This is a genomic window from Natronomonas sp. EA1, assembly GCF_051195035.1.
In the GTDB taxonomy this organism is placed as follows: domain Archaea; phylum Halobacteriota; class Halobacteria; order Halobacteriales; family Haloarculaceae; genus JBNTJV01.
The window spans coordinates 57672-169748 of record NZ_JBNTJV010000005.1 but is presented as its reverse complement, the minus strand read 5'-3'; the positions used below and the strand labels follow the sequence as shown (position 1 = coordinate 169748).

At 65.6% G+C, this 112077-nt stretch carries 107 protein-coding genes and 5 pseudogenes (2 of these 112 running past the window's edge); 62 read left to right on the top strand and 50 right to left on the bottom strand.

Annotation, left to right across the window (positions count from 1 at the left end; all coding sequences use genetic code 11):
• The 3 genes in view from ACQUQR_RS15635 to ACQUQR_RS15625 are tightly spaced (each overlapping or abutting the next) and all read right to left on the bottom strand, a layout consistent with a single transcriptional unit that may run on beyond the window.
• Positions 1–1206, bottom strand: partial view of a DUF58 domain-containing protein gene (locus ACQUQR_RS15635; RefSeq protein ID WP_435197450.1) — the 5' portion only. 234 nt of this gene lie to the left of the window's left edge; only the first 1206 of its 1440 coding nucleotides appear in the window; it begins with the start codon at positions 1204–1206; the stop codon falls past the left edge of the window.
• On the bottom strand, positions 1203–1811 hold the full coding sequence (locus tag ACQUQR_RS15630) for a DUF7269 family protein (RefSeq protein ID WP_435197449.1): 609 nt from the start codon (positions 1809–1811) through the stop codon (positions 1203–1205). Before ACQUQR_RS15630 ends, ACQUQR_RS15635 begins: the two co-directional genes overlap by 4 nt.
• On the bottom strand, positions 1808–3589 hold the full coding sequence (locus ACQUQR_RS15625) for a DUF4129 domain-containing protein (RefSeq protein ID WP_435197448.1): 1782 nt from the start codon (positions 3587–3589) through the stop codon (positions 1808–1810). Before ACQUQR_RS15625 ends, ACQUQR_RS15630 begins: the two co-directional genes overlap by 4 nt.
• Positions 3590–4059: 470 nt before the next feature.
• Here ACQUQR_RS15625 and ACQUQR_RS15620 point away from each other — a divergent pair, with 470 nt between their 5' ends.
• Positions 4060–4938 (top strand): ParA family protein, encoded by an 879-nt coding sequence (locus tag ACQUQR_RS15620; RefSeq protein ID WP_435197447.1) that lies wholly within the window; start codon positions 4060–4062, stop codon positions 4936–4938.
• Positions 4935–5330, top strand: a complete 396-nt coding sequence (locus ACQUQR_RS15615; RefSeq protein ID WP_435197446.1) for a hypothetical protein — start codon at positions 4935–4937, stop codon at positions 5328–5330. The genes ACQUQR_RS15620 and ACQUQR_RS15615 overlap by 4 nt, the downstream gene beginning before the upstream one ends.
• Before the next feature lie 127 nt (positions 5331–5457).
• Here the strand turns inward: ACQUQR_RS15615 and ACQUQR_RS15610 are convergent, their stop codons facing one another.
• From ACQUQR_RS15610 to ACQUQR_RS15590, 5 genes are all read right to left on the bottom strand, one after another.
• The gene (locus tag ACQUQR_RS15610; protein ID WP_435197445.1) at positions 5458–6249 is read right to left on the bottom strand and encodes a DUF7260 family protein; all 792 of its coding nucleotides are present in this window, start codon (positions 6247–6249) and stop codon (positions 5458–5460) included.
• Between the two features lies 1 nt (position 6250).
• Complete coding sequence (locus ACQUQR_RS15605; protein ID WP_435197444.1) at positions 6251–7111, bottom strand: FAD-dependent oxidoreductase; 861 nt, start codon at positions 7109–7111, stop codon at positions 6251–6253.
• Between the two features lie 2 nt (positions 7112–7113).
• On the bottom strand, positions 7114–8352 hold the full coding sequence (locus tag ACQUQR_RS15600) for an ABC transporter substrate-binding protein (RefSeq protein WP_435197442.1): 1239 nt from the start codon (positions 8350–8352) through the stop codon (positions 7114–7116).
• A 58-nt stretch (positions 8353–8410) separates the two neighbouring features.
• On the bottom strand, positions 8411–9271 hold the full coding sequence (locus ACQUQR_RS15595; protein WP_435197441.1) for a HEAT repeat domain-containing protein: 861 nt from the start codon (positions 9269–9271) through the stop codon (positions 8411–8413).
• A gap of 370 nt (positions 9272–9641) precedes the next feature.
• A complete protein-coding gene (locus ACQUQR_RS15590) occupies positions 9642–10322 on the bottom strand; it encodes a TOBE domain-containing protein (RefSeq protein WP_435197440.1) in 681 nt (226 codons plus the stop codon).
• 86 nt (positions 10323–10408) lie between these two features.
• Here ACQUQR_RS15590 and ACQUQR_RS15585 point away from each other — a divergent pair, with 86 nt between their 5' ends.
• Positions 10409–11179: an ABC transporter ATP-binding protein gene (locus ACQUQR_RS15585; RefSeq protein WP_435197439.1), complete on the top strand. Its 771-nt coding sequence runs from the start codon at positions 10409–10411 to the stop codon at positions 11177–11179.
• 76 nt (positions 11180–11255) lie between these two features.
• On the opposite strand, the gene ACQUQR_RS15580 is transcribed toward ACQUQR_RS15585, so the two are convergent.
• Together ACQUQR_RS15580 and ACQUQR_RS15575 are read right to left on the bottom strand one after the other, a co-directional pair.
• Positions 11256–12617 carry a tyrosine-type recombinase/integrase gene (locus ACQUQR_RS15580; RefSeq protein ID WP_435197438.1) on the bottom strand — a complete coding sequence of 454 codons (1362 nt, stop codon included), beginning with the start codon at positions 12615–12617 and terminating at the stop codon, positions 11256–11258.
• Positions 12617–12976 carry a hypothetical protein gene (locus ACQUQR_RS15575; protein ID WP_435197437.1) on the bottom strand — a complete coding sequence of 120 codons (360 nt, stop codon included), beginning with the start codon at positions 12974–12976 and terminating at the stop codon, positions 12617–12619. Before ACQUQR_RS15575 ends, ACQUQR_RS15580 begins: the two co-directional genes overlap by 1 nt.
• A 328-nt stretch (positions 12977–13304) precedes the next feature.
• Here ACQUQR_RS15575 and ACQUQR_RS15570 point away from each other — a divergent pair, with 328 nt between their 5' ends.
• Both ACQUQR_RS15570 and ACQUQR_RS15565 read left to right on the top strand, forming a co-directional pair.
• Complete coding sequence (locus ACQUQR_RS15570; protein WP_435197436.1) at positions 13305–13676, top strand: MarR family transcriptional regulator; 372 nt, start codon at positions 13305–13307, stop codon at positions 13674–13676.
• Positions 13673–14026, top strand: a complete 354-nt coding sequence (locus ACQUQR_RS15565; protein ID WP_435197435.1) for a type II toxin-antitoxin system PemK/MazF family toxin — start codon at positions 13673–13675, stop codon at positions 14024–14026. Before ACQUQR_RS15570 ends, ACQUQR_RS15565 begins: the two co-directional genes overlap by 4 nt.
• An 86-nt stretch (positions 14027–14112) precedes the next feature.
• On the opposite strand, the gene ACQUQR_RS15560 is transcribed toward ACQUQR_RS15565, so the two are convergent.
• From ACQUQR_RS15560 to ACQUQR_RS15525, 8 genes are all read right to left on the bottom strand, one after another.
• Entirely contained in the window at positions 14113–14631 is a 519-nt protein-coding gene (locus ACQUQR_RS15560) for a 3-isopropylmalate dehydratase small subunit (RefSeq protein WP_435197434.1), read from the bottom strand.
• A complete protein-coding gene (locus tag ACQUQR_RS15555; protein ID WP_435197433.1) occupies positions 14628–15941 on the bottom strand; it encodes a 3-isopropylmalate dehydratase large subunit in 1314 nt (437 codons plus the stop codon). The genes ACQUQR_RS15560 and ACQUQR_RS15555 overlap by 4 nt, the downstream gene beginning before the upstream one ends.
• The gene (locus ACQUQR_RS15550; protein WP_435197432.1) at positions 15938–16891 is read right to left on the bottom strand and encodes a hydroxymethylglutaryl-CoA lyase; all 954 of its coding nucleotides are present in this window, start codon (positions 16889–16891) and stop codon (positions 15938–15940) included. Before ACQUQR_RS15550 ends, ACQUQR_RS15555 begins: the two co-directional genes overlap by 4 nt.
• The gene (locus ACQUQR_RS15545; protein ID WP_435197431.1) at positions 16888–18093 is read right to left on the bottom strand and encodes a CaiB/BaiF CoA transferase family protein; all 1206 of its coding nucleotides are present in this window, start codon (positions 18091–18093) and stop codon (positions 16888–16890) included. Before ACQUQR_RS15545 ends, ACQUQR_RS15550 begins: the two co-directional genes overlap by 4 nt.
• 150 nt (positions 18094–18243) lie before the next feature.
• On the bottom strand, positions 18244–19644 hold the full coding sequence (locus ACQUQR_RS15540; protein WP_435197430.1) for a dihydroorotase: 1401 nt from the start codon (positions 19642–19644) through the stop codon (positions 18244–18246).
• Complete coding sequence (locus ACQUQR_RS15535) at positions 19641–20300, bottom strand: isochorismatase family protein (RefSeq protein ID WP_435197429.1); 660 nt, start codon at positions 20298–20300, stop codon at positions 19641–19643. Before ACQUQR_RS15535 ends, ACQUQR_RS15540 begins: the two co-directional genes overlap by 4 nt.
• Before the next feature lie 63 nt (positions 20301–20363).
• The gene (locus ACQUQR_RS15530; RefSeq protein ID WP_435197428.1) at positions 20364–21338 is read right to left on the bottom strand and encodes an LLM class flavin-dependent oxidoreductase; all 975 of its coding nucleotides are present in this window, start codon (positions 21336–21338) and stop codon (positions 20364–20366) included.
• Positions 21335–21700 (bottom strand): nuclear transport factor 2 family protein, encoded by a 366-nt coding sequence (locus ACQUQR_RS15525; RefSeq protein WP_435197427.1) that lies wholly within the window; start codon positions 21698–21700, stop codon positions 21335–21337. The genes ACQUQR_RS15530 and ACQUQR_RS15525 overlap by 4 nt, the downstream gene beginning before the upstream one ends.
• Before the next feature lie 89 nt (positions 21701–21789).
• Here ACQUQR_RS15525 and ACQUQR_RS15520 point away from each other — a divergent pair, with 89 nt between their 5' ends.
• From ACQUQR_RS15520 to ACQUQR_RS15470, 11 genes are all read left to right on the top strand, one after another.
• Positions 21790–23220, top strand: a complete 1431-nt coding sequence (locus ACQUQR_RS15520) for an FAD-dependent oxidoreductase (protein WP_435197426.1) — start codon at positions 21790–21792, stop codon at positions 23218–23220.
• A gap of 159 nt (positions 23221–23379) precedes the next feature.
• Entirely contained in the window at positions 23380–24699 is a 1320-nt protein-coding gene (locus ACQUQR_RS15515) for an ABC transporter substrate-binding protein (protein WP_435197425.1), read from the top strand.
• A gap of 90 nt (positions 24700–24789) precedes the next feature.
• Complete coding sequence (locus ACQUQR_RS15510) at positions 24790–25755, top strand: branched-chain amino acid ABC transporter permease (RefSeq protein ID WP_435197424.1); 966 nt, start codon at positions 24790–24792, stop codon at positions 25753–25755.
• On the top strand, positions 25752–26825 hold the full coding sequence (locus ACQUQR_RS15505) for a branched-chain amino acid ABC transporter permease (protein WP_435197423.1): 1074 nt from the start codon (positions 25752–25754) through the stop codon (positions 26823–26825). The genes ACQUQR_RS15510 and ACQUQR_RS15505 overlap by 4 nt, the downstream gene beginning before the upstream one ends.
• The gene (locus ACQUQR_RS15500; protein ID WP_435197422.1) at positions 26818–27573 is read left to right on the top strand and encodes an ABC transporter ATP-binding protein; all 756 of its coding nucleotides are present in this window, start codon (positions 26818–26820) and stop codon (positions 27571–27573) included. Before ACQUQR_RS15505 ends, ACQUQR_RS15500 begins: the two co-directional genes overlap by 8 nt.
• A complete protein-coding gene (locus tag ACQUQR_RS15495) occupies positions 27566–28270 on the top strand; it encodes an ABC transporter ATP-binding protein (protein ID WP_435197421.1) in 705 nt (234 codons plus the stop codon). The genes ACQUQR_RS15500 and ACQUQR_RS15495 overlap by 8 nt, the downstream gene beginning before the upstream one ends.
• Before the next feature lies 1 nt (position 28271).
• On the top strand, positions 28272–29597 hold the full coding sequence (locus ACQUQR_RS15490; protein WP_435197420.1) for an MmgE/PrpD family protein: 1326 nt from the start codon (positions 28272–28274) through the stop codon (positions 29595–29597).
• Between the two features lie 9 nt (positions 29598–29606).
• Positions 29607–30986, top strand: coding sequence for an MmgE/PrpD family protein (locus tag ACQUQR_RS15485; RefSeq protein WP_435197419.1), 1380 nt, complete (start codon positions 29607–29609; stop codon positions 30984–30986).
• Between the two features lie 92 nt (positions 30987–31078).
• On the top strand, positions 31079–31849 hold the full coding sequence (locus ACQUQR_RS15480; protein ID WP_435197418.1) for an IclR family transcriptional regulator: 771 nt from the start codon (positions 31079–31081) through the stop codon (positions 31847–31849).
• A 109-nt stretch (positions 31850–31958) separates the two neighbouring features.
• A complete protein-coding gene (gene rdfA / locus ACQUQR_RS15475; protein ID WP_435197417.1) occupies positions 31959–32591 on the top strand; it encodes a rod-determining factor RdfA in 633 nt (210 codons plus the stop codon).
• Between the two features lie 49 nt (positions 32592–32640).
• Positions 32641–34581, top strand: coding sequence for an archaea-specific SMC-related protein (locus ACQUQR_RS15470; protein WP_435197416.1), 1941 nt, complete (start codon positions 32641–32643; stop codon positions 34579–34581).
• Positions 34582–34783: 202 nt separating this feature from the next.
• Here the strand turns inward: ACQUQR_RS15470 and ACQUQR_RS15465 are convergent, their stop codons facing one another.
• From ACQUQR_RS15465 to yicI, 3 genes are all read right to left on the bottom strand, one after another.
• Complete coding sequence (locus ACQUQR_RS15465) at positions 34784–35557, bottom strand: IclR family transcriptional regulator (protein WP_435197415.1); 774 nt, start codon at positions 35555–35557, stop codon at positions 34784–34786.
• A gap of 206 nt (positions 35558–35763) precedes the next feature.
• Positions 35764–36903 carry an ABC transporter ATP-binding protein gene (locus tag ACQUQR_RS15460; protein ID WP_435197414.1) on the bottom strand — a complete coding sequence of 380 codons (1140 nt, stop codon included), beginning with the start codon at positions 36901–36903 and terminating at the stop codon, positions 35764–35766.
• 52 nt (positions 36904–36955) lie between these two features.
• Positions 36956–39274, bottom strand: a complete 2319-nt coding sequence (gene yicI, locus ACQUQR_RS15455) for an alpha-xylosidase (RefSeq protein WP_435197413.1) — start codon at positions 39272–39274, stop codon at positions 36956–36958.
• A gap of 138 nt (positions 39275–39412) precedes the next feature.
• On the opposite strand from yicI, the gene ACQUQR_RS15450 reads away from it, so the two are divergent.
• Complete coding sequence (locus ACQUQR_RS15450; RefSeq protein WP_435197412.1) at positions 39413–40678, top strand: mandelate racemase/muconate lactonizing enzyme family protein; 1266 nt, start codon at positions 39413–39415, stop codon at positions 40676–40678.
• A 1-nt stretch (position 40679) separates the two neighbouring features.
• A complete protein-coding gene (locus tag ACQUQR_RS15445) occupies positions 40680–41642 on the top strand; it encodes a C-terminal binding protein (protein WP_435197411.1) in 963 nt (320 codons plus the stop codon).
• A 2-nt stretch (positions 41643–41644) separates the two neighbouring features.
• On the opposite strand, the gene ACQUQR_RS15440 is transcribed toward ACQUQR_RS15445, so the two are convergent.
• Positions 41645–42511: a carbohydrate ABC transporter permease gene (locus tag ACQUQR_RS15440; RefSeq protein WP_435197410.1), complete on the bottom strand. Its 867-nt coding sequence runs from the start codon at positions 42509–42511 to the stop codon at positions 41645–41647.
• A gap of 1 nt (position 42512) precedes the next feature.
• A complete protein-coding gene (locus tag ACQUQR_RS15435) occupies positions 42513–43481 on the bottom strand; it encodes a carbohydrate ABC transporter permease (RefSeq protein ID WP_435197409.1) in 969 nt (322 codons plus the stop codon).
• A gap of 122 nt (positions 43482–43603) precedes the next feature.
• Between ACQUQR_RS15435 and ACQUQR_RS15430 the strand changes: the two genes are divergently transcribed.
• From ACQUQR_RS15430 to ACQUQR_RS15405, 6 genes are all read left to right on the top strand, one after another.
• Positions 43604–43729, top strand: coding sequence for a hypothetical protein (locus ACQUQR_RS15430; RefSeq protein ID WP_435197408.1), 126 nt, complete (start codon positions 43604–43606; stop codon positions 43727–43729).
• Positions 43730–44731: a YeiH family protein gene (locus ACQUQR_RS15425; protein ID WP_435197407.1), complete on the top strand. Its 1002-nt coding sequence runs from the start codon at positions 43730–43732 to the stop codon at positions 44729–44731.
• Positions 44732–44769: 38 nt separating this feature from the next.
• Entirely contained in the window at positions 44770–45093 is a 324-nt protein-coding gene (locus ACQUQR_RS15420) for a UxaA family hydrolase (RefSeq protein WP_435197406.1), read from the top strand.
• Positions 45093–46259, top strand: a complete 1167-nt coding sequence (locus tag ACQUQR_RS15415) for a UxaA family hydrolase (protein ID WP_435197405.1) — start codon at positions 45093–45095, stop codon at positions 46257–46259. Before ACQUQR_RS15420 ends, ACQUQR_RS15415 begins: the two co-directional genes overlap by 1 nt.
• Entirely contained in the window at positions 46259–47248 is a 990-nt protein-coding gene (locus ACQUQR_RS15410) for an Ldh family oxidoreductase (protein WP_435197404.1), read from the top strand. The genes ACQUQR_RS15415 and ACQUQR_RS15410 overlap by 1 nt, the downstream gene beginning before the upstream one ends.
• A 90-nt stretch (positions 47249–47338) precedes the next feature.
• Positions 47339–48694: an ABC transporter substrate-binding protein gene (locus ACQUQR_RS15405; protein WP_435197403.1), complete on the top strand. Its 1356-nt coding sequence runs from the start codon at positions 47339–47341 to the stop codon at positions 48692–48694.
• Between the two features lie 173 nt (positions 48695–48867).
• Here the strand turns inward: ACQUQR_RS15405 and ACQUQR_RS15400 are convergent, their stop codons facing one another.
• Positions 48868–49764: a dihydrodipicolinate synthase family protein gene (locus tag ACQUQR_RS15400; protein ID WP_435197402.1), complete on the bottom strand. Its 897-nt coding sequence runs from the start codon at positions 49762–49764 to the stop codon at positions 48868–48870.
• Positions 49765–49935: 171 nt separating this feature from the next.
• Between ACQUQR_RS15400 and ACQUQR_RS15395 the strand changes: the two genes are divergently transcribed.
• Positions 49936–51411, top strand: coding sequence for an aldehyde dehydrogenase family protein (locus ACQUQR_RS15395; RefSeq protein ID WP_435197401.1), 1476 nt, complete (start codon positions 49936–49938; stop codon positions 51409–51411).
• Between the two features lie 57 nt (positions 51412–51468).
• On the opposite strand, the gene gfo6 is transcribed toward ACQUQR_RS15395, so the two are convergent.
• Both gfo6 and ACQUQR_RS15385 read right to left on the bottom strand, forming a co-directional pair.
• Positions 51469–52560 (bottom strand): D-xylose 1-dehydrogenase Gfo6, encoded by a 1092-nt coding sequence (gene gfo6, locus ACQUQR_RS15390; protein ID WP_435197400.1) that lies wholly within the window; start codon positions 52558–52560, stop codon positions 51469–51471.
• Positions 52561–53039: 479 nt separating this feature from the next.
• Positions 53040–53222: pseudogene (locus ACQUQR_RS15385) on the bottom strand (AAA family ATPase); the annotation flags it as partial.
• Between the two features lie 301 nt (positions 53223–53523).
• On the opposite strand from ACQUQR_RS15385, the gene ACQUQR_RS15380 reads away from it, so the two are divergent.
• The 3 genes from ACQUQR_RS15380 to ACQUQR_RS15370 all read left to right on the top strand — a co-directional run bounded on the left by ACQUQR_RS15380 (position 53524) and on the right by ACQUQR_RS15370 (position 57221).
• Positions 53524–53808: an adenylate/guanylate cyclase domain-containing protein gene (locus ACQUQR_RS15380; RefSeq protein WP_435197399.1), complete on the top strand. Its 285-nt coding sequence runs from the start codon at positions 53524–53526 to the stop codon at positions 53806–53808.
• Positions 53809–54994: 1186 nt separating this feature from the next.
• Positions 54995–56209, top strand: a complete 1215-nt coding sequence (locus ACQUQR_RS15375; protein ID WP_435197398.1) for a Cdc6/Cdc18 family protein — start codon at positions 54995–54997, stop codon at positions 56207–56209.
• A 688-nt stretch (positions 56210–56897) separates the two neighbouring features.
• Positions 56898–57221: a hypothetical protein gene (locus ACQUQR_RS15370; RefSeq protein ID WP_435197397.1), complete on the top strand. Its 324-nt coding sequence runs from the start codon at positions 56898–56900 to the stop codon at positions 57219–57221.
• A gap of 74 nt (positions 57222–57295) precedes the next feature.
• Here ACQUQR_RS15370 and ACQUQR_RS15365 read toward each other — a convergent pair whose 3' ends face one another.
• Entirely contained in the window at positions 57296–57706 is a 411-nt protein-coding gene (locus ACQUQR_RS15365) for a helix-turn-helix domain-containing protein (protein ID WP_435197396.1), read from the bottom strand.
• Between the two features lie 218 nt (positions 57707–57924).
• On the opposite strand from ACQUQR_RS15365, the pseudogene ACQUQR_RS15360 reads away from it, so the two are divergent.
• From ACQUQR_RS15360 to ACQUQR_RS15350, 3 genes and pseudogenes are all read left to right on the top strand, one after another.
• Positions 57925–58368 (top strand): annotated as a pseudogene (locus ACQUQR_RS15360) (RNA-guided endonuclease InsQ/TnpB family protein); the annotation flags it as partial.
• A 340-nt stretch (positions 58369–58708) separates the two neighbouring features.
• A complete protein-coding gene (locus ACQUQR_RS15355) occupies positions 58709–58963 on the top strand; it encodes a hypothetical protein (RefSeq protein WP_435197395.1) in 255 nt (84 codons plus the stop codon).
• 469 nt (positions 58964–59432) lie between these two features.
• A complete protein-coding gene (locus tag ACQUQR_RS15350; RefSeq protein WP_435197394.1) occupies positions 59433–60035 on the top strand; it encodes a helix-turn-helix domain-containing protein in 603 nt (200 codons plus the stop codon).
• A 15-nt stretch (positions 60036–60050) separates the two neighbouring features.
• Here the strand turns inward: ACQUQR_RS15350 and ACQUQR_RS15345 are convergent, their stop codons facing one another.
• On the bottom strand, positions 60051–61469 hold the full coding sequence (locus ACQUQR_RS15345) for an FAD-dependent oxidoreductase (RefSeq protein WP_435197393.1): 1419 nt from the start codon (positions 61467–61469) through the stop codon (positions 60051–60053).
• A gap of 150 nt (positions 61470–61619) precedes the next feature.
• Between ACQUQR_RS15345 and ACQUQR_RS15340 the strand changes: the two genes are divergently transcribed.
• Together ACQUQR_RS15340 and ACQUQR_RS15335 are read left to right on the top strand one after the other, a co-directional pair.
• Complete coding sequence (locus ACQUQR_RS15340; RefSeq protein ID WP_435197392.1) at positions 61620–62981, top strand: dihydrolipoyl dehydrogenase family protein; 1362 nt, start codon at positions 61620–61622, stop codon at positions 62979–62981.
• 72 nt (positions 62982–63053) lie between these two features.
• The gene (locus ACQUQR_RS15335) at positions 63054–63938 is read left to right on the top strand and encodes a hypothetical protein (protein WP_435197391.1); all 885 of its coding nucleotides are present in this window, start codon (positions 63054–63056) and stop codon (positions 63936–63938) included.
• 26 nt (positions 63939–63964) lie between these two features.
• Here ACQUQR_RS15335 and ACQUQR_RS15330 read toward each other — a convergent pair whose 3' ends face one another.
• The 15 genes from ACQUQR_RS15330 to ACQUQR_RS15260 form a co-directional block, all read right to left on the bottom strand.
• Positions 63965–65590, bottom strand: coding sequence for a hypothetical protein (locus ACQUQR_RS15330; RefSeq protein WP_435197390.1), 1626 nt, complete (start codon positions 65588–65590; stop codon positions 63965–63967).
• A gap of 33 nt (positions 65591–65623) precedes the next feature.
• On the bottom strand, positions 65624–66085 hold the full coding sequence (locus ACQUQR_RS15325; protein ID WP_435197389.1) for an HTH domain-containing protein: 462 nt from the start codon (positions 66083–66085) through the stop codon (positions 65624–65626).
• 6 nt (positions 66086–66091) lie between these two features.
• Positions 66092–67057: a patatin-like phospholipase family protein gene (locus tag ACQUQR_RS15320; RefSeq protein ID WP_435197388.1), complete on the bottom strand. Its 966-nt coding sequence runs from the start codon at positions 67055–67057 to the stop codon at positions 66092–66094.
• On the bottom strand, positions 67050–67913 hold the full coding sequence (locus ACQUQR_RS15315) for an SDR family oxidoreductase (protein WP_435197387.1): 864 nt from the start codon (positions 67911–67913) through the stop codon (positions 67050–67052). Before ACQUQR_RS15315 ends, ACQUQR_RS15320 begins: the two co-directional genes overlap by 8 nt.
• 157 nt (positions 67914–68070) lie before the next feature.
• Positions 68071–69009, bottom strand: coding sequence for a sulfite exporter TauE/SafE family protein (locus ACQUQR_RS15310; RefSeq protein ID WP_435197386.1), 939 nt, complete (start codon positions 69007–69009; stop codon positions 68071–68073).
• A 173-nt stretch (positions 69010–69182) separates the two neighbouring features.
• Positions 69183–69740, bottom strand: a complete 558-nt coding sequence (locus ACQUQR_RS15305) for a carboxymuconolactone decarboxylase family protein (protein WP_435197385.1) — start codon at positions 69738–69740, stop codon at positions 69183–69185.
• 77 nt (positions 69741–69817) lie between these two features.
• The gene (locus tag ACQUQR_RS15300) at positions 69818–70243 is read right to left on the bottom strand and encodes a hypothetical protein (protein ID WP_435197384.1); all 426 of its coding nucleotides are present in this window, start codon (positions 70241–70243) and stop codon (positions 69818–69820) included.
• 261 nt (positions 70244–70504) lie between these two features.
• Complete coding sequence (locus ACQUQR_RS15295) at positions 70505–71695, bottom strand: SLC13 family permease (RefSeq protein ID WP_435197383.1); 1191 nt, start codon at positions 71693–71695, stop codon at positions 70505–70507.
• Positions 71696–71854 carry a hypothetical protein gene (locus ACQUQR_RS15290; protein WP_435197382.1) on the bottom strand — a complete coding sequence of 53 codons (159 nt, stop codon included), beginning with the start codon at positions 71852–71854 and terminating at the stop codon, positions 71696–71698.
• Positions 71854–72786: an ABC transporter ATP-binding protein gene (locus ACQUQR_RS15285; RefSeq protein WP_435197381.1), complete on the bottom strand. Its 933-nt coding sequence runs from the start codon at positions 72784–72786 to the stop codon at positions 71854–71856. Before ACQUQR_RS15285 ends, ACQUQR_RS15290 begins: the two co-directional genes overlap by 1 nt.
• Positions 72786–73901 carry a FecCD family ABC transporter permease gene (locus ACQUQR_RS15280; RefSeq protein WP_435197380.1) on the bottom strand — a complete coding sequence of 372 codons (1116 nt, stop codon included), beginning with the start codon at positions 73899–73901 and terminating at the stop codon, positions 72786–72788. The genes ACQUQR_RS15285 and ACQUQR_RS15280 overlap by 1 nt, the downstream gene beginning before the upstream one ends.
• A 2-nt stretch (positions 73902–73903) precedes the next feature.
• Positions 73904–74881, bottom strand: coding sequence for an NAD(P)/FAD-dependent oxidoreductase (locus ACQUQR_RS15275; RefSeq protein ID WP_435197379.1), 978 nt, complete (start codon positions 74879–74881; stop codon positions 73904–73906).
• A gap of 2 nt (positions 74882–74883) precedes the next feature.
• Complete coding sequence (locus ACQUQR_RS15270) at positions 74884–76110, bottom strand: ABC transporter substrate-binding protein (RefSeq protein WP_435197378.1); 1227 nt, start codon at positions 76108–76110, stop codon at positions 74884–74886.
• Between the two features lie 2 nt (positions 76111–76112).
• Positions 76113–77342 (bottom strand): ABC transporter substrate-binding protein, encoded by a 1230-nt coding sequence (locus tag ACQUQR_RS15265; RefSeq protein WP_435197377.1) that lies wholly within the window; start codon positions 77340–77342, stop codon positions 76113–76115.
• Positions 77343–77400: 58 nt separating this feature from the next.
• A complete protein-coding gene (locus ACQUQR_RS15260) occupies positions 77401–78411 on the bottom strand; it encodes a HEAT repeat domain-containing protein (RefSeq protein WP_435197466.1) in 1011 nt (336 codons plus the stop codon).
• Positions 78412–78715: 304 nt separating this feature from the next.
• Between ACQUQR_RS15260 and ACQUQR_RS15255 the strand changes: the two are divergent.
• Positions 78716–79176 (top strand): annotated as a pseudogene (locus ACQUQR_RS15255) (hypothetical protein); the annotation flags it as partial.
• Between the two features lie 160 nt (positions 79177–79336).
• A complete protein-coding gene (locus ACQUQR_RS15250) occupies positions 79337–79750 on the top strand; it encodes a PadR family transcriptional regulator (RefSeq protein ID WP_435197376.1) in 414 nt (137 codons plus the stop codon).
• Positions 79751–79916: 166 nt separating this feature from the next.
• Here ACQUQR_RS15250 and ACQUQR_RS15245 read toward each other — a convergent pair whose 3' ends face one another.
• Together ACQUQR_RS15245 and ACQUQR_RS15240 are read right to left on the bottom strand one after the other, a co-directional pair.
• Complete coding sequence (locus tag ACQUQR_RS15245; protein WP_435197375.1) at positions 79917–80432, bottom strand: redoxin domain-containing protein; 516 nt, start codon at positions 80430–80432, stop codon at positions 79917–79919.
• 75 nt (positions 80433–80507) lie between these two features.
• The gene (locus ACQUQR_RS15240) at positions 80508–81179 is read right to left on the bottom strand and encodes an NAD(P)H-hydrate epimerase (RefSeq protein ID WP_435197374.1); all 672 of its coding nucleotides are present in this window, start codon (positions 81177–81179) and stop codon (positions 80508–80510) included.
• 170 nt (positions 81180–81349) lie between these two features.
• On the opposite strand from ACQUQR_RS15240, the gene ACQUQR_RS15235 reads away from it, so the two are divergent.
• The 4 genes from ACQUQR_RS15235 to ACQUQR_RS15220 all read left to right on the top strand — a co-directional run bounded on the left by ACQUQR_RS15235 (position 81350) and on the right by ACQUQR_RS15220 (position 86385).
• A complete protein-coding gene (locus ACQUQR_RS15235) occupies positions 81350–82345 on the top strand; it encodes a DUF3179 domain-containing (seleno)protein (protein ID WP_435197373.1) in 996 nt (331 codons plus the stop codon).
• 397 nt (positions 82346–82742) lie between these two features.
• Positions 82743–84164 (top strand): dihydrolipoyl dehydrogenase, encoded by a 1422-nt coding sequence (locus ACQUQR_RS15230; RefSeq protein WP_435197372.1) that lies wholly within the window; start codon positions 82743–82745, stop codon positions 84162–84164.
• 233 nt (positions 84165–84397) lie between these two features.
• Positions 84398–84754: a DsrE family protein gene (locus ACQUQR_RS15225; RefSeq protein ID WP_435197371.1), complete on the top strand. Its 357-nt coding sequence runs from the start codon at positions 84398–84400 to the stop codon at positions 84752–84754.
• Positions 84755–85038: 284 nt separating this feature from the next.
• A complete protein-coding gene (locus ACQUQR_RS15220; protein WP_435197370.1) occupies positions 85039–86385 on the top strand; it encodes an ATP-binding protein in 1347 nt (448 codons plus the stop codon).
• Between the two features lie 30 nt (positions 86386–86415).
• Here ACQUQR_RS15220 and ACQUQR_RS15215 read toward each other — a convergent pair whose 3' ends face one another.
• Positions 86416–87651 carry an MFS transporter gene (locus ACQUQR_RS15215; protein WP_435197369.1) on the bottom strand — a complete coding sequence of 412 codons (1236 nt, stop codon included), beginning with the start codon at positions 87649–87651 and terminating at the stop codon, positions 86416–86418.
• 111 nt (positions 87652–87762) lie between these two features.
• Here ACQUQR_RS15215 and ACQUQR_RS15210 point away from each other — a divergent pair, with 111 nt between their 5' ends.
• Positions 87763–88194: a PAS domain S-box protein gene (locus tag ACQUQR_RS15210; protein ID WP_435197368.1), complete on the top strand. Its 432-nt coding sequence runs from the start codon at positions 87763–87765 to the stop codon at positions 88192–88194.
• A 114-nt stretch (positions 88195–88308) separates the two neighbouring features.
• On the opposite strand, the pseudogene ACQUQR_RS15205 reads toward ACQUQR_RS15210, so the two are convergent.
• Positions 88309–88449: pseudogene (locus tag ACQUQR_RS15205) on the bottom strand (winged helix-turn-helix transcriptional regulator); the annotation flags it as partial.
• Positions 88450–88508: 59 nt separating this feature from the next.
• On the opposite strand from ACQUQR_RS15205, the gene ACQUQR_RS15200 reads away from it, so the two are divergent.
• Positions 88509–89678, top strand: a complete 1170-nt coding sequence (locus ACQUQR_RS15200; protein ID WP_435197367.1) for a thiolase C-terminal domain-containing protein — start codon at positions 88509–88511, stop codon at positions 89676–89678.
• Positions 89675–90139, top strand: coding sequence for a Zn-ribbon domain-containing OB-fold protein (locus ACQUQR_RS15195; RefSeq protein ID WP_435197366.1), 465 nt, complete (start codon positions 89675–89677; stop codon positions 90137–90139). Before ACQUQR_RS15200 ends, ACQUQR_RS15195 begins: the two co-directional genes overlap by 4 nt.
• A gap of 202 nt (positions 90140–90341) precedes the next feature.
• Here the strand turns inward: ACQUQR_RS15195 and ACQUQR_RS15190 are convergent, their stop codons facing one another.
• Positions 90342–90872, bottom strand: a complete 531-nt coding sequence (locus ACQUQR_RS15190) for a DUF7529 family protein (protein ID WP_435197365.1) — start codon at positions 90870–90872, stop codon at positions 90342–90344.
• 159 nt (positions 90873–91031) lie between these two features.
• On the opposite strand from ACQUQR_RS15190, the gene ACQUQR_RS15185 reads away from it, so the two are divergent.
• The 6 genes and pseudogenes from ACQUQR_RS15185 to ACQUQR_RS15160 all read left to right on the top strand — a co-directional run.
• Positions 91032–93590 (top strand): ABC transporter ATP-binding protein, encoded by a 2559-nt coding sequence (locus ACQUQR_RS15185; protein WP_435197364.1) that lies wholly within the window; start codon positions 91032–91034, stop codon positions 93588–93590.
• A 109-nt stretch (positions 93591–93699) separates the two neighbouring features.
• Positions 93700–95469: an ABC transporter substrate-binding protein gene (locus ACQUQR_RS15180; RefSeq protein WP_435197363.1), complete on the top strand. Its 1770-nt coding sequence runs from the start codon at positions 93700–93702 to the stop codon at positions 95467–95469.
• A gap of 98 nt (positions 95470–95567) precedes the next feature.
• Positions 95568–96674, top strand: a complete 1107-nt coding sequence (locus ACQUQR_RS15175) for an ABC transporter permease (RefSeq protein WP_435197362.1) — start codon at positions 95568–95570, stop codon at positions 96672–96674.
• 1 nt (position 96675) lies between these two features.
• On the top strand, positions 96676–97623 hold the full coding sequence (locus tag ACQUQR_RS15170) for an ABC transporter permease (RefSeq protein ID WP_435197361.1): 948 nt from the start codon (positions 96676–96678) through the stop codon (positions 97621–97623).
• A 5-nt stretch (positions 97624–97628) separates the two neighbouring features.
• Entirely contained in the window at positions 97629–98009 is a 381-nt protein-coding gene (locus tag ACQUQR_RS15165; protein WP_435197360.1) for a DUF7268 family protein, read from the top strand.
• Between the two features lie 746 nt (positions 98010–98755).
• Positions 98756–99042, top strand: a pseudogene (locus ACQUQR_RS15160) (AAA domain-containing protein); the annotation flags it as partial.
• 25 nt (positions 99043–99067) lie between these two features.
• Here the strand turns inward: ACQUQR_RS15160 and ACQUQR_RS15155 are convergent.
• Positions 99068–99889, bottom strand: a complete 822-nt coding sequence (locus tag ACQUQR_RS15155) for a MarR family transcriptional regulator (RefSeq protein ID WP_435197359.1) — start codon at positions 99887–99889, stop codon at positions 99068–99070.
• Positions 99890–100038: 149 nt separating this feature from the next.
• On the opposite strand from ACQUQR_RS15155, the gene cbiT reads away from it, so the two are divergent.
• From cbiT to ACQUQR_RS15100, 11 genes are read left to right on the top strand one after another with little or no spacing between them, the layout of a single operon-like run.
• Positions 100039–100611 carry a precorrin-6Y C5,15-methyltransferase (decarboxylating) subunit CbiT gene (cbiT, locus tag ACQUQR_RS15150; protein ID WP_435197358.1) on the top strand — a complete coding sequence of 191 codons (573 nt, stop codon included), beginning with the start codon at positions 100039–100041 and terminating at the stop codon, positions 100609–100611.
• Entirely contained in the window at positions 100608–101423 is an 816-nt protein-coding gene (locus tag ACQUQR_RS15145; protein WP_435197357.1) for a cobalt-factor II C(20)-methyltransferase, read from the top strand. The genes cbiT and ACQUQR_RS15145 overlap by 4 nt, the downstream gene beginning before the upstream one ends.
• A complete protein-coding gene (locus ACQUQR_RS15140) occupies positions 101420–102286 on the top strand; it encodes a cobalt-precorrin-4/precorrin-4 C(11)-methyltransferase (RefSeq protein WP_435197356.1) in 867 nt (288 codons plus the stop codon). Before ACQUQR_RS15145 ends, ACQUQR_RS15140 begins: the two co-directional genes overlap by 4 nt.
• 3 nt (positions 102287–102289) lie before the next feature.
• Positions 102290–103279: a cobalt-precorrin 5A hydrolase gene (gene cbiG / locus ACQUQR_RS15135; RefSeq protein WP_435197355.1), complete on the top strand. Its 990-nt coding sequence runs from the start codon at positions 102290–102292 to the stop codon at positions 103277–103279.
• Between the two features lies 1 nt (position 103280).
• The gene (locus tag ACQUQR_RS15130) at positions 103281–104186 is read left to right on the top strand and encodes a precorrin-3B C(17)-methyltransferase (protein WP_435197354.1); all 906 of its coding nucleotides are present in this window, start codon (positions 103281–103283) and stop codon (positions 104184–104186) included.
• A gap of 2 nt (positions 104187–104188) precedes the next feature.
• Positions 104189–105157, top strand: a complete 969-nt coding sequence (gene cobJ / locus ACQUQR_RS15125; protein ID WP_435197353.1) for a precorrin-3B C(17)-methyltransferase — start codon at positions 104189–104191, stop codon at positions 105155–105157.
• On the top strand, positions 105147–105398 hold the full coding sequence (locus ACQUQR_RS15120) for a ferredoxin (protein WP_435197352.1): 252 nt from the start codon (positions 105147–105149) through the stop codon (positions 105396–105398). The genes cobJ and ACQUQR_RS15120 overlap by 11 nt, the downstream gene beginning before the upstream one ends.
• On the top strand, positions 105391–106098 hold the full coding sequence (locus ACQUQR_RS15115) for a cobalamin biosynthesis protein (protein ID WP_435197351.1): 708 nt from the start codon (positions 105391–105393) through the stop codon (positions 106096–106098). The genes ACQUQR_RS15120 and ACQUQR_RS15115 overlap by 8 nt, the downstream gene beginning before the upstream one ends.
• Positions 106095–107321 (top strand): CbiX/SirB N-terminal domain-containing protein, encoded by a 1227-nt coding sequence (locus tag ACQUQR_RS15110; RefSeq protein WP_435197350.1) that lies wholly within the window; start codon positions 106095–106097, stop codon positions 107319–107321. Before ACQUQR_RS15115 ends, ACQUQR_RS15110 begins: the two co-directional genes overlap by 4 nt.
• Positions 107322–107329: 8 nt before the next feature.
• On the top strand, positions 107330–107701 hold the full coding sequence (locus ACQUQR_RS15105; protein ID WP_435197349.1) for a DUF3209 family protein: 372 nt from the start codon (positions 107330–107332) through the stop codon (positions 107699–107701).
• Entirely contained in the window at positions 107694–108917 is a 1224-nt protein-coding gene (locus ACQUQR_RS15100) for a PQQ-binding-like beta-propeller repeat protein (RefSeq protein WP_435197348.1), read from the top strand. Before ACQUQR_RS15105 ends, ACQUQR_RS15100 begins: the two co-directional genes overlap by 8 nt.
• Positions 108918–108920: 3 nt before the next feature.
• On the opposite strand, the gene bluB is transcribed toward ACQUQR_RS15100, so the two are convergent.
• Entirely contained in the window at positions 108921–109616 is a 696-nt protein-coding gene (gene bluB, locus ACQUQR_RS15095; protein WP_435197347.1) for a 5,6-dimethylbenzimidazole synthase, read from the bottom strand.
• A gap of 128 nt (positions 109617–109744) precedes the next feature.
• Between bluB and bioB the strand changes: the two genes are divergently transcribed.
• The 3 genes in view from bioB to ACQUQR_RS15080 are tightly spaced (at most 1 nt apart) and all read left to right on the top strand, a layout consistent with a single transcriptional unit that may run on beyond the window.
• Positions 109745–110863: a biotin synthase BioB gene (gene bioB / locus ACQUQR_RS15090; protein ID WP_435197346.1), complete on the top strand. Its 1119-nt coding sequence runs from the start codon at positions 109745–109747 to the stop codon at positions 110861–110863.
• Between the two features lies 1 nt (position 110864).
• Positions 110865–111929: a transcriptional regulator gene (locus tag ACQUQR_RS15085; protein ID WP_435197345.1), complete on the top strand. Its 1065-nt coding sequence runs from the start codon at positions 110865–110867 to the stop codon at positions 111927–111929.
• On the top strand, positions 111930–112077 hold the start of the coding sequence (locus ACQUQR_RS15080) for an aminotransferase class I/II-fold pyridoxal phosphate-dependent enzyme (protein ID WP_435197344.1). 1100 nt of this gene lie beyond the right edge of the window; only the first 148 of its 1248 coding nucleotides appear in the window; the start codon lies at positions 111930–111932; its stop codon lies off the right edge, out of view.

The following is a 112077-nucleotide window of genomic DNA, read 5'->3' as shown; positions in this document are numbered from 1 at the left end:
CGCCTCCAGCGAGGTCAGCGAGCCGTCGTCTAAAAGCGGGCTCACGAGCACGTACTGGGCGTCACGTGGCGTCTGCGCGAGCACCGTCTGAGCAGTCGTGGCCCCGCTACCGTCGGCCTCGACGCTGTCCGAAGCCGGGGCGTCCTCACCCGGTGTCTCGGGTTCCGCCGGCGTCGCGGGCTCCGCGGGCGCGTCGTCGGTCTCCCCCGGTTCCGTGTGCTCGCGCTCATCGGCCGACTCGGCCTCGGAGAGCGCCCCCTCGACGAACGGGCCGATGCCGGCGAGCACGTAGCGGATGCGTTCGAGCGTGGTGTCGCTCCCGCCCGGCTTCACGAACGTCGGGCGGTCGGCGAGCGACTGGCCGAAGACGGCGAGCCCGACGCTGTCGTTCTCCGCGAGCAGCGCGTACGCACCGCGCTCGATGGCGTACGCGCTCAGCTCAACGCCGGTGTAGGTGCCCTCGCCGCCACCGACCCGCGACGCCTCCATCCCGTCGAGCAGGAAGACGATGGTCCGGGAGCGCTCCTCCCGGTGGACGAGCGTCGTCAGCTCACCGGTGCTCGCGAGCCGGTTCCAGTCGATACGGCTCGCGGGGTCGGTCGGCTGGTGTTCGCGGGAACCGTAGAACTCCACGCCCTCGCCACCCGTCTCCGCGGGCGAGGAGCCGACGTACTGGCGGGTCTGGCGGGGGAGGGGGAACGCGTCGATGAACTGGAGACAGCGGAGCCGGTCGGCGCCGTCCGCGGTCAGCGACTCGGTGCGGACGTGGCCGCCGGGGATGCTCCGCGCCCGGACGGAGACGTCCTCGAACCGGTAGACACCGCGGCGGGCGCCGACCGTGTACTCGAGGGTCGTCGACTCCCCGGGCAGCAGCGTCACCGCCGCCCGCGGGCTCCCCTCCGCGACGGGGATGGGGCCGGGCACACCGTCGACGATCCGGATGTCCGGCGCGATGGACTCCCCCTCGTTCGTCACCGTGAGCCTGACCGTCACCTCCGAGCCCGGGACGGGGGTCTCCGCACTGACCACGCGGGAGACCGAGAGCTCCGGCGACGGTGGCGTGCTCAGATAGCCGTAGGCGACGTAGCCGAGGGGCACGAGCCCCGCCACGACGAGCGACGGTTCGAACAGCGCGATGCCGGCGGTGACGACCGCGAAGGTCAGCAGGACGGCGAACCGCCACCGAGTGTGGACGTGGAGGCTCACGGGCGCTTACCCCCGTCGTCGCCGAACGCCTCCAGCGCCTCGACCGTGTGACGCACCCGGTGTTCGAGCGGATGCCCCGGCCGGAAGAAGTCCCACAGCCGGGTCTGTAAGGGAAGCGGGTCCACGTCGTCACCCAGGAACGCCGCCGCGCGCGGGTCATCCGTCCACCGGCCCTCGTCGACGGCGCGACGGGCCTCCGTCGCCGAGCAGCCGTTGGCCACGGCGTACAGCCGGACCGCGGCCGAACGGAGCCGGTCCTGGAAGGAGTCGGCCAGCTCCGTGTCCCCCTCGCCCAACGCGTCGTACGCCGCATCGAGGGTGTCGCCCGCACGGCGCGTCTCGCGGCCGTGGATCTCCTCCGGGGGCGCGCGCGGCAGCGACTCCAGCGTCTCCTCCGACGAACTGTACTGCGGCGCGAACACCGAGTAGAGCAGGCTGAGCCCGATGGCGGCAGCCGCGGCGAGCCGGAGCAGCTCCGGGTCGAGCTGCCGCAGGTCGAGCCCGAGGCTCGGGAAGGAGAACAGCTCCGGCGCGAGCGTCACCGCGAGCAGGAGGGCGAACCCCGCGAGCCCGAGGCCGGTCCGCAGCGCGCGAAGGAGCCTCATTCCTCACCCCCCGACGATTCGGTCACGGAGCGTTCGACGGTCTCGGCCGCCGCCGACACCGGCTCGCTCACCGCGGTCGGGTCGCGCTCCCCGTAGACCACGTCGCGGAACGCATCGGTGATGGTGGCGACCGCGTCGGGGGGCAGGCCGCGCTCTATCGCCCGGCTCGCCACCTCCGCGGGGGTCAGGGTCTCCGTCGGCGGGGGAACCCGCTCGCGGACCCGTTCGAACGCCTCCCGGACCGTGACCGAGGCCGCAGTCGGCGTGTCCACGCTGGCCTGCTCGACGGCGGTCTCGGCTGGCGTGTCGGTCGTCCCCACGACGGGAAGCCCCGCGAGGAACCCCGCGAGTGCCGCCCGGACCCGTCCCGGAATCGAACGCAGGTACGCGCGGATCCGGTGGCCGAGCGCGGCGAGCGCACCCGCGGGGTCGCGCTCGCGCAGGCGCTCGATGACTTCCGCGAGGGTTGACCGGACCGCCCGGAGAAACGACGCGGTGGCACGGGCGACGCGGATCACCGTGAGCAGCAGGCTGTGTGCGACGCGGTGGAAGATGGAGGCCCCGCTGGCGGCGGCCGAGGTGAACCGGCTCCGCAGGAGCACCGTCGTGACGAGCGCGCCCACTCCGAGCGTGAGGAGGATACCGCCGACGATGTACGGCGTGTAGAGCCCAGTGACGCGGGTCGACGCGGAGAGCGACCCCTTCGTCACCGCGACCGTCGCGGCGCTCTGTCGCGGAAGCTCGACCGTGAGACCGCCGGCCCGGTCCGTCGTCCCCGCGGAGGCGTTGGCGAGTTCGACGGACGCCCCCTCGACGGGGCGACCGTCCTGGGTGACCTGCACGGTCGCCGGGAGCCCCGCCGCCAGCAGGAGCTGTCCCGCGGTCGTCGTCGTGACGTTGAGCGGCGCCAGCGTCACCCGGTAGCTCCCCGACGCCGCGCCGCGAGCGACGCTGACGTTCGTGGCGTTTCGCCACGGGATCTCGAGCGTGACCCGGCCCTGGGCGTTCGTCGTCCCGACGCGCTCGCCGTCCTGGCGAACCGTCGCTTCGGGGATCGGTGTCCCGTCGATGCGCGCGAGGAACGTCACCTCCTCGCCCGCCCGCGGTTCGCGCAGCGGGACGACCGTGATATCCGTCCGCACGCTCGCGTTCTCACGGATGGGGTCGGAGTCGTTCGCCGCCGTCGGTGCGGCGAGCGCGCCGAACCGGTCGAGGCGCGTTCCGGCCCCAAGCGAGGACAGTTCGGACCCCTCCCGCGCGGCCGGTTTCTGTGCGCGCAGCTGGAGTTCGCCGTCGAACGGGACCGTCGCCTCGACCTGGCCGAACTCACCCGTCCGGCCGAGCCGCCGGCCGTTCATCTCGACCAGCACGCCCTCGATGGGTCGCCCGTTCTGGACGACGGTGATGGTCACCGTCTCGCCGGGGATGACCGGCTCCGACACCCGGATGTCGAACGTGATGTCGCCGTCGAAGCTCTGGGGTTCACCCCCACCGTCGTCGGGTGACCCGTCGCCTTCACTTTCGCTTTCACTGTCGCTGTCACTCTCACTGTCGCCGTCACTCTCGCCGTCGCCGTCGCGCTCGCCATCCCCTTGGCGATTCCCCTCCCCGCTCGCGCCGTTCGCCCCGGTGGTGTTCGGCTCGAACGTCGACTCGTTGCCCTGGCCCGCGAGTGTTGGTGCATCGACTGCCCCGAGCAGTGCCCCCCCGATGAGCAATGCCACCATACAGAGCCCGACGAGGAACAGCCCGGAGAATCGGCGTGAGTCTGGTGACATTCAGGTAATACGACGAGTGTCGGCGAATCGCTATAACAATCTTTCGCCGTCCCGGGATTCCTGCCGGAGGACGAGTCGGCGAGCCGACGCGCCGGTTCCGGGCTCCCGAGAAGTCGTTCCTCGGTGGGCCGGGACTCGACGAGGAGTGGTGCGACCGGTTCACTCGCGTTCGCCCGCCTCCCAGCGTGGACGGTCGAGTGCTACTGATTCTGCACTTCGACCAGCAAAATCGGCCGCGGTATTGTGGTTTAACTAATTAGTAAAATTGATTCACACGTCCAGTTGAACCGTTTAGTTGAACCAACTAGACAGTATTTTCGATTAAAGCAAGTAATTGATTAAATCAGAAGCATAGTCCAACCAGACCATCGAAATCACACGACCAGCTGAGTGAGTCGACCAGTTCGATAGACCGATGTGTCCGGTTCGTCTGACGAGATTATTTATCCGATGAGATACATCGACTGAACATGCTCACCTACACGGTGTACAGCGAGGCGGGCGGGGTCGCGAAGACGACCACCGCGGCGAACCTCGCCGTCGCGCACGCCCGGGCGGGCCTGGACGTGCTCGTGGTGCCGCTCGACCCGCAGGACGGCGACCTCAGCCACCTGTTCGGTGTCGACGATGAACGGACGGAGGCGATAGACAACCTCGTCCGGCATATGATCCGCCGACCGAAGGGCGCGTTCGAGGACCTCGTGCGTACCGTCGAGTACGGCGTCGACATCGTCCCCGAGCACAACATGCTCGCGGACCTGGCCGATTTCCTCCGCCGGGAGCAGGAGCAGGCCGAGTCGATGGGTGAGGCGTTCGGCATCTACTCCCAGCTCCTCCGGGTGCTCCAGGAGGCCGGCGTCCCCGACGAGTACGACGTGCTCATCTGTGACCCGCCGGCGACGGAGGGGCCGCACCTCTACAACGCCATCAACGCGACGCGGTCGCTCGTCATCCCCATCGAGCCCTCCGCGAAGGGGCAGGCCTCCGTCGAGGGGCTCGAAGGCGTCGTCGCCGGGATGGAGGACACACTGGACATCGATATCGGGGTGCTCGCGGCCGTCCCGACGCGCTTCAAGAACACCCGCGACCAGCGGGAGATGCTCGAGAAGCTCCAGTACGACACGCCGGTCGTCATCGGCGACCGGACCTCGCTGATGGAGGGCTGCTGGAAACAGCAGTGCTCGGCGTACACCTACGTCCGGGACCACCGCGACCGGAAACGCGACTACGAGATCGAGACGCTCGCGCAGTTCGACGAGCTCGCGCGGAATCTCGAGGCGCAGGTCGGCCTCGACGCGCCGAACCCGCCCGAACCCGGGGCGCTCGAGGACGAGGAGGTGGTCGCATGACGGGGATGAAACAGGGTGCGGGCGACGACCCGTTCGCGAGCGACACCGAGGCGGAGCCGGAATCAGAGGTCGAAACCGAAGCCGACCAGGAGACGACCGACGCGAACGCGGAGGCCGGCTCGCAGGACTCGACGGCGGGGAAACGGGCGATGCCGTACGTCCTCGTCCGGGACACCGTGAAGGACCAGCGGACGAACGAGCACGTCTACTTCCTGCGTGACGAGTTCTCCGAGGTGGAAGACGAGCTCCACACCGCGGTCGCCGAGGAGCTCGGGATGGCGAAGAAGGACGTCTACCTCACGGACGTGCGGGAGGCGCTCGTGGCGAGCGCCGACGCGAAAGCCGTCGCCGACGTGCTCTTAGAGTGGGGCTACGAGTACAAACAGGGCTGACCCGCGACCGATTTCCTCTCACCCAGGGAAGCGACCCGGGAACCGAAACGCCGTGTGGGGTCCGATCCTGGGCGGTTCCGCGTTTCACCGTCCCCGAGGCTCCATCGTCCCCCGGACCCACCGGCGGTCAGCCCCTCCGGGAGAGGTGTTCTCGCACCGCTCGTTGACACTCACGACACGTCTCGTCGAGCGTCGCGATCCCCGCCAGTACCGGGTAGTCCACCGGGAGCTCCGGGTAGAGATACGAGACGAGCCGACGGTGCCGGACGCCGGCATCCATCCCGTTGGCCGTGGTCTCCTGCAGGAACGCCTGTCGGGCACGGGCGACGGTCGCACACTGGTCACGGTACGCGGCGAGTGTCTCGTGGCGGTCTCGCAGGCTATCGAAGCCGAGGTCGGTGAGCGGAGTCCCGTTCACGTCCTCGATCCACGCGATGGTCTCGTCGACGACCGCAGCCGCCTCGTCGAGTTGCTCGTGCTCCCGGGCGAGCGCCGTCCGGAACGCCTCGGCCTCCGCCCGTCGGGACTGCGCTTCCTCGATGACCGCCCGTTTGAGATCCGGCGTGAACGAGGCGTCGGTGGTCGGCGCGAGCGCGACCGCGATGGCGTCCGTGAACTCCTCGCGGATCGTCTCGAGCAACGGCTCTGCGGTGTCGATGTCCGCGACGCTGTGTGCGCGGACCGTCTCGTCGAACGCCGTTCGTACCGTTCGACACCGGTTCGCGCCGGGCGTCTCCATCGAGAGGCGGGTCGACCCGCCCGCCGTCGTCGGCCCGACGGTCGAGGCGGATGGGTGCTGGGGCCGGATCTCCCGAACGCGGCGAATGAACGTCTCGAACGCGTCCAGCTTCCCGTCGGTCGCCTCCAGCTCCGTTCGAACCGTGGCTCGCGCCTCGTCGAGCGGGGAGTCCACGACCATCTCACTCCACCTCCACGGGGTCGAGCGCGGCCGCGTACTCGCGGATCAGCTCGTCGTCGACGTGGTCGAGGAGCCGGCGGTGGGCCCGTCGCCTGCGGCGTGCGACCTCGGCCCCGTCGATCTGCTGGTCCTGCTGTCGTCTCGCGAGGGTGCGGGCACGCTCGCGGGCGGTCTCGCTATCGAGGTCGTCGGGAGCGGCGTCGAGATGCCAGCCGGTCGCCTCCTCCAGCCACTCCTCGCCGGCGTAGCGCCCCTGCTGGACCACCCAGTCCGTGTAGGAAGCCGACCCCTCCCAGATGGCCTCCTCCTCGCGTCGATACTCCTCGATGAGGGCGACCCCGACCCGGGCACCGTGGCCCACGGAGACGGCGATCTGGCTCTCGACGCCCGCCGTGGGCCCGGCGAGCCACAGCCCCTCGACGGGGGTCTCGCCGCGCAGCCCGGCCAGCTCCGGGTCGAGCCACGTCTCCTCACCGCTGGATTCGAACCACTCGCCGAGGACGCCCTCGAGGTAGCTCACGTCGTACGTCGAGGCGGCCACGACCCGGTCGGCGGTGTACTCCTCACCGTGGGTCTCGACGCGGAAGCCGTCGTCCGTCTTCACGACCCGGGTCGCCAGCTCGTCGGTGACGGTCGCCCCCACGCGCTCCGCGTGGGCGTGACACATCGCGTAGAACGTCCCCACGTCGATACCGCCCGGGAAGCCGAGGTAGTTCTCGATGAACGCACACTGCTGGATCGACGAACTCCCCCGGTCGAGGACGACCGTGTCCAACCCGTAGCGCGCGGTGAACACGGCCGCCGAACAGCCCGCCGGCCCGCCACCGACGACGACGACGTCGTGGTCGGTGGCGTCGGACATCCTCAGAGCTCCCCGTTGACGATATCCGCGACGCGCGCGTGGTCGAACAGCTGCTCGTCCTTCGAGAACGCCGGGTAGCTGTCGCCCTCCTCGTAGCCGGGCCACTCCCCGAACTGCTCGGGGTAGAGCTGCTTCGCGGTCATCTCCAGCTGGAGGAGGTTCGTCAGCGGCCCCTGGAACGACGTCCCCGAGGCGTAGAGGCGGTCGTTCTGGATCGCGGTGAGCTTCTGGCCGAGCGGGTCGTCACGGAGCGTCTGGGGGATCTCGTCCCAGTCGTACCACGGGGTCACGGCGAAGATGTGGAGGATGACGTCGGGGTCGGCCTCGAGCATCCCCTCGAAGCTGTAGGAGGCCCCGTAGTTCTCCGCGTAGGTGCGGTCGCTGTCGGCGAACACGTCCTGCACCCCCATCGGTCGGGTGTGTGCCTTGCCGAACCCGGGCCCGTTCATCCGGTAGGGATAGAACTCGCCGTCCCAGTAGGAGACGAGCCCGACGGTGGGACGGTCCGCCTTCGGGGGGAGGTTCGTCCGGATGTGGCTGTAGAGTTTCTCGTACTCCTGTTTGAGTGCCGCGAACCGCTCACCCTCCTGGAACACCTGCGAGACGCGCTCGCTGATCTCCCAGAGCGTGTAGTAGCGGTAGCCGTCGCGCCAGCCCTTCGGGGGCTGGGCGTGCTGGCGGCTGTAGCGGTTCGCGAAGAACGGGCCGACCTCCTCGGTGATCTCCTGGGTGTCCTCCTTCGACCAGCCGTCGAACGTGGAGAGCCACGCTGGGTCCTGGAGATGGACATCGCTGTCCAGTTCGTAGAGGACCTCCTTGTCGAACGAGCCGTTGCTGAACAGCTGTGTGAGCCCGCTCGTGTCGATGCTGGCGTCGAACTCCTCGAGGAAGTAGTTGAGCGAGGTGCCGTAGTCCTCGGCGAACCCGAGGGAGTTGAGCGACTCCGCGTGACCGAGGCCGACCAGCATATCGGCGTACTGCGGGCTGTACGCCATCACGTTCGTCGGTACCGCCTCGAACGTCACCTCCCCGACCGGCGAGATGGAGGCCGTGTAGGAGCTGTCTTCCGGGGTCGTGGTCTCGCTCGACGTTTCGCTCTCCGTCGGGGTCGCCTCCGGCGTCGACCCGGAGTCCGACTGCCCGGTACAGCCGGCGAGCAGTCCCCCGCCGACGACCGCCCCGCCGTACTTCATGTAGTCGCGTCGTGTCGGTGCCGTCCGCCTGTTGGCGTCGTCTGCCATACGATTTAGGTTCGCCTAAACAATCAAAAGCGTTCCGATTTTTAGGCCGGCCAAAACCTCATCGAGGGATGCCACAGCGGGGGCACATCGGCGGTCCGTCATCGGGGAGCTCGAACCCACAGCTCGGGCACGTCTCGTCGGCGGGCGTTCGCATCTCCTCCACGACGGCTTCCAGTCCCTCTCTGACGGCGGAAACCGTCCCCAGACCGTCCACCGGCTCCGACGGACTGTCGACCTGCCCCCGATAGAACGCCAGCCGGTCGGTCAGGAACGCGGGTGGGGACTCGTGGCTGGCCTCGATCGCTTCGATCTCCTCGATATCGGGGGCAGCATCGGCCTCGATACCCGCTGGCGCGAGCACGCCGAGCGCTTCGGCGGCCCGACCTGCCACGTACGGGTTCGGGTCGGTGAGCCGCTCCGAGAGCGGGCCCGCCGCCTCTGTCAGCGCGTCGGGGAACGCACACGCGATCACCACCAGCGTCGTCGAGAGGTGATACCGGACGAGTTCGTCCTCGTCGTCGAGATGGACGGCCAGCGAGTCGGCGTGGTGGCGGAGCCGACCCGGATCCCCGAGCGCGACGTGCGTCAGCGCCTTCGCGAGCTTCCGTTTGACTGCCGGCTCGTCGAACGAGAGCCCGATGCGGAGGTCCGCCAGCGTCGCCGGGTCCGTGACCGCTGCGGGCGACTCGAGCGCGACGTAGCCGAGTGCTTCGGCCGCACGTGCCCGAACGTAGTAGAACTCCTCGTCGTCCGCCAACCGGTCGGCGAGGGCCTCGACGGCTGGCAGGACGCTTCGGGGGAGTGACTCCGCGACCGTGACGAACAGCTTCGCCGTCGTCAGCCGGACCGCACGGTCGTCGTCGGTCAGAAACGTCGAGAGATCCTCGATGTACTCCTCGACGAGGGGCGGTTGCTCCACGGCGACTTTCCGAACGGCCCGCAAGACACGCTTTCGGGTCCTCGCGTCGGCTGTACTGACCTGGTCGAGAGACGCAATCACCGCCGCGTGCGTGCCATCGCGGAGGAGTTCGGCGGCGTCGTCCGGGGATGGGGGCTGGTCTGGTCCACTCATCGGTGTTCGTGGGCTTGCACGCAGATTCGCGACCAGTCGCTTCAATCCAGTGGTTCCTACGGCGCGAGGCCGACAGGCGGGGACTCGTGTCGACCGAGAAACCTCCGCAGATGATGAGACTCGTCGCCCCAATGTGTGGATGTACTGAGATTGGGGGTGTGATTCCCGGGCTCTCGAACCGATTCGAATGAACGGTCCACGTGAGTCTCCAGGACGATCAACGGCTGGTTGCCCGGGTTGCTGTTGCCTTGAACGAAGCAATAACCTGCTTTCCAGGTTCAAGGCCAAGTTTCTGTTTGCTGTCTTCCGTCACCAGAGCAAACAGTGGGGAACCTGCACCGACATCGAGAGTAACCTGAGAGATGGCCTCACCTTTCTCGATACTACTAACGCGTCCTTCGAACCTGTTGCGTGCACTCGTTGCGTTTTCTGCGGGCACATCTTCTGGATCGTGGAGGGTAACAGCATCTGCACGAAGACTGACCTGTACTGACTCGCACGCTGGTGGGACGATAGCGCGTACTTGACCCGCCTCTGTCTCGACGACTCCCAGTTCCCCAGTTCGGTCTAATACGACCCCCTCGAGAACGGCCTCTGCTGTCTCTGCAACCGAAGAAAACCCGATCTGGAGACGGTCGAACGTGGCGAGTAACTCGTGGGCCTGGTCAGTGAGTGTGCTGCCACCACCATCCGACCCGCCCCGCTGTCGTTCGACGAGCGTCCCGAACGCTTCCTCCAGTACAGTCACACGTTGGTGACACCGAGAGTAGGAACGTCCGAGTTCATCGGAGGCCTTGTAGATCGACCCGATCTCATCGACTGCTCTCAGTAAATTCGCGTCCCGCTCAGTAAACTCCACGTCATCTGCCCGAAGTCGGGCAGCGAATCCTGCGTCCATACGCAGTGTTGGCAACCACGGAGCAAAACAGTTATGCCAAAGTTGAAACAACGGCAGTGTATCTATGACGGAACAACGCACGCGACGTGCGTTTCTCGGCAGCGTGGGAGCGGCAGCAACGGTCGGCCTCGCCGGCTGTACAGGTCGGATTCCTCCCACGGCTAAAGCCGTGGGCTTCCTCCTTGACTCTGTGTGAGAACGTCGCCTTCGGCGAGCACTATCACGAGGATACACGCGACCCGGACGAACTCCTCGAGTCGTTGGGCGTGTCTCACCTCGCCGAGCGCTCGCCACCAACGCTCTCTGGCGGAGAGCAACAACGGGTCGCGCTCGCACGCTCGCTGGCAGTTCGGCCTGACGCGATGCTCCTTGACGAGCCGCTCTCCGCACTGGACGTGCCCACGCGACAGTCGCTTCGTGACGATCTCGCCGAGGTACTCGCCCACGTAACCAGCGTCTACGTGACGCATAACCGAACGACTGCCCGGGCGATCGCGGACCGCATCGCCGTGATGCGCGACGGCAAAATCGTCCAGACCGGCACTCCCGACGAGATATTCGAGTCTCCCACGACCGCCTATGTCGCACAGTTCGTCGGTGCGAATGTCCTTCCTGCCTCGCGATTCGACCGCGATGCAGAAGCCGTCGCTATCCGCCCAGAACACGTCGAGATCAATCCACCAACACCAGAGACACAGGCTACTGTCAAGCGTGTAGCCCGCGAGGACGCCGCGTCTCGCGTCGTCCTCGATTGGGATGGCGAGCGTGTTGAAGCATTTTCAACGGAGCCGCCGACGGTTGGGGCAACTGTCGAAATCAGGTTCCCGGACGAGGATATCACCGAACTCGGGAATTAGTCTCCTCGAGCGCGGGATGATTCGTCCTACACAATCCGTTTCCACCATCAGTTCAGTAGTTTGCTCATCCGAACCGCTACTCGAACGCCTCGGCGAGCCGTTCGCGCATGAAGCGGCGTCTGAGCTGCTGTTTTCTCGCCGCAGAGAGGTAGTTGTCCCAGACGACCTCGGGCGACGCGGAGCCCTGTTCTTCGGCGATCTCGGCGACGTGTTCGAGCACGGCGTCCATCGTCGAGGTGTAGGCGTCGTACCAGAACCGACGCCCCATCTGCGGGACGGGGGAGCTGCCACCGATATCGGGGATGTCGGCCCGGTCGGCGAGCTCGGCGAACCAGTCACGGATGGTGCCGCGGGTGACGTGCCCGGAGCGCGACCGCACAGAGGGGAAGAGATACCCGTTCCAGTGCTCCTCGTCCGAGAGTGCCACCAGCCGGTCTTCCACAACGTCGACGCCGTAGACGAGATTCACCACGCCCGGGCCGTTCTTGCGCTCCTCGAAGGCGATATGGGGCGTCTCGCCCTCGAGTGCGAGCTGCGAGACGTGTAAGGCGGCGACCTCGCTCGACCGGAGACCGAACCCGCAGAGGGCGACCACGAGCAGGCGTTCACGCGTGTCCGCAGCCGCATCGACGAGCGCGCTGACGTGTGCAGGCGCGAGCGCGGGGTTCGACGGCCCATCGTCTCCCGCGTCGTCCCAGCGGTAGTCCGCATCGACGGATTTGACGGGGTTCACGGCGGCGAGCCGACGACCCACGAGGTAGTCGTACCAGCTGTCGACCGTCTCGAAGATGCGCCCCAGCGTCGTGCGCCCGACCTGCGAATCGAGATGCGCGAACGTCTCCCGGCCGCGCGCGATGGCCTCGTGGGCCGGCGTGTCGCTCTCGACCGCGACCGGAGAGAGCAGATCACCATCCCCGTGGAGCGATTCGTACGCACGGGCGTACCGCGCGAGCCGGTAGCGGTGGGCGTCCACCGTGCGTTCCGACCAGCGGAGGCCCCGCTTTCGGTCCGAGAGGAACTGCTGAAACCGCTCGACGGTGGAATCGTCGGAGAGACCCCAGTCGTAGCCAGCGGGGGGTCGACCCCCGAACTCGGCGTTCCAGAACCGAGCGAAAGTGGTGTCGTGGTAGGTCGTGAGCGCGTAGATCAGCCCCCGGAAGCCGTGGTCGGAGAGCCATCGATGGGAGGGTCGGGCCGTGGGGTCCTCCCCGTGCTCGCGGAGTGCGGGGACGACCACCGCCTCGTAGGCGTCGACCAGCCCCTCCCGCGGGAGCATCGTCCAGGGGACATCAGCCCCAGTCTCCCACTCCGAGGTGTCCCAGTCCACGCGGAATTCGGGCGCGTCCATCTCGTCGCTGTCTGGCGGTTCTTCGACCACGGGCTCCCCCGCTGTGGACGAGGGCGTGTTCGCCGCGTAGCTGTCGGGAACGTCGCGCATCAGTCGTCGATGAACACGAGCTGGTCGTTCGTGGCGACGACCGCCCGGAGTTTGTCGCCCCCGCCCGTGGGGTCGGTCATGCCCGTCGGCGTCATCGTCGCCCGCTCGCGGAGCGCACCGACGTCGACGGTTGTGAGCGGCGGTGTGGCGTCGAGGAGCCGGCGGAGTTCGGCGGGGTTCCCGTCACTCCCCTGCTCCTGAAGGGCTTCGAGGGCCGCATCCCCGTAGATGGAAACGGTCGTGTCGTCGTCGCGTTCGAGGAGGGTCTCGATAGTCTGATTGAGTGGGGCCTGTCGCTGGCTTGGTGTTTCGCCGGAGAACGAGCGTCGCGAGTCCCCATTGGAATCTGAGTCGCGCATATTCGGGGGATTGGGCGGATTAGTCATATAGCTTAGCGTTGTGTTGTGCGCCCCGACTGAGTGAGTCGGGGTGTTCAACGGTTGTTAGGTAGATATGGAGTACGATTTCCATAAACCACATATTACGATACCAAATCCTCAGCTATCTCCCTGACCGGTTTTCCTATCGAACACATACGTCAGGACACGGAAACCCAGCTGCCGTCTTGCGATCTTGGAGAGCGTGCTCGAAGTGGTAACGGGTCGGCTTCGTTCCGCCGCCGGCCAGAGCTTTCATGCTTTTCACACCTAACGCTTATTACGACATGTCGCCTACGTTCGCACAACAATGTCCATCGACCGGGAAACGTTCGAGAACACGAGTGAGGAGGAACTCACGGAGCTCTCGGTCCCGGATCAGGTCCTCGGGTTTCTCGCGGTACACGACGACCGGGCGTTCAAGGCCAGTGAGATCGCATCGCAGATCGGTGTCGATGAAGGGGCGGTGAGTACGGCCCTTACGCGGTTGAAAGACCGCGAGCTGGTCGAGCACAAGGCGACCTACTGGGCGATTACGGACGACTCCGAACGTCTCGAGGGCTACCGCGGCTACGAACGGGCGACGGCCCTGTTCGACGACCGTCTCGGCCCGGAGGACGCGGACGCGTGGCGCGAACACGCACCCGACGAGCCCCACCCGAGCGTGGAGCCCGACCAGTGACAGCTGACGAAACCACACCGATATACGAACGGGGAGACGTCATCTACGGTGACGACCCGTTCAAGGGTGACGCGGCCGCACGACCGTGGCTCATCCTCACGAACCACGAGGGGAAGCCCTTCCACGGGGAGCAGTATATCGCTGTGACGTTGACGACGAAATCCTGGGTCGACGGGCTCATTCCGATTCCAGCAGCGAGTTGGCGCCACGGTGGAATGCCGGCTGAAAGCCGCATCGTCCCCTGGGGAGTCCAATCCATCGCGACTGAGGACATCGACTTCTGGCAGGGGCGGCTCGATAGCGACATCGTAGACGAAGCGGTGTCTGCCCTCGTCGAAGAACTCAAGTAGCCCGAGCCAGGTGATAGCGTAGAGATGAGATAGCGGCCGGCTTCGTGAGTGGAACTGGAGAGATAAGGGCCGGCTCTCGAAACCGACTACTCCGACGACTCCTGCAGCTTCGCCTTCGTGTAGGGTTTCAGCCCGCCCTGTTCGACGAGCGACTGGAGGAACTCGGGGAGTGCCTCCGCGTCGTACGTCTCGTCGGTGGTGTGGTTGTGGACGCGGCCGGCATCGAGGTCGATGCTGATCTCGTCGCCGTCGGTGATGCGGTCGGCCTCGGGGCAGATGAGCAGCGGGAGCCCGAGGTTGATGCCGTTGCGGAAGAAGATGCGCGCGAACGACTGGGCGACGACGGCGTCGATACCCGAACTCGCGAGCGCGAGCGGGGAGTGCTCCCGGGAGGAGCCGCTGCCGAAGTTGTGGCCCGCGACGACGAAGTCACCCGCCTCGACCTCGTCCGCGAACGCCGGGCGGAGGTCGTTGAAGGCGTGTTGCGCCAGCTCGTCGGGGTCCGAGGAGACGATGAACCGCGAGGGGGTGATCTGGTCCGTGTCGATGTTGTCGCCGAAGGTCCAGGCGCGTCCCGGTTCGCTCGGGTCGCTCTGGTCGCTCATGACGGCACCTCCGAGAAGACGGTATCGTCGTAGCGCTTCGTCTGGACGCGTCGCGGGTCCGTGATCTCGCCGTAGAGCGCGCTCGCGCCGACGGTCGCCGGGCTGGAGAGGTAGACCTGCGAGTCCATCGACCCCTCGCGGCCGGGGAAGTTGCGGTTCGCCGTGGCGAGACAGACGTCGCCGTCACCGAGGACGCCCTGGTGGTAGCCTGCGCAGGGACCACAGCCGGCGTTCTCGATGACCGCGCCGGCGTCGGTGAGCGTCTCGAACACGCCCGTCCGGAGCATGTGCCGATAGACGGATTTCGACGCGGGGACGACGATCATCCGGACGTTCGGGGCGAGCTCCTCGCCCTCGAGGATATCCGCGACTATTTTGATGTCCTCGTACCGGCCGTTGGTGCAGGTGCCGACGAACAGCTGGTCGATCTCCGTGCCCTCCACGTCGGTCACGTCGACGGCGTTCTCGGGGTTCGACGGCTTCGACACCTGGGGGGCGAGGTCCGAGGCATGATAGGTGTGAACGGAGTCGTACGTCGCGTCCTCGTCCGAGCGCAGGTGGTCGCCGAGCTCGATCTCGTTGCCGGTCTGGCGTTCGAGATAGCGCTCCGTGCGCTCGTCGGGGGCGACGATGCCGGCTTTCCCGCCCATCTCGATGGCCATGTTCGAGAGCACGAGCCGTTCGTGGATGGGGAGCGATTCGACCGTGCTCCCGGCGTACTCCGCGGCCATGTAGGTACAGCCGTCGAAGCCCACGTCACCGATGAACTTGAGGATGAGGTCCTTGGCGTAGACCCCGTCCTGGAGGTCACCCTCCACCTCGAAGCGCATCGTCTCGGGGACGCGGAACCAGAGGTCGCCGGTGGCGAGTGCCGTTCCCAGGTCGGTGGAGCCGACGCCCGTCCCGAACGCGCCGATGCCGCCGTAGGTCGTCGAGTGGGAGTCCGCCCCGATGACGAGGTCGCCGGGGGTGACGAACCCCTCCTCGACGAGGACGGCGTGACAGATGCCGTCGCCCACGTCGAACTGGTGGGCGCCGTGTTCCGCGGCGAACTCCCGGACCGCGTTGTGGTTGTTCGCGGCCTGCACCCCGTCCGCGGGGGCGTGGTGGTCGATGGTGAAGACCGTGCGGTCGGGCGCGAACAGCTCCGCGTCCTCGCCGGTGACCTCGTGGAACGTCCGGAACGCGAGCGGCCCGGTGATGTCGTGGGCCATCGCCACGTCGATCTCGGCCTCGACGTAGTCGCCGGCGCGGGCGTCGGTGCCCGACTTCTCGGAGAGCAGTTTCTCCGAGATCGTCTTCCCCGTCATCGGTTGTCCCTCGCGACGGTCTCGAGGACGCGCTCGACGGTCCCGCCCATCAGCACGTGGCTCGTCTTGCCGAGGTCGAGTTCGTTCGAGACGTCGTTGGCCGCGGCCTCGATGAGTTCGAAGTCGACCCCGTTCGTGACGCCCATCCGTTCGAGCATCTGCGCGAGGTCCTCCGTGGGGGTGTTGCCGACGCCCGACATCCCGCCGGGGAGGACGACACCGCCGCCGAGCCCGCAGACCGACGCGTCGAAGCGGTCGACGCCCACCGCCATCGCCGCGAGCGTGTTCGCGAGGCTCATCCCGTTCGTGTCGTGGAGATGCAAACCGAGGTCGAGATCGGGGTAGCGCTCCGTCACCGTCGAGAACCGCTCGGAGATCTCGACGGGGTTCGCGAGCCCCATCGTCGTCGCGAGCGTCACCTCGTCCACCCCCGAAGCGACGACGCGGTCGACCGTCGCGAGCGTCTCCGCGGGGTCGATGCGTCCTTCGTAGGGGCAGTAGAAGCTCGTCCCCATGCCGGCTTCGACCTCGATGCCGTGGTCGTGGGCCAACTCGACGATGTCGTCCATTTCTTCCAGAACCTCCTCGCGGGTCCGGTTCTGGTTCTTCTCCGTGTAGCTCTGGCTCACCGTCACGAGCGCGTTCACCTTGTCCACCTCGGCCTCGACGGCCCGCTCCATCCCCCTGAGGTTGGGGACGAGCGCGCGGTAGGTGACACCGGGGCGGCGGTCGATGCGTTTCGCCACCTCGTCGGCGTCCCGCAGCGTGGGCACCGCCTTCGGGTGGGTGAAGGAAGTGAGTTCGATCTCGTCGACACCGGTGCGTGAGAGCTGGTTGATGAGTTCGACCTTCTTCTCGGTGGGGACGAACTCGTCGAGCCGCTGGAAGCCGTCGCGGGGGAGCATCTCGACGACGTGGACCCGCTCCGGCAGGTCGTCGACGAGGCTCATATCGCCCCCTCCGCCTCGAGTTCCGCGAGGAGGTCGTCGTCGTACCCCAGTCGGTCGCGGAACACCTCGTCGTTGTGCTCGCCGAGGCTGGGGCCGAGGTGTCGCACCTCGCCGGGCGTCTCGGAGAACTTCGGGAAGACGTTCTGGACCGTCGCCTCACCGAGCTCGGGGTCCTCCACATCGAGATACGCCTCGCGCGCGGCGTAGTGTTCGTCCTGCAGGATGTCCTCGACGTTGTAGATGGGCGCGATGGTGGCGTCGGCCTCCTCGAACGCCGCGAGCACCTCCTCGCGGGTGTGGTCGTCCATCCAGTCCTGGATGATGGCGTCGAGCTCCTCGACGTTCTCCAGGCGCTTCGCGTTCGTCTCGAACCGCGGGTCCTCTTTCAGGTCGGGGCGGTCGATGGCGTCGAAGGTCCGCATCGCCAGCGGCTGGGCGCTCGCCGAGATGGCGACCCAGCGGTCGTCGCCCGTCCGGTAGACGTTCCGGGGGGCCGACGACGTAGAGCGGTTCCCCGAGCGCGTCTCGATCTCGCCCAGCTGGTCGTAGCGGAGCGGCTGTGGGCCGAGCAGGCCGAAGATGGGCTCGATGAGGCTGGTGTCGATGGACTGGCCGCCACCGTCGTTCACGTCCCGGTGGTAGAGCGCGAACATCACGGCGAAGGTGGAGAACAGCGCCGCGATGTTGTCCGCGAGCCCCGTCGGTGGGAGCAGCGGCTCGGAGTCCGGGAACCCGTTGAGGTAGGCGAACCCGGACATCGCCTCCGCGAGCGTGCCGAAGCCGGGGCGCTCGGCGTACGGGCCGTCCTGCCCGAAGCCGGACATCCGGAGCATCACGAGTTCGGGGTTGATCTCCGAGAGGTGGTCGTAGCCGAGGCCCCAGCGTTCGAGCGTGCCGGGCCGGAAGTTCTCGATGAGGACGTCCGCGTCGCTCACGAGGTCCTCGAACACCGCCGCACCGCCCTCGGTGGAGATGTTCAGGGTGACCGACTGCTTGTTCCGCGAGAGATACTTGTGCCAGAGGCCGACGCCGTCCTTCTTCGGGCCGAAGTTGCGAATGTGGTCGCCGAAGTCGGGGTGCTCGATCTTGATCACCGTCGCGCCGAAGTCGGCCATGAGGCGGCCGACCGTCGGGCCGGAGATCATTGACCCCGCTTCGAGGACGACGAGGCCAGCGAGTGGTCCGTCGTTGTCGTCTGTCATGTGTGGTGTGTGGTCGTGTGGTGTGCCGCAGTCGTCTCGTTCGTGTGGTGTGCCACGGTTGTCCCGTGGCCGTTGCGTCCGTGTCCGGGGAGTGTCCGTATCGGGGGAGTGTCCGTATCGTGAGAGTGTCGTTCGTGTCCTGTGTGCACCTCAGATGGGTCGGTCGATGTGGGTGCCGTAGCCCTGTTCGCCGACGATGTCGCCGTCGTCGTACGCGAGCTGGCCCTTCACGACCGTCTGGGTCGGCCATCCGGTCACCTCGCGGCCCTCGTACGGCGAGTAGCCGGAGACGCTGTGGAGCAGCTCGGGGGTGACCGTCTTCGTCTCCGCTAAGTCGACGACGACGAGGTCGGCGTCCGACCCGACACGGACGGTCCCCTTCTTCGGGTAGAGATTGAACGCCTTCGCGGCGTTCGTGCTCGTCACCTCGACGGCGCGTTCCAGCGAGATGCGGCCCTCGTTGACGCCTTCGGAGAGCATGAGCGGGAGCATCACCGGCGTCGAGGGGAACCCGAGCAGGCTGTCGCGGATGCCCTCACCGAACTTGTTCTCCGCGAGGTTCGCACAGTGGTCCGTTCCGATGGTGGAGATGGTGCCGTCGGCGACCCGCTTCCAGAGGGTTTCCTGGTCCTCCTTCGAGCGGACGGGCGGGTTCACCTTCATCCGCTCGTCGCACTCCTCGGTCGTGAGGGTGAGATAGTGGATGCAGGTCTCGCCCCACGCGTCGTAGCCGGCCTCGTGGAGCCGCGCGAGTTCGTCGGCCGTCTGGCCCGCGGAGATGTGGACGGCGTAGAAGTTCTCGTCGTAGCCGTGGATCTTCGCGAGCGCCGCGCCCGCGACCATGCTCTGGGTCTCGGCGTAGCCGGGGAACTCCTCGACCATCACCTCGTACCCCTCGTCGGCGTCGGCTTCCGTATCGTCCGACTCGGAAGTGACGTAGACGTTCCCGCCGGCGAGGCCGTTCGTGATCTCGGTGTTCTCCGAGTGGTAGCCGAGCGTCGTCGGGACGTCCTGCTCGGCCAGTTTCTGGATGAAGGCGTTCCCGAAGTCGTCGTGCATGTCGCAGTCGACGCCGAACTTCTCGCGGGCGGCGTCCTTGTAGTTCATGTACCACTTGAACGTCGTGATGCCGAACTCCTCGATGATGGTGGGAATCTCCGCCACGTGCTCGAAAGAGAGCAGCCCGAGCGAGAAGAAGTAGTCGTGGTAGTAGTTGGGCTCCGCCTCGTCGAAGTAGCCCGGCATGATCTCCTCGTAGGCCCCGGGGCGGCGGAAGTAGTTCCCGATGGTGGTGACGCCGCCGACGAGGTCGGATTTCGACTCGGACTCGGCGTCGGCTTCCAGCCCGCGGTAGATGCCGTGGTGGGTGTGCGGGTCGATGGCCCCGGGGAGCACGTACTTCCCGGTGGCGTCGATCTCCGTCTCCCCCGAGAGCGTCCCCGGGGCCGCGACGGCGGAGATGGTCTCGCCGTCCGCGGCCACGTCGGCCGCGAACGTGCCGTGTTCGGGCGTGACGACCGTGCCGTTGGTGATGACGAGTTCGTGGGTCATAGCGTCTCGATCCAGTCTTTGACTTCCTCGGTTTCGAGGACCTCGGCGTACTTCATCCAGAGGTCGAGCAGGCCGATCTTGTGTGAGGCTTCGATGCGGTCGAAGATGCACTCCTGGGCCAGCGTGACGCTGAAGCCGTGCTGTTTGGCGTCGACGGCCGTCGCACGCACGCAGCCGCTGGTGGAGTTCCCGACGATGACGACGGAGTCGTGATCGCCGCGGACCAGCCGCGAGAGGAGGTCCGTCCCGTAGAACGCCGACGCGTACGACTTGTCGATGACCGTGTCGCCGTCCTCGGGCGCGATCGGTTCGACGATGTCGAGGTCCTCGTGGTCCGGGTCGTCGTAGCTCGTGGGGACGACCCGCGTGTACGTGACGGGTACCTCGTGGTCGCGCGCGAACGCGAGGAACGGCTCGATGTACTCGATGGCGTCCCACGCGATCTCGCCCATCGCGGTGCGGTACTCCTCGACGGCGTCGAGGATGGGTTCGTTCTCGCCGACGATGAGTCGCTGCATGTCGATGACGAGCACCATCGGGTTCTCGCCCATGCCACGCGACTCCCACGACGAGGCACCTTCCTTGTCGTAGCCAGCCTTCGTGATGACCTGCTTGTCCTGCTCGGACAAGAGGTCCTCCCAGATACGGTTTGTCATGGAGGTCTTCGTCTGAGGTGGGATGCCGAGTGACATAAATATACGGCCTCGCGCATCGTCACATCAGGGCGCGAACACGTCGAGCATCGTCTCCACCCACGCGCGCGAGACACCGGAGGGCGCCCGGACGATGGGGAGGTCCACGCCCATCCCGCGGATCTCGGCCAGCTGTGTCCGGGCCTCCTCGGGGGTGCCGACGATGGCGACGAGCTCGAGGAACTCGTCGGAGATGGCCGCGACCGCCGCGTCCGTCGAGGGAGCCGCCCGCGCCGCCTCCACCTCGTCGCCCAGCCCGGCGTGCTCCGCCGCCCGGCCGTAGTACCCCGGCACATCGCGGAGGTAGTAGACGACGTGTTCGGCCGCGCGCCGTCGTGCCACCGCGGGGTCCTCGTGGACCGACGTGAGGACGTACATCGCCACGTCCACGTCCTCTCGGCTCCGGCCCCCGCGTTCCGCCCCCGTCTCCAGCCAGCCGAGCGCCTCCTCGAACTGGGGTCGTGGATAGAGGTTCGGCAGCCAGCCGTCCGCGAACTCGCCCGTCAGTCGGACGTTCCCGGGGCCGAGCGCGCCGTTGTAGATGGGGATCTCCGAGCGGACCGGCTCGAAAGCGTCCCAGAAGCTCGTGCGCTCGGGCTGGAAGAACTCCCCGTCGAACTCCGATGCCTCACCGCGGAGATACCGGCGGACCAGCTCGATGTACTCGTCCATGCGCGCGAGCGGGCGGTCGAACGGGACGCCGTGGAACGTCTCCACCACCCCCGGGTGGGCGACGCCCAGCCCGAGGATGGCCCGCCCCGCCGAATGCGCGTCGAGGGTCGCCGCCGCGGCCGCGAGCGTCGCGGGCGTCCGCGAGAAGACGTTCACGATACCGGTCCCGAGGTCGATCTCGTCGGTGTGGACGGCCCACCGCTCCAGTTTGCCGAACGCGGTCTTCCCCTGGCCCTCCGCGGCCCACGCCGACTCGTAGCCGAGCGACTCCGCGTACTGGACCAGCTCGGGGTCGTCGCGGAGCGCGAACAGCACACCCGTTCGGATCATACGACGCCCTCCACCGCGAGGTCGTTCCAGATGTCGAGCGCGGCGATGCGGCCCCCCTCGACCTCGTAGACGTCGACGTACCGCACGTCGCCGAACGCCTCGCCGTCGGTGTCGACCCCGTAGAGCCGGCCGATGCTCACCACCGTGGACCCGTCGACGACCCAGCGGTCGAACTCCTTCGCCGCCCACTCGTAGCGCGGTTCGAGGTACGCGAGGAACGATTCGGGGGCGTCGGGGCCCTCGAACGACGCGCCCGGCAGCGTGATGACCGCGTCGTCGTGGAACAGCTCGTCGATGGTCGCCCGTCGGTCGTCGCCCATCCGGTCGAAGAACTCCTCGACCACGGCTCGTGGTGACTCCATATCTGGTGAGAGAGAGCAATCACCATAGTTCTCTCGCCACCAGGAGGCGAGAGCGGTAGCTTTACGAGCGGTACTCACTAGCACAGCGCATGGACGAGCTAGCACGGCGGAAGCCGAGCGACGGCGCCACCGAGGTCGTATCTGCCGAGAGCGTGGACTGGGATATCGATACGGACATCCTCGTCGCCGGGGGCGGCGGGACGGGACTGGTCGCCGCGCTCGCGGCGAGCGAGAACCCGGATGTCCGGGTCACGATACTGGAGAAGGCCCCCGAGTGCGGGGGGAACACCTCGCTGTCGACGGGGATGGTCCCCGCCGCGGGCACCCGGCTCCAGCGCGAGGCCGGCATCGAGGAGTCGCCCGCCGACATGGCGCGCGACATCCTCGAGAAGAACGACTACGAGGCGGACGAGGAGCGCGTCCGGTATCTCTGCGAGGAGAGTGCGAACCTCATCCACTGGCTCGTCGACGACTGGGAGATCACGCTGAACCTCGTCGACGATTTCAAATACCCCAAACACTCGGCGTACCGGATGCACGCACCCCCGGGACGCAACGGGGAGAACCTCGTCGCGGAGCTCGTCGAGCGGGTCGAGGCGACGGAGAACATCGAGCTGCTCACGAACGTCCCGGTGACGAAGCTCGTCGCGGCGGACGGGGCGGTGGAGGGCGTCGTCGCCGGCGTGCACCGCGACGAGGCCATCAAAGCCGAGAAGGTCATCCTCGCGACGGACGGCTTCGCGGGCAACCGCGAGATGATCACCGAGTACTGCGAGGAGGACATCGAACGCGCGCTCTACTTCGGCGCGGACGGGAACACGGGCGACGGCGTCCGCTTCGGCGCGGAGCTCGGCGGCGCGCTCGCGTGCATGGACGCCTACCAGGGCCACGCCACCGTCGCCAGCGGGACGGGAATGTTATCCACCTACGCCGTCATCATGAACGGCGGCATCATGGTGAACGAGGCCGGCGAACGGTTCGGCGACGAGTCGGCGGGCTACAGCGAGTTCGCCATCGACGTGCTCCAGCAGCCCGGTGGTATCGGCTACGAGCTGTTCGATGCGCGCATCTTCGACCGGCTGGAGGGTGAGTTCGACGACTTCGACGAGGCGGCCGCCCACGGCACCTACCACGAGGCAGCGACCATCGCGGAACTCGGTGAAATCCTCGGATTCGACGGGGAGGCCGCCGCGGAAACGGTCGACGCGTACAACGAGGCCGCCCGCGCGGGCGAGTCGGACGAGGTGGGGCGCACGGACGGGGCGAACCCGCTCGAACCCCCGTTCTACGGCGCGAAGGTGACGGGCTCGCTGTTCCACACGCAGGGTGGGCTGGTCGTCGACGAGCACGCGCGGGTCCAGCGGACGGACGGGAGCGTCGTCGGGAACCTCTACGCCGGGGGCGGCACCGCTTGCGGCATCAGCGGCCACGGGGCGGGCGGCTACCTCTCCGGGAACGGCCTCACGACCGCCCTCGGCTACGGTCGGCTCGCGGGCATCCACGCCCGCGAGTCGCTTTGAGTGACGAGGGCTGAACGAACCGTCAACCACGGCGAATCGGCCCTGAAGCGAGTAGAACACGTTTTGTGAGTGAGGATGTCGCTGAATTATTCTATCGAACATGACAGGTAGAGACGACAGGACTTATGTGGGTTACTCCGAAAGGAGTGAGTGATTGCCATGGGTAAGACTCCCAAGTCCTCGGTTAGCAACAGGCGACGCTTCCTCAAAACGACCGGTGCCAGCGTGGCGGCGCTCACCCTCGCCGGCTGTGCGAGCAACGACAGCGGTGGTAGCTCCGACGGTGACTCCGGCGGCGACTCCGGCGGCGACTCCGGTGGGTCGGACAGCAGCCAGGGGACGGCCACCTCGACGAACAGCGTCGAGGAGGTCGTCATCGGCTCGAACCACCCCCTCTCGGGCGGGCTCGCGGCGACCGGCGTCGGGATGAGCAACGCCATCAAGCTCGCCGCCCAGCGGAAGAACGAGGAGGGCGGCATCCAGTCGCTCGACGGTGCCCAGGTGAAGGTCATCGAGGGCGACAACCAGGGGAAACAGGAGCTCGGCGGGCAGGTCTCCGAAGAACTGCTCAACGAGGGCGCTGACGTCCTCACCGGCTGTTACTCCTCGCCCGTGACGACGGCCGCGACGCAGGTGGCGGAACGCGCCGGCGTCCCGTTCGTCATCTCCATCGCCGCCGCGGACAACATCCTGAAGGACCGCGGGTTCAACTACGTCTACCGGCCCCAGCCGCCAGCGCGACGGATGGCGAGCGACTACGCCGACCTGGTCCCCACCGTCATCCGGGACAACGGTGGCACCGTCGACACCGCCGGGCTGTTCTACATCAACAACAGCTACGGGCAGGCCATCCGCGACGCACTCCGTGAGTTCCTCCCGCAGCAGAACGTGGAGATCGTCGAGGAGACCGCCATCGAGTTCGGCGCGTCGAACGCCAACACGCAGGTGTCGAAGCTCCGCAGCGCGGACCCGGACACCATCATCGCGACGACGTACGTGGGCGGCGGCGTCCTGCTCTCGCAGGCGCTACAGGACCAGAGCTACCGCCCGCCACACCTGACGGCGTGTGCCTCCGCGACGTTCACCGACGACCGCGCCGTCCGCGACATCGGTGAGTTCGCCAACGGCGTGATGGACAACAACTACGCGCTGAACCCGACCATCGACAAGACGGCCGAGGTGCGCGAGCAGTTCTCGGCGAACTACGACCAGAATTTCTCCGCCTCCGTCGGGATGGCCTACACGGCCGCCGAGGTCATCATCCAGGCCATCGAGGACGCCGGCAGTGCCGACCCCGACGACATCAACAACGCGCTGAAGCAGCTGCGCTACGAGGACCACATCTCCGCGATGGGGACCATCGAGTTCAACGACATCGGCGAGAACAAGAACGCGCTCGCGCCCATCAACCAGGTGCAGGACCTCTCCGTGAAGGTCGTCTACCCCGACGAGTACGCGGAGGCCTCCCCGCAGGTCTAACGCGGACCGCTCGATTCCCGGCGGTTTTTCCGAAACGAAGTGCGACCCTTTATGACCAATGACAACAATCCCCGAGTGTAGACTGTACGCATGCTTCCCCTAGACATATCGGTCGGCTTGCTCCCCTTGCAGGGGGGCGGGCTCGACCGGTTTACCGACCCGTTCGTATCGTTCGCGACTGACATCCTGAACCTGGAGCCGGTCCTCCTCCAGCTTCTGGCCTTCGGCCTGCTGCTCGGGGGCGTCTACGCGCTCACCGCGCTCGGGCTGACGATGATCTTCGGCGTGATGGACGTCATCAACTTCGCCCACGGCGTCTTCCTCGTCGTCGGGATGTACACCGTCTGGCTCGTCTCCGAGACGTTCGGCATCAGCCCGTTCATCGGCATCCCCATCGCCGCGCTCGTGTTGTTCGGGCTGGGCGTCATCGTCCACGTGCTCACCGTCGAGCCCATCATCGAGGCGCCCCAGCAGAACCAGCTCATCGCGACGCTCGGGGTGCTGCTCATCATCCAGTCAGCCATCGAGATCGTCTTCACCCCGGACCCCCAGCAGGTGGAACTCTCGCTCGGGTCGGCGAACGTCGGCGGCGTCTTCATCCCCATGGGCCAGTTCTACGCGCTGGCCATCGCGCTGGGCACGATGCTCGCCGTGCGCGCGTTCCTCAACCGGACGGACCTCGGTCGCCGCATCCGCGGCACCGCGGACAACCGCGACGGCGCCCGCTACGTCGGCATCAACGTCGAGCGCATCAACTACCTCACGTTCGGCATCGGCGCGGCGCTCGCCGGCATCGCCGGCGGCTCCATCGCCCTGTTCCAGCGGTTCGACCCCTTCACGGGTGAGGCGTACCTCATCAACGCCTTCGTCATCGTCATCCTCGGCGGACTGGGCTCGTTCCCCGGCGCGTTCGTCGGCGGGGTCATCGTCGGGATGATCCAGGTGTTCGGCGGCTACTACCTCCCCGGTACGACCGCGCAGGTGCTCATCTTCCTGCTGTTCATCGTGACCCTCCTCGTCAAGCCGGAGGGCCTCTTCGGAGGTGCGAACGCATGAGCGCCATCGAAACCGTCCGCGAGCGCTACGCGACGTTCGACGACCAGTCGTACGCCCCCGTCGTCAAGGGGGCCGCCGGCTTCGCGTTCCTCGCCGCGCTCCCGTACGTCATCGAGATCGACATCGCGGGAATGGAGCTGGCCGCGACGCTGAGTCTGAAGATGCTGATCCTGACGCTCATCTACGCCTACACCGCGCAGGCGTGGAACATCATGTCCGGCTACACCGGGCAGTTCTCCTTCGGGCACGCCGCGTTCTTCGGCATCGGCGCGTACGCCACGATGAAACTGCTCGTCGACTTCCAGGTGAACCCCTGGGTCGGCATGCTGGTCGGTGGCGGCGTCGCCGCCCTCTACGGCCTGCTCATCGGCTTCCTCTCCTTTCGGTTCAAGCTGAAGGGCCACTACTTCGCGCTCGCCACGCTGGCGTTCGCGGAGCTCCTGCGGTTCGTCATCACGAACATGCGGGAGTTCCAGGGGGCGAACGGCTACTTCAAGCCGTTCCCCCGCGACTACGGTGCGGAGTACGGCCTGCTCGCCTTCCAGTTCGAGGGCGACCTCCCGTACTACTATCTCATCCTCGGATTTTTGCTGTTCGTCACCGTCGTCTCCTGGCTCATCAAGAACTCCTGGATCGGCCTCTACTTCTTCGCCATCCGGGAGGACGAGCCCGCGGCCTCCAGCGTCGGCGTTCCGGCGTTCCGCTACAAGATGCTCGGTATCGCCGTCTCGGCGTTCTTCACCGCGCTCGGCGGCGCCTACTGGTCGATGTACTTCAACACCATCCGACCGGACACGGTGTTCGCGCTGTTCAAGAACGTCGAGCTGCTGTTGCCCGCCGTCGTCGGTGGCCCGGGCACGCTCGTCGGCCCCATCGTGGGCTCGTTCATCGTCACCCCGGTGAGCGAGATCGCACGGACGACGTTCTCGGACATCAACGGGCTCGACCGCATCATCTACGGCGCGTTCCTCGTGCTCATCGTCATCTACTCGCCGCAGGGCGTGGTGAGCTGGCCGAAGCGGGCGCGTGCACTCGCCAAGCGGCTCCGCGAGGTGGTCTCCGATGAGTGACGACACGTACGACCGCGACGGTGAACCGCTGCTCTCGGCACGGGACGTCGGCAAGCGCTTCTCGGGGCTGCAGGCGCTCGACGGCGTGGACCTCGACGTCCACCGGGGCGAGATCATCGGCCTCATCGGGCCGAACGGCGCGGGAAAGACCACGCTGTTCAACTGCATCAGCGGGGCGTTCCCGCCCACCTCGGGCGTCGTGACGCTCGACGGCGAGCGCATCTCGGGGCTGCAGGCCCACGAGGTCGCCCGGAAGGGACTCGCCCGGACGTTCCAGATCACCCGACCCCTCGAAGAGCTGACCGTCGTCGAGAACGCGATGGTCGGTGCCCACATCCACACCCGGCGGCGCAGGGAAGCCCGCGAGATCGCCCTCGACCAGCTCGCGTTCGTCGGACTGGAGGACCGCGCCGAGGAGAAGGCCAGCGAGCTCACCGTCGGGGCACAGAAGCGGCTGGAGCTGGCACGGGCCATCGCGACGGACCCGGAGATGCTGCTGCTCGACGAGATCATGGCGGGGCTCACCCCGTCGGAGTCCGAGCAGATGCTCGGGCTGTTCCGGAAGCTCCGCGAGCAGGGGACGAGCCTGCTCATCATCGAACACGACATGAAAGCCATCATGAACATCTCGGACTACGTGAAGGTCCTCGACCAGGGGACGGGTATCGCCTTTGGAACGCCACAGGAGGTCGTCTCCGACGACCGCGTCATCGAGGCGTACATCGGAGGGTTCGATGTCGATGCTTGAGCTCGAGGGCGTCCACGCCGGCTACGACGAGATCGAGGTGCTCCACGGCGTGGACCTCCACGTCGACGAGGGGGAGATCGTCGCGCTCATCGGCTCGAACGGGGCCGGGAAGACGACGACGATGCGCACCATCGGCGGTATCCTCTCGCCGACGAAGGGGACCATCACCTACAAAGGCGAGCCCATCCACCGGCTCGGCCCCCACGAGATCGTCGAGCGCGGCATCGTGCAGGTGCCGGAGGACCGCGACCTCTTCACGAACATGAGCGTCATCGAGAACCTGCTGCTCGGGGCGCAGACGGAGGAGGCGCGGGAGAAACGCGACGAGAACCTCCAGCGGATGTTGGAGCTGTTCCCCCGGCTCGAAGAGCGCAAGAGCCAGCGGGCCGGGACGATGTCCGGCGGGGAACAGCAGATGCTGACGCTCGCGCGGGCGCTGATGGGTGAGCCGGACCTGCTCATCCTCGACGAGCCCTCCATCGGGCTCGCCCCCCACCTCGTCCAGGAGGTGTTCGACGTGGTCGAGCAGATCCACGAGCAGGGCATCACCGTCCTGATGGTCGAGCAGAACGTCCAGCAGACGCTGCAGGTCGCCGACCGCGGCTACGTGATGGAGAACGGCCGCATCACGCTCGCGGAGACGGGGGACGCCCTGCTCGAAGACGAGGGGGTCGTCGAGGCCTACCTCGGGGTGTGAGATGTCCGAGGAGGCACTCGCATCGTTCGTCGCCGCCCTCGACCGGGACGCGATTCCCGACGCCGTCGCCGACCGTGCAGGGCTCGCCATCGCCGACACCGTCGGCGCCATCCTCGGCGGGACGTCCGACCCCGCCGTCGCCGCGCTCACGGCGGAGTGGGCCGAGCGCAACGGCGGGCAGTCCACGCTGTTCGGGACGGCCGGCCAGCGCACTTCAGCATATAAGGCCGCGTTCTGTAACGCCACGGCGGGGACGGTGCTCGAACTCGACGAGGGGCACCGCTTCGCCGCGGGCCACCCGGCGATTCACACCCTCCCCGCGGTGCTCGCCGACGGCGAGGGGTCGTTCAAGCGCGGCGAGGAGCTCCTCGTCGCCTTCGTCGCCGGCTACGAGGCCGCCGTGCGGGCGGCGCGGCTGGTCGTCCCGCTCACGTCGGGCTACCACCCCCACGGCACGTGGGGGGCGGTCGGTGCGGCCGCAGGGGTCGCCCGGCTCCGCGAGTTCGACGCCGACCGGACGCTCCAGGCGATGCGCATCGCCGCGAACTACGCCCAGCATACCCGCTTCGCGGCGGCGACGGAGGGCGCGACGGTACGAAACGGCTACGCCGGGATGAGCAACCTCGCGGGCCTGCTCGCGGCCGACCAGGCACAGGCCGGCTTCACCGGGCTCGCGGATGGGGTCGCTCGCCACCTCGAACCGCTCGCCGGCGAAGGGCTCCACCGCGACGCGCTCGCCGACGGCCTCGGCGAGACGTGGGAGCTGGAACACGGCTACTTCAAGCGCCACGCGGCGTGTCGGTACACCCACCCCGTGCTCGACGGGCTGGCGGCACTCCAGCGGGACCACGAGATCGACCCCGCGGACGTGACCGCCGTCCGCGTGGAGACGTATCCCGCGGCCGCGGGGCTGGACGAACCCCATCCGAGAAACGCCCTGCAGGCGAAGTTCTCCATCCCCTTCGCCGTGGGCACGGCGCTCACGACCGGGGAGACGGGGAAGGCCGCGTTCACCGACGAGGCGCTGACGGCGGCGGCCGACGACATCGCGGAGCGCGTCGAGGTGACCGTCGCCGACGACATCGCCGAACGCGTCCCCGACGAGCGCGGGGCGCGAGTGATTATCGAGTTGGGCGAGGAGACGCTCACGACCGAGGTGCGGGCGGCCCGCGGCGGCGAAGACGACCCCTTCACGGAGGCGGAGCTGAAGGAGAAGTTCGGGGACCTCGTGGCCCCCGTCATCGGTGCGGGACAGGTGGAGGACCTCTGGACGGCGGCGCGCGAACCGGCCGCTCCGCGGGTCCTCTGTACTCTCTCGCGCGCGTAACCACTCATCATGATTTCTGACACGCCAGTCCGAGACTGGGAACGACAGGTGTACGACTTTCTGAAAAGCGACATCCCCGAGCCCGCCCGGGAGGCCGGGCGGAGGGTGATTGCGGACGTGCTCTCGGCAGCCGTCGCGGGCAGCGGGGCGGCCCAGCACGCGAGCGTCTTCGAGGCGGCCGATCTCCCCGACGGAGCGGCGAGCGTCCTCGGAACGGATCGGCGACTCGACCCGGCGAGTGCGGCCCTGCTGAACGTCACCGCCGCCATCACCCCGGAGATGGAGGAAGGCCACGACCGCGGTGGCCACGTCGGGGCGAGCATCGTCGCCGGGGCGGTCGGCGTCGCGGAGGCGAGCGGGACCTCGGGGGAGCAGTTCCTCGAGGCGTGCATCCGGTCGTACGAGCTCTGTACGCGCCTCGAGTACGCCATCTTCGCGATGAAAGCCCGGATGAACGAGGCGCTGCCGTGGCTGGTGCGTGACCCCCACTCCACGTGGACGACGGTAGGGCCGGCGCTGACGGCGGCCGCCTGCATGGGGCTCGCTGCCGAGGCCCAGCGCGAGACGTTCCGGACGGCCGCGAACCTCGCCGTCGTCTCCATGCACGACCCGTACGCCGAGGGGGCCCCCTCCCGGAACTTCACCGCGGGGTTCTCCGCGCAGGCGGGCGTGAGCGCGGCGACGTGCGCGGCCGCGGGGCTTCGCGGGTCGCCAGCGGCGATGAAGGCGGTGTACGACCCGTTCGAGGAGATTCTAAAGGAGGGGGAGTTCGCCGCTCTCTTCGACTCGCTGGGCGAGGAGTGGTGGATCACGGAGGCGTACCACAAGCCGTACCCCTCCTGTCGGTACACCCACGCGCCGCTGGACGCGCTCCGGGATTCGGGGTTCGATGGGAGTCCCGAGTCGGTCGAGCGCATCGACGTCTACACCTACCGGAACGGGGTCGACATGGCCCACACCCGCCCGGCGACGATGACGGCCGCGAAGTTCTCGACGCCGTACGTGCTCGCCCGCTGGGTGGCAAGCGGGAGCGTCGAGTTGGCCCACTTCGAGCCCGAGGCGCTGGCGAACGAACCCGTCCAGGCGCTCTCGGAGCGCGTGCACCTCCACCCGGACGAGGCGTACGAGGCCGCGTTCCCCGACGCGTGGGGCGCGCGCGTCGAGGTGACGACCCGCGACGGCACGACCGTCGTCGGCGAACGGGAGTACCCCCGCGGGGACCACCGCGACCCGCTCTCGGTGGAGGCGTTCACGGCCCGGACGCGGGCGCTCCTCGCGAAGGGACTCGACCCCGAGGCCGTCGAACCGGCACTCGACGCGCTGCAGACGGCCGACGAGCGGCCGGTCACGGAGACCGTCGCGGCGCTGCGAGGAGGCGAGGAGCACTGAGCCCAGCACGAGAGTACTGAGTTTCGGAACTGTTGTTCCGCTCTGCCGAACGAAACGGTAATGATTATATCTCCGTGGGAGTTACTGCCAGTATGACCACGAATGACGCGGTGAACGGGGGCGGAATCGGCGCTACCGAAACGTCGTTCGGCATCATCGAATTTCTTCGCGAATCGGCCGGTGCGGGCGTCTCCGAGGTCGCTGCCGAGTTGGGTGTCTCGAAGAGCACCGCGCACAACCACCTCACGACCCTGGAGTCGCTCGGCTACGTCGTGCGCACCGACGACGGGTTCGCGCTCGGCCTCCAGTTCCTCGACCTGGGCGACCACGCGCGCAAACGGCACTCGCTGTATCACGCCTCCGTCAGCGAGATGAACGACCTCGTCGAGACCATCGGCGAGCGCGGGCAGGTGATGGTCGAGGAGAACGGCCACGGGGTGTACATCTACCAGGTGAAGACCGAGCAGGGCGTCCAGACGGACTCCCACATCGGGACGACCGTCGACCTCCACGCGACCGCGGTCGGGAAGTCGTATCTCGCCTTCTGTGACGAGGCCACGCGGGACCGCATCCTCGGAGACGGCCTCTCCGAGCTGACGAGCCACACGATCAGCGACCGCGAGGCGCTCGAAGCCGACCTCGCCGAGATCGCCGAGCGGGGCTACGCGTTCAACGACGAGGAGCGCATCACCGGGATGCGTGCCGTGGGGGCCCCCATCCTCACCGACGACGAGGCCGTCATCGGCGCGATCAGCGTCTCCGGGCCGACCACCCGGATGAACGGCGAGTGGTACAGACAGGAGGTCCCCGAGATGGTGATGCAGGCCGCACGCATCATCGGCATCCGGGCGACGTACCCCTGAGCTGCGATTTGTTCGGCTCTGGCGAACAGTTGTTCGATTCCTCGCGAGGTTCGCCAACTCGCCAGCCCACTGGAACAAGGACTAAGAGGACCGGCCATCGAGTACCGATATGACCGATACAGAGTCGTCGGGAGGCGGTGGGTCCGGTCGCCAACTCAAGCTCGCCCGGCTCATCGACGAGTACGACCTCGCGGGGCTCGGTGAGGAGCTCGAGCGGAAGTGGACCGCCTCGGGCGACGAGCGACTGAGCCTCCGGGACCTCGCCACCCTGGTCAACAGACGCCTCCTCCGGTCGGCGATGACCGAAGCCGGGATGCAGCCACTGGCCGGCGAAGTGGAGAACGTCTACCGATTGCTGACGGACGACGAGGTGAGCACCGCGGACCGGACCCGGACGGTCAGGCGGCTCGAGCGCGAGGGGGTCGATATCGAATCCCTGCGAAGCGATTTCGTCACCTACCAGGCCGTTCGCTCGTTCCTCAAACGTGACCGGGGGGCGGAGTACGCCAGCGACGAGCGCGACCGGACCACCGTCGAGGCCGAGAACATCCAGCAGCTCCGCGGCCGCGTGTTGAGCGTCACCGAGGGGAAGCTGTCGCGGCTGCGGAACACCGACGAGCTGACGCTCGGTGAGTTCCGTCTGTTCGCCGAGCTCAGCGTCCTCTGTGAGGACTGTGGCCAGCGGTACGAGGCCGTCGAACTCCTCGAACGCGGCGGCTGTGACTGCGAACCGACCGCCTGAGGGTGCCACGACCACAAACGTTTATTGAGTGGCCTCGGTTTGGTGAGACATGGACGCTATGCAGAGTACTGATGACGACGCCGCAGTCCACGTCGAGAACGTGGGCGGAATAACGGAGACCGCAGTGGAGTTCACCCCCGGCGTCACCGTGCTGGTCGGTCGGAACGCGACCAACCGGACCTCCTTCCTGCAGGCCGTGATGGCCGCGCTCGGCAGCGAGAACGTCGCGATGAAAGGCGATGCAGAGGAAGCGTCGGTCGAGCTCACGCTCGGCGACGACAGCTACAGCCGACAGCTGTACCGTCGGCAGGGAACCGTCGTCACGGAGGGCGATCCCTACCTCTCGGACCCGGAGCTCGCGGACCTCTTCGCGTTCCTCCTCGAATCCAACGAGGCCCGACGGGCGGTCGCGACCGGCGGCGACCTGCGCGAGCTCATCATGCGACCCATCGACACCGCGGAGATCAAAGCCGACATCGAGTCGCTGGTCGAGGAGCGCCAGTCGCTCGAATCCAGGCTCGAGGAGATCGAGCGCCTGAAAGGCGACCTTCCCGGATTAGAGGAGAAGCGGACGCAGCTACAGTCGGAGATCGACGAGAAGCGCGCCGAGCTGGAGGCGAAGGAAGCCGAACTGGAGGCGGCGGACGCGGACGTCGAGGAGACGCGCGCGGAGAAATCGGAGCTGGAGGAGGAGCTCGAGCGCCTCCGGGGGAAACGCTCACAGCTCGACGACGTGCGCTACGACCTCGAGACGGAACGCGAGAGCCTCTCGGCGCTCAAAGAGGAGTACCGTGAGGTGGAGGATGAACTCTCCTCGCTGCCGGACGCCCCCGTCGGCGAGATCGGGGAGCTCGACGAGGAGATGCGGGGCCTGCGGGAGCGCAAACAGCGGCTCGAAGCCGAGGTGAACGAGCTCCAGAGCGTCATCGGATTCAACGAGGAGATGATGGAGGACCCGGATTCGAGCGCGCTCGCCGGGCTGGCACAGGAGGACGATGGAGCCGTCACCGACAAACTCGTCGACGACGACGTTCGGTGTTGGACCTGCGGAAGCGAGGTGCCGAAGGAGCAGATCGGGTCGACGATCAGCCGGCTTCGCGAGCTGAGCCGCGAGAAGGTCAGCACGCTCAACGGCATCGAATCCGAGCTGGAGGAGCTGCGGTCGGAGAAACGGGAGCTCGAACAGGCCCAGCGGGAGCGTGACCGCCTCGAACAGCGGCGCTCCGAACTCGACGGCGAGATCGACCGGGCGAACGAGAACATCGAGCGGCTCCAGGAGCGACGCGAGGAGCTCACCGCCGAGATCGCGGACGTGGAGGCGGCCGTCGAATCGCTGGAGGAGGCCGACTACAGCGCGGTGCTCGACCTGCACAAGGAGGCAAACCAGCTGGAGTACGAACTCGGCCGGCTGGAGACGGACCTCGACCGGGTGGAAAGCGAGATCGCGGATATCGAGGACCGCATCGCCGAACAGGACGAGACCGAAGCTCGGCTCGATACCGTGAAAGAAGACATCGAGGAGCTGCGGACGAAGATCGAACGCATCGAGCAGGGTGCCGTCGACAAGTTCAACGAGCATATGGACACCGTCCTCTCGATGCTGGAGTACGCGAACCTCGAGCGCATCTGGCTCGAACGGGTCGAACGCGAGGTCCGTGAGGGTCGACGGAAGGTGACGAAGAGCGTCTTCGAGCTCCACGTCATCCGCACCTCCCAGTCGGGGGCGGCCTACGAGGACACCGTCGACCACCTCTCCGAGAGCGAACGGGAGGTGACGGGACTGGTGTTCGCGCTCGCCGGCTATCTCGTCCACGAGGTGTACGAGACGGTGCCGTTCATGCTGCTCGACTCGCTGGAGGCCATCGACGCCGACCGCATCGCTGCCCTCGTCGACTACCTCACCGAGTACACGGAGTACCTGCTCGTCGCGCTCCTCCCCGAGGACGCGGCCGCGCTGGACGACGACTACCAGCGCATCACCGAGATATAGATAAAATAACAGCGTTAGGGTTGTTATTTCTGTTCGCCCCAGTGCTCCCACGTCCGTTTTCCCCTCGTAAACGAGCCAGTGAAGTCGTCGATCCGCCGAGATAGTCGTAACAGGAGTATAGGGTGTTATGGAGCCGGTTCGTGCCGTTCGATAGCCGAGAGCGAGATGCTCGATTCGAAAACGTGTTTACGAGGCGAAAACGCTACGCCTGCATGGCGTTGATCTGGATCACGTTCGCCGCACTCCGGAGGGCTTCGGGGAGCGTCTCTTCGAAGCGCTCTCCCTTCATGCGACTCGTGGGGCCGGAGACGCTGATGGCCCCGTAGAGGGTCCCGTCGTTGCCGTGTAACGGCGCGGCGATACACCGGAGTCCCTGCAGAATCTCCTCGTTGTCGACGGCGATACCCCGGTCGCGCACGGCCTCGAGTTCGGCTTTCAGCTCGTCGCGGTCCGTGATGGTGTGTTCGGTGACGGCGGGCTGGCCGTGGCGGTCGAGGATGGCGTCGACCCGCTCCTCGGGGAGATGCGCCAGGATGGCCTTTCCGAGTGCAGTACAGTGGAGGTAGTTCCGCGTCCCGGGATACGCGGCCGTCTGGACGCTGTGTTCCCCCTCGGACTTGTGGAGATACACGCCGCGCCCGTGTTCCTCGACCATGACCTGTGCGACCTCGCCAGTCTCCGCGGCGAGCTTGTCGACCTCCTCCTTCGCGACCTCGTAGATCTGGACGTTCCGCTTCGCGCGTTCACCGTAACCGACGAACCGCAGGCCGATGCGGTACTCGTCGCCCTCCTTCGCCACGAGCTCGTTCGCACGGAGGGTAGAGAGATGGCCGTGGATGGTGGCCTTCGAGTAGCCGAGGGAGTCCGAGAGCTCGGTGACCCCCGCGCTGCCGCGTTCGAGCAGCTCCTCGAGGATCTCACACGAGGTCTGGACCGCCTTGACCGACCGACCGCCACCGTCGTTCAGTTCGGACATGGCCGATGCATACCGTTCCACGCCAATAACTGTTTGGCCGTTGTAAACACAGTACACCGAGAACCCGAGCGCGATGGCTTCGAGTTCGGAGCGTAGAAAGCACGCGGACGCGCCAGATACCCGGATATCGACGATGTTCGGCGGGGGTCGAAGAGAGTTTACAGCTCGCAAACGCGGCGGACGTGCTTTGAGAAAGGAGTAGCGCCTTACTGCGTGGCCGTCAACTCGGCGTCCCCGTGGGGTCGGCCGCTCGTGCTGTGTTTCACCGCGTCGCCGGTTTTCGCATCGAACAGGTGGATCTTGTCCTCCGGGAAGACCACCGTCAGCGTGTCCCCGGCGCGGTACTGGGCTCCGCCGTCGACGCTCGCCGTGAGCGTCTGGTCGCCGAGTTCGAGATAGAGGTACGCGAGCTCGCCCATCGGCTCGACGACGCTCACCTCGCACTCCACCGCGTTCTCCCGCGAGGGGTCACACGGGGTGATATGCTCGGGGCGGATGCCGAGGGTGAGCGCGTCGGACGCCTCGGAGATCTCGTCCACGACGTCCGTGGGGAGGGAGTACTCGAACAGGTCGTGTTCGAGGGTCTCACCCCGCCGTTGGACCTCGAGGAAGTTCATCGACGGCGAGCCGATGAAGCCGGCGACGAACTGGTTCGCGGGTTCGTGGTAGCACTCCATCGGCTCGCCCACCTGCTGGAGCTCACCCTGGTCGAGGATGGCGATGCGGTCACCCATCGTCATCGCCTCGGTCTGGTCGTGGGTGACGTAGATGGTGCTGACGTTGAGGTCCTGCTGGAGCTGCTGGATCTCCGTCCGCATCGTGGTGCGGAGCTTCGCGTCGAGGTTCGACAGCGGCTCGTCCATCAGGAACACTTCGGGCTCGCGGATGATCGCTCGGCCGAGCGCGACCCGCTGTTGTTGCCCGCCGGAGAGGTCACCGGGGCTCTTCTCGAGGAGGTCGCTGATCTCTAAGAGCTCCGCAGTCTCTTCGACCCGCCTTCTGATCTCGCTTTTCGAGAGATCCGTCGTGATCTTCAGCCCGTAACCGATGTTCTTCCGGACGGACATATGCGGGTAGAGCGCGTAGTTCTGGAACACCATCGCCATATCCCGCTCTTTGGGCTTCTTGCCCGTGATCTCGTCACCGTTGAGGACGAGCTCGCCATCCGTGGCGGTTTCGAGCCCTGCGATACACCGGAGGGTGGTCGACTTCCCACAGCCGGACGGTCCGACGAGCACGAGGAACTCCCCGTCCTCGATCGTCAGGTCCAGACTGTCGACGGCGACGATATCGCCACCCTCACTGTCGAACACCTTCGTCAGTTCGTTTAGTTCGAGGCGCCCCATGATTTCCTGCTACTCCGGATTTTTCACGACAGTTAATAAATCCACCCCTCGCTCAGACGACGATCCGCACGTCGCCGTCCTCCTCGTGCCACTCGGTGGGCTCACTCCCGTTGACGCGGACCGATGCCGGGGTCGTTTCGAGGCCGCTGACGGTGAGTTTCGTCGTCTCGACGCTCCCCTCCTCGACGTCGACGGTGAGAGCATCGCCGACGGCCGTCACCTCGACGGTGCGCATCTCCTCGGCGTCCTCGTCGAAGAAGCGGCCAGTCGCCTCCCCCTCGGCGAGGTACGCGTGGTGGGTGAGGGTCTCCGGGGTCCCCGACTGCACGGTCTGTGTCGCCTGACGCCGCGAGACGACGCCACCGCCCCGGTAGAACACCGGCATCGTGTCGAGCGGGGCGTCCACCGACACCGTCGTCTTCCCCTGATAGCGCTCGCCCGTCTCGTGGCGGTACCACTCGCCGTCCGGGAGATAGACGGCGCGGGTGGTGTCCCCCTCGAAGACGGGGGCGACGAGGACCTCCTCGCCGAGCAGGTACTGGGTGTCGAGCCGGTGGGTCGCCGGGTCGTCCTGGTACTCGAGCAGCAGCGGGCGCACGACGGGGAGGCCGGTGCGAGCGGCCACCTCCGCGTACGTGTAGATGTACGGCAGCAGTCGGTAGCGGAGCCGGGCGTACTCCCGGAAGACATCGAGCGCCTCCTCGCCGAACGCCCACGGCTCGCGCGGCGTGGTGCCGTGACACCGGCTGTTCGAGGAGAGGAGCCCGAACTGGGCCCACCGGACGTACAGGTCGTCCGAGGGCGTCCCCCGGAAGCCGCCGATGTCGTGGCTCCAGAAGGCGATGCCGGAGAGGGAGGCGCTCAACCCCCCACGGAGGGCCGCCGCCATCCCGTTCCAGCTGGTCTGCGGGTCACCGCCCCAGTGCATGGGGAACCGCTGGCTCCCGGTCCACGCGGCCCGTCCCCAGACGAGCGCCTCGTCCGTGCCGTTCACCTCGCCTACCGTCTCGTACACCGCCTCGTTGTAGAGATACGGGTAGAGGTTGTGCATCGACTTCCCGCTCTTGCCGTTGTGGAACGTCGCGTCCTTCGGGATGTACTCCCCGTAGTCGGTCTTGAAGACGGAGACGCCCATCTCCAGGAGCCGGCGGTGCTTGTCGGTCCACCACTCGACCGCGTCGGGGTTGGTGAAATCGACGATGGCGCCCCGGTAGTCACCCTGGCAGGTGTTGTCCATCAGATACGCGTCGCCGGTGCCGTCCTCGACGAAGTAGCCCTCGCGGACGCCCTCGCGGAACGCCTCCGTCCCGGCGGGGACGTGCGGGTGTTCCCACAGCGAGAGCCGGAACCCCTTCTCGTCGAGGGCGTCGATCATCCCGGGTGGGTCGGGGAACTGGTCGGTGTCCCACTCCAGGGTACACGACTCGTTGGGTGGCATCCAGAACGGGTCGAGGTGGACGACGTCGGATGGGATCTCCTCCTCACGGAGGCGGTCGGTGATGGCCTCCAGCTCCTCCCGGGATTCGTAGCCGAGCCGGGACATCCACGTCCCGAAGCTCCACTTCGGCGGGCGGGGGGGACGGCCGGTGAACGCGGTGTACGTCTCGATGATGTCGCGGAACGCGGGGCCGTAGAAGAAGACGAAGGAGAAGCGGTCGTCGTCGACCCCGACCGTCGCGCTGGCCGTCGACCCGGTCCCGAAGTCGTAGGAGACCTTGTTCGTGGTGTCGACGAGCATCCCGTAGCCGTTCGTCGAGAGGTGGAACGGGATGGACTTGTAGGCGCGTTCGGTCTCCGTCCCCAGCGGCTCCTCGTGCCACGCTTCGATCTCGCGGCCCCGGCGATCGAACTCCACGAACTGCTCGCCGACGCCGTAGATCTTCTCGTCGGGCGACAGCCGGAAGGCCGTGCCCGTCTCGTCGACGCGGCGCGCGCGGTTGTTGATACGCTCCTGGGTGAACCCCAGCGCGTCCACGCGGTGTTGGGCCGCCACGTCGTGATCCTGTCGCTGCTCCTCGAAGACGACCGTCCCGTCGAGCGCTTCGACGCGGAACGACCAGGTGTCGAGCCCCACCACGACACGGAGTCGCTCCGTCTCGAGTGAGAGCGTCCCGTTCGATTCGGTCACGTCGAGCGAGACGGACTCCGAGATAGCCTCGTGGTCGTACTCGGGGTAGTCCGGCTCCGTCGCGGTCTCCGGGTTCACCTCCAACTCGAACTGGAAGGTGCTCGGGTCGTAGAACTGGAGGGTGACCGGGAGGGGCCAGGGTTCCGTCACGTCGCCGTCGGCCGCGTCGAGCGTACAGTCGAGTCGCACGGTGTCGCCGTCGACCTCGTAGGAGGTGACGCCCGCTACCGTTGAGCGTGCCATCTGCATGCCTGAGCACGGACGGGTGCGAGTATTAAATATTCCCCCGGGGAGACAGGACTCGGGAACTCGAGGAGGGAACCTGTCGGGGAACCCGCACCATCGGAACGTTTATCGGTGCGATACGTGCACACACGGGTGATGCCACAGGATAGCGAACCGGACTACCGCATCCCGCAGGGGGGCGGTGTCCCCTGGCGCGATATGGGGATGGAGGAGACGCACCGACCGGCCGAGCGCGACATCGAGATCACCGACGTGAAGACCATGGCCCTCGCCGGGAACTTCACGTGGGGGATCGTCAAGGTGGAGACGAACGCCGACGTCTACGGGCTCGGCGAGACCTTCCGGGCGGAGGCCGCGCTCGACATGGCCGGGCGGATGGATATCGACCTCGAGGGGGAGAACCCGCTCGATACGAACCGCATCGTCGAGCTGCTCAATCAGCGGTACACCGGCTGTGGCCGCATCGGACAGGCCGCGTTCACCGCCATCGAGACGGCGTGTTACGACATCAAGGGCAAAGTGCTGGACGTGCCGGTCTACGAACTCCTCGGCGGGAAGTTCCGCGACGAGATCAAGATCTACTGTGACACCCACGGCGGGGAGTCGCTCGGCGAGGCCGAGGCCCACGACCCGACGGAGGTGTACACCCCCGAGTCGTACGCCAGAGCCGCCCGCGAGGTGGTCGATGCCGGCTTCGACGCGCTGAAGTTCGACCTCGACGTGCCGACCCACGATTCGTACGACGAGGCGAACCGCCGGATGGACAACGAGGCAATCGAGCACAAGCGCAAGCTCGTCCGGGCCGTCCGCGACGAGATCGGCTACGACATCGACCTCGGGATGGACCTCCACTGGAACTTCACGGCCGAGACCGCGGTCCGGCTCGGGAAGGCCGTCGAGGAGTTCGACCTCGCGTGGCTGGAGGACCCCTGTCCTCCAGACCGGCTCGACGCCCAGCGTCGGGTGCGCGAGAAGCTCGATACGCCCGTGCTCACCGGCGAGAACCTCGTCACGCCGTCGCAGTTCCACAACGCGCTGGAGGCGGGGATCATGGACATCGCCGCCCCCGACGTGAACAAGTGTGGCGGCCTCCGCGAGTACGTCGCCATCGCCCGGCTGTGTGACCTCTACGGCGTCCCCATCGCCTCGCACAACATCTCGAGCCCGCTGGGGACGGTCGCCGGCGCGCACGTCTCCGCCGCCATCCCGAACTTCGTCGCGATGGAGTATCACGCCCGTGACGTGCCGTGGTGGAACGACCTCGCGGTCCGCACCCACGGCAGCGGGCCCATCCTCGAGGACGGCTACGTCGACCTCCCCGAGGGGCCGGGACTCGGCGTCGAACTCGACCGCTCGCTGGTCGAGGAGTACCTGACCGACGACTCGGAGCTCATCATCTGAGATGGCCCGCGTCGTCATCACCGACCACGACTTCGACGACCTGTCGGTCGAGCGCGCCGTGCTCGAGGAGCTCGCGGAGGTGGTCGCGCTCAGCGACCGGCCCGGTGCCGAAGTCGACCCCGCGGCGCTGGCCGACGCGGACGCCGTGTTGAACCTCCGGACCGATCTGGGGGCGAGCCACGTGGAGGCGCTGGAGGAGTGTGCCGTCATCGCCCGCTACGGCATCGGCGTGGACAACGTCGACCTCGCCGCGGCGAACGACGCCCGCATCCCCGTGACGAACGTCCCCGACTACTGCCAGGAGGAGGTCGCGACCCACGCCGTGAGCCTGCTGCTCGCGCTGGCGCGGGGGGTCGACCGCTACGACCGCTCGGTCGGCGACGGGGCGTGGGACCGCGAGGTCGCCACCCCACTGCATCGGCTCTCGACCCAGACCGTCGGCGTCGTCGGGTACGGGGCCATCGGCCGGGCCGTCGGCGAGCGCGCGGCCGCACTCGGGCTCGACGTGGTCGCCAGCGACCCCTTCCTCTCTCCCGACGACCTCGCGGACGACCCGGCCACGCTCTGCTCGTTCGAGGAGCTGCTCGACCGCGCCGACTACGTCACCGTTCACTCCCCGCTCACCCCCGAGACGGAGGGGCTGTTCGACGACGAAGCCTTCCGCCGGATGCGTGAGTCGGCGTATCTCGTGAACGTCGCCCGCGGCCCCATCGTCGACGACGACGCGCTCGAACGCGCGCTCGACGCGGGTGAGATCCGCGGGGCGGGACTCGACGTCTTCCCCGCCGAGCCGCCATCGACGGACCACCCGCTGCGTGACCGTGAGGGCGTCATCACCACGCCGCACGTCGCGTGGTACTCGGAGGAAGCGAACGAGGAACGGCGGCGGACCGCCGCGGAAATCGTGAAGACCGCGCTCGAAGGCGGGTTGGTTCGGAACGTCCAGAACGAGCCGTCGGCGTAGGCTTACGCCTTGCCGACGCCGGCAGTCAGTCCCTCGACGATCTTCCGCTGGAACAGCAGCATGAACAGCATCAGCGGGACGATAGACATGAACACCGCGGCGGAGATGGTCCCCCACGGGAACGTGTACTCACCCTGGTAGAGGGCGATCCCGACCGTGATGGTCCGCATGTTGTCCTGCGTCATGAACGCCAGCGCGAACAGGAACTCGTTCCACGCGTAGATGAAAACGATGATGGCGGCGGTCGCCATCGCCGGCGCGGAGACGGGGAGGATGATGCGGAACAGCACGCCGAGCCGGGAGAGCCCGTCCATCATCCCCGCCTCCTCGAGCGAGTCCGGGAGCTCCTTGAAGTACGCCTGGAAGATCCAGATGGCGAACGGGAGCTGGAACGCCGAGTACGGCAGGATGAGCCCGAGATAGTCGTTCAGCAGGCCGACGTTCCGGGCCAGCTGGAACAGCGGGATGAGCCGCGAGAAGAACGGCAGCATCGCGGAGAAGAGGATGATGAGCAGGACGGGCACCTTGTAGTCGAACTCCAGCCGCGAGAGCGCGTACCCCGCGAGCGAGCCGAGCAGGACGGAGACGACGGCCGTCCCGCCGGCGACGATGACGGAGTTGAACAGGTAGCGCATGAACGGCGCGTCCGTCAGCGCGGTGCGGTAGTTGTTGAGCGTCACCTCCGTCGGGATGTAGTTCACCGGGAACTGGACGATGTTCCCCGTCGTCTTGAACGAGGTGATGAAGATCCACAGCACGGGGAAGAAGGAGACGGCACACAGCGCGAACACGGAGCCGTAGAAGCCGAGCTTCTTCCCCACTTCCTGCAGCGTGTCGAGGTCGAACGAGGCGCGGTCGACGACGCTCATCTCACCGCACCTCCGGTTCGTAGAGGGTGGTCACGTAGAAGAGACTGATGACCAGCGCGAGCATGGTGATGGCGGTGGCCGCGGCCGACCCCATCCCGAAGTCCAGTCTCGTGAACGTGAGTTCGTTCGCGTAGAGGACGAGCGTCCGCGTCGCCCCACCCGGGCCGCCGTTCGTCAACCCGAACGGGAGGCCGAACGCCTGCAGCGCCGGGAGCGTCCGGAAGATGAGCGCGACGAGGATGGTCGGCTTCAGCAGTGGGAGCGTGATGTCCCGGAACTGCCGCCACCTCGAGGCGCCGTCCATCCGCGCGGCCTCGTACAGGTGGTCGGGGATGCTGGAGAGCCCGGCCAGGAGGATGAGCGCCATGAACGAGGTGGTCTTCCAGATCGTGACGAAGATCATCGCCGCCAGCGCGGAGTCGGGGTGGGCGAGGAACGCGTAGGGTTTCGCGAGGATGCCCAGCCGGACGAGCATGTCGTTGATGACGCCGTACTGCCCGTGGAACATCCACGCCCAGATGCGCGCGTTGATGATGGTCGGCAGCGCCCACGGGAAGAGGATGGCCGCCTGCGCGAAGTAGCGCCCCTTGAACTTCCGGTTCAACAGGAGTGCGACGCCGAGCCCCAACACCAGTTCCACCGGCACGCTCACGAACGTGTAGATGAGGCTCACGCCGAGGGCGTTCCAGAACTCCCCGTCCGCGAGCAGCGCGGCGTAGTTGTCGAGTCCCACGAACACCGTCTCCCGGGTCGGCAGCACGTAGCCCGTGTGGAGGCTCCCCCAGACCGTATCGAGGATCGGGTAGAACGACACCGCAAAGAGGAAGCCGATCACCGGCGCCAGCAGCACGACCGCCAGCTCCTGTTCACTCAACCGGAGTTCCCGATACCGGACGAACCGTCGTCTGAGTGCCTCCGCGTACCCGCCTCCGGGCGCGTTGGCGTTCCCAGTCTGCTCAGTGTTTGCCATTGTTCAACATAGCTGTTGTCCACTATTACATAAATCTGGTCACGTCAGTCGTCCGGCAGTACCCCACCGGTGACGGCGTGGTTTTATGTACTGCCGGGGACACGAACGACACAGCGTCACAGATGCCGGCAAAACAGACGGAGACCACGGAGTATCGCGCACAGGTCTGGCACGGCTGGCAGTCGCTCGACCGGGGGTGGAAGGCGACGATCATCGGCTGTGTCCTCCTCGTCATCGCCGCGGTGTAGATGGAGACCGACGAGCGGGACGCGGTGCGCCATGCCGTCGGTCGGCTCCTCCCCGGCCTGGCGGTGATGGCTGCCATCGCGGGTGGGAGCCACCTCGTCGGCGCGGCGACCCCCCTCAGTCCGCTCGTCGTCGCGGTCGGCGTCGGGATGCTCATCGCGAACACGGTCGGCGTTCCCCCGGTCGTCCGGCCGGGGCTCGACCGCCATAAGCTCAGTCTGGAGACCGGGATCGTGCTGCTCGGGGCCCGCCTCTCGCTCGGCGAGCTCGCCGGCGTCGGCCCGACCGTCGTCCTGCTCGCCGCCGCCGTCGTCGCGTTCGGCGTCCTCTACGCGGAGTTCCTCTCGCGGGTCGTCTTCGACCTCCGGGAGAGCGTGGGGTCGCTGCTCGCTGCGGGCGCGAGCATCTGCGGGGTGTCGGCGGTCGTCGCCGTCGCCGGCAGCATCGACGCCTCCGAGCGCGACATCGCGTACGCCGCGGCGACCGTGCTGTTGTTCGACGCGGTGACGCTCGTCGCGTTCCCGCTGGCCGGCGAGCTGCTCGCGCTCTCAGGCGAGACGTTCGGCGTCTGGGCCGGGCTCAGCATGTTCTCGACGGGACCGGTCGCGGCGGCCGGGTTCGCCCACTCCGACGTGGCCGGGCAGTGGGCCACCCTGACGAAACTCGTCCGGAACGCGTTCATCGGCGTCGTCGTCATCGGCTACTCCGCGGTCTACTCGCGCGGGTCGACGAACCTCGCGGCCGCGTGGAACCGGTTCCCGAAGTTCATCGCGGGGTTCCTCCTCGTCGTCCTCCTCACCAACCTCGGGCTCGTGAGCCAGCCACAGCGGGCGACGCTCGGGACCCTCTCCGACTGGCTGTTCCTCCTGGCGTTCGCCGGCCTCGGGTTCGAGGTGACGGTGGAGGGGATGGTCGACGCCGGCGTCCGGCCCGTCCTCCTCGTGTTCGTCCACCTGCTCACCGTGAGCATGCTCGCGCTCGCCGTCGTGACAGTGCTCGTGTAGGCAAACGTTATGTAACCCGAACATGATGGCCTACTCGTATGCCAGACCGCTATCTGAAGGTCGTAGAGCCATCGGACAACGTCGCGACCGCACTCCGGGACGTCGAGGCGGGTGAGACCGTCGAGGTCGACGGCGACGGCGAGACGCGACGCATCGAGGTGGCCGAGGACATCAGCTTCGGCCACAAGATCGCCATCGAGGAGATCGAGACGGGCGAGACCATCCGGAAGTACGGAAAGAGCATCGGAAACGCCTCCGAGCACATCCCGGTCGGGGCGTGGGTCCACGTCCAGAACGTCGAGAGTAACTACGGCCGCGGCGACATCGCGGGTGAAGAAGCCCAGGCGGCACACCACGAATAATGAGTGAATTCCTCGGATACGAACGGTCGGACGGAAGTGTCGGCATTCGAAACAACGTCGTCGTCGTCTCGACGGCCCCCTACGCCAACGACACGGTGAAGCGGACGGCGGAGATCGTCGACGACGCCATCCCCATCACCCACCCCCTCGGTCGGTGTCAGACGAAGCCCGACGTCTTCCAGACGTATCGCACGCTGCTCGGCTATGCGACCCACCCGAACACCTACGGCGCGGTCGTCATCGCCCACGCCGGGGAGATCGTCGACGGTGACGAACTCGCCCGGGACGTCGCGGAGACGGGGCGGCCGGCCGAGAGCGTCAACATCCACCGGGAGAAGGGCGTGATGAACGCCCTCCAGCGCTCCGTGAACGCCACCCGCGATATGGTGCAGGCCGCGAGCGCACAGCGGCGGACGCCACACGACCTCTCGGAGCTCACCTTCGGTATCAACTGCGCCACCTCGGACACGACGAGCGGCCTCTGTCAGCACCACGCGACGGCGGGCGCCGTCTGGCGGCTCATCGACGAGCACGGTGGCCGGGGCGTCTTCGCCGAGACCCCCGAGTTCTTCGGCGGCGAGGAGGAGCTCGCCGAGCGGGCGGTCACCGAGGAGGTGAAACAGAAGATCCTCGACCGCGTCGAGTGGTGGGACCAGCGCCTGCAGGCGACGGGCTACGACGTTCGCGGGGCCCAGCCCACCCCCGACAACATGGACGGGGGGCTGACGACCATCGAGGAGAAGTCGCTCGGCGCGCTCGTCAAGTCCGGCGAGGGGCCGATCCAGGACATGGTCGATTACGCGGAGCAGATCCCCGAGAAATCCGGGATGTACATCATGGACACCCCGGGACACGGCGCGGAGTCCGTCACCGGCATCGGGGCCGGCGGTGCCCACTTCATGGTCATCTCGACCGGGCAGGGGCACACCCTCTCGAACGCCGTCATGCCGACCATCAAGATCACCGGCAACCCCGGCAGCGCCGAGCGCGTCCCCGAGCAGACGGACGTGGACGTGAGCGACGCACTCGTCGGCGACAAGTCCTTCGAGTGGGCCACAGACGAGCTCTGGGAGGAGCTGATGGAGGTCGTCAACGGGAAGCTGACGATGAGCGAGGCGATGGGTGAGAGCCAGTTCGCCATCCATCGCATCGGCCCGTCCACGTGATGGAGGTCGAACGCGAGCGAGCGGAGGCGGTCGCCACGGCCGCTTTCGAGGCCTGCGGTATCGACGCCGACGACGCGGTGACGACCGCACGGGTGCTCGTGAGCGCCGACGCGCGGGGGAAACACTCCCACGGGTTACGCCGGCTTCCGCGGTTCGTCCGCGGTATCGAACACGGGAACGTCGACCCGGACGGGGAGATCGCCATCCAGCGGGATCACGGCGCGACTGCCACGCTCAGCGGTGGGTCCCGTCTCGGCCCCGTCGTCGCCACCGACGCGATGGCGATGGCCTGCGCCCGGGCCGGCGAGTTCGGTATCGGTGCGGTGGGCGTCAACGAGACGAACCACCTCGGGATGCTCGGCTACTACACCGAGATGGCTCGACAGGACGGCTACGTCGCGCTCGCGATGACGAACACCGAACCCGCGATGCCCCCGCACGGGGCGGCGGAGCCGATCCTCGGGACGAATCCGATCGCCATCGGCCTCCCCACGGAGCCGGCGTTCAACCTCGACATGTCCACGTCGGCCATCTCCCGTGGGGCCGTCTCGCGGGCGAGCGACCGCGGTGAGTCGCTCCCGGAGGGCGTCGCCATCTCCGCCGACGGGGAGCCGACGACGGACCCCGATGCCGCCCTCGACGGCTCGATCCGGCCCTTCGGCGGCGCGAAAGGCTCGGGGCTCGCCATCGCCGTAGAGGTCCTCGCCGGCGGGCTCGTCGGTGCCTCGATGGGGCGGGACGTGACCGGCACCTACCACACGGCCGACCCCTGCACGAAGGGTGACCTGTTCGTCGCCATCGACCCCGTCGCGCTCGGGGGCGAGGACGCCGTCGAACGCATCGAGACGTTCCTGACGGGGATCACCGCACTCGAGACCGCGGCCGGGTTCGACTCGGTGCGGCTCCCGGGGCAGGCCCGGCCGACCGGGGAGCCCGTCCACGTCGACGACGAGACGTGGGCAGAGGTCCGGTCGCTGGCGGACCGCTGACCGGCGCGACCGCCGCCGAGCTTTATTTCCGAGTACTCATCGACGGAGTAACAGAAACTTTTATCACTTGATTACTCAATTGACCGACGTATGCCAGACAATAGCCAACAGGCTCCGAGGAGACAGTTCATCCGAGGACTGGGTGCGGCTGGGCTCGTCGGATTGGCAGGGTGCACTGGGCAGAACAGCGACGGGAACGGGACCGACACCGGCAACGGTGGCGGCGGTGGCAGCAACACCGACGGCGGTGGCGGTGGCGGTGGCGGCGGCACCACGAAGATCAAGTTCGTCGCGCCGGGGTACTCGGGGGTCTTCAGCGAGGACATCGTCCCGATGTTCAACGAGGACGTCTCCGGGGTCGAGGCGACGACGCAGACGACGACGGCGGAGTCCTCCTCGACGCGGAAGTACTTCGTCAACCAGTTCGTCTCGCAGTCGTCCGACTTCGACAACGGGATGATGGACGTCATCTGGCCGGCGGAGTTCGCAAAGAACAACTGGATCGAGCCGGTGAACGACCCACAGAACCACACCGACGCGATGCTCGATACGCCGGTCGACGCCGTCACCATCGACGGCTCGCTCGTCGGGATGCCGCTTTTCACCGACGCGAACGCGTTCTACTATCGGTCGGACAAACTCGAGGAGTACGGCTACGAACCGCCGAAGACCTACATGGAGGTCGTCAACATCGCACAGGACATCCTGAAGCGAGACGACGAGATCAACAACGGCTACATCTGGCAGGGGGGCGCCAACGAGGGGCTCACCATCATGTGGCTCAACTGGCTGTGGGGGATGGGTGGCGGCGTCCGCAAGGACGGCAAACTGGTCGTGAACTCCGAGAAGGGCGTTCGCGCGCTCGCTCATGCCCGTGCCCTCATCCACGACTACGGCGTCACGCCGGAGTCCGTGCCGGCGAGTAGTACGGACCAGAACCGCCAGACGTTCCAGCAGGGGAACACGCTGTTCATGCGGAACTGGCCATACGCGGTCGGCCTGATGAACGCAGAGGACTCCCCGGTCCAGGGGAAGTTCGACGTCGTGAAGATGCCCAAAGCGGAGGGCCATCCCGACGCGAACAACTCCTGTCTCGGCGGGTGGAACGTCTTCATCAACCGGTACTCCGACAACAAGGAGGCAGCCCAGCGGTTCGCCTCCTACATGGCCTCGAAGAAGGTCCAAAAGCGCCTCGCGCTCGAGCACAACTACCTGCCCGTGCGCAAGGACATCTACAACGAGGAGAACTTCCAGAAGAACCCGCTTCTGGAGACGTTCTACGGGGCGCTCCAGCAGACCAGCGCGCGGCCGGCCTCGCCGCAGTACACGACGTTCTCCTCCATCGTCTTCAACGAGGCGAACAAGGCGCTCATCAAGGAGAAGACCCCACAGGAAGCACTCGACGACGCGCAGGCGAAGATCGACCGTCAGGTCAACAACGCCTGAACCGTCAGGTCAACAACGCCTGAACCGTCAGGTCAACAACGCCTGAACCGTCAGGTCAACAACGCCTGAGCAGGACCCACTTTTTTCGGGCGGCGCGGTACCGGCGTGAGCGACGGCGAAGGGAAAACGAGCGCGGACAGCGAGAGGAAACGGCGAGTAGGGAGAACAGCGGGTCAGTCGGCGATCGCGACCGTCTCAGCCACCCGGTGGTACGTCCGGTCTAGCACCTGCTTCTGGGTGGCGTCCAGCTCGGGAAGCGGGACGATGGGGTCGCCGATGCCGCGGATCGAACGGCTGACCAGATACTTGATCGCCGCCGCGGTCGGGATGTCGTCCATCGCGCTCACGGTGGGGGAGACCACCTCGTTCATGAGCTCCGTCGCCCGACCGCGGTCGCCCGACCGGTACGCCTCGACGAGCTCGACGACCGCCCGCGGGAAGACGTTCGCGGGGCCGGCCACCAGGCCATCACAGCCCGCATCGAGCGAGGCGAGCGCGAGTTCGGTCGACCCCTGAAGGACGCCGAACCCCTCGGGCGTCTCCCGGGTCACCTCGTAGACGAAGTTCATGTCGCCGGAGGTGTCCTTCAGGCCGATGATGTTCTCGTGGGTCGCGAGCTCGACGACCGTCTCCACGCTGAGCCGCTGGTTCGTGAGCGCCGGGATGTGATAGAGAACGACGGGGAGCGACGAGGTGTCCGCGATGTTCGCGTAGAACTCGGCGACCCCGCCGTCCGTCGTCTGGAGGTAGTACGGCGTCACGACGACGGCCGCGTCCGCCCCGGCCGCGTCGGCCGCGTCGATATGCTCGAGAACGGCCCCGGCGCTCGTGTCGCCACAGCCGGCGAGGACGGGCACGTCGCCGGAGGCGTCGACGACCGTCTCGATCGTTCTGGCGCGTTCGGCCGCGGTCAGGCTGCTGAACTCGCCGATCGACCCGCACGGGAACAGGCCGTCGACCCCGGCGTCCACCAGCAATCGGGTGTAGTCACGAAGCGCGCGCTCGTCTATTTCGCCACGCCGTCCGGTGGTCGGCGTCGCCATGGGGACGTATACCCCTGAGAGTGACATATCCCTTCTCTGTACAAGACACCAGAAATAAGTTATGGTGATTACGGTGAATCACCGGCGTCACGAGCGTCGCCAGCGCGGGCGTTCGGCCCGGCTCGCGGTGCCCGGGGGTACCACGAGCGTCGCGACGGGCGAAATTTTATTAGGCATTGTGAGCACGTCTCAAACAGCATGCAGTTAGAGCCTACCAGCGGGTACGAGGGAGCGCTACTGATAGACGGTGCCTGGGTCGAGGGCGAGGGGCGGCAGGACGTCGTCCACCCGTACGACGGGTCGCGCGTCGGGTCCATCGCCCTCGCGGGCCGTGAGCAGGTCGTGGAGGCCATCGAGGCCGCCGAACGGGCACAGGAGGCCGCTGACCTCTCCGCCTACGAGCGGTACGAACTGCTCTCGAAGACGGCCGACCGGCTCGAAGCGGAGCTGGAGTCGGTCGCCCGCCTCCTGACGAGCGAGCAGGGGAAACCCCTCTCCGAGTCGAAAGGGGAGGTCGACCGGGCGGTCCAGACGCTGCGGCTGTCCGCGGAGGAGGCGAAACGCCAGTTCGGCGAGTACGTCCCGATGGACGCCCAGCGGGGGTTCAGCCGTGACCACTGTTTCACCCAGCACGAACCGCTCGGCGTCGTCGCCGCCATCACCCCGTTCAACTTCCCCATCAACCTCATGGTCCACAAGGTCGGCCCCGCGCTCGCGGCCGGCAACGCCGTCGTCGGGAAGCCGGCGTCGAACACCCCGCTCGTGAGCCTCAAGCTGTTCGAGTTCCTCGAGGAGGCCTGCCGGGAGGTCGGAGCGCCCACCGGGCTCGTCAACGTCGTCACGGGCAGCGGGAGCACCACCGGTGACGCCATCCTCGAACACGACGCCGTCGAGGCCATCTCCTTCACCGGGAGCACCGCCGTCGGGAAGTATCTGGCCAACAACAGCGGCATGAAGGAGCTCACGCTCGAACTCGGTGGGAACGACCCGACGATCATCTGGGACGACACCGACATCGAGGAGGCGGCGGCACAGGTGGTCGGCGGCGCCTGCTCGAACGCCGGCCAGGTGTGCAACAGCGTCGAGCGGGTCATCGTCCCCGAACACATCGAGGGGGACGTGGTCGAGGCGCTCGTCGCGGCCGCGGAGGAGTTGACCGTCGGCGACCCGTTCGACCCCGAGACGAACGTCGCGTCGATGGTCGACGACGACCAGTTCGAGACGGTCGTCGACATCTTCGAGCGGACCGTCGAGGCCGGAGCGACCGTCGAGTGCGGCGGGAACTACGGTGGCGACCTCGGGCCGCGCACCTTCGAGCCGACCGTGCTCTCCGGGGTGACCCCCGAGATGCCCGCCGCGAAGGAGGAGGTGTTCGGCCCGCTGGTGCCCGTCATCACCGTCCCGGACTTCGACGCCGCCATCGAGGAGGCGAACAACACGAACTACGGGCTCGAAGCCGGCATCTTCACGCAGGACATCGACCGCGGACGCCGGGCGGCAAACGAGATCGACGCCGGCGGCGTGAACGTGAACACGGTGAGCGGGTTCCGCGCGGACCACATGCCCTACGGCGGCTTCAAGGACAGCGGCGTCGGGAAGGAGGGGATCAAGTACGCCGTCGAGCACTTCTCCCGGCAGAAACTCGTCGGGTTCCACGACGGGTTCAACGCCTGAACCCGGGGACGACCCTCGCGTGGCATTTTCGGCGTTCGAGACGGTCGGTGTGGCGAGTCAGTCGAGCGTGACCCAGCGGTCGGTTCGGTCGGCCTCGTAGACCGCCTCCATCGCGTGCATGTCCACGAGCCCGTGGGCCCCGTCGGCGTACAGCGGGGTCCCCGTCCGGACGTGGTGTGCGAAGTAGTCGAACTCCTCTAACATCTGGTCGACCTTGGTTACGTCCACGCTCGCGCGCCCGTCCCCGCGAGAGACGTGGAGCGACCGCTGCTGGTCCTGGAAGAACGCCGGTTCGATGCCGACCTTCCCCTCGGTGCCCGTCACGTGGATCTCGCTGGCCTGCCGGGCGTTGTGGCTGGCGAAACAGGAGGCGTACACCTCGTCGGGGAACGCGACGGTGAACGAGACCGTCTCGTCGACGTCCGCGAACGCGTCGTGCGTGCTCCGCGTGCGGCCGGTCACCGCGACCGGGTCGGCATCGAGGAGGAACCGGGCGGTGTTGAGCGGGTAGAGCCCGATGTCGAACAGCGCGCCGCCGCCGGCCAGCTCCTCGTCGAGCCGCCACTGGTCGGGGTCCGGGTTGATACGGTCGAGCAGCCGCTGTGACATCGTCCCCCGGATCTCGACGGGCTCGCCGATGATCCCCTCGGCGATGAGCTCGCGGGCGCGTCTGACCGCCGGCTCCGTGTGCATTCGGTAGGCGATCATCAGCTCGACGCCGGCCTCCGCGCAGGTCTCCCGGAGCGTCGCGGCGCGCTCTGAGTCCCGTTCCATCGGTTTCTCACAGAGCACGTGCTTGCCCAGTCGGGCGGCCGTCTCGACGTACTCCAGGTGAAGCGCGTTCGGCGTCACGATGTAGACGGCGTCGTACTCCGAGGCCGCGACCCCGTCGTGGAACTCGTCGTAGGTGATGCCGCGGGCGTCCCCGTCCACGTTCGCCGCGACGCGTTCGGCCTTGTCGGTCGTACTGGTGACGATGACGGAGGGCTCACACACCTCGCTGGCCTCGAGCGCGGGGAGCGCCCGGCCGCGCGTGAACCAGCCGACGCCGATGACGGCGAACCGCATCGGCTCGAGCGTCGACAGGTCGGCCGTCTCCCAGTCCCGCGCGGTGATACCATCCAGTATCGGGTCGAGTCGCTCGCTCATGGCTCGTTCGTGACGCGACGGGGTATTAAATCCGACCCCGACACCGACTGTGGTCTCCCTCCCAGTGCTCCCTGACAGACGCCAGACCCGGAGCTCGAACCCCGCCGATGACGGTGAGATAGCTGTAGAAATATCAATTTTAAACATATTTAAGATAGGATACTATTGAGAGATAATATGAGTTTTTCCACGGGTAAAATTGTACGTATTGCACAATATAGATCTACCTGAGGAGGGGAGTTCGCTCCACAGCCGCGATTTCAGACGGGTATGTACCACCGGGAAGGGACAGCACAGGACGGGACATCCAGCGAGGATAGCAGATCGGTCAGGAGCTTCCCCAGTCGTCGCCACGACGAGTGACACGCCGATCAAGTAGAATATTTACAAGATACTGAGGAGGGTGTCGACGCCGTGACCGCCTCTGAACGCAAAAATTTTCATAATATTAGACAACATATCATATTGTAGCTGAGTTTTCATAATATTAGACAACATATCATATTGTAGTTGAGTTCAGAACCCACCCATCGCCTCGCCGTCGTGAAGCGGGCGAGGCAGGTCTTGCCCACCCCCGACGGGCCGGCGAGGAAGACGTCCTGCGGGGCGCGGCCGTCGACGACGGGCTGGAGGGCATCGCGGAGCCGGTTCTTCTCCGCGTTCCGATGGACGACATCACCGGGAACCCAGTCGGCATCGGGAACCCGGGCGTTGTGAAATCGCTCTTACCGAAGCGACTCACCCCGAGAGCTGATAAACGGAAGGGGGTAGCTTCCGGGTTTCCGGGTTCTAGAACGCGACGGAACGGAAGCCACCAGCACACTGAACGGGCCGAGTCGGTGGGAGTTAGCCTCAAGAACTATCAGAGCAGCGAGCAAAGTGTAGGCGACCGCGGTCGTAGAAAGCGAACCCGTCGCCGGGAATATATTTATTAGCACATCAGTACGTGTCTCCAACATATCGATGCACGGGGAAAACGCGGAGTCGTTGCGAGAAGACTGGGGGAGTGTGCTCTTCGTCGACTTGCGGAACTTCACGAACCTGCTGGAGTTCTACGGTGCCCAGAAGCTCGAGGAGGTGCTCGACGAGATGTTCGTCGACTTCAGACGGGTCGTCGAGTCCTACGGGGGGTCGGTCGACAAACTCGTCGGCGACGGGATGATCGCGGTGTTTCGCGACGACCGGGAACGGGTGGGTGGCGAGGGATCGGGAACGCGCAGGGAAAATTTAACCAACAAATTGGTTTAGAGCCAGTTTTGTTGGTTAAGCCACCACCGAACCGCCGCTGTAGCTGTTCACCCAGTGTCGATTTCGTGGCGACACACACCGCGTTTCCGGTGAAATCACAGAGCATGGGCGTGGAAGCAGAGCCAGAACTGTCGACCCCCAATGGGGCACGAGGGACCCATCTCTGGGGGGACTCGTGGGATGTCCTCGAGGAGAGATTAACCAACAAGAGACGGTATAGGACGGATTGTTGGTTAAGGTTCGGAGACGCACACCGTGTTTCCGGTGAAATATCGAGAGAGGGCCTCGGGAGGTCGTGGGGATTACGCTGTTCTCCAGGACCTGGCAGTCACATTACGTCGTGATAACTTCCACGAGAATCACGAGAATCGACGGGTAGCCAGCTCGTGACATCGACCCATGCACCAACCGGTGTTCGGGACATCGGGTAGTCGGATACACACACCGCGTTTCCGGTGAAATGTCGCGAGTGGGTGACGAGCGGTGGACGGGAGATGGCGTGGGAAGGCGATGCGGGAGAGAGCGGGCGATGGTGCAGACGAGGGAGTCACGGACGGGGAAGCTGGAGATCAACGAGAAAGCGACGGACGGGAAAACTCGACGACGGACGGGAAAACTCGAGTGACCCGACCCGGCGGTTAGGGGTGGACGGACTTCGTCACAAGCCACACGTTCTCGCGGATACTAACATATTCTCGCAGATACTAAAGAATTTCGACAATAGGAACCGGTTCGACGAGCGCGCACACACACCGCGTTTCCGGTGAAACCGGCTCCGGAGGTGAACGAGCTCTCGATCCACCACAACTCTCGGCAGGCGTTGTCTGACATAGATTTATGTACTATAGACGTGAATAGCTCTCCAAGCTAGTCGCTAAGCAAGGAAATAAGAACGACAGTAGTCGTTCCGCCCGCGGGTTTTCACTCGAAATCACGCCCCTGAACTCTCTACACGTGAGCTCTTGCGTTCGACTCTCTCGTCTCTGGGGTTGCCGTACCGTGCCGCACCGGGGCTTTGCCGGGCGCTCTCCACGCGTCCCTCATCGACAACCCCCATTTCCCCTGGAGACCCCACACCTCCGCACCCCATTTCACCGGAAACGTGGTGTGTGTGTCTCACCACTCCCCATCGACGAATCCGGGGGAAAGTATCAAGACATTTCACCGGAAACGTGGTCTCCATAGTATGACCACCTCCGACGATCTGTTCATCCGGGAGGACCCCATCTTCGCGAACAAGGAACTCCTCGAGATCAACCACCTCCCCGACGAGGGTCGGATCGTCGGTCGCGACCAGGAGATCAAGCAGCTCGCGAACGCGGTCAACCCCGCCATCTTCGGGCAGAGCCCGAGCAACGTCCTCATCTACGGGAAGACGGGCACCGGGAAATCGCTGTGTGCGAAGTACGTGTCGAACCGGCTGGTCTCGACCGCCGAAGAGGAAGGCATCAACGCGGCGTTCGCCTACGTCGACTGCGCGCAGGACACGACCGAGACGCAGGCCGTCCAGACCATCGCGACGGAGCTCAACACCGACGCGACGGAGATCTACATCCCCGACAAGGGCATCTCGACGGCGACCTACTACAAGCGGCTCTGGGCCATCCTCGACAGCGAGTACGACGTCGTCATCGTCATCCTCGACGAGATCGACAAGCTCGACGACGACGACATCCTGATGCAGCTCTCGCGAGCCGGCGAGGCGGGGAAGATCACGTCCTCGAAGATCGGTGTCATCGGTATCAGCAACAAAATCAAGTACAAAGACCGGATGGACGAGCGAGTGAAATCCAGCCTCTGTGAACGGGAGTTCGTCTTCCCGCCGTACGACGCCAGCCAGCTCAACGAGATCATGTCCGCCCGCGGGGACGCCTTCCGGGAGGGCGTGCTCGACAACGGTGTCATCCCGCGTGCGGCCGCCCTCGCCGCTCGCGAGCACGGGGACGCGCGCAAGGCCATCGACATCCTCCGGTACGCCGGCGAAATCGCGCAGTCCGAGGGTGACACCACGGTCCACGAGGAGTACATCACGCAGGCGCGCCAGCGCGCCGAGAGCGACCGCTTCCGCGAGCTCATCCGCGGGTCGACGCCCCATTCGCGGCACGTCCTTCAGGCGCTCACCCTGCTCTCGCTCAACAACCCCGACGAGAAGGCGTTCCGGACGACCCGAATCTACGAGACGTACGAACAGGTCTGCCGGCAGGTCGGCACCGACGCGCTCTCGCTTCGCCGCGTGCGTGACCTCCTGAAGGAGCTCTCGTTCCTCGACGTCGTCGAGCAGGCCCGCCGGAGCGGCGGGAGCGCGGAGGGAAGCTACACGGAACATCAGCTGCTGGAGGAAGCCGAGGTCGTTCGCGATGTCCTCCAGGACATCAACGACTCGGAGACGGACAGCGAGTGACTCGGTGCCCAGACACGAAGTAGCCCGGCACACGGACGGCGAGTGCCCCGTCGAGCCGCCCCGATCGAGGCGAGTTCCCCGGCGAGCCGCCCCAGTCGAGCACTGAACGCCCTTATCCTGGACCTTCTGCCGACCGTTCCTCGAGCCGATGTTTCACCGGAAACGCGGTGTCAATCGATGTAACCGGTTATCGAGAGATGCGATTACCACGTCTCTCAAACCCCGAAACAGGACTATTCACCGGAAATGCGGTGTGTCCATGGAATGGGTGTCGTAAACGACTACGGTTAGGTGGCCGGTGTGACTCTCGCTATCTTTCTGGACCTCTGGCGTCTACTCTCCCCCGTCACCGAGGTCATTGTAGCACTTGATCTGTTGAGGACATTCTCGCTATCGTCTATGATCTGTAATCCCTACTGCCGAACTGATACAGAATGTGGATGCTTGTTTAGTTCATTCAGCAACCATGTTCACCGGAAATGAGGTGTCTGACCAGTGGCCACCCAATCCGTATACCACTCGGCCCAATCCGTATACCACTCGGATATCTGGCTCCGTAGCATCTCTCCCCTACTCGCTCGGAAGCCGATCTCCTGTTTTATATTGATCTGTATCATCGTTGCTCCACTCGTCTTAACCAACAAAACTATGGATTCGTGGGCCATGTTGGTTAACACGAGAGTAGCCGATGTCCTACGAACCCCCGACCCCACCGGCGAACCTCCCGACGGAGATCGTCAATACACTCAACGAGTCGACTCCGGAGCGGCTCCGAGACGTTGCCCGTTATGCCGAGGTCCTCGCCGAGTATCGCGAGCGCGAGGCCCGCCTTGCCGAAGTGGAGGAGGAAGACGAGATCAACGAGCGCCCCGACGATCTTCCCGATGATGTCCCGACGAAGGCGACGATCACGATCAAGGAGATCAACGATAACCGCTATTACTACTGGCAGTGGCGTGATGGAGACAAGATCCGCTCTCAGTACAAAGCCCCCGTCATCCCCGACGAGTAGAGATAACAGCGCCTCAGTTGGATTGCCGGTGGTTGAGGGTGACACCCTATCTGCGAAGTGAAAGAAAGGAGCTGTCAGCGCTCGGGACGCGGAGCGGTCTCGTATCGTTTGATGTCGTCGGTCTTCTCCACTCGATCATAGATCTCTCGGAGGGTAACCTGCGCTCGGAGGAGCTTGTGTTCCTCGAGGAACTGCCGACTACTCTCGCTGATCCCGTAGAACTTGTACGGGAGGTCGTTCTTCCGGCGGTCCTCGGGCAGGAGCACTTCCTCGACGATACCGGCGTCGACGAGCCGCTGGAGGTGCTGGCGAATCGTCGTCTGGCTCTTGCTCGGGTTGACGTAGTCGAGTTCCTTCAGCGTCGGCAGTTCCGACGGGTGTCCGAGGATGTCCTGGAGGAGCGCGAATCGCGTCTCCTGGGTGACGACGTTGAGCCGCTCCCGAACCGACTCCAGGTCGCTTGGCGGATGATCGGACGTACTCATACACCACAGTTCGCGTAGTGCGTGCAAAGCGTTTCGCTCAGATACGAATCAGTATATTGCGATACGGTCACCGATGTACTCGCCGCATTGAAGCAGGGTACGGGAGAAGCCACCGAGTAGATGAATGAGAAGCCAGTCACCGTCGACGACCTCGTCGAGTGTGCCGAGGCTCTCGTGAGTGTTCAGGAGTAACTGTAGACAGGGACAAAACGGTATTTTACTACGCTCTGGAGTACGATCTGGTGGCCGTCGAAGCCCTCGACGTGAAAGGGATGGTTGAATCGCCGCGTAACAGCCGCAACACGGCGTCGGCAGCATGGAACACCTTCACCGATATACTCGAATACAAGTTCGAGCGGGAAGGCGCGCACTTCGTGGCTGTTGCCCCTGACGGAACCACCAAAGAATGCGCTCGGTATGGCGTCACAACCGACAAGCCGTTGTGGGTACGAGAACACTCATGCCTGGCCTGTGGGTTCGAGGTAGACAGAGACGCTAACGCAGCGTGGAACATCGTCGCTGGAACGCGAACCGGATCGCCCAAATGTGTCTCACTCACAGTTGACGCAAGGCCGGAAGCCCACGGCTTCAGCCGTGGGAGGAAGGCCGACACGGCAGCGATGGGTAATGGTTTTATTGGTGGCCCCTGGATAGGTTGGTAGTTCCTGACAGCCAGATGTGTTGGCAGGGATGGGCTGTCCGTCAGCCAGCCCTGACATCGGGGGCCATCGCCCACCGATAATTAAATTGGCTCTGGGGACTCGGTGCGACCCCATCCAAGCCCACGACTGAAGTCGTGGGTAGCTGACTGGAGCTCGGAGTGTTTCCGTTTCACCGGGTTCCACACGGCCGCCATCGGATGTGGACGGCTCCGCCTGTTGGTCGCTCATCAGTCCCTACATGTGGGTCCTATCGGATCAGGTCGAGAGCGGTTGTAACTGTATTACACGTTCGCAGAACACGTAATGACGGGTCTTCCCAATCTGAACGTGAGCAACGCTAATGACTGCCTCTTCCAATTCACCCGAATCGGAGGGTGCGGGTGTCTCGGCCGCTCCGCATATCGCTCGCCTTGCCATCGAGCGAGCGGGCGGCAGCGTCGATACACCACAAGTCGTCGACCTTTGTCTGAACGGGCGCTGGCGGACGGTCACAGCCAGCATCACCGACCGGTCCGAGATGACGTATCCAGTTCTGTTTGGACGTGACGTATTCGAAGCGTACACGCTCGATATCGGCCAAACCGTCGAGGAGTAGTCACATGCAGAGCAGCCGACCCATCGATACGAATCGAAGCGAGGAACGGTTTCCTGAGCGAACTCTCGTTCCCAACCCGCTACTTCCGGTACAGCCGGCAGTAAATCCCGGGAAACACAGAGACGCCCTGCAACCATGCCCGTAACGAGACGAGCCGTTCTGGAACAACTCGCCACAGAAAGCAATGCAGACCAGCGAGAGACGACGACAACGGCGGCGCTCGCAGCAGTGCTCGATACCGACGAAGGGACGATCGAATCCCATCTGAATGGACTCGCAGCGTGTGAACTGGTCCGAACGTATCCGGACGGTCGAGCGAGGATAACGATTACCGGCGAAGAGTTACTGGCTCTCGATACCGATGAGCTGGTAATCGTCGATTCGGATTGGAAGATTCGAGCCGATTGAGAGGCCAGTATTTATCGGCGCCCCACATAACAGTCGATATAAATGGAGGTACACGTTATCGATGTCTGATCGAAGTACAACCCAGTCCGACGACGAGAGTGATGAGGTTCAGTACGACCCGAATTCGGGTCGGTACGATATCTACGAATGCACCGTCTCTGATTGTGACAACGTCGTTCTCGTGGTCGGAAATGACGACCCTCCGATGTCCTGTCACGACCAACCGATGGAGCGGGTTACAGAGGTGGATATGAGCGTGAAACCCCCGGACGTGAGACAGGTGCTTCTCCAGGCGTTCGGGCTTCCGAAGGCCGGCCTGGACATCTGTCTGTGCGTTATCGGTGAGGGGCCGCTCTCGGCGAACGAGGTCGCCGAACAGCTCGGCTACGACCGAAGTACGGTGACGCGATATCTCAACAAACTCGTCGAGCTGGGGTTGCTCAGACGGTCTGAGCTCAACCGAGAGGGTGGCGGCGTCGTCAAGGTGTATCACTCGGTCGACCTCGAACGAATGCGCCGGGAGACGCTGGTCGGGTTCTACGTCTGGGCCGGCGAGGCGGCCTCCCTCATCGAAGACGCGAATCTGACGAAACGGAACTACCTCGACGAGAACCCCGATCGCGAGCTGCCGGAGGTCTTCTGGGAGTCGTTCCCCGAGCGGTAGCGCCGCGACGGCGGGTCACCGACTTCGGCGCTTCCCCTCGAGGACCTTCGCTGCTGTCAGCACCGGGTCCCACGTCGTGTTGAACGGCGGTGCGTACGCCAGATCGTAGTTCGAGAGGGCGTCGACCGTGACCCCCTCGGTCACGGCCCCGACCAGTGCGTGACTCCGGTGGACCGCACCTTCGCCGTACTCGGAGACGAGACTCCCGCCTAAGACGCGACCGGAGGGCCCGTCGACGGTGAGTGTCACCTGTACGGTTCCGCCCTCGGGGTAGTATCCGGCGCGGGATTTGGCTTCGATCGTTTCCGTGACTGGCTCGAACCCCGCGTCTCGGGCCGTGTCGTGGTCGAGGATTCCGGTCCGAGCTGCCTCCATCTCGAACGCCTTGACGGCCGCCGTGCCGGCGACTCCACCGCCTTCGGTGGGCTCCCCGGCGACCGTCCGGCCGATGGCCCGGCCGTGTCTGTTGGCCGTCAGCGCGAGGGGAACGTACACCGGGTCGCCGGTGACGACGTGTTCGGCCTCCGCACAGTCACCGGCCGCGTACACGTCGGGGACGTTCGTCTCCCGGTAGGCGTCGGTCGCGATTGCGCCCGTCTCGCCGAGTTCGATCCCTGCATCCTCGGCGAGGTCCGTCCGCGGTCGGACGCCAGTCCCTACGAGGACCATCTCAACCGGGACCCGATCATTCTCGGTGACGACTGCCTCCACCGCGTCACTCCCCGCGAGCTCGCGCACTTCGGTGTTCAGATAGACCGCGATGTCCTGCGCACCGAGGTGCTCGAGGACGGTCTCGCTGGTGGCCGTACTGAACTGCTTGAGGATTCGGTCGCCTCGCTGGAAGAGGTGGACTTCGAAGTCGTTGGCGGCCAGCGCTTCGGCCATCTCGACGCCGATGTACCCGCCGCCGACGATCCCGACCGGCCCGTTGCACGTCTCCAGGAACTGGCAGGCTGGGCCGCGGTCGGGCTGCTGGAGGTCCCCGGTCGAGCGCGCCCGCCCGACGTACTCGCGGAGCTCCTTGCCGTCGGACATCGACCCGAGCGTGTAGACACCTGCCCGATCGAGCCCGTCGATCGGTGGGGTGACCGCCTCCGAGCCCGTCGCCACGAGCAGCTGATCGTACTCCTGGACGACCGCTCCCCCGTCGTGCCGTGCCGTGACGGTCCGGTCGGAGGGGTCGATGTCGACGACCTCGTGACCCGTCCGGAGATCGATGTCTCGCTCCTGCCGGAACTCCTCTGGTGTGACGGAGACGAGCTCCTCCAGCGACTGGATCTCCCCTTTGATGTAGTACGGGAGCCCACAGGCACCGTAGGACACCCATTCGCCCTGCTCGAAGACGACGACGTCGAGCTCGGGGTCGTCGCGTTTCGCTTTGCTGGCTGCTGACATCCCGGCCGCATCCCCACCAACGACGACGAACGTGGACATAGGGAGGTTCAACGGAGAGCTGATTTATAAATCCGGCTCGCGTGTGTGAGTCGGTTCCGGTGTCGGAGGTGTCGAAGCGTCGAAAGCGTCCGTGCAATCGAATCGAACCGCCGGGTGACCTTCTTTGTCATCAGTGTCGTCGAGAGAGATATGGCTGACTTCGACGTCCTCGTGATCGGCGGTGGAACGGGTAACAACGTGGCTGCAGCGGCAGCCGATGCCGGCCTGGAGACGGCGCTGGTCGAACCGGGTCCGCTCGGCGGGACGTGTCTCAACCGGGGATGCAACCCCTCGAAGATGCTCATTCAGGCCGCAAACGCGGTGACCCACGTCCGCGAGGCCGGGAAATTCCACGTCGACGCAACGATAGACGGAATCGACCACGCCGCCGTCGTGGACGAGATGGACGACCTGCTCGGCGGCATTGCTGAGGACATGGAAGCGCGCTACCGCGAGAAAGAGAACCTCACGCTGTTCAAGGAACGCACGGAGTTCGTCGACGAGCGGACGGTCCGTCTCGACGGCGAGGCGGTGACGGCCGAGAAAGTGGTCGTCGCAGCCGGGAGCCGCCCCATCGTACCGCCGATCGACGGACTCGAAGACGTGGACTACCTCACGAGCCAGGACGCGCTGTACCTCCGCGAGACGCCGGAAAGCCTCGTGATCCTCGGAGGCGGGTACATCGCTGTCGAGCTGGGCTACTTCTTCGAGGCGATGGGAACGGATGTGACCATCGTCGAGATGATGGACTCACTGATTCCCCGTGAGGACGGCGATATCGCCGAGGCATTCACCGACATCGCGGCCGACCGCCACGAGGTGTACACCGGCCACCGGGTGACGGCCGTCGAGGAAAGCGGCGAGGGATATGCTGTTCACGCAGAACCCGAGGCCGGCGACGAGACGACCGTCGAGGGCGCGGAGGTGCTGGTTGCACTCGGACGCCGGCCAAACAGCGACACGCTCAACCTCGAGACGGCGGGCATCGATGTCGACGACCGGGGGTTCATCGAGACCGACGAGTACCTGCAGACCAGCGCCGAGAACGTCTGGGCGCAGGGTGACATCGCGGGCAACGCCCTGTTCAAGCACTCCGGAGACTACGAGACCCGGCACACGGTCGCGAACGTCGTCCACGGGGAGTCGCGGGCAATCGACCTCTCGGCGATGCCCCACACGATCTTCACCGAACCACAGATTGCCGGGGTCGGGGCGACCGAGGAGGAACTCACCGACGGAGATATTGAGTACGTCGTCGGACGTGCCGACTACGCCGACTCGGCGATGGGCCGGGCGAAGAAGCTCAAAAACGGGTTCCTGAAGGTGCTCGCGGCACCGGACGGCGAGATTCTCGGTGCTCACACCATCGGCTACGAGGCGTCGACGCTGCTGCACGAGGCTGTCCTCGCGATGCGAACTGGCGCGACCGTCGACGACGTCGCCGGGGCGATCCACGCCCACCCGACGCTGAGCAAGGTGGTCGAGGCGGCGTTCCAGGATGTCCCGCTCTGAACAGTCTCATCGGAAGACACCATCTCAGCATCCACTTGTAGGTGATAGTACACCGTCTCAATCGATGCCCGGATGACGTTGAAAGCGTTTCAGGAGCGACTGGATTCGTTATTCGAACTACAGACGAATCTTCGAGCCGCAGCCGTCGACCTGTTTTCACAGGAGTTCTCCTATTCGACGGGGTATGTCGCTACGATACTGAACGGCTGTCTGTTCGCGCCGTCGTTGCTCACCTTCTGGTTCGTCAATGGCGTCATCGACTTCTCCACCGCCCTCACTATCGGTGCGGTCGCCACACCCGCTGGCCTACAGATACGACTGCTCGCATACGTCCTGCTGATCCCGACGTTCTTCCTCGTGAGGGTCGGAATTCATTTGCTCCACCCGACGCACCGGCAACAGATTCTGGTGGGATCGTGTCCGAACGCTCGACTGTTGAGCCTCGACTGGTTCAGCATGGGGATTCTTGCGACAGGGCTCCCGCTCGCCTTACAGGACTTCGGCCCGTGGGTCGGAATGAATATCGCGTTCTTGCTGGGCCTGTTCGTCCTGCCACGCCCGCTCTCTGTCCGACGAGGGAGACTGGTCAAGCTCATCGCGATTGTCCTCGGCGTCGCGCTGTTCCTCTATGCGAAGTACGGGCAGGCGATGACCGTGCTACCGCCACCGCAGCTGGTCCTCGGACCGATCGCGACGTTCACGCTCGGCGACAGGGCTACGGAGTGGCTCCTTCGGCTGGTCAACAGTCTCCTCTTCGGTCCCCTGGTCGTGGGCACGTTCGGGGTGGTCATGAACCACGTGCTGACACGTCCGGAGCTCACCGAAATTCCCGTCTTCCATCATGCGCTCCCCCGACGCGATCCCGATTCCGTCGTCGTGACGAGCGCGGCACTGGGGACCATGTTCTATCTACTGGTCGTCTTGGCGGCAACCGGACGCGCCGTTCTGGTTCCGTAACGGTCAGTAAGATCCGGTCGACGAGATCATTCCACTCTCATCATTTCGGAGACTGCGCCGTCGATATCGTCGAGCAGTTGGTCGAATTTTTCGGACACGTTCTCCGCACGAACAGGTCGGTCGTGACCAGTCCGGCTCGACCCCTCGCCTCCAGCATGGTGGTCAGCGAGTGGGTCGGAGACGTCCCACTGCCGGTCCGAGTCGCCCGATGTTGGTTCTGTCTCGTGCCGTGTTTGGAGGCGCTGAATCGAATCACGAACACCGTCGGCACCACCAGCCTCGACGATGCGTTCGATATCCCTGATGCATGCCGTCGAAGTTCGGCCAGTGAGTATCGCGAGTTCCAGGAGTTGTTCAGTCGTCCGGCTCACTGCCCACTGTACGTCTACGCTAGCAGCTGCGACACCGAGTTCACGAAAGCCAGGACCGACGACGCGTGTGAGATTGTCGACGCGGTCGTCTGAAATCGATTCCTCACGAATGCTTCGGTATTCGTCCTCGAAGTGGCTGTAGAGTGCCCGACACTGATCCGTCTCGAGTTGGGAGTGATGGACTTTCAAAAAGTACGCCCAGTTGTCGAAGAACTCCTCGTGGGGTGTAATACGATCGTCGTCTGCGACGAGTAAATCATCCTCGCGGCGATCGACGAGTTGTGAGAGCCGCGAGAGGTCGCTCACTGCCCCCTCTGCGACAGCGAGCATTCCCTCCTCCAGGCTTTCCGAGAGCAAGTCTCCAAGCGTGGCATGATACTGAGCCTCAAGTCGGTTGTTCGCGAGCGCGACGGCACAGAAGTGAAACACCGCATCGACTGCCCCGGTCGCCGCCGTCGAGAGATCGAGATCGATCGCCTCCCGTCCGATCGCACGCTCGCCCTCGACGATCGCGTGCAGGACGTCGTCGGCGCCACGTTCGATGGCCAAGTCCGCCACCCGGTTCCAGTAGTCGAACAGCTTGTGGATGTCTCGAGCAGTCTCCTGTTGACGCTCCTCAGAAAGAGCAGCATACCCTGCCAAGAGCTGTTCAGTCGCTTCTTCCAGTGCGTCGACCGCCCGGAGCGCACTATAGTTGTCTCGCTGTTCCAGAGAGGTCTGTGCCATCTGGATGATCTCGAGGATCGGATTCCGGGCGACCTGTCCCTCTTCGCGGCGCTCGACCGAGAAGTCGTGATACCGCTCGAACGAAACCGAGTCGACGAGCGACGACAGCACCGGCTCGGGGTTCAAAAACACGAGCAGGCGGTCTTCGATGTCGAGCAACGCGACGAAGGCCCACGACGCGACGCCGACGACGAGACCGACGACGACGGCGCGGACGGGCACTCGTCCCACCCAGGCTGTGGGCAGCGCAAACAGCACCAAGTCCAGCAGGATCGAGAGTCCGAATCGCCAGACGATCGCGTTGAAACTACTCTCCCGGTAGAGTCGCGAGAGCTGCGGTGCGAACCGGTTCGTCGACACCTGCATGCTCATCATCGACACCGAAATCACGATTGCCAGCAGCGACGCCTGGGCGATGACGAGCGTCTCGAACAGCTCTTGGGCCGGGAACGACGGAGGGACGACGCTCGCGACACCGACCAGTACGGCTGCGAGTATCGGAATAGCCCGGCGTCGAGTCCGTGTTTCACTCGACCGGAGAGCGCGTGCGGTCATGCGTAAGGGAGTCTATGGTTTTCGAGTCCCGAACTATCGGGTCGGCGCTTCATCACTGTCGTCACCCTGTTCGAGACGGCGGAGTCCGTCTGCGACCGTGTTCGTTCCCTCGTCATCCGTATACGGGAACACACCGGTGAGCTGGTCGTCCTCGTAGACTGCCAGACACTGGAGCGGGAGCCGAATCACTTCGCATCGCTCTTCGGAGACCATCGTCGACTGTTCACACCGGTGGAAGGCCGGTTCGAGCGAGTGTCCGTTACGGTCGGCCCACTGCTGGAACTCTGCGATCCGGTCGTGAACTTGCGATGCCTCGAGCTCGTCGGGCGATGCGGGGATGAACTTTCCCCATCGCCGTACCGAGACGTCCTCCACGACCTCCGCGGCTTCGAGTTCTAAGAGCCGAGAGAGGACCGTTCGCCGAGGACCGTCGGGGAGGACGTAACCCCGCAGCCACACCTTCACGCGTACGGTCCGCGAGGTCGTCTCGTCCATCACGGCTCACTCCCCTGTCCGGAACTCGGTCGCGCGTTGCTCGCCGAGCTCTATCAGTTCCCGGAGGAACGACGGGCTCCGGTCGACCTTCGTCGAGCAGTGGTACGCCTCTCCCATCGCGATCCGTCGGATTCGTGTCTTCGAGAAGTCGCCCTCCGGGAGGTGGCCAGCGTCGATCCACTCGTTGACCCGTTGTATCACCCGTAGTTCCTGGTTCAGCGAGATGTTGCCCGCGAGCTCGTTGCGCCGGTCGGCGATCTCCTCGAGCGACGTGGGTTCTCCCTCACGCTCCTGTGGATTGATCTGGATCACCCACAGCTCGTCGGGTTTGCGCGCCGAGTCGACGGTCATCAGGTCGTCGATCGGTGGGTTCTGACTGAACAGCCCGTCCCAGTGGTAGTGACCGTCGATCTCGACGGCCTCGAACAGCGTCGGAACCGCGGCTGAAGCCAGAACGGCGTCGGGCGTGACGTCCTCGTTTGTGAACGTCTCGAAGATGCCGGCGTTGATATTGACCGTGCCGACGACGAGCTCCGGTATCTCACGCTCACAGAGGTCCGGAAGGGCGTCGAAGTCGATGTGCCGTTCGAGGGTCCGTCTGATCCGTTCCTTCCCGAGGCGAGAGCCGGGGGTGACGTAGGGGCTCGCCTGCGGGACCGGCAGTCCGCTCGCCTCGATCCGCGAGAGCCCGACGACCCACTGGTTGGCCACCCGATCGGTGAGGTCGTCGGCCGCGAGATCGTGCCAGATCGCGTCGAGCAGCTCGATCGCCCGCTCCTCGCCGTCGGTGACGAGCCCGTACCACGCCGCCAGCGCGTTGAACGCACCCCCCGACGTGCCGCTGATGCCGACGAGTTCGTATCCGTCGTCCCACTCGCGGAGGAGGCCTTTCAGCACGCCAGCTGTGAACGCCGTGTGGCTCCCGCCGCCCTGACAGGCGATGGCGACCTTCGTCGGGTCTCGCTCACTCATAGGTCGTGGTGTAGCCGCCGTCCCAGAGCAGGTCCCCGCCGTTGAGGTGGTTGCCGTGACCCGAGAAGCCGAACACGAAGAGGTTCGCCACCTCGACGGGAGTCATCATCTCTTTCGTACGGGCCTGCCCGAGCATCACGTCCTCGACGACCTCTCGTTCGGAGATACCACGCTCTTGGGCGGTGTCCTCGATCTGGTTCACCATCAGCGGCGTCAGGACGTACCCGACGCTCACCGAGAACCCTCGAAGCGTCCCCTCACCCTCCGCGGCGATCGACCGCGTGAGTCCGGTGAGGCCGTGCTTGGCGGTGATATAGGCGGGTTTGTCCTGCGTGGCGTAGTGGCCGTGGACCGAGGACATGTTGCCGATCGCACCCACCCCGTCGTCGGTCTCGCGGATGTGGGGCATCGCCAGTTTGGCGGTCAGAAACGGGGCCCGGAGCATGATATCGAGGAGCAGGTCGTATTGCTCCATCGGGAACTCTGGGATGGAGGCAATGTGTTGCATTCCGGCGATGTTCGCGACGTATCGCAGCTCCCCGTGGTCCGCCGCGGTCTCGATCATCGCCTCGACAGCTGCGTCGTCGGTGAGGTCCGTCGGAACGGGGTGTATCGTTCCCGTCGCGTCGAGGTCGGCGGCGAGGTCGACCGTCTCCCCGAGCCCGTCCTCGTCGATATCGGCTCCGACGACGGTGAGTCCGTTCGCCGCCAGCGCGACCGCGGTCGCCTGTCCGATCCCGGAGGCGGCACCCGTGACGACCGCGACGGTCTCCGGGCCAAAATGCGGATCGTCGAGCACCAGAAGGTCCTCTGCGCTCACTTCCGGTTCGGTAAGGTCGAACGTGTCAGTGGACATACTCAGCCGAACGTACTTCGACTGCGCGTAAAGTAGTACGTCGGGTGTGTAACGAAAGAGCAACGTCGACATTCACAATGCGCCTGCCGCGCTCGATCTCTCTGCCGGCGACGGCTTCGAGATCGTGAACCTGCAGCCGCTGTACGGCGTCCTCCGTTCACGCGAGCAGTTCGCTCGCGAGCACGATCACGCCGACGATGGCGAAGACGACCCCGAGTGCCGGCTCCATGATCTCGCTGGGAACGTACTTCCCGACCCGAGTGCCGATCGTCCCGCCGATGAGAACCCCGGGAATCGACCACGCGACGACGTACCACACTGGGGTGGCGGCTAATGCATGGACAGCTGCGCCGGCAATCGCGGCCACCGCGAGTACAAACACGCTCGTCGCAATCGCGACCCTCGGAGGGAGCCGACACCGGACGATCAGCTGGGTTGTCGTGATCTCCGGGAGGCCGGCGCTGATCAACCCGGTGATGAACCCGCCAGCGGTCGCCAGGCCGAGACCGGGTGGGCGCCAGCAGGTGTCGTAGGTGTACGTCTCGCCGTCCGTCGTCTCGATGGTCGTCGTTCCGCGTCCGGTGTTCTTCCGTTTCAGGAACTCGCCCTCACACTCGCCCGGGACGCACTCCTCGGGCGGGTCGTAGTAGACGAGGAACGCGCCCAAGAGGAGGAGCCCGGCACCGAACGCGATCGTGAGGAGCGCCGTCGGGACGACGTGGGCGGCGAACGCCCCGACCACGACCGCCGGAACCGCACCGATCAGGAGCCACTTGGCCGTTGCGTAATCGACGACCCCTTGTCGGACGTAGTTCAGCAATCCGTTGCCCATCCCAAACACCTCCGTCATGAGCCCCGCTCCGATTGCCTGCGAGGGAGACAGCCCGACGAGCAACATGAAGAATGGACTGAAGAACAGCGCCCCGGAGACGCCCGAGGCGAGCGCGATCAGCGAGAAGAGGACCGAGGCCGGGAACACCCACCAGTGGGCGAGGAACTGCTCGACAGGAAATCCAGCCGGCACGGGGAACGATTGTAACGCGATCGTCCCGAGATCGATGCCAGTCCCCACGCCGAGCATCGGTACGGTAAGCACTCCCGACAGTCCGACGACGCCACTGAATGCCAGAACGGGAGACCGAGTCATGCTCGGATCCCCCAGCGGGAGCGTCGTTCCTTCGGATACATAAGCGGCTCAGATTGCTGGCGATCTCGAGCCCAGAGAGGCAGTCCACCGTTAGATTTACCGGTATCACCCATCCCTGCCATCTATTCGAAGCGTTCCGACACGGTTTCCTCGTCTGGCGTCCAGCCGACGAACTCCCCGCCTTCGAACGGGAGATCGACGGAGGCGATGTAGTTACACAAACCCACGTAGAAATCTACGAGCAGACCGAGGGCAACGATCTCACCAGACGAGTAGTGACGGGCCAGGGCGTCGTGAATCTGGTCGGTGACGGTCCCCGACTCGACGGCACGGGCGTACTGGAGTAAGACGAACTCGGCGTCGTCGAACAGGGAGAGGTCGCCCCCGCCGATGGCTTGCATCTCCTCGATCGTGACTCCCTTGGCGCGGGCGATATCGACGTGCTGGTGCCACTCGTAGCGAGCCCCACGAGCGCGGGCCACGGTCAGGATGACCAGCTCCTTGCGTCGCTGGCCGAGCTGATCGTACAGGACGTTCAGGTACTCCAGCGTCGCCTCGAGAACCTCCGGGTTGTGTGCCCACGCCCGGAAGATGTGCCGGTCGCCGAGGTACTCGTCGGTGAATAAGTGGTGATACTCCTCTGGGATGTCTTCTAATTCGAGTAACGGAAGTCGGGACATGTGTGTCTGTATCGTATGATTGGTGGAATCGTGGGGGTTGTGGGGATGTTCGCTTCGTGTCGTGACTCGGTCTCCTCTTACGCGAGGATGCCCGCGCCGAGGAAGGCGCCGAGAACAACGCCGTAGATGACGTGGACGGTACCGAACATCATCATCATACCCTTATCAGGCTCCATTCCGATGACCATCCGCATCCAGAACATCATCCCCCCAATCATGAGGATGATGCCATAGACGAGCCCGAGACCGACGGCGACGCCGATAGAACCGAGACTGAGTCCTATCAGCGGAACGCCGACCGCGAACACCGCGCCAGCGACGATGCCGTAGACGAAGTGCAACGCCATCCCCGGCATCGCGTAGTCCTCTGGCTCACCGCCGGCGAACTTCGCGACGAGCGCCGCCGTCGGCGGCGGCCCGCCATCTCCCATCATCATCATCGCGATGGTCATAACGATCGTTGCAACCACGCCGCCAGCGAGACCGGCAATAACTGATGCCATGAGTTCAGTTCTATCAGACGCACGATGACTACTAAACCACGATGCGGTCGTTGAAGAGAGACGCACACCCGCGAAAGCGTCTGAAACCTCGGTGAGCCTCCGCTTCAGGATGGCGAAGACCCTCTACTTTCACGCGACCGGGTCGCGTTCAAGTCTGGCGACGAGTAAGTGGGGCGAATACAGACTGAAACTACGCCGTAGTTCGGACTGGCGAAGAGCTGTCTCCGAACACTTCATTTCCGTTCAGCCTCTTCCGCCCGCTCAGAGCAGAAGTAGTCCCGTTGCAACAGCGGTCGTCACCACCGCGATTGGGAACCCAACTCGAACGAGTTGAACGACCGAGATGTCGATTCCGCGGCGACTCGCTTGGTCCAGAACGATCAGCGTCGCAGCGCTCGCCACGGGCGTGGCGTTCCCAGCGAGCGTGCTCACCGCGGCCAGCACGTACCACGACTGCGGGTCGGTGACCGTCGTCGACAGCAGCACAACCGCCGGGACGTTGCTCACGACGTTCGAGAGCAGAAAGATCACGGCAGCGAACCCGATTCCATCCTCGACCGTCCGGAGATGATCAACCAGCGCGGTCCCTTCGAGACTCCCGACGAGAACGAATAGGCCCACGAAGAGGACGAGGATTCCCCAGTCCATCTCCGAGAGGATCGCATTTCCCGGCACTTTTCGGAACAGCTGTAGCCACGCAAGATGGAGCACGCCCATCGAAGCCGCAACGATGCCCGCATTGGTCGCTGGGAACACTGCCAACAGTACGAACGTCGCGAGAAGAAATCCACTGCTGGAGAGCGCCCACTGTCGATCGAGATCGGGCAGCGACACCGTTGATCGAACGGCTGTCCCGTCGTATCGGACGGCCAAGAGACCACTCGTAACGAGCAATGAGAGGAACGCGACGGGAGCCAGCGTCGCCACGAACGCGACGGTCGAGAGCCCGCTCTGACTCAGAATGTACGCGTTCTGGGGGTTGCCGAGCGGTGTCGCGAGGCTCCCGATGTTCGCCCCGAGAATAACCGCAATCAGCGGTCCGGTCGGCGTCGTGTCAGTCTCCTCGACCGCCTGGATCAACACGGGCGTCATCAACAGGACGACAGCGTCGTTGAGTGCGAGCGCGCTGAGTCCGGCGGCGACCCAGAGCGTGCCGATGACGAGTCGCCGGACGGTCCCAGTTCGCCGCACGAGGAGCGTCGCCGCCCACGGGTAGAAGCCGCTTCGAGAGAGCGCTTCGACGTGTGCGAGCATCCCGAACAGGAGCAAAATCGTCTCGGTATCGATGCTCGCGAGCGCCCGTTCGGGTGAGATGGCCCCGAGCGCGACGACGACGACCGCCCCGGTCGCCGCCGTGACGGCACGGGTGAGCGGATACACGCGAATCTGGCGGAAAAAGAGCAGGCCGAACGTGAGGCCGACCAAGCCAGTTACCAGCGTCTCCGAAACCATTCAGCGATACTTCGTCCACTCCCCTTGTGAACCCACCAGATTTCGATCTGGATTCGCGATCCACAGCTGTGTATAGGCGCGGAAGAGTCGCCACAGGGGACGCTCGACCTGCTCGCGGTAGGCGCCCAGCTCCGTCTCGAACGCGTCGCCGGTAGCCATCAGCCGTCCCCGCCGTCAGCCTGGGCGACGGGCTTGGCCGGCCGTTCGCGTTCCTCGTCGTCGTCGTGGCGCGCTCTGAGCGGCTCGATTCGTGGGCCACGCGGCGTGAGATCGACCTCGGCGTCGATCTCGAACACTTCCGCGAGCAGCTCCTCGGTAACGACCTCCTCGGGTGTCCCCCGGGCCTGGATCGTGCCCGCCTTGAGAACGACCATCTCGTCGGCGAGCCGTGCTGCCTGCTGGATGTCGTGCAGGACGACGACCACCGTGATGTCGCTCTCCGTGCGGAGGGTTTCGACGATCTCCATCACCTCGAGTTGGTGGTGCAGATCGAGGAACGTCGTCGGCTCGTCGAGCAGGAGCACGTCGGTGTCCTGGGCAAGCACCATCGCGATCCACGCGAGCTGTTTCTGCCCGCCGCTGAGACTGCCCACTTCGCGGTCGCGCAGATGCTCACAGCCGGCCAGCGCCATGGCACGCTCGACGGCCTGCTCGTCTTCGTCGGTGACGCTCTCGAAGAACCCGCGATGGGGGTAGCGGCCGTGGTAGACGAGGTCCTCGACGGTGATGCTGTTGGGCGAGGTGCTCTCCTGTGAGAGCAGCCCCATCGTCCGAGCGAGCTCCTTCTTGTCGAACGTCTCGATCGCTCGGCCGTCGACGAGCACGGAGCCAGCATCGGGGGCGAGCTGGTCGGAGAGTCCCTTCAGAAGTGTGCTCTTGCCGGAGCCGTTCGGTCCGATCAGCGCCGTCACGGCTCCTGGTTTGGCCGTGATCGACTCGCCGTCGATGATCGGACCGTCGCTACTCGGATACGAGAGAACGAGCTCCTCACCGTCGAGACTTCCACCGGTTTCGCTGCCGGACTGCTCGTCGGTTGTGCTCGCTGAGCCGCTCCCGTTCGTCCGTGGATCCGTGGTTTGGTCGTGTGACATCAGATTTCACCCATCTCGTCCTGCTTGCGCATCAAGTAGAGGAAGTACGGGCCGCCGATCAGCCCCGTGACGATGCCGACGGGGATCTGGACGGGATTGAGCGCGAGTCTCGCTCCCACGTCGGCGACGACCATCAGTGCCGGGCCGGCGAACACACAGCCGATGACGAGTTTCTTGTAATCGCTGCCGACGATGTTGCGCACCATGTGCGGGACGATGAGACCGACGAAGCCGACGATCCCCGCCACGGCGATGCTCGCAGCCGCCGCCAGCACCGCGACTCCGGAGAGCGCGAAGCGAACTTTCTCGACGCTCATCCCCAGTGAACTCGCGGTCTGTTCCCCGAGCAGGAGGACGTTCAGCTGGCGGGAACTGATCAACGCGAGTCCCATCGCCACGATGGTCCACGGCAGCGCCATCCGCACCTGCTCCCAGTCGGTGCCCGTCAGCGAGCCGGTGGTCCAGGCGATGGCTGACTGGACGACGCCGATGTCGTCGGCGAAGAAGAACAGCGCCGTCTGGACGCTTCCGAAGACGGTGCCGACGATGACGCCCGCGAGCACGAGTCGGACGGGCGAGGTGCCGTTCTTCCACGCGATGGCGTAGACGATCAGGAACGCGATTGCCCCACCGATGGAGGCAATGATCGGGAGGAACGCCGACAGTCCCGAGAAGACCACGAGCGTCAGCAGGATCATCAGCCCCGCGCCGGAGGAGACGCCGAGGATGAACGGGCTGGCGAGTTCGTTCCGGGTGACCGCCTGGAAGATCGCTCCCGAGACGGCGAGGTTCATCCCGACCAGCGCGCCGACGAACACGCGCGGTAGCCGAATGTTCCAGACGATGAGACTGCGTTTGTTCATCTCCGGGACTTCTCCCCCGAGGAGGAACGCCTCCCAGGCTTGCAGATTGAAGATGACGTTCGGGTTGAACACGGCCTGCCAGGCTTCGACGATACTCATCGAGAACGCGCCGAAGCTCACCTGAACGAGACCACCGCCGACGATGACGGCGAGACTGCCGATGATGAGTGTGAACAGCGAGCCGTCGAACCAGCCGAACCACTGCTCGCGCCAGCTGGTTGCATCGGTGTCGGAGGACGTACCAGTCGCCATGGTTACGAATTCACCTCCGTCGCCTCGATATCACGGGCGCGTTCGCGGATCAGCTCGTCGTCAACGTGGTTGAGCAGCGTCTCGTCGTCCACGGCGGCGATGAGACGCTCAACGTCGAGGTGTGCCGCGAGCGCTTCCTGTCCGACGGCGGCCCGTTCGTCGATCTCCTCGAGAGAGACGTACGACGACAGCCAGTCGTCGATCTTCGCCTCGCGGACACGCTGGAACCGCTCAGAATCCGCCTCAACCGGCGCGTCTTCGCCGTAGTAGTTATTGAACCATTCGACCCATCTGTCGCGGTCGGCCCACTCGTCGTCGAGCTCGGCCTCGCGACGAACCCAGTCGACGCCCTCGGCGACTTCCTCCCACCAGCCATCGTCCATTCGGGCATCGGCGATGACGCGGTGGGCAACTCTCGCACCGCGACCGGCAGCCATAATCGCCTGCGTGTCCGCTTCCTCCGACGGCGAGGCGACGTACAGCCCCTCGACTGATGTCGTTCCGTCGTGGTCAGCGTACTCGCTGTCGAAGTGCTCGTGTTCCTCGCCGTCGTGTTCGTGGGTCTCGAACATTGCCGCGTTGTCATCGAGCCCCCGCATGTACTCACCGTCGTAGCGCGTCGCAGCTACGACTCGCCGGGCGGTGACGGGATCGCCCTCCTGTGGCGTGACGTGGAACCCGCCCTCGTCGTCGGTGCGTTCGACCGACTCGACGAGATCGGGAACGATCTCGCAGCCGGCGGTTTCGGCGTGGTCGTGCATCAACGCGTACAGCGTCTCGATGTCGATGCCCGCCGGAAAGCCGGGGTAGTTTTCGAGATAGGCGCACCGCTTGAGCGAGGAGCGCCCACGGTCGAAGATGACCGTGTCGAGGCCCTCTCGGGCGCAGAACACGCCGGCCGAGCAGCCCGCCGGCCCGCCGCCGACGATGACGACATCGTAATCGTGGCTATGGGTCGCTTCGCTTTCAGTGGTGGTCATGGTCAGATGTTGCCGTTGATGATGTCTGCGACCCGCTGGCGGTCGAACAGCTGTTCGTCTTCGGGAGTGTCCCCGACTCCGCGCCACCGACCGAACTCGTCGGGATACACCTGTTTGGCCAACATCTCCGCACAGAAGATGCGGAACACCGGTCCGAGGAACGGCGTCGGTCCGGGATAGAGCCGGCCGTTTTCGACCGCCGTCACCTTCGATGCCACCGGGTCGGACTGTAAGCGCTCGTAGAAGTACTCCTGAAGCGACCGTTCCCGCTGCTGTTCGTAGGCGATACCTCGGGACTGAATGATGATGTCTGGATCGAGCTCAAGGAGTCCGCTGTAATCGAACGTCGCGTCGGTCTTCAGGTACGTCTCGTACTCGTCTTCCGGGATCGCATCACGCAGCCGGAGGTCCCTGAATACGCCGAACTCGTGTCCCGGCCGACGGAACGGCGTCGGATAGAACGTGTCGTCGTAGAGCTCGCCGAACAGCACCCGGGGCCGCGCGTCGCCGGTCGGGAGTCGCGGGCGGATTGTCCCGATGAGGTCGTCGTAGACCCGCTCGAGTTCGACCGCCCGCTCCCGCCGACGCATCGCCTCGCCGACCTTCGCTGTCAGCTCCCAGATGGAGTAGTACTCGTACTCCATCGACCCCGCGTAGTTGTTCCGTCTGCTGTACCGGTTGCCGAACCACGGGCCGACATTGGTCGCTATCTCCGTAGTGTCGCTCTCGTCCAGTCCGAACGCGCCGACGTTGTGGATCCACGTCGGGTCCTGGAGGTGCACGTCGCTGTCGAGTTCGTACAACAGCTCCTTGTCCATCCCCTCATCGAACAGCCGGACGAGCGAATCGTTGTCGACGGAGACCCCGGGGAGTTGGTCGTAGAAGCCGGTGAACAGGAAGTCCGGGAAGCTGAGCGAGTTGAGTCGGTCGCCGACGCCCAGGCCGACGAGCATGTCGGCGTAGTGTGGCGAGTACGCCATCACGTCCTCGGGTACCTCGTCGAACTCGACCGACCCTATCGGCGAGATCGTCACCGAGTAGCTCTGGTCTTCCGGCGTCGACGATTCGGTCGCAGTCGACTCGTCGGTCTCCGTCTCGGTCGGCGTTGATTCCTCGTCGCTTTGTCCCGCACACCCCGCGAGCAATCCCCCGCCGATGACTGTCCCGCCGTACTTCACGTACTCTCGCCGCGTCGGTGCCTCGTTCGTCTTGGTGTCGTTTTCACTCATATTCAGATCTCCCCGTTGACGATGTCCGCGACGCGTTGGCGGTCGAACATCTGTTCGCTCTCGGGCGTGTTGCCGACGCCACGGAACTCCCCGAATCGGTCGGGGTAGATTTGCTTGGCGGCGATTTCAATCTGGAAGAGGTTGTACAGCGGTCCCTGGAAAGCAGTGCCACCGGCGTAGAAGCGGCCGTTTTTGACTGCGGTCAATTCGCTCGCGACGGGGTCGTTGCGGACCGGTTCGTACACCGACTGCTCCATGGAACTCTCGCCGCTGTCGGGGTAGGTGATACCGAAGTGTTGAATGAGGATGTCCGGGTCAATGTCGAGCATCCCCTCGTGGTCGTATGCGGCGTCGTAGCTGGCGTTGTAGGTCTTGTCGCTATCGTCGAAGGCGTCGTCGACCCCAAGGTGTTGATAATGCGAGCGTCCAAATCCCTCCTGATTGATTTTGTACGGGTACCACTTCTCGTTCTTGTCCCAGAAGGCGACAAGGCCGACGGTCGGCCGCTCGTCCTCCGGCGGGAGGTTGCTCTCGATATCCGCAACCATCTCGTCGCGGATCTGTTTCAGTTGTTCGACGCGGCCGGGTACCTGATACACCTGCGCGAACTTCTCGGCCAGTTCCCACAGCGTGTAGTACTGGTACTCATCCACCGACTCCGGTGCGTTGTGCGAGCGACTGTACCGGTTGGCGAAGTACGGACCGATTCGCTCCCTGACTTCCTCGACATCGGCCTCGTCGAAGCCGAGGTTCTGCGTCGAGCGAATCGGGTCGATGTGGTGAACATCGGCGTCGACGGAGTACAGTACCTCCTTGTCGATGCTGTCCCCGCCCCAGATTTTCTCGATGCTGTCCGTGTCCAGTGAGACGCCAGGCAACTGCTTGTAATACTCCGTGAAGTACCCATCGGGGCGAGCCAGTCCGGCCACCTTGTCGGCCTGTCCGAGCGCGACCATGTGGTCTATCCACTGGTCGTCGAAGGCCACTGCCGACTCGGGTACCTCCTCGAACTCCACCGTCCCCATCGGCGACATCGTCACCGAGTAGCTCTGGTCTTCCGGCGTCGACGATTCGGTCGCGGTTGACTCGTCGGTCTCCGTTTCGGTCGGCGTCGATCCACCGTCGCCCTGTCCCGCACAGCCGGCGAGCAATCCACCTCCGACGACCGCGCCGCCATACTTCACGTACTCTCTGCGCGTTGGGGCCCCGTGATCGCTGGAATCGCCTGCCATACGGTTTAGGCTAGCCTAAATACACAAAAACGTTCCGAGTTTTAGGCAGGCCAAAATGTCAGCGAGGCGCACCGCAGCGTGGACACATCGGCGGCCCATCTTCAGGTAGGTCGAGCCCACAGTGCGGACACGCATCGCCGTCAGGAGCCGTCATTTCCTCGACTACGGCGTCTGTACCGTCTCGAATCGCCTCAATCGTGCCGACCCCCTCGGGAGCGTCCGCGGACTGGTCGCTGGCTACCTGCCGTTGGCAGAACGACAGTCGGTCGGTCAGGAAGGTCGGTGGGTCCTCGTGCGTGCCCGCACCATCATCGGGGTCGAACTCTGCCCCAGCGGCAGTCTCGGACGTGGCGAGTAGTCCAAGCGCTTCGGCCGCCCGCCCCTGTACGTACGGGTTCTCGTCACCGAGTCGCCCCTGGAGCGGTTCCGCCGCCTCGGCCAGCTTGTCTGGATACTCACACCCGACGACTACCAGTGCCGTACAGAGGTGGTACCGGACGAGTTCGTTCTCGTCGTCGAGGTGCTCGGCCAACGAGTCGACTTGGTGGCGAAGCCGACGCGGGTCGCCGAGTGCGACGTGGGCCAGCGCCTTCGCGAGTTTCTCTTTGACCTCGGGTTCGTCGAATGACAGTCCGATGCGGAGGTCGGCCAACGTCTCCGGATCGGTGACGTCCTCGGGGGAATCGACCGCGACGTAGCCGAGTGCTTCCGCACTTCGCGCTCGGACGTAGTAGAACTCCTCGTCGTCGGCCAGCCGATCGGCGAGGGCCTCGACGGCTGGCAGGACGGCTGCCGGTTCGGACTGCGCGAGCGTGACGAACAGCTTCGCGGTCGTTAATCTGACCGCGCGGTCTTCGTCAGTTAGGAACGTCGAAAGTGGGCGAGCGAGCCCGTCGAAGGATCCCCGTGGCTCTTCAGCGACATTCCGGACCGCTCGCAACGCACGCTTGCGAGTCTCAGCATCAGCCGCACCGAGCCGGTCGAGACACGCCACGGTCTCCTCGAGGTTTCCTTCCTCGAGAAGAGAAGTCAGGCGATCGGGTGTTGGCGGCTGATCTGGTTCACTCATCAGGGGGGGTATGTGACTGACTTTCACGACCAATCGCTTCAATCCGGTGGTTCTGTACTGGCCTGCGGAGCCTACACTGAGCATGTCTATTGAGAGAAGATGCTGGTGTAGACGAGACCGCTGTCAGTTCAATCCCACCGACACAAGCGTGAACCGATGTCGGAGACGCTGGACCCGCTCTCGGACCGCGCCTGCCGGATGACTCACGCCTACAAAACTGGAATCGAACTCAGGGAGACACTGCGAGATGGAGAGTCTCTCCGGGCGGCTGTGAGTGAGGTCACCATCTACATGAAGCATCTAGACGCGCTTTCGGATCTTCTACCCCAACGAGTACGAATCAGTTCCGTGCCTCATCGTCGACGTAATGAGTGCGCTCGGGGCGTGGCGGGTCTGGCCGGGAGCGCTGTCGACTGCGGGTCCTACGACCATCGCGAGCGGCGTGAAGTCCACTTCCTGTGGCCGCAGGGCCACCCGATCGAGGACCTCCTTCAGGAGCGAGTCCACGGGCCTGACGCCGTCGCGCCGGATGGTGGCTGTACAGGAGACGTTCGCGACCGGATGGTCGCTTCAGCCAACGGTGGGCAGGTCGACGATCTCGAACCTCGTACCCGTCGCGCGGTCACCGAGGAGATGTCGGTCTCGTTGCTGGAGAAGGGCGGTCGATACGAGGTACAGTCGGCGTCCGGGAACCGCTACGAAGTCGACGTCGTCGGCGAATCCTGTACCTGTCCAGACTGGCAGCAGCGGTCCCCCGCCGGCGGATTTGACATCCTCCACACGGCTGAAGCCGTGGGATTCCCACGTTGGGATATTAGGGTCTACGGGACGACCTGTTCTTGTGGGGCGACTTGCCCTGTTTGTTTACTCCAGAGTGGTTTACTCAAGGGTAAACTACTTGTCGCCAGGGCGTGTACTGTGTCGTATGAGCGCCGACCTGGGGACCGCCGGGGGGATGGAATCCCGCGAACTCGTCCACTTCGTCACCCAACAGACGCGGTTCGCGCTGATCAACAACATCCTCCAGCATCCCGACCAGCTCCCCTCGATGTACGAGCTCGAGGAGCTCAACCCCCGCGTGAGCGACGCCACCGTCTACAAACACATCCAGAAGCTGATCGACGCAGGTATCGTCAAAGAGGTCGCCCTCGATGACGATCAGCGCCGGCAGGGCTACCCCTGGAAGTTCTACGGGCTCACGGAAGAAGGGCGGGAGTTCCTGGAGAAGCACAACCTACTCGCTGCTGAGGAGACGCTCCAGCAGCTCTACGACACCATCTCCGACAAGCCTGAGAAGATGGTCAAGTACGAGAACGCCCCACGTCCCGACGACATCTGAGGACGTACTCTATTTCAGAATTGGTTTCCATTCGTACTTCGCTCATTCCGATAAGTCGTAACGTCAATTTTCGTTGCGAACCAGTGACTCGTCACCGATGGATGAGGAGTCCGCAGATGTCTTCCTTCCATCACGTGAACGGTGCTTTCCAGTCATCTCAGGACTGTCAGGTCGACTCGTCGGTTTCCTCGATAGCGCATTGATTGTCGCGACAGTTCGTTGCTTTCTGCAGTGCCTCGAGATCGGGGTGTTCCTCCGGGCTCCGAGCTGACCACGCGTACTGGACGATTCTGTCAGGATCGACGACGAACGTCGCTCGTTCGGGAACATCCCGGTGTCCCTCAAATTCCTCGGCCAATACACCATAGGCTCGACTGACCTGACCGTCCGTGTCTGATAAGAGCGGGAACTGGATGTTGTTTTTCGTCGCATATTCGCGGTGGGAGTAGGCCCCGTCCGAGCCCACCCCAAGGACGACGACATCGTCCAAGAGCGTGAGCCAATCGGCGTCGCGTAAGGAACACCACTGCTCGGTACATGCGGGGTGAAAATCGAAGGGGTAAAACACAAGAACCACCGCCCAGCCTCGACCCGTGTACTCGGAAAGTCCGTGCGTTTCAATCGTCCCGGCGGCCGCTCCGGGGAGCGTGAAATCCGGGGCCTCCTGTCCTATGCGAATCATGTGAACTAGTACCGCGACAACAGACATCAAGAAGCCGGGGTCGTGCAATGAAAGCACACAGAGGCGAACGTCGGCCTACTGTTCGAGTGGGACCCAGTCGTCGTCTCCAAACGGCGGTTCGTACTCGATACCGAGTCGATCGTACACGATTCGGGGGATACTGATGTCCGCAAGATAGAGCTCCCCTGTGGGAGCATCGAGCCCCGCTTTCGGAAGAGCGAGGGTGACCGTGCGAGCCGGCGCAACTGCCTCGCCCAGCGTCTCGCCGGTCGTAGCGTCGATACCGGACGGAACGTCGAGTGAGACAGTCGGACCAGATAGGCCATTCATCCGGGCGATGTACGCATCCGCCGGTGGCCGGATGTCACCACTGAGTCCGTAGCCGATCAGTGCGTCGACGATGGTTGTCCGTTCGGCCACGTCGGCGAGTGATTCGACACCGGAAGTGACTGAGACACCCATCTCGTCGAGAATGTGGTACTGGTGAGCCGCCGCGCCACTCAATTCCTCAGACGGTCTGTCCAGAACCACTCGAACGGGGACACCTCGATTAGCGAGGTGTCGTGCACAGGTGAGGCCGCCACCGCCGTTCCCACCGTTCCCAGCGATAACCACCACGTCGCTCTCTCGAACGTCTCGTACGTGCCAAGCGAGTATACGACCCGCGTTCTCCATCATCTGGAGTAACTGTAATCCGACATCCTCGACGGCGACACGGTCGACGTCTCGCATCTCGTCGGCGGTCACTGCCGTGACGGACCGTCCCGTCGACGTGCGGAACGAATTTCGAGACATGTCTCAGTCATGGTGGAGCAGGGACAAATACCTCGCCAGTGGCATTCGAAGTGGTCGAAACGCGTCCTGCCTCCAATGCCGCTGTTCACAGGTGTTATTGATTGGCCTACCGTCCTTCGTGCATGCACATTCAGGACGTCCTCCCCCGGGACGCGATTCCAAGCATTGACGATCCGACCTTCGGCACGGAGTACATAGGAGACGATGACGACGATGTAATCGTCGTCGAAACCACGCCTGCACGGGCCTATCCGGTACGGATTCTCAGCTATCACGAAATCGTCAACGACGTGCTCGGAGTAGGTGACCGCATAGAATCAGGGAGGCGCTCACCCGGTGACTCGACCGACGAGTTGCGCCCGGTCGCGGTCACATGGTGTCCGATCTGTGCCAGTGCGGTCGTTTACGACCGACGGGTCGACGGTCGTGTGTTGACGTTTGGAACCTCCGGGAAGCTTGCTGACGACGCGCTGGTGATGTACGACCGCGAAACCGAATCGGAGTGGAAACAGCCGACTGGAAAGGCGATCAATGGGCCGCTCGACGGGCACGAACTCTCCGTTGTGCCAGCGTCTGTAACATCGTGGAACCAATTTCGGTCGGAGTACCCCGACGGAATCGTCCTCCAGCCGGTTCACGGCGGTGACGGAGATCCGCGAGGAGAGTCACCGCGAACGGTGTACGAGATGACCCCGTACGAGCGATACGACGCCGCTGAAGGGTTCGGTCTCAGAGAAATGCGTGGTGAAGGGAGGGAACGGTCGTGGGACCGCGAGGACATCGACGCCAAGACGGTGGTGTTAGGTATCACACACGGAGGAGATGCCGTCGGGTATCCAGTCGAGCAGGTCCAGAACGCGGGTGGTGTCGTCTCGGATACGGTGGGCGATCTCGACGTGCTCATCGTCAGCTCCGGGAATGACATTCACGCGTTCGAAGATCCCGGCTACGCGTTCGAATTTCAGGAGGGAGCGCTGTACGGCGACGGGGCCAAATGGGACACTACAACGGGCCGGAGTGACGACGGTCGTACGCTGGCACGAGTACCGAGTCGACGGCTCTACGCCTTCGCCTGGCAGGACGACCACGGTCCGAAGAGCTTCTACGGACTCGCGTGAGAAGCACCGATAGAACAGACTACCGAGTACAAACGTCAGTCAGTCCTCAGTGCTGTTGTGGAGCGAGATTGCAGACCCGGCCAATGCTTATGTCCTGTTTCAACCGACTACTGAACGGGGCGTCCTGTCACACGCTCCCGCCCCCTTGATGATGAACGACGATTCACGCCTCGGCGTGTGCCCGAACTGCGGTCACGATATCCAGCCGATAGACGAGCTGATCAGGTACGAACGGTCGGATAACTCGATCGGGGTGTTCGCCGAGTGCCCCTCGTGTACAGCGGTAATCGCCCCACGGTAGCGGAGCCATCTGTCCCGCGTTCTACTGATTCGAGTGTGGGAAAGAACCGAACGGCAGCGCAGATGATCATTACTCACGGGGACGGATAACAGATGTATGAACGAAGTCGATTTTCTGGTCATCGGTTCGGGCTCCGGTTTGGATGTCGCGAACGCAGCAGCCAACCGAGGTCAGTCAGTCGCAGTCGTAGAGAAAGGACCGCTCGGTGGGACGTGTCTCAACCGCGGGTGTATCCCGTCCAAGATGCTGCTCTACCACGCTGACGTATTCGAGACGATCGAGAGTGCCGACGCGTTCCACATTGACGCAGAAATAACTGATGTGGACTTCGCGAAGATGGTTCGCGAGGTCAACGAGGACGTGAGTGGCGACGCCGACTCTATCCGGAAAGGGCTCCGTTCCTCCTCGCAACACGATCTCTACGAAGGAGAGGGTCGATTCGTGGGCGAACGAACGGTCGAACTCGTCAGCGGTGAGGACGAAGGAGCCCGAATTCGAGCCGAGACAGTACTAATCGCTGCAGGCACGCGGCCGGCAATCCCCGATATCGATGGTATCGACGACGTGGACTACCTCACCAGCACCGAAGCGTTGCAGTTGGAAACCCCACCGGACCACCTCGTGATCGTCGGAGGCGGCTACATCGCCGCCGAGCTCGGTCACTTCTTCGGCACGTTCGGGAGCGACGTGACGATTATCGGGCGACGGCCGAATCTCCTTCCGGAAGCCGACGAGGAGGTCGCCGAGGCGTTCACCGACCGCTACGCCGAGCGATTCACTGTCCCCACCGGCTATGCAGCGACAGCTGCCTCGGAGAACGATGGTTCAGTTGCTGTCGAAGCCCACCCTTACGAGTACGGAGACGACGGTGGGATACGCGGCGGCGAATCGGTGACTGTAACGGGGGACGCGCTCCTCGTGGCCGCTGGCCGCACGCCGAACACCGATCTACTCGATCTCGACGCAGCAGGGGTCGAAACCGACGAGCGAGGCTTCGTCGAGACCGACGAGTATCTCCGAACGACCGCTGAGGGAGTCTGGGCACTGGGTGACATCGTCGGCGAGTATCTTCTGAAGCACAGCGCGAACCACGAGGCCCAGGCCGTCGCTCGAAGTCTCTTCGGCGACGACCTCCAGCCAGTCGATTACACTGCGATGCCCTTCGCCGTGTTCGCGTCACCTGAAGTCGCCGGGGTAGGCGCACACGAATCTGAACTTCGGGAAGCCGGCACGGAGTATGCAACGCGGACTTATCGGTACGACCAGACAGCACGTGGAAGTGCAATGAAAGCCGACGGCTTCGTCAAGGTCATCATCGACTTGGAGGGCGAAATCCTCGGCTGCCATATCATCGGCCCCGAAGCCTCCGATCTCATACAGGAGGTCATCGTCGCGATGAAAGCCGGGACGGGGACAGTCACGGATATTCGCGAATCCATCCATATCCACCCTGCACTCTCGGAGGTAGTTCAGCGAGCGTTCTCGGGGCAGTTCTCCCGGGGAGGTCACTCACACTGAGTTCATCGACTCCTGGCTTCGTCCGAGAACCTCTTGGCCTTTCGAACGGTACGGGGACGAAGCCGCGTTCGAGACCCACGCGAGAATCACAGGCCAGAGACGGCCGCTCTGGACGGCGTTTCGACACAGAGTTCCGTGGATCGTCACGCAGTATATAAATCGTGTCCGTGGGCGTACCATCGTTGCACGGCCGCGGACGGACTATACCCTCCGGGGCTATACCGGCTCATGCAATGGCAAAAGCAGCAGTCGTGATTCTGGCTGGAACAGAGGGGCATACGAACCTCGGCTATCTCGTCAACGGTCTCGAGACGGCGAGGGAGTTCGCCGAGACTGACGGGGACGAGCTCGAACTCATCTTCGACGGGGCCGGTACTCAGTGGATCCCCGAACTCGAGGACCCGGACAGTGACCAGCACGAACTCTACCAGGCGGTCAAGGACGACGCGTCCGTGTGTGATTTCTGCTCCGGGGCGTTCGGTGTCGATGATGCCGTGAACGACTCCGGCCTGGTGCGGCTCGACGACCACGACGGCCACCCCAGCATCCGTTCGCTCGTCGACGACGGCTACGAAGTCATCACGTTCTGACGTTCGAAGCGGTAGATTCCGTCTCGGGGCCCGCAACAGCACAATCAGCCAACAACCGATGTCTCCCTTCCGACTTCATCTGGTGCTTCTCGGAGTACTGCTTAAATACGCCACTCATGTTCCCATCCGCAGGTGACGAACTTCGAATAAAACCGGGGGGCCTGTTCATCGCCCTGGTCGCATTCATCCTGACGCGAACACTCTTGGTTGGAGTCGTCTACACTAGTCCAGCCGGTTCGGGCCTGGCCATATCACTCCGATTAGTTCCACTCGTAGTTGGTCTGGTGCTCGTAATTTACGGTGTCAATCTGGCCGTCAGTACTCACGGCAGAGCGTACGCCCGCACCATCGCGACGTGGTTTCTTATCGGTAGTGTCGGTATCTTCGTGATGGTTGCTCTGGGTGCCGTCGAGAGCTCAAATCCAGTCGCGACGCTGTCCTCAGACATCGTCGTCGCCAACGCCGTTCTCGGGGGTGGAGCAGGTGGAATACTCGTCGGCATCCGATCCGCGAGAGACGAGCGACGCCAGCGATCGCTCTCGAGACAGTCCGATCAGATCGTCTTGTTGAACCGGATTCTCCGTCACGAGATCTTGAACGCGATCACGGCGATTCGAGGACATGCAGGATTGTTACACAAGGGACAGAGCACCGGCGGTAGTTACGATGCGATCAGTGATGGAGTCGATCGCATCGAACGAACGATAGCACAGGTGGGATTTCTCATTCGAAGTCTCGATGAGACTGCAGTGAGTTTAACGTCGGTCGACCTGGCCGCCACCGTTCGGGAGTGCTCGGATCAGTTTTTCGACGATGCCACAGTTACGATCGACGCGCCCGACTCCGTACAAGTCCGCGCTGACGAGCACCTCGAAACGGTGATTTCGGAACTCGTCGAAGGCGCACTCAAGCGGGCCTCGAAACGCGAAGCGACCGTTGCAGTCTCCCCAGAGGAAACCACCGTCGACGTGTCGGTTACCGCTCCCGGTCGGTGGCTCAACGAATCCGCTCGAAGCACACTCCTCGAAGGTATACAAGACTATGAGGACCAGAGCACCGGTTACGGGATACCGATCATCCGATTGTTGGTGTCTCAGTACGGAGGTACCATCGACATCGTCGATAGGGAGACGAGTACCACGGTTGTCGTAACCTTGCCCCGAACATCCGAGCAGGCCCCCGAGAGTAATCGACCAGGAGTCAGGTCAGAGAGCCTCCGGAACGCTGCAGTCGCTGGTGTCGTGGCAGGGGTAGCGATGGGCCTAATCCTCCAGACATTCACCGGTGAAATGGGTATTATCGGGGCGCTCTACGGAATTCAGACGAACGCCGTGGGATGGATAACTCACCTGTTCCACAGCGTGGTATTTGCAACCGTATTCGTCGCTGCGGCGACTGTCGATCGCCTCGGCCACTACACTGAGACTCTCTCCGGGACCGTCACGCTTGGAATCCTCTATGGGGTGCTACTATGGCTCGTCGCCGCCGGCGTCGTCATGGGAGTATGGCTCAATCTCGTCGGCATACCGGCGTCGGTTCCAAATCTCGGCATCGTCTCCCTCATCGGCCATCTCGTCTGGGGCGCTTTGATCGGCGGTCTCGTCTTCGTGCTGCCGACAGAGCTCCGATAAGGGAATCGTCCACTCAGCGCGAGAGCGGGGTCACCTACGACCGCCAGCCAGTGCAGTTGCCTCGGGAAGCCGTCTGAGCCATAGCATTGCGACTGTCCCGACGAACGGTCCAACAACCAGTGGTGAAAACGCCCACTGCCAGCCGACGACTTCGGCAATAATTGGCGTGATTTGGATCGACCCCACCGTGAGAAGAAAGCCGACGGCAGTCTGTAGCGTCAGGGCTGACCCGACGTAATTGTCCTCGGCGAGTTCGGAGACGGCCGCCGAGAACTGCGCGGAGTCGGCGACGATGACGAATCCCCAGATCAACAGGAAGGGGACGAGGATGAGTAGAGGCCCACCAAACACGAAGCCGGCACCGATGCACGCGGTGCCGCTGACGACCATGCTTCCACTCGTGACGGTCGTCCGTCCGATTCGGTCTGCGAACACACCGGCGACGACGGCACCGATACCCCCTACTGCAATGGTTCCGAACGCGAGTAGCGCAGCGAGTGTCGGTGCCGGGTCACCGCTGGCAGCGAAACTCGCAGCCAGATATACCGGAATCCACGCCCAGACGGCGTATAATTCCCACATATGGCCGAAGTACCCGAGGTTAGCAAGCATCGTTCCGCGGTCACCGAGCATCCGCCGAACGGCTCCGGGATCGAACGGTGCTGCCGGAGCTTGATAGGGCCCTGGACGCACGAAGAGAACGAGTACACCACTGACTGCTGCGAGCCCAGCCGCACCAAGTAATACGAGTCGCGGACGGCCGACGCCACCGATCGCCCGAAGCAGATGCGGCATCGCCGATCCGATCGTGAGTGCCCCGACAAGCGTGCCGATAGCGAAACCGCGTCCTTCCCGAAACCAGCCAGCCATGATTTTCATGCCGGTCGGGTACACACCGGCCAGTGCGACACCGGTGAGAAACCGTAACAGAACCGCTGGAAGGAACGACGACACGGCAAGGGCAATGAGTACAGTCGCTCCCACGCCGATGGCGGCTGAGACAGCAAACAGGTACCGTGGTGGAATCGTATCCGAGAGGGTGAGCGTCGCAGAAAGCACGGCACCGACGACGAAGCCGAGTTGCACCGCGTTCGTCAACCATGCCGTCTCAGCGCTCGAAAGATCCCAGAGCGCCGCGAGTTCCGGCCCGACCGCTGATGCACTGAACCAGAGCGTCATCGCAAGCAGTTCGGCAACAGCAAGAACGAGGAGGACGCGGTAGCGACTCGGTTTCGTCGGTTCCTGCGTCTGTGACTCCGTCTCCATCACGCTGGTGTACTAATCAAAGCGGATAAAAGCTCACGAGGAGGTTCGGGTGTATTGCACACCGCAGCGCGATTTATATATACAGAAGACATCCGTACCCACGCTAGGAACATGACCGAGGACCGGGATCGTGATGACCCTCCAAGTGATCTTTCGGCGAGTACGTCCACTGCTCCGAGTTCGCCTCCTGAAGAGCGGTATCGCAAGATCTTCCAATACAACAACGACGCGGTGATGGTCGTCGACCTGGAGACCGAGTCCTTTCTCGACGTCAATCCCGCAGCCTGCGACCTGCTCGGATACTCCCGCGGGGAACTCCTCTCGATGCATCCGGTGGATATTCATCCGAATGACGTCGAGCGCGTTCGAGAGGAGTTCATCTCTCAAGTCTACCAGGAGGGATCGGGGTTCACCGACGATTTGACCTGTCTCACCAAAGACGGGGAAGAGGTTCCGACCGAGATCTCTGGGGCCGCACTCAATGCCGGCGAAGATGGAACCGACCCGATACAGATGATCGCGATGCTCCGTAATCTCTTCTGAGAAGAGATTCGACCTCTCTCACGGGTTATTCGCCGTCTTCGGTCTCCTCACCACCGTCGGAGTTCGTCTGGCCGGCGGGGGGCTGGGACTGACCTATACTTCGGTGCCGATACGTTAGCCGTCCGATTCGAGTGAATAGATCCGCCGTCTCGCATCGATAAACGAGATACGGGAAGAAACGATCCCATTCTCTTCGAGCTTCTTGAGAGCATATCGAACGGTTCGGGCCGGGAGAAGCGTAGATTCGGCGAGCTCTTCAGCGAACTGAAGAATGCGAATAGCTAACTATGGGCATCAAGAGTCAGTAGGTACGTATGCCAGAACCAGTCATCGCGTCGGTCGGCGCCTCACCGCTCGGCCGCACGGACCTCCCGGGTCGCGACCTGTTCTCGGTCGCGCTCGCGGAGGCGTTCGAGGGACTCCCCGACCCGGCGGACATCGTCGAGGCGGTGTACGTGGGCAATCAGTCGGAGAGCTACGAACACCAGATCATGTACGGCACGCTGCTGGCCGAGTGGGCGGGGCTCCGTCACGTCCCCGCCGAGCGGGTCGAGGGGTGTGCCGCCGCGGGGGCGCTCGCGCTGCGCCACGCGGTCAAGGACGTTCGCAACGGGGAACACGAGGCCGTGCTCGCGTGCGGGGTCGAGAAGATGACCGCCGCGGGGACGAGTGGCGCGACGGACGCGCTGTCGGCGGCGTTCGACCGCGCCATCGAGCAACGGTCCGGTATCACTGCACCCAGCCAGTACGCGCTGCTCGGACAGCGGTATCTCCACGAGACGGACGCCACGGAACGCGACCTCGCGAAGATCGCCGTGAAGAACCACGGCAACGCCTCGCGCAACCCCCGGGCGCAGTTCCCGAAGGAGATCGATGTCGACACCGTGCTGGACTCCACTCCGATCGCCCCGCCGTTGAAGCTCTTCGACTGCGCGCCGGTCGGTGACGGCTCCGCGGCCGTGCTCGTGACGACCGCCGAGATCGCGGAGAAACTCGACCGGCCCCTGGTCCGCGTCGCGGGCAGCGGGGCCTCCGCGAACAACATCGCGGTCGCCGAGCGGAACATGACGAATATCTCGGGTGCGCGCGTCGCAGCCGAGACCGCCTACGAGGAGGCGGGCATCGACGCGACCGACGTGGACATCGCGGAGGTCCACGACGCCTTCACCGTCTGCGAGGCGTTGCTCGCGGAGGCGGTCGGTTTCGCTCCCTCCGGGATGGGGTATCAGAGCTACCTCCCTCCCGAAGAGCGGGCCGACGGCTGGACCGACGTAGAGCTGAGCACGAGCGGGGGGCTCAAAGCCCGCGGGCACCCCATCGGGGCGACCGGGCTCCTGCAGGCGCTCGAAGCGTACGAACAGCTCACCGGAGCTGCCGGCGACCGCGCGGTCGAGGGCGCCGACACGGCCCTGCTGTTGAACGAAGGCGGGGTCGCGGACGCCGTCACCGTCGGCCACGTGCTCACGACGGCGGAGGCACCATGACCGACGAGACCCGCGGCACCGAGACCGCCGACACCCTCGACGCGAGCGACCCCCGGACGCTGCCGGGGTTCTTCGACGCCCTCGGGGACGGAGAACTCCTGGGCGGGGTCTGTGCGGACTGCGGCCAGGTGCTGCTACCACCGCGGCCCGCCTGCTACGCCTGCGGGAGCCGCGATGTCGACGTCGAGCCGCAGACCCCGGAGGGAGAGATCTACACCTACACGGAGGTCCACACCCCGCCGCCGGCGTTCGCGGCCGATGCCCCCTACACGATCGCCGTCGTCGAACTCACGGACGGCGGCCGGCTCCTCGGGCGTGTTGACGCCGACTACGACGACGTGGCCATCGGTGACGCGGTCGAACTGACGGTTCGCGAGCCGACGGCAGACGAACGGGAGATCGCACTCGACTACGAGGCCGACTGGCCGATCCACCTGTTCGAACTGCGGTGTTCCGACTAGCTGCGCAGCGATTCGGGGGAGAAACCGACACCGGTGTCACTCGGCTTCTCCCGTCCGATTTCACCGGAAACACGGTGTGCGACGACCTACTCGGAGTGCTCGTTCACCCCACCTACGAAAGCGTGCGAACGAGCGGACCGAATTCTATACGAGTTCCGCCGATGCCCAGTGTCTCGACGGCGCTTCGGCTGGCGCTCCGAACTCACTCTTCGGCGGGCGGGTAGAACAGCTCCGGGTCGTCGTGGGAGAACGTGGAGACGGCGTCACCGGCGAGGTCACGCACGTGGGTTCGCATCTCGCCGTTTCGCGTCGCGGCTTCGAGCATGTCCCGTGCGTCGGCGTCGTCGCTGTCGTAGTAGGCGGGGAAGACGACGGCGAGCTCGCGCTCGTGGTCCTCGACGGCGACGATGAGGAACACGATCCCCGTTTCGACCGCCCGGAACACGGAACAGGCGTCGAACGCCGCGTCCGAGGCGGTGACGAGGTTCCGGACGGTGCGGGCGTCCTCGCCCGGGACGACGAGGTCGATCCCGTACCGGTCGCCGGTCTCCTGTTGCCCGGAGAGGGGAGCCACGTCACCGGGGTAGAGCTCGACGACCTCCCAGCCGTTCTCGCGGTACTCCGCGGCGGTCGCCGCCATGTCCTCGATGACGGCTTCCCAGTGGCCGAGCACGCCCTCCGGGGGCAACTGCTCCTCGAGGTTGACGTCCGCGTCGACGCGGTCCTCGTTCATGGTAGGGGCGCGGGCGGCCGCGATGAAAAGGGTTCGGAAGGGCCCGCAACGCGCCGGTGACACTCTCGTGGGTCATCGGTCGGTCCCGCTCGAAGCGATACTTCTCGTGAAATCCTTCTCGGGAAACGTTTTTCAACCGAGCGAGCACGACTGTGGATAGTGACCGATTTACTCTCCATTTCCGGGTTGCACACCCGCTTCGACACCGAACGAGGGACGGTGCGTGCCGTGGAGGAGCTGGACCTCACGGTGCCCGAGGGACAGACCGTCGGGCTGGTTGGCGAGTCCGGCTCCGGGAAGTCCGTCACGGCCCTGTCGGCGATGAACCTGGTCGACGACCCCGGCTACATCGCGGAGGGGAGCGTCGAGTTCCAGGACGCGGACCTCGCCTCACGGCTGGCCGAGGAGTACCCGCGCCGGGCCGACGAGTTCGTCGACGAGCGTCGTGGCACGGTGGACCTCGCGGCCGCGCCCGAACCGGCGATGCGGACCATCCGCGGCGGGGAGATGAGCATGATCTTCCAGGACCCGATGACCTCGCTGAACCCCGCGGTGCCCGTCGGGGAGCAGGTCGCGGAGAGCCTCCGGCTCCACCGCTACGGCCAGCGCACCAAGGACTCGTGGTTCAACGCGGTCCGTGAGATCCTCCCCGACCTCAGCCGCGACGAGATGGACGAGCAGGTACTCGAAGACACCATCTCCATCCTCGAGGAGGTCGGCATCCCGGAGCCGACCGCGCGGCTCGACGAGTATCCCCACGAGTTCTCCGGCGGGATGCGCCAGCGCGTCCTCATCGCCATCGCGCTCGCGTGCCGGCCCCAGCTGCTCATCGCGGACGAGCCGACGACCGCGCTCGACGTGACGATCCAGGCGCAGATCCTCGATCTGATCAACGAGCTCCAGGACGAACGCGGGATGAGCGTCCTGTTCATCACCCACGACCTCGGGGTCGTCGCCGAGACCTGCGACCGCGTCGCGGTGATGTACGCGGGCAACATCGTCGAGGAGGGGCCGGTCGAGGAGATCTTCGAGAATCCCTCACACCCCTACACCTACGCACTGCTGGAGTCCATCCCCCGCGAGGACAAAGAACGGCTCACCCCCATCGAGGGGAACGTCCCCGACCTCATCGACATGGACGAGGGGTGTCACTTCGCCGACCGCTGTCCGTGGGCCCACGAGGCGTGTGTCGGCCAGGAGATCCCGTATCTCCAACACGGGGACGACGACGTGGAGCACACGGCGAAGTGCGTGCTGGAGGACTTCGACACGGACGAGTACGCGGGCACGCAGGCCTCTATCGAATCGTCGTCGGACCACGAGATCGGCGAGTCGCTCGTCGAGGTGCGCGACCTGAAGAAGCACTTCTCGCGGGCCGACGACCTGCTGGACAAGTGGCTCTCGCGGGAGGACCAGAGCGTGAAAGCGGTCGACGGCGTGAGCTTCGACATCCGCGAGGGGGAGACCCTGGGACTGGTCGGCGAGTCCGGGTGTGGGAAGTCCACGACGGGAGAGACCATCCTCAGACTGCTCGAACCCACCGACGGGAGCGTCCTCTTCGCGGGCGACGACCTCGCGGGGCTCGACAAGGAGCGGCTCCGCGAGAAGCGCCGCGACATGCAGATGATCTTCCAGGACCCGCTGTCGAGTCTCGACCCCCGGATGACGGTCGGGCAGATCCTCACGGAGCCGCTGAAGATCCACGACCTGCCCGAGGAACCCCCGGAAGAGGGACAGAGCCGCCGCGAGCAACGCCGCCAGCGCGTGCTGGAGCTCATCGACAACGTTGGCCTCTCTCGCGAACAGATCGACCGCTACCCCCACGAGATGTCCGGCGGGCAGCGCCAGCGCGTCGGCATCGCCCGCGCGCTCGCGGTCGACCCCGATTTCATCGTCTGTGACGAGCCGGTGTCGGCACTCGACGTGAGCGTGCAGGCGCAGATCCTGAACCTGCTGGAGGACCTCCAGGAGGAGTTCGGGCTCACGTTCCTGTTCATCGCCCACGACCTGAGCGTGGTTCGCCACGTCTCCGACCGCGTGGCGGTGATGTATCTGGGCGAGGTCGTGGAGATCGCGGACACGGACGAGCTGTTCGCGGACCCGAAACACCCCTACACGCAGGCGCTGTTGTCGTCGATCCCCGTCCCGGACCCGACGGTGGACACGGACGACCGCATCATCCTCGAAGGGGACGTCCCCAGCCCCATCGACCCACCCTCTGGCTGTCACTTCCGGACGCGCTGCCCGCAGATCATCCCGCCGGAGGACGTGGAGATGCCCCAGTCCGCGTATCGCGAGGTGATGAACGTCCGCCAGCGGGTCGAAGAGGAGTCCATCGACGTGGAGCTGGCGTGGAAGCAGGTCGAGGAGACCACCGAGGCCTCGGCCGACCAGCGGGCCGCCATGACCGACGGTGGGGCGATGGCCGGCGGTGAGGTCCCGAGCGCGGGCTCCCCGGCGGTCGAGGCGTTCACCGACGTGCTCTGGAACGAGCTGTTCGACGACCCCTCCGTCGTCGAGGGCCGGTCACGCGAGGTCGTGCAGACGGCGTTCGAGGCACTCGCTCGCGAGGAGTGGGCGGAGGCCGAGACCGTGCTCGCGGAGCGGTTCACGAGCGTCTGTGAACGCGCCGACCCGGTGTTGCAGGACGAGGCGCACCCGGCGGCGTGTCACCTGTACGAACAGCCCGGCGAGCCGAACCGGTCACCCGAGCGATAATCGCCGGACGTGGCGACGGTCGGCTGGCCCGAAGAGAGGAATTTCGGTCGGGCCGGGGCGATTATGCAGATTGTTAATGTTTATTGCCAAGGAGCAAATTTTGACAGCTATGCCAGAGAGTGACAGCGAAGTCGGACGGCGTCGGTTCCTGAAGACGGCAGGTGCAACCGTGACCGCGGCCACCGCGCTGGCGGGATGTTCCTCCAGCGACGACAGCGGTGGTGGTGGTGGTGGCGGTAACGGTGGGAGTGGCGGCGGGAGTGGCGGCGGTGGCGGTGACGACGGTGGCGACGACGGTGGGAGTGGCGGCTCGCTCATCTACGCCCGTGGTGACCACCCTCAGAACTACGACCCGCAGCAGACGACCAGTGGTGAGGTCGCGAAGGTCACGAACCAGATCTTCGACACGCTCATCCAGTTCGTCCCCGGGAGCGGTGGCCGGCTCACCGACGGCCTCGCGAAGAGCGACGGCTGGGAGCTCAGCGGCACGACGGCGACCCTCCAGCTCAAGGAGGGCGTCACGTTCCACAACGGCGAGGAGTTCACGGCCGCCGACGTGAAGGCGACCGTCGAGCGCTTCACCAACGAGGACTACGAGTACTACCTCGGCACCGAGAACGCCTCGGGGTACGCCGGGTTCACGTTCGGCAACTGGATCGAGTCGATCGACGCCTCCAGCAAGTACGAGGTGACGTTCACGCTGACCCAGCAGTACGCGCCGTTCCTGCGGAACCTGGCGATGTTCGCGGCGGCGATCCTCTCGAAGGCGCAGATCGAGAGCCTCGGCAGCAACGCCTCGGACCAGGTCGCGCTCGGTACCGAGCCCGTCGGCACGGGGCCGTTCCAGTGGGGCCAGCTCGACAACTCGAACCAGCGCGTCCTCCTGGAGGCGTACGGCGACTACTGGGGCGACGGCCCGAAGGTCGGCGAGGTCATCTTCCGGACGATCGGGCAGAACTCCTCGCGTGCACAGAGCGTCATCAACGGTGAATCGCACATCACCGACAACCTCGACGCCCAGTCCGTCGCGAGCATCGAGAGCGCGGGCTCGGCCCAGATGAAGTCCAAGTCCGGCATCAACACCGGCTACATGGCGTTCAACATGGAGCGGGTGACCGAGTTCCGCGACAAGACGGTCCGGCAGGCGATCAACTACGCGGTGAACACGAAGGCGATCGTCGAGGACATCTATCAGGGGTTCGCGAAGCAGGCGAGCCAGCCGCTCCCCGAGGGCGTCATGGGTCGCGCGAACGACCTCGACCCCTACCCGACGGACAAGGACAAGGCGCAGTCGATGCTCGACGAGGCCGGCATCTCTGAGTTCTCGTTCGAGCTGGCGACCTTCTCGAACCCGCGTGGGTACAACCCGAGCCCCATCCAGACGGCGAACCAGGTCAAATCCGACCTGGCCGACGTCGGCATCGAGGTCGAGATCAACCAGTTCTCGACGTTCTCCTCGTATCTGGAGTACACGTCCGCCGGCAAGCACGACGCGTGTTTCCTCGGCTGGTACACCGACAACGCCGACCCGGACAACTTCATGTACGTCCTGCTCGACCCGAAGGTCCCGCTGGACGCGGTCCCCGAGGGCCAGGACTGGGTCAGCTTCGATACCGAGGGCTACAGTACGCTGAACGTCTCGGCGTGGGCGAACTCGGAGTACATGCAGCTCGTCCGTGAGGCCCAGAAGACGTACGACGAGGCCACGCGGAAGAAGAAGTACCAGCAGGCGAGCATGCTCGCCCACGATGAGGCGCCGTGGGTCTTCGTGGACTACGCGAAGACCCTGCGGGCGATTAACACCAACGCTGTCGTCGCGGACTCCTACACCGTGAGCTCCGTCGGCGGTCCGTTCCTCGAGTCGGTCGAGCTCAAATAACGAGCCGACCGCTCGTCGTCCACTGCTCGACGGCCGGCCGACCCGCGGCCGATGCCAAGCATTTATCCACCCCTCAAAGAAGGTTACTACACATACGCATGGTTTCCAAACGGTTCATCGTAAAGCGATTACTGCTGCTGATTCCGGTGCTGTTCGGAGTGGCGACGTTCGTCTTTGCGATCCTCCACCTCTCTGGGGGTGACCCGGCACGGGTCATCGTCGGGCAGCGGGCCTCCGAGGAGACCGTCAGGGAGGTCCGTCGCCAGCTCGGGCTGAACGACCCGATACTCGTGCAGTACGGTCGCTTCCTGCTCGACGCAGCGCAGTTCGACTTCGGCCAGTCCTACCAGATCTCGAAGGGGACGCCGGTCCGGCAGGTCCTCGCGGACAAGCTCCCCGTCACCGTCGAGCTCGCACTCTACGGACAGGCGATCGGGCTCGCGCTGGGCCTGCCGCTCGGGATCCTCTCGGCCGTGAAACAGGACTCGCTCGTCGACCACTCCACCCGTATCGGTGCGCTCACCGGTATCTCGGTCCCGATCTACTGGTCCGGGCCGCTTCTCATCCTGTTCTTCTCGGGGTATCTCGGCCTGTTCCCGGCCGCGGGGCGCATCGACTCGACGATCTTCCTCGACGACCACTGGGTGCTGTTCGGCACACAGTTGCCGCTGACGGGGATGGTCACGCTCGACACGCTCATCCTCAACACCGGCGCGTACGTGGATACGATCCTCAGTTCGGGGCTGTCGGCGATCCCCTCGATCCTCGAGCACTACCGGCCGTTCTTCTCGGCCGTGCGCCACCTGTTCTTGCCGGCGGTCACCATCGGGGTGTACTCGATGGCGCTCATCTCCCGGATGATGCGCTCGTCGATGCTCGAGGTCATCCGGCAGGACTACATGCGGACTGCCCGCGCGAAGGGCCAGGGCGCGAAGATCACCGTGATGAAACACGGGTTCCGGAACGCGATGATCCCCGTCATCACCGTCGTCGGCATCCAGTTCGGGACGCTCCTCGGTGGGGCCGTCCTCACGGAGACCGTGTTCGGCATCGGTGGCATCGGGACGATGCTCGTCTCGGCGATCAACGCGACCGACTACCCGCTCGTGCAGGGGACGGTCCTCACGTTCGCGCTGCTGTTCACGCTCGTGAACCTCGGCGTCGACATCACCTACAGCTACCTCGACCCCAGAATCCAGCAATAACATGAGCACAGAAACCACCCAGGGAGCGACTGAGCCCACCGAACGCGGGCTGCTCGCCCGCCTGAAGAACTCGCCGTTCCTCTCGGAGCTGTTCTCGAACCGCCTCGCGCTCATCGGCATCGGCATCATCGTCGGGATGCTGCTGGTGGCGATCTACGCCCGGCTGTTCTACGATCTGAGCGCGCTCACCTCCTCGCGGCTCGGCGGCGCCATCCCGGACCGCGCGGCACCGGGCTGGGCGGGCGGTCCGGCGCCGGCCACCGAGATGCTGTTCGGGACGGACGCCTCCGCCCGGGATATCTTCCGGCGGACGCTCTACGGCGCGTGGATCGCGATGAAGTTCGGGACGATCACCGTCGGCGCGTCGACGATCCTCGGCGTCAGCCTCGGCATCATCGCCGCCTACTACGGCGACATCACGGACAACGTCATCATGCGGACGATGGACGTCCTGCTGGCGTTCCCGTCGCTCCTCTTGGCGCTCGCGCTCGTCGCCATCTTCGGCGCGGGGCTCTGGAAGGCGGTCATCGCGCTGACGCTCGTCTACACCCCCCGGTTCGCCCGTGTCGTCCGGGGTGCGGCGCTGAAAGTGCTCGAAGACGAGTACATCGACGCGACGCTGGCGCTCGGAGCGAAGGACCCACGTATCCTCTTCCGGCACATCATGCCGAACACGCTCGCGCCCATCACGGTCCAGTCGACGCTGAACTTCGGGCTGGCCATCATCGACATCGCGGCGCTGTCGTTCCTCGGGTTCGGCGCGCAGGCCGGGACGCCCTCGTGGGGGCTGATGCTCGCGAACGGCGTCGAGAACGGCCTCCAGACGGGGAAGTGGTGGATGTCCTTCTTCCCCGGGCTGTTCCTCGCGTTGACCGTCCTGGGGTTCAACCTCCTCGGTGACGGGATGCGCGACGCGCTCGACCCCCGGATGCAGGACGCGGTCGACTGATCGCGATGGACGCCGCCGCCGGGCCGCGCGAGCTCGCGGCCGCGTACCTCCGACCGCGGACCCGCATCGTCGCCGGTGGGTTCCTCGTGGGGGCGGTCGCCGGCGGTCTTCTCCCGCTCGTGTTCCTGCTCGCTGGCTGGACTCCCCTGCGAGCCGTGCGGTTCGCGTTCGTCCTCGGGACGCTCGCGTTCGGCGTCGGCCTGCTCGGCTGGGCGGGCTCCGCGATGGCCGGGCGCGGGTTCGAACAGATGCAGCGACACCTGGAGACGGAGACGGACTGGACGGAAGCCGACTCGCGGCGAGCGATGGCGCGCGTCGGGGCGTTCGGCGGCGGTGTGATGGCGACGACGGGGCTGCTCGATGTCGGGCTTCTCACGCTGCTGTAGCACGTTCCCGAATGACAGAGCCGGTCGTAATCGCGGTGGAGTATCGCCTACCACCGTGGACCTCGAAGGTCGTGACGAACGTGCTGCCGTGGCTTCATCTTCACCGGAAACGCGGTGTGCTCGTCCCCGCGTGAAACACAGTCTCTCCCGCGTCGCGACGCGGACTGTTCCGGACACGGCGAGCGGTATTTCACCGGAAACACGGTGTGTCCCCGCGGTGGCGACAGTAGGTTTCCGGTGGAGCCGGAGTCCGTCGGTGGTGAGCGGCGCGCTCGGTCCACGGACGTAACCAACAGCTGACGACACCCCCCGGATTTGTTGGTTAAAACGACCGCCCGGCTCCCCCGCGAAACCCCTGCCACGCGAAGGGTTATGCCACTGGGCCTGGGTAACACACCTGAATGTCGCTGCTGTTCGAACACGCCGTCGACGAGTTCTCGCTTCCGGACGCCTCGCTGGCGTCGGGCGATTCCGGCTCCGAACCGACCGACACGCCGGTCCCCGTGCGGCCGATCGCGGAATTCGTGAGCCACTACGACTCCCTACAGCACCCGACGGAAGGCTGGACGTGCATCCCGCTCCACGGGGTGGCCGACGCGGCGGTGACCGACGCCTACGTGGGCTACACCGAACACGCGGTCCGCGGCCCGGTGTTCATCGTCGCGGACGGGGACGACTACGAGGCCGTCCCCGCCGAGACGTTCGGCGAGACGGGGATCGCTCGAAGGATTCGCTTCTGGCACTCCGATTACTCGAACTCGTTTCAGGGCGGGGAGAAGACGGCCATCGTCCTCTCGCTCGTCCGGAGCAACCGCGAGGCCGCGTCGGCTTCCTCGGGCGCCCCGAAGACGGCCCGCGCCGGCTGAACGTCGCGCTCACCCGGGCCAAGCGCTACTGCGCGGTCGTCGGCGACTTCCACACCCTCCGGTACGAACAGGAGGGGAAGCCTATGGACCTCTATCTGGCGTTCTACGACTACTTCGACACCGTGCTGGGGCTCCAGCACGTCGACCCGGCGTTCATCCCGGTGTGAGTAGGGGTTCCCGGCTCGCTCCCGATCACCTGTCGTCCTCTGTGGTGTCGACGACCACGTAGCTGATGTTCCCCTCGCGGAGTGCGTCCGTGTGTGGTGCGAGTTCGTCGTCCGCGGCGACCAGCAACACGTCGAGTCCCTTCGTGGCCGCCTCCTTGACGGCGGTGGCACTCCCGAAGCGGATATCGGGGTCGAGCCCCGCTGCGGTCACGGCGGCGAGGGCTTCGTTTCCGGCGACGGCGGTCAGGTCGTTCGCCGCGGCTCTCTCGACGAGTGTGTCGGTCGTGACGGTGGCACTCCCGCCGTCCTGGACCCGTGGGAGCGAGAGGATCGTCACGGTCCCCAGCTCGTACTCGACGAGTCCGTCGAAGTTCGTGATGCCCACGTCCCGGCCGACCGACGCACTCGTGACTGCAACTGCGGTTGCACGGCCGGCCCCGCCGGCCATCGCGCGGAGCGCGCCGTCCTGCATCGACAGCGAGACGGTCTCCCCCTCGCTGATGTCCGTCGTCGCGATCGCCGTCTCGACGTCCACCTGTCCGATGACGTCCTCCGAGACGTGGCGGACGAACGTCCGGAGCTCGTCGGTCTGGGAGATCAGCCAGTCGATACCCGCTTTCGTGACCTCGTAGCGACCGCGGCCGTGTTTCGTGACGTACTCCTGGTCGGCCAGCTCCCGGAGATACTCGCTGACGGCCTGCGACGTGATTCCGATGGCGTCGGCGATCTCCTGCTGGTTGACTGCGGGCTGCCGCTCGGCGATCTGCACCAGGATCTGATAGCGGGTCGCGTTGCGCTTGCTCCGGAGCACGCCGAACTCGTCGGCCTCGTCCGCGGTCGGTGGCATTACTCAATGCTACCCGGCCGGGGGTCAAGTAAGTTTACACTAACTCGTTCCTACTTGGAGTGTACGAGGGAACACGGCCCTTTTGACAAAGCTGGCTTGGACTAATACAACCACAATTGTTTTGTGCCCCAGACGAGTTGTCTCCGTCGATGGCGAACGTATCGCTCCCCCACGACGCGAAGGCCGGCCCGACGAAGTCGGAGGTCCGGGCCGTACTGCTGAGTAAACTGGCTCTCGGACCGTCTGACCACTTCGTCGAGGTCGGCTCGTGTACCGGTGCCGTCACGATCGAGGCGGCGCAGGCCGCCGGCCGGGTGACGGCGCTCGAACGGAAGCCGGACCGGCTGGCGGTCACCGAGCGGAACCTCGCCGCGAACGAGACGACCGCGGCGGTGGACCTCCGCGAGGCGGAGGCGCCCGACGGACTGCCGGACGACATCGACGCACTGTTCCTCGGGGGGAGTCGCAACTACCCCGCGGTGCTGGACCACGCGGTCGACGCCGCGGTCGACCGTGTCGTGATGAACGTCTCCCGGCTCGAGGTCGCGGGCGCGGCGACGGAGGCCTTCCGCGATCGAGGGCTCCTCGACGAGGTCGTCCAGTTCCAGGTCAGCCACGGCTACGAGCTCGCGGGGGCGACGAGCTTCGATTCGGACAACCCCGTCTACATGCTCGTCGGCGGGGCCGGGTCGGGGACCACGGATGAGGAGGGGGCACGATGACCCTCTACGGCGTCGGGCTCGGCCCGGGTGACGCCGACCTCGTGACCGTCCGCGGTCGCGAGGTGCTCGAGGACGCGGACGTGGTGTACTCCCCCGGCCGGCTCTCACGCTCCGTCGCGACGGCGCACGTCCCCGAAGCGCGCATCGGCGACCTCGGCTTCCCGATGACGCGCGACGAGGAGGAACTCCGCCGTGCCTGGAAAGCCGCGGCCGAGGCGATCGCCCCGCGTGCCCGCGACGGCACCGTTGCCTTCGTCACGCTCGGTGACCCGAACGTCTACTCCACGTTCGGGCACCTCCGCCGGACGCTCGCCGCGTTCCACCCGGACGTCGAGGTGGCGGTGGTCCCGGGGGTGAGCGCGGTCACCGCGTTCACGACCGCCCTGGGCATCGAGATCGCTGCAGGCGCGAGCCTGACGCTCCACGAGGCAGCTCGTGGCGCCGCACCGACCGGCCCGGACCGCATGGTGCTGTTCAAGGTGACCGACGTGCCGGCGACCCACGAGCAGCTGGTCGAGGCCGGCTACGACGTGGTGTACGGCCGCCGGCTGTACATGGAGCAGGGCGAGACGGTCGTGACGGACGACCCCGAGGCGCTGGCCGACCGGGACTACTACACGCTGGCGTACGCGGAGAAGCGCGGGCTCGAGTCGGCGCCGGCGACAGCGAGCTTCCGAACCGCCGAGTCGGGGACGACCGCCGAGTCGACGGACGGGACCGTGAGCACCGACGGCGGGAGCGATATCGAACGGGCCGAACGGAGCGTCGGGGAAGCAGGTGGCGACGAGCCGCCACGGAGGGTGCGCCGATGACCGACCCACAGGCGGCTATCGACGCGGAGACGGCGATACCCGCAGCGGAACGCGACGAGCGGATCAGGAGCCGAACCGCGGGTGAAATCCAGGAGGGGATCCCGTTCATCGGCGCCGGCCCCGGCGATCCGGGCCTGCTCACGGTCACCGGCCGAGAGCTGGTCGAGGCCGCGGACCTCGTCGTCCACGCCGGGTCGCTCGTCAACAGCGACCTCCTCGACGAGTACTGTGCCGACGCCGGACAGGTGTCGAGCATCGGGAAGGACCTCGAGGAGCTGGTGCCGTTGATGCGGGACGCCTACGAGGCCGGGCGGACGGTCGTCCGACTCCACAGTGGTGACCCGGCGATCTACGGCGCCGCCGTCGAGCAGATGGACGCGCTGGAACACGAGGGCGTTCCGACCTACATCGTGCCGGGGGTGACTTCGGCGTTCGCCGCCAGTGCCACGCTCCGAACCCAGCTCACGCTGAACGGCGTGGCCAACCACGTCGCGTTCACCCGGCCGCAGGGGAAGACGCTCGACCCCGAGGAGGACCACATCGGCGAGTTCGTCGGGATGGGCGACGTGACGACCTGCATCTATCTGGGTACTCACGCGGTCGGCGAGACGATGGACCGGCTCATCGCGGACGGCCACGACCCGGAGACCCCGGTCGCCGTCGTCTACCACGCCTCGTGGCCGGACGAGGAGATTATCGAGGGGACCATCGCCACCATCGGCGACCGCCTCGAGGAGGCGGGCTACCGTGCCTCCGCGATGGTCGTCATCGGCGACGCCGCGCGGAAGGCCGGCTACGAGCGCTCGTACCTGTACGACGGCTGGGCGAACCGTGGCGCGAGCGAGAACGAGGCTGACGACTGACCCATGAGCACTGACGCAAACGACACGACCGACACGGACGCTGCGGAATCGAGCGGCCACTGTTCGACCCCCGACTCGGACGGGGAGGTGGCCGAGGAGATCGCGATCATCAGCTTCGAGCGGAAGCTCGACACCGCACGCGAGATCAAAGCCGGCATCGGCGACGGCTACGACCGCGTGGACATCATCGAGTACCATGGCGACGTGTTCGCCGAACACTGGGGCGACTACGACTGCTTCGTCGGCCTGATGGCCTCCGGCATCGCGATGCGGAAGACCGCACCGCTGCTCGACGACAAGTGGGACGACCCCGCCATCGTCGTCGTCGACGAGGAGCTCACGTGGGCCATCCCCATCACGGGCGGCCACCACGGCGCGAACCAGGTCGCTCACGACCTCTCGCAGCTGGGTGCGGTGCCCGCGATGACGACCGCGAGCGAGGCGGCGGGGAAACAGGGCGTCGAGAGCAAGGCGAAGGCGCTGGACGCGCACGTCGTCAACGGCGACTCCACGGTCGCGACGAACCTCGCCGTCCTGAACGACGAGCTCGGTCCCGTGGCCCGCCTCGACGGCCCCAGTGCCGTGCTCGTCGACGACGACGTGACCGTCCTCAAACGCAACACCTCGGACGGGGTCGTCCTCGGAACCGGCACCGTCTCGGGCGTCAAGAAAGCCCAGGTCATCGAGGCCTGGTCGACCGCCCTCGACGACCTCGGGCTCGACTTCGCTGACGTGGAGTTCGTCGCCACCGGTACCAGAAAGGAGGGCGAAGAGGGGCTCTACGAGGCCGCCCAGGAGATCGGTGCGGGCGTCGTACTCTTCGAGAAGGAGACGCTGGAGGGGTTCGAGGGGCCGTCCCCCTCGCGGTCGAAGGAACTCATCGGCTGGCCGGGCATCGCCGAGGCGTCGGCGATCGCCGGCGGCCGCGAGCACGAACTCGCCCGGAAGAAGGAACGGTTCGACGACGCCGTCACCGTCGCGGTGGGGCGATAACATGGCCGACTCGGATACCACCAGCGCCGACGGCTCGATGGGAACGCTCTACGTCGTCGGTATCGGCCCCGGCCTCCCCCACGCGATGACCCAGCGGGCGAAGGACGTCATCGCCACCGCCGACTGCGTCATCGCGTCGAACCTCTATCAGGAGTTCCTCCGGCGGGACGGCACCCTGCCACCCGAGAGCGCCGCGGTGGAGGCCGCCACGGACGGCGGGGCGACACCGGGCTCCCAGACCGGCACCGTCCTCGAACGCCCCGGCGGCACCCGCCAGACGCTCATCCGGTCGTCGATGGGACAGCAGGTCGAACTGGCCCGGGAAGCGTTCGAGCGGGTTCGAGCCGGGCAGGACATCGCCCACGTCTCGGGCGGCGACCCGAACGTCTACGGCAAGAGCGACCTCCTGTTCACGATGGCCGAGGCCGAGGCTGCGTACGATATCCCCATCGAGGTCGTCCCCGGCGTGACGGCGGCGCTCGGCGGGGCAGCGAACCTCGGCGCACCGCTGTCGAACGACTTCTGTACCGTCTCGCTGTCCGACAAGTGGCGTGGCTGGGACGAAATCGAGGAGAAACTGCGCGCCGCGGCCATCAGCGGGTTCGTCATCGTCCTCTACAACTGCTGGCGCGACTACCAGCGCGCCATCGACGTGGTTCGCGAGGAACGCGCCGACGACGTGCCGGTCGGCATCTTCAACGACGCCGGCCGCGGCGATGCCGGTCGAAATCTGGAGGACGAGACACACACCATCACGACCCTCGGCGAGGCGAACGACCACGAGGAGAAGGTGGGGAGGATGGGGACGTCCATCCTGATCGGCAACCACGAGACGACGGTCTGGGAGAACGACTACGGCAACCACCTCGTCACCCCCCGCGGGGGGCGTGACGTCGACGACTTCTGACAATGAGCACTGAAGACACTACCGAGACGAGTACCGACACCGAAACCAGCTGCGGCGCGACCACCACCGACACCACGAGTGAGGGCGGTTCGACGTCGAACTGTGGCGCATCCTCGTCGTCCAGTTCCGGGTGCGGCAGTTCGAAGAAGGCCGCGACCGACGAGAAGGTCGGGTCGACCGTCGACGACTTCGAGGCCGACCCCGGGCGCCTGGTCGCAGTGGGGCTTGGCCCCGGACAGCCCGACGGGATGACGAAACGCGCGCGCGAAAGATTGCTCCAGGCCGAGCATATCGTCGGGTACACCACGTACGTCGACCTCCTGCCGGAGGAGATCACGGAGTCGGCAGCTGAGCTGTACGACACGCCGATGTGCGGCGAGGTCTCCCGCACGGAGGAAGCGATCGATCGCGCGCTCGCCGGCCACGACGTGGCCATCATCGGGAGCGGTGATCCGAACGTCTACGCGCTGGCCGGGCTGGCGCTGGAGATCCTCGAATCGAAGGGGGCGACCGCCAGCATGGTCGACTTCGAGGTCGTCCCGGGCGTCCCCGCGGCACAGTCCTGCGGTGCGCGGTTGGGGGCCCCGCTCGTGAACGACAGCGTCAGCATCTCGCTGTCCGACCATCTCACGCCGATGCCGACCATCGAGTCACGGCTACACGCGGCCGCGAAGGAGGGGTTCACCATCTCCATCTACAACCCGTGGAGCCGCAAGCGCCGGGAGAACTTCCAGAAGTGCTGTGAGATCCTCTCAGAGCACCGCGACCCGGAGACGCCGGTCGGCATCGTCCACGGCGCCGGTCGCGACGACGAGCAGGTCGAGATCGTCGAACTCCAGGAGCTGGAGGCGCTCGGCGAGACGGAGCTCGTCGACATGACGACGACCATCATCGTCGGGAACGAGGAGACGTACGTCTGGGACGGCCGGATGGTGACGCCGCGGGGGTACGAGTCCAAGTATGACTACTGAGTACCGGGTGCGGCTCGACCGCGAGGCCTGCGACGGTATCTTCGCCTGCCTCGTCCGCGACGACCGCTTCCTGGAGGCCTCGGACGGCCTGGCGACCGTCGACGGCGGGCACGTCGAAGCTGCGGAGGACGGGACCCAGCTCGTCCGCTTCGACGACGACCAGCTCGCGGCCGCACGGCAGGCCGCCCGTGCCTGTCCGGTGGGCGCCATCGACGTGCTGCCGGAGGTGGCCGATGAGTGACGCGAGCGGCCGGCCCGAGCCCGTCGAGGACCTGCTCACCGCGACGCCAGCCACGGCCTACTTCTGGGGGCGCGTCGCCGGTGACGGCGAGCTGTCGAGCGAGAGTGTGACGGTTCGCACGACGGACGAGACGGCCGCCGACGCGCTGGCGGCGACCGCCGGCACCGACCGGACGGACGGTGAACACCGCGTCGCCGCCAGGGAGTCGGCACACGATGCCGCTATCGTCCGGTACGAAGACGAGTTCGAGCTTCGCGTGTTCGGCACCCCCGCCGAGCGCGCGAGCGCCGCCTTCGGACTCCCCATCGAGGGGGAGCCCGGCGGGTATCGGTTCGGGGCGTTCGACGCGTATCTGCCCCAGCTACTCCGCGGCGTGCTCGAAGCCTGCGGCACCGTCTGCTTCCGGGAGTCGTCCGGCGCCGTCGGGATCTCGTTCGTCCACGACGACGCGGGCCTGCTTCGGACGGTTCGGTCACTCCTCGACGCGGTCGAGCCCTCGGTGCCGACGGACGACCTCTCGGAGACCTCTTCGGGTGGCTACTGGTTCGGCCTGGCCGACGGCGCGGACACCGCCGCGTTCGCGCGGTGGCTCTACGCCGGCAGTGACGAGTCGGGGCTCTACTCGGCCGCTCGTCGGCAGAAGCTCCGCCGGAGCGTCGAACGCGCGACCGACCGCGAGGTGGGTGACCTCTCGTCATGAGCACCGACGTGCCGACGACGCAGTCCGGGCTGTCCGACGAGGCGGTGCTCCTCGTCGGCCACGGCTCGCGACGCGAGCAGTCGAACGAGCAGGTTCGGACCCTCGCCGCCGAGTTGGAGGGACGACTGGGCGTTCCGGTCGACGCCGGGTTCCTCGAACTCGCGGAGCCGGCGATCCCCGACGCGATCGCGGGACTCGCGTCCGCAGTATCCCGCCTCACCGTCGTCCAGCTCTCGCTGTTCGCGGCGAGCCACGTGAAGAACGACGTGCCACTGGCCGTGCAGCAGGCCCGGAGCGAGCACGCCGACCTCACCATCCACAACGGCGCCCATCTCGGCGTCCATCCGGCGATCGTCGACCTGCTTGACGACCGCGCGGCGGCGGTCGAGGCCGAACTCGGCGTCGACCGAGCGCGCGACGACGTCGCCGTCGTGCTCTGTGCCCGTGGCTCCAGCGACCCGGACGCCAACGGCGACGCGCACAAACTCGCCCGGCTCCTGTACGAGGGGCGCGCTTTCGACCGGGTCGAACCCTCCTTCATCGGGGTGACGGAACCACAGCTCGAAGAGACGCTTCACGCGGTGGCGAAACACCGTCCCGACGCGGTCGTCGTCCTCCCGTACATGCTCGGCGATGGCGTGCTCACCGGCCGCATCCGTGACGGTGCCGACGCGTTCGACGAGTCGTACCCGTACGTGGCTGCAGCGGCTGGCGACCCACTCGGGACCGACACCCGACTGCTGGACGTGCTCGGCGACCGCTGGCAGGAGGCCCGGACGGACAGCGTGGATATGTCCTGTGACACCTGCAAGTACAAGGTCGAACTCGACGGCTACGAGGCGGACGTGGGTGGGGCGCGAGCGATGCTGCGGGCGCTGACCCACCAGGAGTCACACGCCGACCGTGAGGACGTGGACGCGGAGCCACACACCCACGACGCCCCGGAGAAACACGTCGCCGTCTGTACGAACCAGACCTGTGCTGCCGGGGGCTCGCCGGCCGTGCTCGAGCGCCTGCGGCAGGCCGCTCGCGACTCCGACGCCTGTGACGTGCGTATCACGCGCACCTCGTGTCTCGACCGCTGCGGCGAGGGGCCGATGGTCGCCGTCTACCCCGACGGCGTCTGGTACGGTGACGTGGACCAGCCCGACGCCGAACGCATCGTCTCGTACCACCTCGACAGGGACCGCATCGTCTCGGATCTCGTCGACCAAACACTGTAACCACACCCATGAGCTGCTATGAAATCGAAGCCCTACGACTCGGACTGATGAACGTGCTCGGCACCGAAGACCGGAGCGCACGCGAACACGCGGAGACGGAACTCGAGGGCCATCTCGACGGCCCCATCGAGGCCCTGGCGGACGCGGAGACGCTCTCGGAGGTGCAACGCCACCTCGATAGCGCGCTCGTCGATCTCGAAGCCGAGATCGCCGCCGCCGACCCGGACGACCCGGCGTACGACTACAAGCGGGGGCGGCTGGTGGCCGTCCGGGATGCCGAACGCGCCGTCCATCGTCTCACCGACCAGGGTGAGAGCCTCCTCGACGGCCTCGGGGAGGCCCACCACGTCCTCCACGAGGCGTTCCCGGTCGATGAGTGACCTGACGGGACGAACCGTCGACCTCGGCGCGGTCTCCCCGGCCCGGTCCCGCCATGCGGGCCGCCGGTCGGCCGTCGCGTTCACCGACGAGCTGGTCGTGGTCGGCACGGCCACGGGCGAGCTCCGGGCGTACGACCGGGCGACCCTCGACGAACGCTGGACGGGGGGGACTGACACCGAGTCGACGTCGGTCGTCTCGCTCACGCCGTTCGGCGATGCCGTCGTCGCCGGCGAGCGCGGCCCCGAGGGGGCTGTCAGATGCTACGACGCGGCCACCGGCACGCTCCGCTGGCGGTACGCGACGGCGGCGGACGTCGGCCCACCCCAGCAGCCGACCCGGTTTTTCCGGCCGTTCGTCGTCGACACCGTGAGCGACGGCGAGCGACTCTACGTCGCGGCCCGCCGGTACGAACGTGACGGCGAGCGACGCTCGTTCACCAGCGCCATCTACGCGTTCGATGCGGGCGGCGGGGTCGTCTGGACCCAGCGGGCGGATGCCTCCCCGATCAGTCTCGACTCCGACGGCGACCGTCTCGGTGTCGCGTACAACCGCTGTCCCGGCACCCACCAGCACGGGCTCCTCGTCCTCGACGCCGAGACGGGAACCGAACGGTACGCGTGGGACCCCGGGACCGACGGGCAGCGTCGCGTCGGCGACCTCTCGGTCGTCGACGACGGGGTGGTCGTCGCCAGCCACGGTGACTACTGCGGCTACCGGCTCGGCGACGGCGGTGCCGAACGGTGGCGCGTCGACCTCGCCACTCCCGCCGAGGTCGAGGGGGAGACGCTGTACGCCTATCCGAACCACGTCCACGCGACCGACGACGGCGTGGTGTTCGTCACGGGGAACACCTACGCGACCGAGGGCCGCGAGACGGCGTCGCTGCATCCGCGCGAGCACACCGCCTTCGGCTACACCCCCGACGGTGAGCGTGCCTGGACGACCTCGGTCGGCGGCTTCGCGGGGGAGCTCGGCGCCGACGGTGGGCGCGTGGCCGTGCCCGGCGCCCAGCATTTCCGGACGCGCGAGGCGGCCGTCCACGGGCTCCGCGTGTTCGACGCGCCGACCGGCCCCGAGACGAGCCGCGAAACCGACGGGATCGTCACGGCGGTCGCGCTCGACGGTGACGCGGTCGCCGCCGTGGAGGAGCCCGTCGTCTATCACGACGAGGGGACGGAGCGGGGACGCTACCGCCTTTTTTTCGGGACGGCCTGACCGTTAGCTATCGGTCTCGCGCTCCGACCGTGTGTCGCCGTCGGGGGTCTTGGCGGGCTCCCAGCGACCGTCGTGGACCAGTTCGTCTCGGTCGAGACGGTCGCGCCAGCCCTCCTGCTGGAGCACCGGCTCGTCGGGGAAGCCGTCCTCGGGGTAGCCGACACAGAGATAGGCGACGGGGCGGATGTGATGGGGAATCTCCAGTACGTTCCGGAGTTCGTGGGGGTAGAGAAAGGAGACCCACCCCACGCCGACCCCCTCCGCGCGCGCGGCCAGCCAGAGGTTCTGGACCGCGAGACACGTGGAGTAGACGTCCATCTCCTGCATCGTGTTCCGCCCGAGGACGTGCGGAGCGTCACGCGTCGGGTCGCAGGTGACACAGATGTTCACCGGGGCGTCGGTGATCCCCTCCAGTTTCAACGCACCGAACGCCGCCTTCCGGGGTTCCCGATACCCCTCGTGGGCGGCGGCGATCGCCCGTTCGGCGATCCCCGCTACCGCCGCCTTCGTTCCGTCGTCCTCGATGACGACGAAGTCCCACGGCTGGGAGAACCCGACGCTCGGTGCGTGGTGTGCGGCGTCCAGCACGCGCTCCAGTACCGCCTCGGGGACGGGCTCGTCGCGGAACCGCCTGATATCCCGCCGTGCGTAGATGGCGCTGTAGACGGCTTTCCGTTCACCCGATCCGAATGCAACCATACTTGAGATACTGAATGGGTGGTTGTATATCGGTTGTGGGTCCGGCCCCCTCGACATCTCCCCCGGGGAGTCCCCGAGTATCTGTGAGCGACCGAACCTTTTTGGGCTCGTCAACCGACGACAAATTTGTGGTTTACGAGATCGACAACACGACGATCGCCGACGCCGTCGAGCGGGTGTTGGCGGGCGAACGATTGGACCGCCGTGACGGGCTGGCGCTCATCGCCCAGCCGGTCGGGGAGCTCGCGGCCGCCGCCGACTACGTGCGCGCTCAGTTCGGCGACGATACGGTCGACGCCTGCTCCATCGTGAACGCGAAAGCGGGCAACTGTGCCGAGGACTGTGGCTTCTGTGCCCAGTCCGTCCACTTCGACGCCGGCATCGAGACGTACGGGTTTCTCGATCCCGAGGAGATACTCGAAGCGGCGAAACGGGCCGAGCGCGACGGGGCCCAGCGGTTCGGCATCGTCGTCGCCGAGAAGGGCGTCTCCAGGGAACGACGACCAGACGAGTGGCAGGAGGTGCTCCGGGCCATCCGCCTCGTCCGCGACGAGACCGACGTCGAAGTGGACGCCTCGCTCGGCATCCTCACGGAGACGGAAGCCCGCATCCTCGCCGACGAGGGGATCAACCACTACAATCACAACATCGAGACCTCCCCCCGGTTCTTCCCGGAGATCGTCGGCACCCACTCCTTCGAGGACCGCGTGGAGACCCTTGAGATCGCCAAAGCGGCCGGGATGGACCTCTGTGCTGGCGTCATCCTCGGCATGGGTGAGACGCCGACTGACCGCGTGGACGCCGCCATCGCGCTGCAGGAGATCGGCGTCTCCTCGCTGCCGGTGAACGTCCTCAATCCGATCGAGGGGACGCCGCTTGGCGACCGGCTCGGTGAGAGCGCGGCAATCTCCACCGACGACCTCATCAGAACCATCGCGGTCTACCGGCTGCTCCACCCCCACGCACGGGTGCGGCTCACGGGCGGCCGTGAGGTCAACCTCGGAACGGACGAACAGCACCTGCCGTTCGAGGCGGGAGCCGACGGCATCCTGACCGGCGACTATCTCACCACGTCGGGGCAGTCACCCGGTGACGACATCGAGGTGATAGAGCGCGCCGGGTTGGAGCCGAACATGGCGGTACACGAGTTCGATACGGAGGCAGTCAAGGCCGGGAGGACACGGGACCGCGGGACGGTAGACACGGCGGCAGGATCGGCGATCAGCAACGCGGAACTGGAGGAGTAAGATGCACGAGATCAACTTCGCAGTGCTTGGTACCGGTGGTATCGGCCGACGAATGCTCGACGTCTCGACGCACAAGGCGGGGCTGACGCCCGTCGCGGCGTGTGACCGCCACGGGGTCGCCATCGACCACGACGGCCTCGACGTAGAGGAGCTGCTCGCGGCGACGGAGGGGAACATCGCGAGCGACCCCGAGGGGCGCGACGCGAGTACGGACGGTGGGACGGCCACCGTGGGTGGCGTCAAGCAGACCGGCGAGGACGCCGGCGTCGTCGCGTCGGCACAGGCGACCGCCACGGAGACGCCCATCGACGCCGTCATCGCGGAGAGCGACCGCATCGACGCGGTGCTCATCGCGCTCCCGAACTTCGAGCACGACTTCATCCCGCGGGTCGCCGACCGCTTCGCGGCGGCTGACTACTCCGGCGTCCTCGTCGACGTGCTCAAACGCTCGCGGGTCATCGGAATGCTCGACGAGCGCGCGGAGACCTTCCGAGAGCAAGGCATCACGTTCGTCTGCGGTGCGGGGGCCACGCCCGGCTTTCTCACCGGCGCGGCGGCCATCGCGGCCCAGTCGTTCGTCGAGGTCGAATCGGTCGATATCTGGTGGGGTGTCGGGCTCAGATCCGGCTACGAGGACAACCGCGGCACCGTCCGCGAGGACATCGCTCACCTGCCGGGATACGACATCGACGATGCCCGCGAGATGAGCGACGCGGAGATCGCGGCGGTCATCGACGAGCACGACGGCGTCATCGAGTTCCGGGACATGGAGCACGCCGACGACGTGCTCTTAGAGCGGGCTGGAATCTGCGACGCCGCGGACGTGACGGTCGGTGGAATCCTCGACGTCACATCCGACGAGAAGCCCACGACGACGACCGTGCGCGTCACGGGTCGGACGTTCGACGGGGAGACGGGGACGAACACCTTCCAGCTCGACGACGCCACGAGCATGGCGGCCAACGTCAACGGCCCGGCGCTGGGCTACGTGAAAGCGGCCGTCCGCCGTAACCGCGCCGGCGAGTACGGGGTCTTCGGCCCCGCCGAGCTGATGCCGGGGTTCTAGATGCGCGGCGAACCGGACCTGGGTGGGACCGAGGCGGCCCGGAGTAAGGGACACGGCTTCAACCTCGCGGCCCGGCTCGCCGCGCGGGAACGACGGGGGCTCAGACGGGACCTCACTCCGGCCGAACGGGTCGCCGCGCGCAGCCGCG

Excerpts from the sequence above, each read along its gene's own strand:
- ACQUQR_RS15405 (WP_435197403.1), top strand. The coding sequence starts at position 47,339 with ATGCCAGACAATAGCCAACAGGCTCCGAGGAGACAGTTCATCCGAGGA.
- ACQUQR_RS15535 (WP_435197429.1), bottom strand. The coding sequence starts at position 20,300 with ATGACAAACCGTATCTGGGAGGACCTCTTGTCCGAGCAGGACAAGCAG.
- ACQUQR_RS15200 (WP_435197367.1), top strand. The coding sequence starts at position 88,509 with ATGCCAGAACCAGTCATCGCGTCGGTCGGCGCCTCACCGCTCGGCCGC.
- ACQUQR_RS15180 (WP_435197363.1), top strand. The coding sequence starts at position 93,700 with ATGCCAGAGAGTGACAGCGAAGTCGGACGGCGTCGGTTCCTGAAGACG.
- ACQUQR_RS15345 (WP_435197393.1), bottom strand. The coding sequence starts at position 61,469 with ATGTCCACGTTCGTCGTCGTTGGTGGGGATGCGGCCGGGATGTCAGCA.
- ACQUQR_RS15550 (WP_435197432.1), bottom strand. The coding sequence starts at position 16,891 with ATGAGCCTCGTCGACGACCTGCCGGAGCGGGTCCACGTCGTCGAGATG.
- ACQUQR_RS15470 (WP_435197416.1), top strand. The coding sequence starts at position 32,641 with ATGGACGCTATGCAGAGTACTGATGACGACGCCGCAGTCCACGTCGAG.
- ACQUQR_RS15290 (WP_435197382.1), bottom strand. The coding sequence starts at position 71,854 with ATGGCTACCGGCGACGCGTTCGAGACGGAGCTGGGCGCCTACCGCGAG.
- ACQUQR_RS15210 (WP_435197368.1), top strand. The coding sequence starts at position 87,763 with ATGACCGAGGACCGGGATCGTGATGACCCTCCAAGTGATCTTTCGGCG.
- ACQUQR_RS15415 (WP_435197405.1), top strand. The coding sequence starts at position 45,093 with ATGAGTGAATTCCTCGGATACGAACGGTCGGACGGAAGTGTCGGCATT.
- ACQUQR_RS15315 (WP_435197387.1), bottom strand. The coding sequence starts at position 67,913 with ATGTCCACTGACACGTTCGACCTTACCGAACCGGAAGTGAGCGCAGAG.
- ACQUQR_RS15520 (WP_435197426.1), top strand. The coding sequence starts at position 21,790 with ATGGACGAGCTAGCACGGCGGAAGCCGAGCGACGGCGCCACCGAGGTC.
- ACQUQR_RS15145 (WP_435197357.1), top strand. The coding sequence starts at position 100,608 with ATGACCCTCTACGGCGTCGGGCTCGGCCCGGGTGACGCCGACCTCGTG.
- ACQUQR_RS15195 (WP_435197366.1), top strand. The coding sequence starts at position 89,675 with ATGACCGACGAGACCCGCGGCACCGAGACCGCCGACACCCTCGACGCG.
- yicI (WP_435197413.1), bottom strand. The coding sequence starts at position 39,274 with ATGGCACGCTCAACGGTAGCGGGCGTCACCTCCTACGAGGTCGACGGC.
- ACQUQR_RS15480 (WP_435197418.1), top strand. The coding sequence starts at position 31,079 with ATGACCACGAATGACGCGGTGAACGGGGGCGGAATCGGCGCTACCGAA.
- ACQUQR_RS15515 (WP_435197425.1), top strand. The coding sequence starts at position 23,380 with ATGGGTAAGACTCCCAAGTCCTCGGTTAGCAACAGGCGACGCTTCCTC.
- ACQUQR_RS15395 (WP_435197401.1), top strand. The coding sequence starts at position 49,936 with ATGCAGTTAGAGCCTACCAGCGGGTACGAGGGAGCGCTACTGATAGAC.
- ACQUQR_RS15295 (WP_435197383.1), bottom strand. The coding sequence starts at position 71,695 with ATGGTTTCGGAGACGCTGGTAACTGGCTTGGTCGGCCTCACGTTCGGC.
- ACQUQR_RS15225 (WP_435197371.1), top strand. The coding sequence starts at position 84,398 with ATGGCAAAAGCAGCAGTCGTGATTCTGGCTGGAACAGAGGGGCATACG.
- ACQUQR_RS15235 (WP_435197373.1), top strand. The coding sequence starts at position 81,350 with ATGCACATTCAGGACGTCCTCCCCCGGGACGCGATTCCAAGCATTGAC.
- ACQUQR_RS15230 (WP_435197372.1), top strand. The coding sequence starts at position 82,743 with ATGAACGAAGTCGATTTTCTGGTCATCGGTTCGGGCTCCGGTTTGGAT.
- ACQUQR_RS15505 (WP_435197423.1), top strand. The coding sequence starts at position 25,752 with ATGAGCGCCATCGAAACCGTCCGCGAGCGCTACGCGACGTTCGACGAC.
- ACQUQR_RS15560 (WP_435197434.1), bottom strand. The coding sequence starts at position 14,631 with ATGAGCGACCAGAGCGACCCGAGCGAACCGGGACGCGCCTGGACCTTC.
- ACQUQR_RS15485 (WP_435197419.1), top strand. The coding sequence starts at position 29,607 with ATGATTTCTGACACGCCAGTCCGAGACTGGGAACGACAGGTGTACGAC.
- ACQUQR_RS15285 (WP_435197381.1), bottom strand. The coding sequence starts at position 72,786 with ATGTCACACGACCAAACCACGGATCCACGGACGAACGGGAGCGGCTCA.
- ACQUQR_RS15335 (WP_435197391.1), top strand. The coding sequence starts at position 63,054 with ATGACGTTGAAAGCGTTTCAGGAGCGACTGGATTCGTTATTCGAACTA.
- ACQUQR_RS15110 (WP_435197350.1), top strand. The coding sequence starts at position 106,095 with ATGAGCACCGACGTGCCGACGACGCAGTCCGGGCTGTCCGACGAGGCG.
- ACQUQR_RS15305 (WP_435197385.1), bottom strand. The coding sequence starts at position 69,740 with ATGTCCCGACTTCCGTTACTCGAATTAGAAGACATCCCAGAGGAGTAT.
- ACQUQR_RS15490 (WP_435197420.1), top strand. The coding sequence starts at position 28,272 with ATGTCCGAGGAGGCACTCGCATCGTTCGTCGCCGCCCTCGACCGGGAC.
- ACQUQR_RS15615 (WP_435197446.1), top strand. The coding sequence starts at position 4,935 with ATGACGGGGATGAAACAGGGTGCGGGCGACGACCCGTTCGCGAGCGAC.
- ACQUQR_RS15430 (WP_435197408.1), top strand. The coding sequence starts at position 43,604 with ATGCCGGCAAAACAGACGGAGACCACGGAGTATCGCGCACAGGTCTGG.
- rdfA (WP_435197417.1), top strand. The coding sequence starts at position 31,959 with ATGACCGATACAGAGTCGTCGGGAGGCGGTGGGTCCGGTCGCCAACTC.
- ACQUQR_RS15350 (WP_435197394.1), top strand. The coding sequence starts at position 59,433 with ATGTCTGATCGAAGTACAACCCAGTCCGACGACGAGAGTGATGAGGTT.
- ACQUQR_RS15375 (WP_435197398.1), top strand. The coding sequence starts at position 54,995 with ATGACCACCTCCGACGATCTGTTCATCCGGGAGGACCCCATCTTCGCG.
- ACQUQR_RS15120 (WP_435197352.1), top strand. The coding sequence starts at position 105,147 with ATGACTACTGAGTACCGGGTGCGGCTCGACCGCGAGGCCTGCGACGGT.
- ACQUQR_RS15575 (WP_435197437.1), bottom strand. The coding sequence starts at position 12,976 with ATGCGCGACTCAGATTCCAATGGGGACTCGCGACGCTCGTTCTCCGGC.
- ACQUQR_RS15175 (WP_435197362.1), top strand. The coding sequence starts at position 95,568 with ATGGTTTCCAAACGGTTCATCGTAAAGCGATTACTGCTGCTGATTCCG.
- ACQUQR_RS15300 (WP_435197384.1), bottom strand. The coding sequence starts at position 70,243 with ATGGCATCAGTTATTGCCGGTCTCGCTGGCGGCGTGGTTGCAACGATC.
- ACQUQR_RS15260 (WP_435197466.1), bottom strand. The coding sequence starts at position 78,411 with ATGAGTGAACCAGATCAGCCGCCAACACCCGATCGCCTGACTTCTCTT.
- ACQUQR_RS15530 (WP_435197428.1), bottom strand. The coding sequence starts at position 21,338 with ATGATCCGAACGGGTGTGCTGTTCGCGCTCCGCGACGACCCCGAGCTG.
- ACQUQR_RS15355 (WP_435197395.1), top strand. The coding sequence starts at position 58,709 with ATGACTGCCTCTTCCAATTCACCCGAATCGGAGGGTGCGGGTGTCTCG.
- cobJ (WP_435197353.1), top strand. The coding sequence starts at position 104,189 with ATGAGCACTGAAGACACTACCGAGACGAGTACCGACACCGAAACCAGC.
- ACQUQR_RS15610 (WP_435197445.1), bottom strand. The coding sequence starts at position 6,249 with ATGGTCGTGGACTCCCCGCTCGACGAGGCGCGAGCCACGGTTCGAACG.
- ACQUQR_RS15620 (WP_435197447.1), top strand. The coding sequence starts at position 4,060 with ATGCTCACCTACACGGTGTACAGCGAGGCGGGCGGGGTCGCGAAGACG.
- ACQUQR_RS15580 (WP_435197438.1), bottom strand. The coding sequence starts at position 12,617 with ATGCGCGACGTTCCCGACAGCTACGCGGCGAACACGCCCTCGTCCACA.
- ACQUQR_RS15555 (WP_435197433.1), bottom strand. The coding sequence starts at position 15,941 with ATGACGGGGAAGACGATCTCGGAGAAACTGCTCTCCGAGAAGTCGGGC.
- ACQUQR_RS15400 (WP_435197402.1), bottom strand. The coding sequence starts at position 49,764 with ATGTCACTCTCAGGGGTATACGTCCCCATGGCGACGCCGACCACCGGA.
- bluB (WP_435197347.1), bottom strand. The coding sequence starts at position 109,616 with ATGGTTGCATTCGGATCGGGTGAACGGAAAGCCGTCTACAGCGCCATC.
- ACQUQR_RS15115 (WP_435197351.1), top strand. The coding sequence starts at position 105,391 with ATGAGTGACGCGAGCGGCCGGCCCGAGCCCGTCGAGGACCTGCTCACC.
- ACQUQR_RS15600 (WP_435197442.1), bottom strand. The coding sequence starts at position 8,352 with ATGGCAGACGACGCCAACAGGCGGACGGCACCGACACGACGCGACTAC.
- ACQUQR_RS15630 (WP_435197449.1), bottom strand. The coding sequence starts at position 1,811 with ATGAGGCTCCTTCGCGCGCTGCGGACCGGCCTCGGGCTCGCGGGGTTC.
- ACQUQR_RS15340 (WP_435197392.1), top strand. The coding sequence starts at position 61,620 with ATGGCTGACTTCGACGTCCTCGTGATCGGCGGTGGAACGGGTAACAAC.
- ACQUQR_RS15410 (WP_435197404.1), top strand. The coding sequence starts at position 46,259 with ATGGAGGTCGAACGCGAGCGAGCGGAGGCGGTCGCCACGGCCGCTTTC.
- ACQUQR_RS15325 (WP_435197389.1), bottom strand. The coding sequence starts at position 66,085 with ATGGACGAGACGACCTCGCGGACCGTACGCGTGAAGGTGTGGCTGCGG.
- ACQUQR_RS15250 (WP_435197376.1), top strand. The coding sequence starts at position 79,337 with ATGAGCGCCGACCTGGGGACCGCCGGGGGGATGGAATCCCGCGAACTC.
- ACQUQR_RS15190 (WP_435197365.1), bottom strand. The coding sequence starts at position 90,872 with ATGAACGAGGACCGCGTCGACGCGGACGTCAACCTCGAGGAGCAGTTG.
- ACQUQR_RS15440 (WP_435197410.1), bottom strand. The coding sequence starts at position 42,511 with ATGAGCGTCGTCGACCGCGCCTCGTTCGACCTCGACACGCTGCAGGAA.
- ACQUQR_RS15540 (WP_435197430.1), bottom strand. The coding sequence starts at position 19,644 with ATGACCCACGAACTCGTCATCACCAACGGCACGGTCGTCACGCCCGAA.
- ACQUQR_RS15605 (WP_435197444.1), bottom strand. The coding sequence starts at position 7,111 with ATGTCCGACGCCACCGACCACGACGTCGTCGTCGTCGGTGGCGGGCCG.
- ACQUQR_RS15365 (WP_435197396.1), bottom strand. The coding sequence starts at position 57,706 with ATGAGTACGTCCGATCATCCGCCAAGCGACCTGGAGTCGGTTCGGGAG.
- ACQUQR_RS15270 (WP_435197378.1), bottom strand. The coding sequence starts at position 76,110 with ATGAGTGAAAACGACACCAAGACGAACGAGGCACCGACGCGGCGAGAG.
- ACQUQR_RS15170 (WP_435197361.1), top strand. The coding sequence starts at position 96,676 with ATGAGCACAGAAACCACCCAGGGAGCGACTGAGCCCACCGAACGCGGG.
- ACQUQR_RS15495 (WP_435197421.1), top strand. The coding sequence starts at position 27,566 with ATGCTTGAGCTCGAGGGCGTCCACGCCGGCTACGACGAGATCGAGGTG.
- ACQUQR_RS15140 (WP_435197356.1), top strand. The coding sequence starts at position 101,420 with ATGACCGACCCACAGGCGGCTATCGACGCGGAGACGGCGATACCCGCA.
- cbiG (WP_435197355.1), top strand. The coding sequence starts at position 102,290 with ATGAGCACTGACGCAAACGACACGACCGACACGGACGCTGCGGAATCG.
- ACQUQR_RS15330 (WP_435197390.1), bottom strand. The coding sequence starts at position 65,590 with ATGACCGCACGCGCTCTCCGGTCGAGTGAAACACGGACTCGACGCCGG.
- ACQUQR_RS15500 (WP_435197422.1), top strand. The coding sequence starts at position 26,818 with ATGAGTGACGACACGTACGACCGCGACGGTGAACCGCTGCTCTCGGCA.
- ACQUQR_RS15130 (WP_435197354.1), top strand. The coding sequence starts at position 103,281 with ATGGCCGACTCGGATACCACCAGCGCCGACGGCTCGATGGGAACGCTC.
- gfo6 (WP_435197400.1), bottom strand. The coding sequence starts at position 52,560 with ATGAGCGAGCGACTCGACCCGATACTGGATGGTATCACCGCGCGGGAC.
- ACQUQR_RS15570 (WP_435197436.1), top strand. The coding sequence starts at position 13,305 with ATGTCCATCGACCGGGAAACGTTCGAGAACACGAGTGAGGAGGAACTC.
- ACQUQR_RS15370 (WP_435197397.1), top strand. The coding sequence starts at position 56,898 with ATGTCCTACGAACCCCCGACCCCACCGGCGAACCTCCCGACGGAGATC.
- ACQUQR_RS15275 (WP_435197379.1), bottom strand. The coding sequence starts at position 74,881 with ATGACCACCACTGAAAGCGAAGCGACCCATAGCCACGATTACGATGTC.
- ACQUQR_RS15245 (WP_435197375.1), bottom strand. The coding sequence starts at position 80,432 with ATGATTCGCATAGGACAGGAGGCCCCGGATTTCACGCTCCCCGGAGCG.
- ACQUQR_RS15100 (WP_435197348.1), top strand. The coding sequence starts at position 107,694 with ATGAGTGACCTGACGGGACGAACCGTCGACCTCGGCGCGGTCTCCCCG.
- ACQUQR_RS15545 (WP_435197431.1), bottom strand. The coding sequence starts at position 18,093 with ATGACAGACGACAACGACGGACCACTCGCTGGCCTCGTCGTCCTCGAA.
- cbiT (WP_435197358.1), top strand. The coding sequence starts at position 100,039 with ATGGCGAACGTATCGCTCCCCCACGACGCGAAGGCCGGCCCGACGAAG.
- ACQUQR_RS15590 (WP_435197440.1), bottom strand. The coding sequence starts at position 10,322 with ATGGACGCAGGATTCGCTGCCCGACTTCGGGCAGATGACGTGGAGTTT.
- ACQUQR_RS15265 (WP_435197377.1), bottom strand. The coding sequence starts at position 77,342 with ATGGCAGGCGATTCCAGCGATCACGGGGCCCCAACGCGCAGAGAGTAC.
- ACQUQR_RS15420 (WP_435197406.1), top strand. The coding sequence starts at position 44,770 with ATGCCAGACCGCTATCTGAAGGTCGTAGAGCCATCGGACAACGTCGCG.
- ACQUQR_RS15155 (WP_435197359.1), bottom strand. The coding sequence starts at position 99,889 with ATGCCACCGACCGCGGACGAGGCCGACGAGTTCGGCGTGCTCCGGAGC.
- ACQUQR_RS15280 (WP_435197380.1), bottom strand. The coding sequence starts at position 73,901 with ATGGCGACTGGTACGTCCTCCGACACCGATGCAACCAGCTGGCGCGAG.
- ACQUQR_RS15085 (WP_435197345.1), top strand. The coding sequence starts at position 110,865 with ATGCACGAGATCAACTTCGCAGTGCTTGGTACCGGTGGTATCGGCCGA.
- ACQUQR_RS15105 (WP_435197349.1), top strand. The coding sequence starts at position 107,330 with ATGAGCTGCTATGAAATCGAAGCCCTACGACTCGGACTGATGAACGTG.
- ACQUQR_RS15625 (WP_435197448.1), bottom strand. The coding sequence starts at position 3,589 with ATGTCACCAGACTCACGCCGATTCTCCGGGCTGTTCCTCGTCGGGCTC.
- ACQUQR_RS15450 (WP_435197412.1), top strand. The coding sequence starts at position 39,413 with ATGCCACAGGATAGCGAACCGGACTACCGCATCCCGCAGGGGGGCGGT.
- ACQUQR_RS15320 (WP_435197388.1), bottom strand. The coding sequence starts at position 67,057 with ATGAGTGAGCGAGACCCGACGAAGGTCGCCATCGCCTGTCAGGGCGGC.
- ACQUQR_RS15510 (WP_435197424.1), top strand. The coding sequence starts at position 24,790 with ATGCTTCCCCTAGACATATCGGTCGGCTTGCTCCCCTTGCAGGGGGGC.
- ACQUQR_RS15435 (WP_435197409.1), bottom strand. The coding sequence starts at position 43,481 with ATGGCAAACACTGAGCAGACTGGGAACGCCAACGCGCCCGGAGGCGGG.
- ACQUQR_RS15460 (WP_435197414.1), bottom strand. The coding sequence starts at position 36,903 with ATGGGGCGCCTCGAACTAAACGAACTGACGAAGGTGTTCGACAGTGAG.
- ACQUQR_RS15425 (WP_435197407.1), top strand. The coding sequence starts at position 43,730 with ATGGAGACCGACGAGCGGGACGCGGTGCGCCATGCCGTCGGTCGGCTC.
- ACQUQR_RS15525 (WP_435197427.1), bottom strand. The coding sequence starts at position 21,700 with ATGGAGTCACCACGAGCCGTGGTCGAGGAGTTCTTCGACCGGATGGGC.
- ACQUQR_RS15465 (WP_435197415.1), bottom strand. The coding sequence starts at position 35,557 with ATGTCCGAACTGAACGACGGTGGCGGTCGGTCGGTCAAGGCGGTCCAG.
- ACQUQR_RS15445 (WP_435197411.1), top strand. The coding sequence starts at position 40,680 with ATGGCCCGCGTCGTCATCACCGACCACGACTTCGACGACCTGTCGGTC.
- ACQUQR_RS15165 (WP_435197360.1), top strand. The coding sequence starts at position 97,629 with ATGGACGCCGCCGCCGGGCCGCGCGAGCTCGCGGCCGCGTACCTCCGA.
- ACQUQR_RS15215 (WP_435197369.1), bottom strand. The coding sequence starts at position 87,651 with ATGGAGACGGAGTCACAGACGCAGGAACCGACGAAACCGAGTCGCTAC.
- ACQUQR_RS15380 (WP_435197399.1), top strand. The coding sequence starts at position 53,524 with ATGCACGGGGAAAACGCGGAGTCGTTGCGAGAAGACTGGGGGAGTGTG.